The 88,708-nt window shown below is 70.8% G+C and carries 63 protein-coding genes and 2 tRNA genes; 22 read left to right on the plus strand and 43 right to left on the minus strand.

The genetic code is table 11. The annotated features are described in order from the left end of the window. Positions 1-1,397: 1,397 nt before the first annotated feature. The 19 genes from CAP_RS51245 to fghA all read right to left on the minus strand — a co-directional run bounded on the left by CAP_RS51245 (position 1,398) and on the right by fghA (position 26,675). Complete coding sequence (locus tag CAP_RS51245; protein WP_156041349.1) at positions 1,398-1,775, minus strand: hypothetical protein; 378 nt, start codon at positions 1,773-1,775, stop codon at positions 1,398-1,400. Between the two features lie 216 nt (positions 1,776-1,991). Next, positions 1,992-3,605, minus strand: a complete 1,614-nt coding sequence (locus CAP_RS51250) for a hypothetical protein (RefSeq protein WP_044248137.1) — start codon at positions 3,603-3,605, stop codon at positions 1,992-1,994. A gap of 60 nt (positions 3,606-3,665) precedes the next feature. Next, positions 3,666-4,820: a PEGA domain-containing protein gene (locus CAP_RS32735; protein WP_231511820.1), complete on the minus strand. Its 1,155-nt coding sequence runs from the start codon at positions 4,818-4,820 to the stop codon at positions 3,666-3,668. Positions 4,821-4,847: 27 nt separating this feature from the next. After that, positions 4,848-6,029 carry a hypothetical protein gene (locus CAP_RS32745; protein ID WP_156041350.1) on the minus strand — a complete coding sequence of 394 codons (1,182 nt, stop codon included), beginning with the start codon at positions 6,027-6,029 and terminating at the stop codon, positions 4,848-4,850. Positions 6,030-6,454: 425 nt separating this feature from the next. Further along, positions 6,455-7,699, minus strand: a complete 1,245-nt coding sequence (locus tag CAP_RS32750) for a serine/threonine-protein kinase (protein WP_044248141.1) — start codon at positions 7,697-7,699, stop codon at positions 6,455-6,457. A 235-nt stretch (positions 7,700-7,934) separates the two neighbouring features. Continuing rightward, on the minus strand, positions 7,935-9,767 hold the full coding sequence (locus CAP_RS32755; protein WP_063748788.1) for an ABC transporter permease: 1,833 nt from the start codon (positions 9,765-9,767) through the stop codon (positions 7,935-7,937). Continuing rightward, the gene (locus CAP_RS46040) at positions 9,764-10,996 is read right to left on the minus strand and encodes an ABC transporter ATP-binding protein (RefSeq protein ID WP_231511821.1); all 1,233 of its coding nucleotides are present in this window, start codon (positions 10,994-10,996) and stop codon (positions 9,764-9,766) included. The genes CAP_RS32755 and CAP_RS46040 overlap by 4 nt, the downstream gene beginning before the upstream one ends. Further along, positions 10,993-13,140 carry a hypothetical protein gene (locus CAP_RS32765; protein ID WP_044248077.1) on the minus strand — a complete coding sequence of 716 codons (2,148 nt, stop codon included), beginning with the start codon at positions 13,138-13,140 and terminating at the stop codon, positions 10,993-10,995. The genes CAP_RS46040 and CAP_RS32765 overlap by 4 nt, the downstream gene beginning before the upstream one ends. Beyond that, a complete protein-coding gene (locus CAP_RS32770; protein WP_044248078.1) occupies positions 13,137-14,168 on the minus strand; it encodes an AAA family ATPase in 1,032 nt (343 codons plus the stop codon). Before CAP_RS32770 ends, CAP_RS32765 begins: the two co-directional genes overlap by 4 nt. An 84-nt stretch (positions 14,169-14,252) precedes the next feature. Continuing rightward, positions 14,253-15,530, minus strand: coding sequence for a PEGA domain-containing protein (locus CAP_RS32775; RefSeq protein WP_044248080.1), 1,278 nt, complete (start codon positions 15,528-15,530; stop codon positions 14,253-14,255). A 17-nt stretch (positions 15,531-15,547) separates the two neighbouring features. Next, complete coding sequence (locus CAP_RS32780) at positions 15,548-18,229, minus strand: hypothetical protein (RefSeq protein ID WP_156041352.1); 2,682 nt, start codon at positions 18,227-18,229, stop codon at positions 15,548-15,550. 66 nt (positions 18,230-18,295) lie between these two features. After that, positions 18,296-19,972, minus strand: coding sequence for a serine/threonine-protein kinase (locus CAP_RS46045; RefSeq protein ID WP_052376448.1), 1,677 nt, complete (start codon positions 19,970-19,972; stop codon positions 18,296-18,298). Between the two features lie 70 nt (positions 19,973-20,042). Beyond that, positions 20,043-20,918: a 2-oxo acid dehydrogenase subunit E2 gene (locus tag CAP_RS32790; protein WP_197041456.1), complete on the minus strand. Its 876-nt coding sequence runs from the start codon at positions 20,916-20,918 to the stop codon at positions 20,043-20,045. Positions 20,919-21,018: 100 nt separating this feature from the next. After that, entirely contained in the window at positions 21,019-21,735 is a 717-nt protein-coding gene (locus CAP_RS32795; protein WP_156041353.1) for a hypothetical protein, read from the minus strand. Then, complete coding sequence (locus CAP_RS32800) at positions 21,732-23,015, minus strand: hypothetical protein (protein WP_044248086.1); 1,284 nt, start codon at positions 23,013-23,015, stop codon at positions 21,732-21,734. The genes CAP_RS32795 and CAP_RS32800 overlap by 4 nt, the downstream gene beginning before the upstream one ends. After that, positions 23,012-23,593: a type IV pilus modification PilV family protein gene (locus tag CAP_RS32805; RefSeq protein WP_306413924.1), complete on the minus strand. Its 582-nt coding sequence runs from the start codon at positions 23,591-23,593 to the stop codon at positions 23,012-23,014. The genes CAP_RS32800 and CAP_RS32805 overlap by 4 nt, the downstream gene beginning before the upstream one ends. A 272-nt stretch (positions 23,594-23,865) precedes the next feature. Continuing rightward, the gene (locus CAP_RS32810; RefSeq protein WP_231511822.1) at positions 23,866-24,399 is read right to left on the minus strand and encodes a GNAT family N-acetyltransferase; all 534 of its coding nucleotides are present in this window, start codon (positions 24,397-24,399) and stop codon (positions 23,866-23,868) included. A 183-nt stretch (positions 24,400-24,582) separates the two neighbouring features. After that, on the minus strand, positions 24,583-25,821 hold the full coding sequence (locus tag CAP_RS32815; RefSeq protein ID WP_052376450.1) for a sigma-54-dependent Fis family transcriptional regulator: 1,239 nt from the start codon (positions 25,819-25,821) through the stop codon (positions 24,583-24,585). Beyond that, a complete protein-coding gene (gene fghA, locus CAP_RS32820) occupies positions 25,818-26,675 on the minus strand; it encodes an S-formylglutathione hydrolase (protein WP_044248088.1) in 858 nt (285 codons plus the stop codon). The genes CAP_RS32815 and fghA overlap by 4 nt, the downstream gene beginning before the upstream one ends. A 462-nt stretch (positions 26,676-27,137) precedes the next feature. On the opposite strand from fghA, the gene CAP_RS32825 reads away from it, so the two are divergent. Beyond that, entirely contained in the window at positions 27,138-27,623 is a 486-nt protein-coding gene (locus CAP_RS32825; protein ID WP_156041354.1) for a hypothetical protein, read from the plus strand. Positions 27,624-27,885: 262 nt separating this feature from the next. Then, positions 27,886-28,632 (plus strand): coiled-coil domain-containing protein, encoded by a 747-nt coding sequence (locus CAP_RS32830; RefSeq protein WP_044248092.1) that lies wholly within the window; start codon positions 27,886-27,888, stop codon positions 28,630-28,632. A 3-nt stretch (positions 28,633-28,635) separates the two neighbouring features. Here CAP_RS32830 and CAP_RS32835 read toward each other — a convergent pair whose 3' ends face one another. From CAP_RS32835 to CAP_RS46050, 4 genes are all read right to left on the minus strand, one after another. After that, the gene (locus CAP_RS32835; RefSeq protein WP_044248093.1) at positions 28,636-29,727 is read right to left on the minus strand and encodes a sulfate/molybdate ABC transporter ATP-binding protein; all 1,092 of its coding nucleotides are present in this window, start codon (positions 29,725-29,727) and stop codon (positions 28,636-28,638) included. 5 nt (positions 29,728-29,732) lie between these two features. Beyond that, complete coding sequence (locus CAP_RS32840) at positions 29,733-30,575, minus strand: sulfate ABC transporter permease (RefSeq protein WP_044248094.1); 843 nt, start codon at positions 30,573-30,575, stop codon at positions 29,733-29,735. Continuing rightward, a complete protein-coding gene (gene cysT / locus CAP_RS32845) occupies positions 30,568-31,422 on the minus strand; it encodes a sulfate ABC transporter permease subunit CysT (protein ID WP_269324847.1) in 855 nt (284 codons plus the stop codon). The genes CAP_RS32840 and cysT overlap by 8 nt, the downstream gene beginning before the upstream one ends. Positions 31,423-31,607: 185 nt before the next feature. Then, the gene (locus CAP_RS46050) at positions 31,608-33,065 is read right to left on the minus strand and encodes a choice-of-anchor L domain-containing protein (RefSeq protein ID WP_052376451.1); all 1,458 of its coding nucleotides are present in this window, start codon (positions 33,063-33,065) and stop codon (positions 31,608-31,610) included. Positions 33,066-33,824: 759 nt separating this feature from the next. Between CAP_RS46050 and CAP_RS32860 the strand changes: the two genes are divergently transcribed. From CAP_RS32860 to CAP_RS32890, 7 genes are all read left to right on the plus strand, one after another. Beyond that, positions 33,825-35,561: a DUF6798 domain-containing protein gene (locus tag CAP_RS32860; protein ID WP_156041355.1), complete on the plus strand. Its 1,737-nt coding sequence runs from the start codon at positions 33,825-33,827 to the stop codon at positions 35,559-35,561. Beyond that, positions 35,542-36,654, plus strand: a complete 1,113-nt coding sequence (locus CAP_RS32865) for a lysylphosphatidylglycerol synthase transmembrane domain-containing protein (RefSeq protein ID WP_044248096.1) — start codon at positions 35,542-35,544, stop codon at positions 36,652-36,654. Before CAP_RS32860 ends, CAP_RS32865 begins: the two co-directional genes overlap by 20 nt. Before the next feature lie 37 nt (positions 36,655-36,691). Beyond that, positions 36,692-37,315, plus strand: coding sequence for a class I SAM-dependent methyltransferase (locus CAP_RS32870; protein WP_044248097.1), 624 nt, complete (start codon positions 36,692-36,694; stop codon positions 37,313-37,315). Beyond that, positions 37,312-38,349 (plus strand): lysylphosphatidylglycerol synthase transmembrane domain-containing protein, encoded by a 1,038-nt coding sequence (locus CAP_RS32875; protein ID WP_081865514.1) that lies wholly within the window; start codon positions 37,312-37,314, stop codon positions 38,347-38,349. Before CAP_RS32870 ends, CAP_RS32875 begins: the two co-directional genes overlap by 4 nt. A 33-nt stretch (positions 38,350-38,382) precedes the next feature. After that, positions 38,383-40,578 carry a DUF2079 domain-containing protein gene (locus CAP_RS32880; protein WP_052376452.1) on the plus strand — a complete coding sequence of 732 codons (2,196 nt, stop codon included), beginning with the start codon at positions 38,383-38,385 and terminating at the stop codon, positions 40,576-40,578. Between the two features lie 46 nt (positions 40,579-40,624). After that, positions 40,625-43,243 carry a hypothetical protein gene (locus CAP_RS32885; RefSeq protein WP_156041357.1) on the plus strand — a complete coding sequence of 873 codons (2,619 nt, stop codon included), beginning with the start codon at positions 40,625-40,627 and terminating at the stop codon, positions 43,241-43,243. An 87-nt stretch (positions 43,244-43,330) separates the two neighbouring features. Then, on the plus strand, positions 43,331-44,455 hold the full coding sequence (locus CAP_RS32890) for a glycosyltransferase family 2 protein (protein ID WP_231511823.1): 1,125 nt from the start codon (positions 43,331-43,333) through the stop codon (positions 44,453-44,455). A gap of 81 nt (positions 44,456-44,536) precedes the next feature. On the opposite strand, the gene CAP_RS46055 is transcribed toward CAP_RS32890, so the two are convergent. Then, positions 44,537-45,091, minus strand: coding sequence for a hypothetical protein (locus tag CAP_RS46055; protein WP_052376453.1), 555 nt, complete (start codon positions 45,089-45,091; stop codon positions 44,537-44,539). 58 nt (positions 45,092-45,149) lie between these two features. Here CAP_RS46055 and CAP_RS32900 point away from each other — a divergent pair, with 58 nt between their 5' ends. From CAP_RS32900 to CAP_RS32925, 6 genes are all read left to right on the plus strand, one after another. Beyond that, entirely contained in the window at positions 45,150-45,593 is a 444-nt protein-coding gene (locus CAP_RS32900; RefSeq protein WP_044248101.1) for a universal stress protein, read from the plus strand. 47 nt (positions 45,594-45,640) lie between these two features. Next, positions 45,641-46,855, plus strand: coding sequence for an ammonium transporter (locus tag CAP_RS32905; RefSeq protein ID WP_044248102.1), 1,215 nt, complete (start codon positions 45,641-45,643; stop codon positions 46,853-46,855). Continuing rightward, positions 46,852-47,580 carry a hypothetical protein gene (locus CAP_RS32910; protein WP_231511824.1) on the plus strand — a complete coding sequence of 243 codons (729 nt, stop codon included), beginning with the start codon at positions 46,852-46,854 and terminating at the stop codon, positions 47,578-47,580. Before CAP_RS32905 ends, CAP_RS32910 begins: the two co-directional genes overlap by 4 nt. A gap of 81 nt (positions 47,581-47,661) precedes the next feature. Then, positions 47,662-48,345: a TVP38/TMEM64 family protein gene (locus CAP_RS32915; RefSeq protein ID WP_044248104.1), complete on the plus strand. Its 684-nt coding sequence runs from the start codon at positions 47,662-47,664 to the stop codon at positions 48,343-48,345. A gap of 358 nt (positions 48,346-48,703) precedes the next feature. Further along, a complete protein-coding gene (locus CAP_RS32920; protein ID WP_044248106.1) occupies positions 48,704-50,317 on the plus strand; it encodes a DUF262 domain-containing protein in 1,614 nt (537 codons plus the stop codon). Next, positions 50,317-51,540, plus strand: a complete 1,224-nt coding sequence (locus CAP_RS32925) for a type II toxin-antitoxin system HipA family toxin (protein WP_044248108.1) — start codon at positions 50,317-50,319, stop codon at positions 51,538-51,540. Before CAP_RS32920 ends, CAP_RS32925 begins: the two co-directional genes overlap by 1 nt. A gap of 23 nt (positions 51,541-51,563) precedes the next feature. On the opposite strand, the gene CAP_RS32930 is transcribed toward CAP_RS32925, so the two are convergent. After that, positions 51,564-53,291, minus strand: coding sequence for a cation:proton antiporter domain-containing protein (locus tag CAP_RS32930; protein WP_052376454.1), 1,728 nt, complete (start codon positions 53,289-53,291; stop codon positions 51,564-51,566). Between the two features lie 153 nt (positions 53,292-53,444). On the opposite strand from CAP_RS32930, the gene CAP_RS32935 reads away from it, so the two are divergent. Continuing rightward, on the plus strand, positions 53,445-54,191 hold the full coding sequence (locus tag CAP_RS32935) for a YebC/PmpR family DNA-binding transcriptional regulator (RefSeq protein WP_044248110.1): 747 nt from the start codon (positions 53,445-53,447) through the stop codon (positions 54,189-54,191). Positions 54,192-54,322: 131 nt separating this feature from the next. Here the strand turns inward: CAP_RS32935 and CAP_RS32940 are convergent, their stop codons facing one another. The 4 genes from CAP_RS32940 to CAP_RS32955 form a co-directional block, all read right to left on the minus strand. Beyond that, the gene (locus CAP_RS32940) at positions 54,323-56,965 is read right to left on the minus strand and encodes a PEP/pyruvate-binding domain-containing protein (RefSeq protein ID WP_081865520.1); all 2,643 of its coding nucleotides are present in this window, start codon (positions 56,963-56,965) and stop codon (positions 54,323-54,325) included. Positions 56,966-57,209: 244 nt separating this feature from the next. Beyond that, the gene (locus CAP_RS32945; RefSeq protein ID WP_044248161.1) at positions 57,210-58,052 is read right to left on the minus strand and encodes a CPBP family intramembrane glutamic endopeptidase; all 843 of its coding nucleotides are present in this window, start codon (positions 58,050-58,052) and stop codon (positions 57,210-57,212) included. Then, a complete protein-coding gene (gene coaBC, locus CAP_RS32950) occupies positions 58,049-59,293 on the minus strand; it encodes a bifunctional phosphopantothenoylcysteine decarboxylase/phosphopantothenate--cysteine ligase CoaBC (protein ID WP_231511825.1) in 1,245 nt (414 codons plus the stop codon). Before coaBC ends, CAP_RS32945 begins: the two co-directional genes overlap by 4 nt. Positions 59,294-59,368: 75 nt before the next feature. After that, a complete protein-coding gene (locus tag CAP_RS32955) occupies positions 59,369-61,252 on the minus strand; it encodes a VanW family protein (RefSeq protein ID WP_081865515.1) in 1,884 nt (627 codons plus the stop codon). 217 nt (positions 61,253-61,469) lie between these two features. On the opposite strand from CAP_RS32955, the gene CAP_RS32960 reads away from it, so the two are divergent. Further along, positions 61,470-62,543: an alkaline phosphatase family protein gene (locus tag CAP_RS32960; protein WP_044248115.1), complete on the plus strand. Its 1,074-nt coding sequence runs from the start codon at positions 61,470-61,472 to the stop codon at positions 62,541-62,543. A gap of 121 nt (positions 62,544-62,664) precedes the next feature. Here the strand turns inward: CAP_RS32960 and CAP_RS46060 are convergent, their stop codons facing one another. The 5 genes from CAP_RS46060 to CAP_RS54290 all read right to left on the minus strand — a co-directional run bounded on the left by CAP_RS46060 (position 62,665) and on the right by CAP_RS54290 (position 69,123). Further along, a complete protein-coding gene (locus CAP_RS46060; protein ID WP_052376456.1) occupies positions 62,665-64,050 on the minus strand; it encodes a serine/threonine-protein kinase in 1,386 nt (461 codons plus the stop codon). 79 nt (positions 64,051-64,129) lie between these two features. After that, positions 64,130-66,469, minus strand: coding sequence for an excinuclease ABC subunit UvrC (gene uvrC, locus CAP_RS32970; RefSeq protein WP_044248116.1), 2,340 nt, complete (start codon positions 66,467-66,469; stop codon positions 64,130-64,132). A gap of 11 nt (positions 66,470-66,480) precedes the next feature. After that, entirely contained in the window at positions 66,481-67,677 is a 1,197-nt protein-coding gene (locus CAP_RS32975; protein ID WP_044248118.1) for a DUF2062 domain-containing protein, read from the minus strand. A gap of 2 nt (positions 67,678-67,679) precedes the next feature. Next, entirely contained in the window at positions 67,680-68,531 is an 852-nt protein-coding gene (locus CAP_RS32980; RefSeq protein ID WP_044248120.1) for a tetratricopeptide repeat protein, read from the minus strand. A 310-nt stretch (positions 68,532-68,841) separates the two neighbouring features. After that, entirely contained in the window at positions 68,842-69,123 is a 282-nt protein-coding gene (locus CAP_RS54290) for a hypothetical protein (protein ID WP_052376457.1), read from the minus strand. Here CAP_RS54290 and CAP_RS32985 point away from each other — a divergent pair. Then, positions 69,113-70,669 carry a M23 family metallopeptidase gene (locus tag CAP_RS32985; RefSeq protein ID WP_231511826.1) on the plus strand — a complete coding sequence of 519 codons (1,557 nt, stop codon included), beginning with the start codon at positions 69,113-69,115 and terminating at the stop codon, positions 70,667-70,669. The genes CAP_RS54290 and CAP_RS32985 overlap by 11 nt on opposite strands. Positions 70,670-70,899: 230 nt before the next feature. Here the strand turns inward: CAP_RS32985 and rpsI are convergent, their stop codons facing one another. The 5 genes from rpsI to CAP_RS33010 all read right to left on the minus strand — a co-directional run bounded on the left by rpsI (position 70,900) and on the right by CAP_RS33010 (position 73,579). After that, positions 70,900-71,292: a 30S ribosomal protein S9 gene (gene rpsI / locus CAP_RS32990; RefSeq protein WP_044248122.1), complete on the minus strand. Its 393-nt coding sequence runs from the start codon at positions 71,290-71,292 to the stop codon at positions 70,900-70,902. A gap of 36 nt (positions 71,293-71,328) precedes the next feature. Then, positions 71,329-71,793 carry a 50S ribosomal protein L13 gene (gene rplM / locus CAP_RS32995; protein WP_044248123.1) on the minus strand — a complete coding sequence of 155 codons (465 nt, stop codon included), beginning with the start codon at positions 71,791-71,793 and terminating at the stop codon, positions 71,329-71,331. A 295-nt stretch (positions 71,794-72,088) separates the two neighbouring features. After that, entirely contained in the window at positions 72,089-72,994 is a 906-nt protein-coding gene (locus CAP_RS51255; protein WP_231511827.1) for a hypothetical protein, read from the minus strand. Positions 72,995-73,286: 292 nt separating this feature from the next. Beyond that, positions 73,287-73,374, minus strand: a tRNA-Ser gene (locus tag CAP_RS33005). Between the two features lie 118 nt (positions 73,375-73,492). Beyond that, positions 73,493-73,579: transfer RNA gene (locus tag CAP_RS33010), tRNA-Ser, on the minus strand. Positions 73,580-73,660: 81 nt separating this feature from the next. Here CAP_RS33010 and CAP_RS33015 point away from each other — a divergent pair. Further along, positions 73,661-74,377 (plus strand): hypothetical protein, encoded by a 717-nt coding sequence (locus tag CAP_RS33015; RefSeq protein WP_044248127.1) that lies wholly within the window; start codon positions 73,661-73,663, stop codon positions 74,375-74,377. On the opposite strand, the gene guaB is transcribed toward CAP_RS33015, so the two are convergent. From guaB to glmS, 3 genes are read right to left on the minus strand one after another with little or no spacing between them, the layout of a single operon-like run. Further along, positions 74,362-75,816: an IMP dehydrogenase gene (gene guaB / locus CAP_RS33020; RefSeq protein ID WP_044248128.1), complete on the minus strand. Its 1,455-nt coding sequence runs from the start codon at positions 75,814-75,816 to the stop codon at positions 74,362-74,364. The two genes, CAP_RS33015 and guaB, sit on opposite strands and share 16 nt — an antisense overlap. A gap of 8 nt (positions 75,817-75,824) precedes the next feature. After that, positions 75,825-77,582 (minus strand): sensor histidine kinase, encoded by a 1,758-nt coding sequence (locus CAP_RS33025; protein ID WP_052376459.1) that lies wholly within the window; start codon positions 77,580-77,582, stop codon positions 75,825-75,827. 51 nt (positions 77,583-77,633) lie between these two features. Next, positions 77,634-79,466, minus strand: a complete 1,833-nt coding sequence (gene glmS / locus CAP_RS33030; protein WP_044248130.1) for a glutamine--fructose-6-phosphate transaminase (isomerizing) — start codon at positions 79,464-79,466, stop codon at positions 77,634-77,636. 221 nt (positions 79,467-79,687) lie between these two features. Between glmS and CAP_RS33035 the strand changes: the two genes are divergently transcribed. Then, positions 79,688-81,544, plus strand: coding sequence for a hypothetical protein (locus CAP_RS33035; protein ID WP_044248132.1), 1,857 nt, complete (start codon positions 79,688-79,690; stop codon positions 81,542-81,544). A 607-nt stretch (positions 81,545-82,151) separates the two neighbouring features. Then, complete coding sequence (locus tag CAP_RS33040; protein ID WP_052376460.1) at positions 82,152-82,820, plus strand: hypothetical protein; 669 nt, start codon at positions 82,152-82,154, stop codon at positions 82,818-82,820. Between the two features lie 15 nt (positions 82,821-82,835). Here CAP_RS33040 and CAP_RS33045 read toward each other — a convergent pair whose 3' ends face one another. Next, positions 82,836-86,876, minus strand: coding sequence for a serine/threonine-protein kinase (locus tag CAP_RS33045; RefSeq protein ID WP_044248134.1), 4,041 nt, complete (start codon positions 86,874-86,876; stop codon positions 82,836-82,838). Positions 86,877-87,016: 140 nt separating this feature from the next. Here CAP_RS33045 and nhaA point away from each other — a divergent pair, with 140 nt between their 5' ends. Beyond that, on the plus strand, positions 87,017-88,429 hold the full coding sequence (nhaA, locus tag CAP_RS33050) for a Na+/H+ antiporter NhaA (RefSeq protein ID WP_044248136.1): 1,413 nt from the start codon (positions 87,017-87,019) through the stop codon (positions 88,427-88,429). The last annotated feature ends 279 nt before the right edge of the window (positions 88,430-88,708 follow it).

The following is an 88,708-nucleotide window of genomic DNA, read 5'->3' on the forward strand; positions in this document are numbered from 1 at the left end:
GTGGGGATTGGCGGGGGAGGGCGGGAGGTGCGTGGGGGTGGGAAGGCGGAGGAAGGGGGCGAGAGAGGGGAGGGTGGGGGCGGTGGGCGACTGTCCGAGTGTGTGCGGCGGCTTGACCTGAGTCTGCAAACCGCTGCCCTGAGTCTGCAGACCGTTGCCCTGAGTCTGCAAACCGCTGCCCTGACGGAACCAGCCCACGAGACGGGAGGCTGTGGAGGGATTGCAGGCGGTGCGCCCAGGTGGAGGTCTCGTTCCCTTCTTGCACCCGAGGGGCAAAAGTCATCAGGCGCACCAGCGCATACTCCCCTCACGAGCTTCCGGAGCGTCCAGCATCACGGACGCTTCCCCTCCCCTCTGCCTCACTCCTCTGTGTCGAACCAGACTCCCCCTCCTCCCCGCGCACACCCTTCCCCCCTTGCGCGCACCGCCTCCCAGCGCGAAAACGGCTGCCCCGAGCAGGAAGACGAAACTCCCGACCACGTCGCCCGAACTCCCGACCACGTCAGTCCCAGCTCCCGACCACGTCGCCCGAACTCCCGACCACGTCGCCCAAACTCCCGACCACGTCGCCCAAACTCCCGCCCTCACAGCGCCTTCCTCCACCATGACGGACGGTTCTCACGAACCCGCGCCACCCTCACCCACATCAGCCCCAGCGAAGACGAGAGACACGCCGGAGGAGCAACCCGCATGCCCACACACCCGACCCCCGGCCCCCGAGGTCCTCCGCACATGCTGCCCCTTCGGACGTGCTGCCGATCGCCTCTGGAACGGGCACGCCCCCAACCACAGACCTCAGGAGCTACCGACCGGGTGTGCCCGCCTGGCCTGCTACCCCTGCTACCCCCGCGTAGCCATCGCGCGAGATCTCCCCTATCCCCGTCCCACCAGTGCCAGGCCCTCCGACCGAGCCCGCCGCCCCCCGCATCTCCGGCGGTGCATGCCCCACCGGCATCAACGCTCCCGGCATTGTTCGTGCTCCCTGGGGTACCTGGACTGCCAGGTCCCCCGCTCGAACAGTTGCCCTGCCCCCCGTTGCCACCCACCGACTCCACCCCATCGCCGCAGATGTTCACCACTTCGTTGCCGCCAGGCACCGTGTCCGCTGAACAGGCCTCACCTCCCGACGAACCGTTCGCACCCGCTTGCGCTGCGGCTCCGTGCGGACTTCCCTGCGCCCCCGCCTTCCCCTCTCCCGCTTCCAGTGTCGACCGGCGGATCTCCACCGTCACCCCGTCCACCACCGCAGCAATCGACGACCCGCCGTCCACTTCCGCTGCTGCTGCGCGCGCATACAAGTCTTCCAGCCGGCTCGTCCCGCTTCCCCCGTACACCTTCAGCGGGATCGCCTCGGCCTCGGCGGTCAGCTCCGTCTTCCGGCTCGCGCCCACGTACCGTCAGCCGTTCGCGCAATCGAGACCGCCGTGGATGCGGATGCCGCCGCTCAGCTCCACCTTCTCGGTGAACACCTCTGCGCACGCATAGATCCGTTGCGCCTCCGCATCCTGCAGCTTCGCAACCGCCTGCGCGAAGCTCTGAAACGGCGCCGCCTTCGTCCCATCTCCACCCGGCGCCGCGCTTGCGCTCACGAAGATCCCGCAGCCGCCACGCACCAGGCTCGGGTCTGCGACCGGGTCACCAGGGCACGCACCAGGCTCGTCCTCACCTGCGCCGCCAGTGCCACCACCACCACCCTGCCCCACAGTGAAGTCGTCGAGCCCAGCGAGGATGCTGCATGCCCCGGAAGTACCGATCAGCCCTGGTATCAGCAGCAAGGCACCCAGGCGTGTTGGAGACAGGAGTAGGGACAAGTTCCCGGAGGCATCGAGAGCACGTCTTGTGATGCGCATTGGAGTCGCTCCGCCTTCACCCGGTCAGCCCGAGCTTGCTGGCTCCATCGCATGATGGTGATGGAGCCAGCGCGAAGGGATATCAGTGCGCGTCGGTGAACGGCTGGGGAGGGAGAGCGACGGGGGCGGAGGGAAGACAGATCAGCCGCTACAGGCGGCGTTCGCTGCCAGGTCCCAGCAGTTGGCAGCAGCGCCGCTGGCGCCCTGACCACCACCCTCTGCGGTGTTGTTGGTACCGCCCAGACCGCCAGTGCCGGCGTTGGTCGGCTCGATGGTGAAGCTGCCGCCCACAGGCGCGCTGCCTCCCTGCAGGGCGATGCCCAGAGAATGTCCTCCCTGACCACCGCCGCCGGGCCCTCCAGCACCACCGGGCCCACCATCACCCCCGAGACAACCTGGTTTGGCATTTCCAGTGCCGGCCCCCCGGGCCCCACCCAGGCCACCAGCGCCGCCGTCTTGCCCATCGCCGCCGTCGCCGCCGTTCCCTGCGCGTGCGGCCACGAGCACCACATCCGTCAGTGTCACGGTCGCATCCAGCACCACCAGCGCGATGCTCGAGCCGCCTGCCTGACCCCCGGCTCCCCCTGCGCCGCCGCACCCGCCAGTGCCTCCAGCACCACCCGTGGCGCCCACGCGGGTCGCTGCCGTCCCGTTGCAGGTGATGTTCTGCGCACCTCGCGCGCCGCCACCACCACCCCCGCCTTGGCCCCGCCTTCCGGCCACCCCAGGGCTACCTGCAGCCCCCTGATAGCCCGCCACCGACACCAGACCTGCCCCCTGCGCACCTCCACCAGACGTGCCGACGCCCCCTTCACTCCCCGGGTTACCGGCAGTGCACGCCGGCGAACCGCTCATCACCTCACCCACACCTGCCTCACCGCCATCTTCACCGGCTGACGGTGCAGGCATCCCCGCGGTGCCATCGCCCGCTGCCTGCGGCACACCCCCGAGGAGGACACCGCCGTCTCCACCGTCACCACCGACGGTCGTCTCCCCTCCGCTGCATGTCTTGGTCTTGCCCGCAGGTCCCGGGTTATCCGCTGCGCTCATGCAGACACCCAGGCCAGGCTCCCCTCCATCCCCGTCCAGGCCAGGGTCACTGGGCAATGAGGACCCCGCCTCGCCATCCTTGGCATCCTGCGCCGTCAGGTCCCCTGCGCTCAGTTCCAGCGACCCTCCGCGCACCACCACCGCAATCGACGACCCTCCCGCAGCCACCGCGCTCGCCGCCGTCACGTTCAGGTTCCGCAGCACGTTGCTGCCGCCATCCAGGGTCAGTGCCACCTGGTCCGCGGCACCGTTCAGCGTCGCACGCTGGCTGTCATCCCACCGCCAGGCTCCCGTGGCGCCGCAATCCGTGAACCCCCCGAAGATCTCCACCCCGCGGTCGAACGTCACCGCCGCCGTCTCGGCGTAGCTCTCCGCGCACGCATAGATCCGGGGCACGTTGCTCGCCGTCGCTGCCACCGCCACGGCCTCTCCAAAGCTCTGCAGCGGCCTCGCCTTCGTCCCGTCCCCACCCGGCGCCGCGCTTGCGCTCACGAAGATCCCGCAGCCGTCGCGCACCAGGCTCGGGTCCGCCACCGGATCACCAGGGCATGCAGGCGGCTCGGCCCCACCTGCGCCGCCAGTGCCACCACCGCCGGTCCCCTGGTCATCCTCGCTGAAGTCGAGCGGCCAGCACCCCATCACCTGAGCACCGGCTGCCACCATCAGGAACGCGACCGTCCGGTTTGCCCAACGTGTGCGACGCATCATCGAATCCTCCACAGAGAACCAAGACAAGACACTGAACCGCGTACCATCCCGTGCACCCTAGAAGCTGCCACCGAGCATGAGCCCACCGCCCTGCCCCGTCACTATCGGTGTCGCACGCAGACCCCGGACTGGCGGCTTTGAAGCAGTCGGGGTGGGTTCACTCGCCGCGATCAGCCAGTAGGCGGTGGTTCCGGCAAGGGCCAGCCCACCGCCCACGAAGCTCCAGAAGGACACGTTCCCGAGGGTCGTCTGGCTGTCCCGCAGATCCGCTCGATCCGGCGAGCCCATGGGTGCGGCCTCCGCATCGCTGCCCTTCCCGCTCGACAGGATGGCAAACACGATCCCCGACACCAGCCCCGCCCCGGCCACGGCCCCGCCGGCGATCAGGATCTCCTTCTTCGGCCCTGACTCCAGCGTCACGGCGACCTTCTGCGTGGAGCCCTTGGCCACCAGGATCGACTTTGTCGCCGTCAGGGCACCGCGGCGCACCTCGATCAGCTTCTCGCCGGGGGAGACGAACATCTCCTCGGGCAGCGGGGACTCGCCGACGCGCTTGCCGTCGATGCGGACCTCGGCGCCGTTGAGGTTCACCACGATCTGCAAGGTGCCGATCTGCTGGCGCGCCTCGGTCAGGCGGTCCTGCAGGAACTTGCGCTTGGCGGCGCCGCCTCCGAGAGGGAAGGTCTTCAGGGCGTAGGTCAGGTGCTCGGCAGCATCGCGGTGCTGGCCGATGAGCACCTCGGTGTTGCCCAGGTTGCCGGCGACGTCGAAGCTCTGGGACAGGTCCCACGCGGCCTGGTACTTGGCCTCGGCGTCGGCGTACTTCCCCTGGTCGTACATCGCGTTGCCCTCGGCATAGAGCTTCTCGGCGCGGGCGTTCACGTCGCCAGAGGCAGGCTCGTCGTCCTCAGGCGCTCCGGGGGCGGCAGCGGCGGCAGCGGCGGCAGCGGCGGCAGCACCGGCAGCACCGGCAGCACCGGCAGCGCCTGGCGTCGCGGCGGCGGCACCGGCGGTTCCAGCGGCACCGGCGGCTCCGGCGGCTCCGGGCGCTGCAGGGGTGCCGGCCTGGGCGCCCGCGGGGGCCGGGGCTGCTGCGGCTGGAGGCGGGGCTGCACCTCCACCAGCTTGCATGGTGTTCGCGGCCGCATCACGAGGCGCGGCAGCGGCGGTGAACAGCGCAAGGCCCAGGAAGAGCAAGGATCGGGGTCGCATCGCGGACTCGCAGGGTAGTGGCGAACGTCAGAAGGGTCGAGGCGGAGCTGTGGTGGAAGGCGGGGGCGTAGGCGTGGGTGGCGGGGGCGGCGCTGGATCCTTGGCCGTGGGGGTCGATGGAGGCTTCGGCGTGGTCGTCGGGGGACGCGAGGTCACCGGGGGGCGCGCGGCGGTCGCGGTGGGCACCTCGGGGGCGATCGCGGTGGGCGGCGCAGGCGTCGATGCAGGGGGCGGCGACGGAGGGGTTGGAGGGGGCGGCGCGGAGCCTGCCGTGTCCTCTGGAGGGGTCGCGGGCTGCTGGGCGCTGGGCACGGGCTCGGCGGAGGCGACCGCTGTGGAGGGGGTCGGTGCTGGTTCGAGACCCGCCTGACTCGGGATGGGGAGCGTCGGGATCGAGGGCGGGGTCTGGTTCGGGGGCACCTGGATGGGCGGGCTGGTTCCCTGGCCTGCGGTGGGATCGGGCCACGCGACGAGGAACCACACGCCCACGGCGGCGGCGGCGGCGACGAGCAATCCCACGAAGACGCCGGTCCAGGGGCGCTGCGGATCGCTCTTCGCCGGCATGGGGAGCGCCGTGCTGGAGCCGGTCTTGGAGAGGAGCTGCGCGGACGGGAGTGCTTCGCGATCCACCGCGGACATGCCGCCCTTGGCCCACGGGCTCCCGCCGGGAGCGGTCTTGGAGGACGCGGGCTTCGCGCTCTGCTGGGGTGTGGCGGGTGCAGCAGGCGTGGCCGGGGAGGCTTGCGCGGCGCGGGCCTGGACGGAGGCGGGCTGGGCTCCGGTCTTCAAGGTCTGGACGGCGACGTCGGAGATCGGGCCGTTCACGGCCTGCGCGGCGCCGGGGAGCATCTCGGGGCCGATGGCGCTCGGCAGCTTCCGGATGGTGGGCTGGTTGCGCGAGTTGTCGGCGGGCCTGAGCACCGACGGGGCGACCAGGATCTTCTGCTGCTGGTTCGGATCGGCAGGGCCCTTGGTCGGCGGCAAGGTGACCGGCGGCACGTAGATGTGCTTCTCGCTCGGGCCCGCCTCGCGGTCTTCTTTCTTCTTCCGCTTGTTGGTGGGCAGCGGACCTGTCCACTCCACGAGCGAACCGTCGTCGGGAGGCGGGGCGATCCGCCCCAGATCTCCCGACGAGGACGCGCTGGCCCCCCCGCGACCCATCGGTGGATCGTCGGGCAAGCTATCCAGCTCGTCTTTTTTCGTCGTCATGCCTGCTCCCTGTGCGTCGCGCCGCTGCTGCTGGGCTTCGCCCACGCCGGAACCCTGCAGGTCACCCGGCTGCCCGAAGGATAGCCCACCTTGTCAGCGTGCTCAGGCTTTTGACAAATCGTGCCTCCCCGACCAGCCATGCGCTTCATGGTACCTTGGATGCAGCCCGGGGCGTAGCCCCGCTTGTCCGTCCCGCTTCATGGTGGATGGAACGCTCACCCGCAAGTGCCTCGCGTCCTTGGATCACCGAGCCTGCGGCCCTGCGCGCGGAGGCCCTGCACGCAGAGGTCCTGCGCGCGGAGGCCCTGCACGCGGAGGTCCTGCGCGCGAAGGCCCTGCACGCGGAGGTCCTGCGCGCGAAGGCCCTGCACGCGGAGGTCCTGCACGCGGAGGTCCTGCAGGTGCGCCTGTCGAGAGCTGCACCTTCAGCCCAGGCCCAGCACGACGACCCCGAAGCCCAGCAGCGCTGCGACGACCAGGAGCAACCCCAGAAGCACGGCGCGCGGTGGTGCTGCCGGCACGAGGGCGACCGATGCTGCCGACACGAGGGCGACCGATGCTGCCGGCGCGGGGGCGACCGATGCTGCTCCGGGGAGCTCGGTTTCGTGTGCGCTCGCGGTGACGCCAGGGGCGACAACCTCCCGCGCTGGCCTACCCGGCCAGACATCCGCCGGCACCTGGTGTGGATCGAGCGGCTCCGTCACCACCCAGCGCCTCATGGGCACGGCTGCAGAGGGTCCTCCGTGTGTCACCTGCTCCTCTTGCCCTTGCGCATGCCTCCCTTGCGCTTCCGTCAGCCACGCGGCCACGCGCGCGAGCTCCGCGGCGAAGGCTGCAGCGCCAGGGAACCTTCGCTCGGGGTCCTTTTCGAGCGCCCGCAGGATGATGCGGTCCAGCGCTGGAGGGATCTCCGGGGCGAAGCGCGAGGGCGGCGTCGGCTCCTCGGTCAGGTGCGCCCGCAGGATGTCGTCCAGCCGCTGCGCGGGCGCGAACGGGCCGCGCCCGGTCACCAGCGTGTAGAGCACCAGTCCTGCGGCGTACACGTCGGTGCGGCCATCCACCGCGCGGCCCTTCACCTGCTCCGGGGCGGCGTACCGTGGGGAGCCCACCAGCACGCCCTGCGCGGTCCGGAGGGCGCCGTGCGCGGGCCACATCGCGGGGCTCAGCTTCACCGCGCCGAAGTCCAGCACCTTCACGCGGCGCACCCCCGACGGGTCCGGCGCGCACACGAACAGGTTGTCCGGCTTCACGTCACGGTGCACCACCCCCGCCCCGTGCGCCGCGGCGAGCCCCGCCAGCGCTTGCTCCAGGTAGCCGATGGCCTCGAGCACGGGGAGCTTTCCGCGCGCCTCGATCTCTTCGCGCAGGGTGCGGCCCATGAGGCGCTCCATGACCACGTAGCTCCTCCCCTCCACGGTCTGCCCGAGGTCCCGCACCTCGACCAGGTTGGGGTGCGACAGGCGCGCCAGCACCTGGGCTTCGATGCGCAGGCGCTCCACGGCGCGCGGCTCCCGGCACAGGTCCGGGTGGAGCACCTTGAGCACCACCGACTTGGCGAGGGCCCGGTGCTCGGCCTCGTAGACGTCGCCCGCGCCGCCGCGTCCGATGTGTCGCCGCACGCGGTACGGCGTTCCGCAGAGTAACGTGTCGCCGACCCTGCCCTGCTCCATGTCGTTCACCTGAGGACCTCGCTCCATTGCGGTTCGGTGCAATGACAGGGGGGCATCATGCGCATGGTTGCGCAGCAGGTCCCAAATTTAGAGGTGCAGCACGGAGCCCGAGATCCGTGCAGGGATCGGCTCCACACGCATTACGGAGACGACGCCCCGATTCTCGGGCGAGGTCACCCGCCGTGCGATTCACGGCCCTCGCTCCGGCGTCGTTCAGGCGACGTTCAGGCGTCGTTCAGGCGTTGCTGCCCGCGGGTGCAGCGCCATCCGGGGCGGCGCCGCCGTTCGGGGGCTCCCCCGAGGGCTCCTCCTGTGGCTCCGAGATGCCGGGCGCCGTGGGTGCCACCGCTGCCGCTGCGGCCTGGGCTGCCGCTGCGGCCTGAGCGGCGATGGCTGCTGCCATGGCCTCGTCGTCTGCGCGCAGAAGCTCCTCGGTCTGCGCGTGCGCCGCCGCCTCGGCCATGAGCAGGCGCGCGCTCTTCGCCCGCGCACCCGCGAGCAGCGCCAGCCCCAGGGCCGACCACCCGACCATGGCCGCGGCGCCCGCGATGAGGATGCTCTCGCCGTTGCCGTCCTCGATCTTGGACATCATCAGGAACACGTAGAAGGGGGAGGGCGCGGCGATCGCGAGCGCGTTCTCGAAGCCCCCGCGGACCTCGGCGAAGATGCCCGCGATGGCCGCGATGGCCCAGGGGCCCGCCGCGATGCCGCAGAGGATAGAGAGCAAGAGGACCCGGGTCACCGTCACCGACGAGGAGCGGGCACGGAGGAAGGCCCCGAGCCCCACGACGAACGTGAAGAACGTGATGGCGTAGCCGGCGAAGCACACCACCTCGGTCATGCGCATGTCGGCGCGGGAGATGACGGGGTCGTCGAGCAGCACCAGGCCCGCCAGGGTGAGCACCACGAGCGAGGCGACGCCCAGCGCGAGCACGAGGAGGCTGGAGCGGACCACGCCGGGGCCGAGGAACCGCCGCACGGGACCGAGCTTGTTCCGCTCCCAGACCGCGAGCACCCGCCGCGAGGGGCCGAGGGGGTCACCCGCGAAGAGAAACACCGCGAAGATCAGGAAGTTGAACACCATGCTCATCGAGAACACGTGCACGCCCATGCGGTCGTAGGCGTCGACCGAGAGCCCCGGCACCGCCGCCGCCGCGGTCAGGATCGGCAGCGCCGCGATGAACCAGCGCTTCATGCCCGACGAGCGGTCGTCGCTCGCGTCGCTGAGGTTGGCGATGGTCACCTCGTAGAGGAACCAGATCGGGAGCCCCAGGGTGATGATGGGCAGCACGACCAGGAAGACCACGTACTGGAGCCCGAACGGGGCGCGCTCGTACGCGGAAGGCAGCCAGATCGGGGCCCCCTGGACCACGTCGGGCCAGGCCTCGTGCGCCGCGACCGAGAGCGCGAAGCCGCCCAGGGAGAAGGCCGTGGTGCTGAAGAAGAAGGCGAGCAGCAGGGTGAGGAGGATGGCCGCGCGCAGGCTGTTCATCTTCGAGCTGATGGAGAGCCCAAAGGCCACGCTGAGGAGCGCGAGGAGGAGGAGGAACCCGAAGGCGACGATGACCTCCAGCGCGGTGACGCCGCCGAACAGGAATGGCAGGGCGCCGACGGGCGCCAGCATCACCACGTACATGCCGATCGAGGTGAACGCGGCCAGGAACTTCCCGCGCGCGATGTCGCCGGGCGGGATGCCGGTGAGGAGCACGGCCTCCCAGGTCCTCCCCTCGCGCTCGGAGGCCACGCTGTTCGCGGCGACCGCCGGGCCCACGAAGGTGACCACGAAGTAGGCCAGGGAGAAGAACACCTGGAACAGCACCACCCCCGTCTTCGCGGGGGACGCCTCGATGGACGCGATGCCCCCGATGGAGGCGATGAGCAGCGTCATCACCACGGTGATGACCGTCATGAACAGCGGGGTCCGGGTCAGGCGCGCCGACTGCTTCAGCTCGCGGATCCAGATCGGGTTGGGCTCGTTCCGGAGCCGCATGATCCGGAACCTCGCCCGGTCCACCAGCCGCTGCGACGCCGGTCCGCTCGCCGCCTGCGTTCCCGTCTGCGCGCTCACTGCACCTCTCCCCGCGTGACTTCCAGGAAGATCCGTTCGAGTTCGTTCCGCTCGGGTTCGACGCCGATGACGCCGATGTTGTTGCGCACCAGGTGCTGCACGATCTCCGCGATCTTCACGTCGCCCCCTTCGCAGCTCACGTGCACCACGCCGGCGATCACCTCGACCTCCAGGATGCCCGGCCCACCGCGCACGAGGTACGCGGCGCCGATCGGATCTCCGAGCACCCGGACCTTCACCTTGCGCCGCATGACGGGCACCGGCGCCGGGGCCATCGGCCCCATGGGATACGCATACCCGGGCCCGTATCCTGGGCCGTACCCTGGGCCGTAGCCTGGCCCAGACGGACCGTATCCCGGCGGGGCGTGGCCTTGCGGCCCGGGAGGCCGCTGCGGTCCCGGGTGGCCGTGAGGGCCGGCGTGGCCGTGAGGGCCGGCGTGGCCGTGAGGCCCCTGAGAGGCGTGACCCACGGCCTGCGCAGCGCGCACGGCCTCCAGGCGCGCCGCGATCTCGCCGATGGGGCCCGCCACGACCAGGCGACCCTTCTCCAGGATCCCGATCGAGGTGCACACGTCGCTCAGCTCCGTGAGGATGTGCGACGAGAGGAAGATCGTCTTGCCGAGGCTGCGCAGCTCCAGCAAAAGATCGCGGATCTCGATGCGCGCGCGGGGATCCAGGTCGCTCGCCGGCTCGTCGAGGATCAGCACCTTCGGGTCGTGCAAGAGAATGCGGCCGAGCTGCAGCCGCTGCTTCATGCCCTTCGACATGGTGGCGACGATGCGGTCCTGGATCCTGCCGAGGTCCGTCAGCTCGAGGACCGCCTCCACCACGTCTGCCGAGGGGACGCGGAAGGCATCCGCGAAGAACTCCAGGTACTCGCGGACGGTGATCCGCTCGTACACGCCCGCGTGATCGGGCATGTACCCGATGATGCGGCGCACGGCGTGGGGATCGAGGGTCACGTCGATCCCGTCGACCTCGACCTTGCCGGCCATCGGTTCGAGCAAGGTCGACATCACCCGGATGGTGGTCGTCTTGCCGGCGCCGTTCGGGCCGATGAAGCCGAAGATCTCCCCCTCGCCCACGTCGAAGCTGACGTCCTTGAGGACGTCGAACACCCCGAACCGGTGCCACAGGTGGCGCACCCGGATCGCCGCGCGGCGCGCGGGTGCCGGTGCGGGCGCCGCGCTCGTGCCCCCCTCGATCACGTGGCCCATTGCCTCGCTCACGGCCGACCTCCCCAGCCCACGATCCGCACGAGCAGCCGGTCACTCTCCAGCCGCAAGCCGGTGTCGCTCCGCCGCCCCTCGCCCCCATCGAGCTGCGCGATCAGGGTGGGCACCCCGTCGGGGAACCAGTCCGCCGCGTGCGAGGCGGCGGTGCCCATCGCCTGCCAGGCGTCGGAGAGGCCGGGCGCGACCGGTCCGATGAGCTTGCCGAGGTCCGGCGCTTCGAGGTTGTGGACGCTGAGGCTCCCCACCGTGCGCCCCCTCGTCACCGCGGCGAGCCAGGTCTGCCCGTCCAGGAACGTGCTCAGGTCCCTGCCGGCGGTCGACGCCACCCGGTCTCCATCGGCGATGCGCTCGAAGAGGAACGCCTTCCCCCCAGGCAGCACCAGCACCGCGGCCCGCAGCGTGCGACCGCTCCGGTTCACCACCGTCGCCCCGCCCGAGGGCGTGGGCACCACCGAGATCCCCTCGCCGAGCGAGGCGAACCCGTCCTCGCGGATCACCACGGTCTGCCAGGGCAGCGCCGCCACGTTGACCAGCCGCGCGCCGTCCCGGTCCACCACCAGCTTGTCGCGCTGCTTGGACAGCTCCGCGGCCACGGCCGTGCTCACCACGCTGCTCGCGTCCGTGGTGCGCACCGTCATGCCCTCGCTCTGGGAGGCGAAGAACCCGCGGTAGCGGCGCGCCGCGCCCTGGGTCATCCCGGCGCCCGCCTCGACCAGGGTCAGGTGCCGCGCGCGCCCGTCGAGCCCCCGCGCTGCGATGCCGATGCCCACGATGGTCCCGAAGGCCGCCGCCGCATACAGGGGCAGGTGCCACAGCGCCCGCAGCGGTTTGTGCTTCTGCCTCGCCAGCGTGAAGTTCACCGGCCCTGCCAGCACCGCGTAGATGCAGAGGATGAGCGTCGACAGGAGCACCGACCAGCGCGTGCTCTCGTTCGGGTCCAGCTCGCGGCGGATCTTGTTCACGTCCGAGCGCGCGGGCTCGGAGCCGGGCTTGAACACCACCGTCGAGCGCCGGTCGTAAGCGCGCCGGGCGAGGTCCACGAGGCGCACGTGCACCCACGGGTCGTCGAGCGCGGGCCCGCTGCTCGGATCGAAGGCGAGCAGGTGCACCTCCCCGAGGCCGTACGTCGCAGCGTTGCCGTAAGGCGAGGGCCGCAGGTTGCCGCCCGCCCACCCGCGCAGCTCCACGCCCACCTCGTCCTTCGGGTGCGGCGCGAACGTGAGCGCGCGCCCTCCCATGCCGCTCGCCGAGGGCGTCGGCGAGATCGCCTGCTTGAGCTCCGGCGACTTCGTCGTGCCCGTGACCTCACCGCCCACGAGCGACACGAGCGTCTGGCTCCGGAGGTCCTCGGGCCGCGCCACGATGAGCGCCACCGTCCCCCCGCCCAGCACGAAGCCCGCCAGCGCATCCAGCTCGGCGCCGTGGAGCCTGGACAGGGTGTCCGTGCGCATCAGGACGGCGTCCGCCGAGGCATACAGCGCGGGCCTGTCGGGGAGCAGGGGGTCGCCGGTCGCCGGATCCACGTTCGCCTGGCTCACCATCAGGCTCGTGGAGGACGACGGCCCCCTCGTGCCGGAGGTCGGGTCGAGGAACAGCGGCGCCACGGGCATCTCGTGGATGGCCGCGCGTAGCCGCGAGGCAGGCACCACGTCGAGCAGCACCACCGACGGCGTGCCGTTCGAGTTGAACGACTGCGAGCGCACCTCCCCGAGCCGCTCGTCCATCACCCGGACGTCGAAGGACCCGTACGACGGCACCCGCACCGGCACCCGCACGTGCACCGTGGCGGAGGGACCGACCGTGTACGGCGCCGAGGCCTGGAAGACCTCGTCGCTCGTGTACTGGTGGCCCGTGACCTCCACCTCGCCCCGCGCCGGCTGCGCGCCGTTGTTCTGGACGCGGACCACGATCTGGTTCCACCCCCAGGGGATGGAGGACCCCGCGCTGATGGCCGCCGAGGCCTCGGCGACCACGCTCCCCGCACCCGGAGGCGGCGCGGTCGTCACCTGCGCCGCAGCCTCCGCCGCCCCCACCACGAGCCCCGTGCCCGCCGCAAGCGCCACGAGCGCCGCGAGCGCCGCGTGCCTCACGGAGCGCGCCATCCCCCCGAGAGGCCGCGCCGACTGCCCTTTCCTCATCGCTTGATCGCCTCGGTCACGGGCGCAGGCCGGGTCGGCACGGCCTCGATCACCGCGGCGATCACCTGATCGGTGGAGATCCCGTCGGCCTCGCCCTCGAACGACCGGATGAGGCGGTGCCGCAGCACCGGGCCCGCGACCCGCTGCACGTCGGCGAACGCCACGTGCGCCCGCCCCTCCAGCAGGGCCACCGCCTTCGCCGCGAGCACCAGCGACTGCGCCCCGCGCACCCCCGCTCCGTACCGCAGGGCGCGCCGCGTCATGTCCGGCGCACCCGCCGCTTGCGGATCGGTCGCGCGCACCAGCCGCGACGCGTACCGCATCACCGGCTCGGCGATCGCCACGTCCCGGCAGAGCGCGCGGAGGTCGAGGATCTCCTCGCGCGAGAGCACCCGCGACGGCGACGGCCGCTCCCGGCCCGTGGTGCGCGCCAGGATCTCGGTCATCTCGTCCTCCGTCGGGCTCGGTACCAGCACCTTGAGCAGGAACCTGTCGAGCTGCGCCTCGGGCAGCGGGTAGGTCCCCTCCATCTCGATGGGGTTCTCCGTGGCCAGCACGAAGAACGGCTGCTCCATCGCGTGGCGCACCCCGGCGATGGTGCAGGCGTGCTCCTGCATCGCCTCGAGGAGGGCGCTCTGCGTCTTCGGCGTGGCGCGGTTGATCTCGTCCGCGAGGATGACCTGCCCGAAGATCGGCCCCTTGTGCAGCGAGAACTGGCGCGACCCGTCGGCGGAGGTGACGAGGATGTTGGTCCCCGTCACGTCGCTCGGCATCAGGTCCGGGGTGAACTGGATGCGCGAGAACCTGAGGTCCAGGCACGAGGCGATGGTCCGGACGAGGAGCGTCTTGCCGAGCCCGGGCGCGCCTTCGAGGAGCACGTGACCGCCGGCGAGGATGCCCCACAGCGTCTGCTCCACAATGTCGCCCTGCCCGACGATCACCTCGGCGATCGCGTCCTTGAGCCGACGGCTCGCCGTCTGTGCGATCGCGAGCCGTGATTCGAGATCCACACCCGATGCTGTGGCCATACGGTGCGCAGGACGATAGCCGGGCGCAAGGCGGGCGTCGACCCGGCCGCTCTCGCGAACGCCAGCGGGCTTCCAGGCCAGAGACTAGAAGCCCCCCTGGAGGGTCAATCCCGCGACCCCGGGGCTCCACACGGGCGTGGCAGACACCCCGGTGAGCACATCCCGGGCTCCGGAGGAGGCTTGCCCGTCCGCGCGGGGCGCTGGCCGGCTGGGGGCAGACATCAAGGTGGGCTGGTCGAAGAAGAACAGGAGCGCGCCCATCCCACCGAGCGCCGCCGCCGCGCCGAGCGTCGTCAGCGCGCCGGCGCGCAGGTTGTTCCTGTCCTGCCTCAGCGACTCGTAGTAATCGCGCTCGTACGGCAGGAGGAACGTCTCCGTGCGCTTCCTCTCGAGCTTCTCCGCCTCGTCCTGCGCATCGGCCGCGCCGAGCGCGAGGATCAACCCCAGCCCCGCGCTGGCCACGCCGGAGCCGATCAGCACGTACGAGAGCACCCTCTGCTTCGTCGTCTCGAGCGACGCCACGAGTTGCTTCTTCTCCCCTCGGACGAGGTCGATTTCCCGCCCGAAGGGCTTGTAACCGTTGCGCGTCACCATGATGAACCGCGAGCCGGCAGCCACCTCCAGCGGCTTGCCGAGGGGCATCTCGCCAGCGGGCCGACCATCGATGGTGATCTGCGAGCCCGATCTGGCGACGACATCCAGCACCGCCGGTTTCTCCCGCAGGGGGATGTCGAGCGCCACGATCCCCCCCGTCACCGCGACCACCTCGCGCTCTTCGGGGAAGTAGCCCTTCGCAGTGATGCGCAGCGTGTGCTTGCCGGGCTTCACCTCCGCCATCAGCGGCATCTCGGAGGCCTCGCCCTTGTCCACCTGGATGCGCGCCTCCTTCACCGACGACGACACCATGAGCCTCGTCTGGGTCGTCACTTCCTCGGACACCGGAGCCGCTGTCTCTGGCTGCGCCATCAGCTTCTCCAGGGTCGGCTCCAGCTCCTCCAGGGCCGCCACTGCGTCGGCCCTGCGCCCTCCTTGCGGCACGGCCGCGAGGTACTGGCGGTAGTACGCCACTGCGTCCCGCAGATCCTGCGGCTTGCGCTGCATGACGAACTGCTTCCGGTAGGCCTGCGCGATGGAGAAGATCAGGCCCGCCTTGGCCTCGATCTTGTACGCCTGCTGGAAGGCCTGGATGGCATAGGTGTACTTGCCCGCGGCGTAGGCCTGCTGCCCGGCGTTGAAGTAGACCCAGGCCGGATCGGACGCGTTCTTGGCCTGCGCCTGCGCCTGCGCCTGCGCCTGCGCCTGCGCCTGCGCCTGCGCGTCGTGGGTGAAGAGGGCGGCGCCCAGAAGCAGGCACACGGCCATCAGGCGATGCTGCGACCTCACTGGACGCCCCCCGCCTGGCGCGCCTGCATCACGAACACGCCGTCCTTCCTGCCGAAGACGAGGTCGTCAAGGCCGTCGCTGTTCACGTCCATGGCGAGGAGGGTGGCGTCGAGCGGAGCGTCAACAATCAGCGCGAACGACTCTCCGCTCGGCTGGGGCCGCGTCATCCGCGCCGCCGGGTCCACGTCGAAGACGCGCAGCCCCTGCGACGTCATCATCACCAGCTCCGGCTCGGGATCCATGTCGAGGTTGATGAACTGGAAATCCCGGACCTCCACGCCTTCATCATCGGAGGTAGGCGCCGACTCGCGTCCGAGGAACACGGCTGGCGTCACGCTCATCGACTCCGAGGGCTCCGCGCTCAGGTCACTGCCCCAGAACACGGCCACGCCATGCGCCGTGAGGAGCGCCACGTCCTGCTGCCCATCACCGTCGACATCCACGATCTGCTCCCGATTGCCGAGCGCGTCATCGACCCTGGCGAGGCCGAGCGACGCCTCCCCGCCCGTGCTCCCCGGCAGGATCACTTCCTGCCATGCGGGTGTCGCAAGCCCCTCGCCCATCTGCACCACAGCCAGCCGGTACGTCCCCTTGCTGCCGTGGAAGATCACCACCTTGTCAGGCCCCACGGCACCAGTCTGGGGAGTCGCGCGCAACACCGCGAGCGCCAGGCCATCGTCACCGGAGCCCACGGCGTCGGGGAGCGCTGCCACGATCGCTGGCTCGAAGCTCTCCAGGGTGCTGCCGCGGATCGCCCAGAGCGCGAGGTCCAGCTTCGGGTTGCTGGGCGGACCGCCAGGAGTGTCGAAGGAGGCCGTCCCGAGCACCACCATGTCAGCGGGAAGCTCGGCGTCGACGCTCGCGCCTGCGATGCGCAGCGGCAGGCTCAGGCTCTCGAGAGTGTCGCCCTGGAAGAGAAGCAACGGGGACCGCAGATGGCGGCTCGGGTCACCTGGAACGGCCGAGAGCACCGGTTTGCCGCCTGAATCGAAGACGATGTTGATGTCATCGATGCCGTCGGGGTTGAGCGTGCGCCCCACCGCGATGTGCTGGATGGATCCCAGCCCCCCGACGGTCACCGGCGCTTCCGGCCCCCCCGCGACGCGACCGAACAGCACGGAGATCTGCTCCCCGCCCGCGTCGGACGCTCCCTCGGACACCGCAGGCTCCGCGGCGTGCCACACGATGAGATCGTCGATGACGTCCCCGTCCACGTCTCCGACGAAGACCCGCTGCACTGCCGACGGGATGGGGAACGTGAAGTCGTTCGTCTGGCCCCCGCCAGCGCCGATGGAGACCTGCACGCTCGACCCCTCGTCATCGGCCGACACCAGGGCCACGTCCGGATACACATCGAGGTTGAAGCGACCGGCGACGGCTTGCTTCCAGAGCCGCGAGAAGGAGCAGACGCTGCGCTCCTTGACGGCGCCATCCCAGGTGAGCACGCCGAAAGCATCGACGAAATCGGCGCGGCCATCGTCGTCCACGTCGACGACCCCGAGCAACGGCCCGACGATGCGTTCGCTGTCCGTGATGCCCACGCACCCCCTGTCGTCCTCACCGTTGACGATCACGACCTCGAACCACGCCGTCATCGTGAAGTCGCCCGACGCATTGCTGTCGTAGACCGTGTAACGCCGCTCTTCCGACGTGGCTCCTTGCGACCCAGCGATCAGCTCCAGCTCACCATCCGCGTCGACGTCCGCCAGGAACACCCCGCCCCAGACCACGTGCCCCTGCGGCAACGGGATGTCCTCTGGGAGTACGGTCCCCGAGTTCCAGTCTCCCAAGGCGTTGCACGGCGCGTAGAGCCGCACGTCGTCCCGTCCCTCGAACGCCATGACGATGTGTTCGCAGGGGTCGCCTGGGCGAACTCTCCCGGACGCCACGGGCTCCACGAGGTTGCCGAACTGAGCACCGTCCATTTCGAGCAGCTTGATCTCGTCCGAAGAGCCAAATCTCCTCGCCACCAGCTTGGTGTGCAGGGTGCCGTTGGACGACTCGGTCCGGGCGATCGCCAGGATCTCGTCACCCACGTTCGTCGACACCGCGTCGACCGCCATGACCTGCTGGATGCTCAGCTCCGTGCCGGGCTGCACCTTCACGGGCAAGGGAAAATTCTCGAAGAGCGTGGAGCCCAGCGTACGGTCTGTCTCGCCCTTCAACACCCCGAGCCCCACGCCCAGGTGGAGGATGAGATCCGTGCCCCCGGATCCCGTGAGGTCCGACAGGGCGGGCAAGAGGGGGGACGTCGAGACCTCGACCGTCGACAGGTACTGGCCCTCGGAGCCCAGGTAATGCACCGCCACCGAGGCTTCTCCGACGGAGACGATGTCCTCTGCGCCGTCGTTGTCCATGTCGGCGGCGAGCAGCCGCAAAGCAGCGCCGGACGCGATCCTCTGGGACGTCATGAACTGACCGCTCGGCGCCCGGCACACCTGGACTTCGAGATCGCAGGAGTACCCGGGAGGACAACTTCCCTCTTTGCACTCGTAACGACAGGCGTCCGGGCCGCCCTCGTGGCACGCGAACCCGGTACCGTCTTCGCCATCGCAGGCCTCGTCCGGGTCGAGCACCCTGTTGCCGCAAACCCCGGGCTCCACCTCCTCCAGCTCCGCGCAGGAGGCTCCGAGCAGACCCAATCCTACGAGCAGCGCCGCGATACAGAACCTTCGCATGCCAGGCCTCGGCGAGGCCGCCACGGACCGGGCGATGCCTCGAAGCAGTCGTCGTTCAGCCGTCGCTCAGTCGTCGAAAGAAAGGTCCTGGTGCACCGTGGTCCTCGCCGGCTTCACCACGGGCACGGTGTCCCTGACGAGCTTCACGTCCAGCGTCGCATCCGCGCGGGGCGTCAGCTTCTGGGTGCTGCTCTTGTAGCCCTTCGCCGAGAAGGTCAGCTCGACCTCCTTGTCACCGCGCGGCAGCCGCAGCGGCCCGGAGGTCGTGCCGATCCGCTTGCCGCCGAGGAACGTTTCCACCTCGGTCGGCGTGCCCTGGATGACGATCACCACCTCCGCGGGAGCCGTCGCGGAAGCCATGCCCGCCCCGACGGCCGCAGCGGCCGCGGTGGTCGCGGCAGGCGCAGGGTCGAGGACCGGGGCCGAGGGCGTCGTCGGCCCGAGCGAGGCCTCGGCGGCGTGCGGGCCTGACCCTGGGCGGGTGCCGAGGCCGAAGAACACGGCGCACAGGACGCCCACGAGGAGCGACACCACGGCCACCACGGGGATGAGGCGCGACCGCGAGGTGACCGGAGTCCGCACCGACTCCTCCATGTCCATCTCTCCGGCGACCAGCGTCTTCGAGGCGACCTCGGGGAGGTTCGCGGCGGACGGCAGCGCGGGTGCAACCAGCGTCTCCATGGCCGCCAGGTCGGCGTGGGCCCCGGGCGTGGTCGCGGGCGCGCCGTTCCGGCTGCTCACGGGCCGCACCTCGTCGGAGCGCAGCGCGACGGGCGGGATGCTGTAGCCCGCCGCCTGCGCCGCTGCGATGAGCGCGTCGACCCCGGCGCCCACCGACTGCGGACGCGACGCCGGCTCCTTCGCCAGCATCTGCTGCAGGGGGCGGTCGAGGGCGGTGCCCAGCTCGGGGCACAGGCTCGACAGCGGCGGTGGCGGCGCGTTCACCTGCTTGACCAGGAGCTCCATCACGTCGTCGCCCTCGAAGGGCATGTGGCCGCTCAAGAGCTCGCAGGCCATCACCCCGAGCGAGTACACGTCCGTGCGGTGGTCCACGCCCCGCCCGCGACACTGCTCGGGCGACATGTAGAACGGCGACCCCATGATCACGCCCGAGCGGGTCTTCTGCGGGGTGCCCGTGTCGCCGAGCAGCTTGGCGATGCCGAAGTCGAGCAGCTTCGTCGAGACCATCCCGTCGTCGTCGAACACCACGAAGACGTTCTCGGGCTTGAGGTCCCGGTGGGCGATGCCAGCCCCGTGGGCTGCGTCGAGGGCGCGCGCGATCTGCTTGAGGATGGGCAGCGCCTCCTCGGGAGGGAGGCGGCCGCGCTTGCGCAGGTACGCATCCAGGGAGATGCCGTCGAGCAGCTCCATGATGTAGTACTGCCGCCCGTCCTCGATCCGGCCGAACGAGAAGATGTCGATGATCCCCTTGTGACGGATCTGGTTCACCGCCCTGGCCTCGGCGACGAAGCGCGAGACCATCCGCGGGTTGACCGAGCACTCCGGGCTCAGGACCTTGATCGCTGCGGCCTTGCCGATGAGGGGGTGGATCGCCCGGTAGACGACGCCGAACCCTCCCTCGCCGAGCTTGCCCTCGATGCAGTACTCGCCGACCACATGGCCCGGGAGCAGCTCGTTCCCAGGCCCCCCGGACGCATCCTCGCCCCCCACGGCCGTCTCCTCTGAGGGAGGAGTGATCGCGGCCTGGGGGTGCTGCACGGGACGGCTGTCGGGCATCGCCATGTCGAGGCTCGGAGGCAGTCTACACCCCTCTCGCGAGCCGTCTCCAGCGCCACAGCGGGTGGAGACGCTGCTACACGCCGGCGGGCTCGGCCCGGGAGTTCTCCGTGGCGCCGGGGCTGCCCGCCTCCGCGGGTCGACCTGGCAGACCATCGAGCGTCCAGGGATTTTCGAAGGCCTGACGCACCACCCGGGCGAGCGTGCCAGCCTGGTGCCCGTCGATGAACCGATGGTCCAGCGTGGCGGTCAGGGTGAGCTGCTTGCGGACGGCGAGCTTGCCATCGACCACCGCCGGGCTGTCCCGCAGCGCACCCACGAGCACGTAAGCGGGTACGCGCGCGAACGGCGTCGGCGGCGCGTAGCCCTCGTCGAGGCCGAACATCCCCACGCTGGTGATGATGCACGCGCCGAAGGGGAACGCTTCGAGCCCCAGCGACGGCACCGACACCCCGAACGAGGCCGTGAGCAGCCCCGTCGTGTAGAGCATCGGCTTCAGCAGCCAGGTCGGCAGCATCCGGATCGGGCTCTGCGTCTTGTTGAACTCCTGGTCGTGGCCGCGGTGCAGGCGCGCTGCCAGCTCGCGCAGCTCGCGGGCGATGTCGACCACCGACTTCTGGTCGACGTTGGCGACCTTGGCCTTGGCGAGGTTGCCGCCCTCCTCCAGCGCGACGAGGAACGACACGTCCACCGTCTCGTGCGGCACGTACGCGCCGAGCCGGATGAACCCGTTCAGCGTCTTCTCTTGCCGGAGGGCCTCGCCGACAGCCTTGCCCACGAGGTGGGTGATCGTCACCTTCTCGCCGGTGGTGCGGCGCTGGTGCTCGATGTATGCGACGGCCTCGGTCGCGTCGAGGGTGAGCTTGCCGTAGATGTTCCCCTCGCTCGGGCTGCTCCAGCTCGCGATCGCGAGCTTCCGCCGCGTGCTCATCCTCGGTGTCTTGTTCGCCATGGGTGCCCTCGCGGCGATGATGCCCGCGGCCGCGCCGGAAGGCCAGCGCCAGCGCCTCCGCCGCATCACCGCATCCCCCCCGCATCCACGCAGCGACGCGTCAACGCGGCACACCACGCACGACCGCATGGGCGCGTAGCTCGGCCTGCACCGCCGTCGCGCCGAGCGCCTCCGCCCAGGAAGGCGCGCTCTCCGCGACGGCTGGCACGCCCGGCGCGCCTGGCCAGAGGACCCCTGTCGCGCTCAGCGTCACCATCACCGGGCGCACCGCCACCGCGCCCGCCGAGGTCTCGTCGAACCCCGGCGGAGAAGGCAGCGCCGGCATCGGATCGCTCAGCTCCACGCGCACGTCCCAGCCCACCGCCGACCACCCCAGGCTGCCGACGCCCGCGTCCGAAGGAGGCACCACGAGCGGCCCTCCGAGCAGTTCGAGCTGCCCCCTGCCGAGCGACGTGCACGCCACGCCCGCATCCCCTCCGACGCACCCTGCCTCTCCCCCGGCGCGTGCCTGCTGCACGTACGCAGGTCCGCGCGGCGAGGACAGCTCCGCCACGGTGGCCAGCAGCGCGTGATCCGTGAGGCGCTGCGCCTGCGTCCCCACCCGCGCCGCCCCGCTCGCGGAGAGGGCCGAGTGCGCCGCGCTCATCGCGAACATCCCGAGCGCTCCGAGCGCCGCCAGCAGCGCGACCACCACGAGCACCGACGCCCCCCGCGCCCGTCGCCGACGCCGCCACCGGGAGAGGTTCGCCTCGCGCACCTCGCGCATCTCGCGCACCTTGCACGCTCCTCGCCTCTCCCGCTCTCCCGCAGCGCTCACGGCATGCCTCCCGCCTGGTTCACCAGCGCCACCTCCGCGTGGAGCGTTCGCATCCGCGCGTACACCGGGAGCGACCGCGGTGGCGGTACCGCGCCTGCCGTGTCGACGCCCGGCACGATCCCCGGGATCAGAAACCGCGTCATCCTCCCGCCCTCCGCGCTCCCCAGCCCCACGCTGCGATCCGGCGCGCGCGTGCGCGTCGCCAGCCGGATCTGCACCGCGCGCACCCGCTCCGGCGCGGCGCCCGGCGTGGTCGGATCGCCAGCCAGCGCCAGCGCCGCGGCCTCACCCGCGCCCCCGATCGGCGCGCGCACGATCTCTCCGGTCTCCGTCGCGGTCGTGACGCCGATCTGCAAATCCACCGCGTACTCCGCCACGAGCTCCAGCGTCTCTGGCACCTCGTCGTCGTTCGCGTCGAGCTCCACCCGGACCAGCTCCGTGCGCCCCTCGTCCCCCGTCACCTCCCCCGCCACCGGAGCGACCAGCGCGCCGTAGACCGGGTGCCCCGCGAGCCGGCGCACGTCGTACAGCACCCGCGCCACGGGGCTGACCAGGCCGCCCACGTGCGCGCCGGACCCGAGCCCGCAGCCGCCTCCCTCGCGGCTCGGCAGCGCGGGCGAAGGCGCGAGGCGCACCACGATCTGCGCGGGCGGCGACCCCACGACATCCACGCCCGCGATCACCCCGTAAAGCGCGCGCGACTGCCCCGCGAGCAGGATGCGCAGCATGCGGCCCGGCCTGAAGATCGCCTGGAACCCCGCGCCATCGGTCCCCGCCCGCGCCAGCGTGCGCTGCATCGCCCCGCTCCCCGTCACCTGCAGGTACACCTCGTGGCTCCCGCCCGCGCCCGCCACGATCGCGCGCACCGGGAACAGCTCCACGTTCCCGAAGCTCCCGCCGACGATCAGCGCATCCGGCCGGATCCCGTTGGCGAGGCTCTGCCCGAGGTCCGCGGGGTGCGCCACCACCGAGCCCCCGTCGCGCACGGTGATCCCCGCGAGGCGCCGCATCCCCTGCGGCCACAGCGCCCGATCGCCGCACACTGCCGGATCGTGCGCGGCGTGCGGCGACACCAGAAACCCCGCGCGCTGCACGTCGGCCACGAGCCGCCCGAGTCCCAGCGTCGCCGCGACGTGCGCCGAGGCCATGCGCGCCTCCTCCTGGAACGTGCGCGACACGCCGCGGGCGAGGAGCAACGCCGCCGTGGCGACCGCGAGCCCTGCTGCCACCGCGACCGTCAGCTCCACCAGCGTGAATGCCCGGCTCGCCCCCCGCCTCACGGCGCCACCTCCGGCTGGATCCGCAGCACACCTGCCACCAGGTACACCGCCCCGTAACGCTCCGGCGCAGCGTCCACCTCGGCGGGATCCACGCCGCAGTCCATGGGCTGATGGGCGCGCTCCCAGGCCACCCGGATCTCGGCGCGCACAAGCTCGGGCCACACCGGCGCGAGCCGCGTGAGGCGCAGGTGCGTGCAGAACACCACGGCCGCGCCGTCCCCCGCGACGGCGTCACTCCCCCACAGATCCGCGCTCGGCGCGCCATCGCCCACCACCGCCGGTACGTGCACCTCTCCCGGCGCGAGCTCCGCCACCCGGAGCCACCGCGTCCCTTCGAGCGCGAGCGGGCCTGCTGCCCCCCAGCGCACCCCGTCCACCCGCAAGCGCTCGGCCCAGCCCTCGGCCACCGCCGTCGCCGCCGCGAGCGTGCCCGCGCGCGTGCCCGAGACCAGCACCACCTTCTGGAGCGCGATCACGCCTGCGGCGCCGATCCCCAGGATCCCGAGCGCCGCCATGACCTCCAGGAGCGTCACTCCGCGCCGCCGCGCTCGCAATGCAACATCCACGCGCAGGGACACAGCAATGTACGTGCCCGGTCGCGGCAATGGTCGCTCCCTGCCATTCCGCCGCGTGAACAGCAGCGCCAGGGCCGCGGAGGGGCGCCGATTTCAGCGGATCTCTCGGCGCGTTACGCAATGACGTGCATCACCCCGCAATGGCTGCATGGCCGCCCGGCCCCATGCCCCCGCACCACCGCGGAGCGCCACGCAGTCACCTGGCCGTGGATGCGCGCCTCCGCACGCCGCTCAAGCGCTCCCCCATGCGCCGAACCTGCACCCCGAGGCTCAGCTCAGGGGTGCCGCTCGAACTCCAGCAGCTCGCCCACGAGGTCGCCTTCGCGCGTCCCCACCACGCGGAAGCCGCACTTCTCCAGCACCCGGCGCGACGCCGCGTGCCAGCTCGGGGTCGTCGCCCGCACCAGGCGCACGCCGGGCTGCGCGAGGGCCCAGACCACCGAGGCATCCGTCGCCTCCGTGGCGTAGCCCATCTGCTGCGACTCGTGCTCCACCCCGTAGGCAACCTCCACCGCGCCCTCCTCGTCAGGCGCGCCGTGGAACACCACGCTCCCGATCACCCGCCGCGATCCGTCGCGGGAGATCATCACCCGGTCACCCCAGAGGCGCACGTTGGGCGAGGCACGGATGCGCTCGAGGGAGGCCGAGAAGGCGCGCTCGATGAGCGCCGGCCCCGGCCAGGCCTCGGGCATGCGGGCTTCCAGGATCGCCTCGACCTCGACCCGACGGTTGCTCATCACCGCCTCGACCAGCGGGATGGTGATCGGGACCAGCTCGAGGCGCGGAGTGAAGAGGGGCAGATGCGACACGAGGGCGCAATCGTACCACGAGCCGCGGCAGCGCCAGCGGGGACGGCCACCACGTGGGGATGAGGTGACCCCTCTGTAGGTCAAAGGCGTCGGCAGGACCAGGCGTTGCCCGCTCAGTCAGGCTCGGGCTGCCTGGGTGACCATACATTCATGGTCAGATGGATGACTCTGACATGGAGCATGTCACAGCGCGTCATCATCCTCATCGTCCTCGTCCTCTTCCGCGTCGTCTTCGTCGTCCCCGGCTTCCGCGACGGTCCTGTCGACCTCGGCGGGGAGGGGCTGGGAGGTCTCGACGGAGACGAGGGTCGCGATGTCGTCGGGGTGCGCGGCGAGGCGGGCGATCATCACCTGCAGCTCGGTCACGTTGCCGGGCCAGGCGTAAGCAGCGAGCAGGTCGAGGGCGGAGGGGGGCAGATCGGCGAGGGTGCGCGGGGGTTTGTGGCGGCCGAGGAGGCGCTCTGTGAGCAGGGGAATGTCATCCTTGCGGTCGCGGAGCGGCGGCACGGGCAGCTCGTTCCGGGCGAGGAGGGCGTGCAGCTCCGGGCCGAGCGCCTTGTCGTCGAGCGCGGCGCGGAGGGGGCGGCGCGTGGAAACGATGAGCCGGACGTCGCCCTGGCGCGGCTCGCGATCGGCCGCGCGGCGCGCTTCGGCAGGCGTCACGGCGCGGAGCAGCTTCGCCTGGGTGTCGGCGGGAAGCGGACCGAGGTCCTCGATGAACAGGGTGCCTCCTTCGGCGCGCGCGAGGGCCGCGAGGAGGTCCTCGGGGGGCGCGGGGAGCAAGGCGCGGGAGCTGCCAGAGCCGCCGGAAGGGAGCGGCGTGCCCGTGGCAGGGGCGCCCATGGAGACGATCACGAAGGGGGCGCTGCGGCGCGGGCTCGCGTCATGGAGCGCGCGCGCCAGGAGCTTCTTGCCGGTACCAGGCTCGCCGGTGAGGAGCACCGGGTCCCGGGTCGCGGCGACGCGGGCGAGGCGCGCGAAGAGGGCGCGCATCACCGGGGTGCGGCCGAGGGCCTCGCCGAAGCTGCTGGCGCGGGACAGAGGAAGGAAGGTGGGCGCGCCGGAGAAGGTGGCCGAGAGGCGGGTGGTGCCGACGCGGATCTCGGCGCCCACGGGGAGGATGGCCTCGACGACGCGGATCTCGCCGATGAAGGTGCCATTCTTGCTGCCGAGGTCGCGCAGGACGATTCCCCGGGGCGTGAGCAGGATCTCGCAATGGCGGCGGGAGACGGCCGGGTCGCGCACGGAGAGCGCGCACTCGGAGCTGTTGCCCACGACGAGCGGGGCCGGGCCGAGGAACGCCGTCTGCGCTTCGCCGAGCGGCGAGGTGGCCGTCACCCGCACGGTGGGGATGTGGACCCCCTCCTCGGCGGCGGCTTCCTCCAGCGCATCGAGGCGCTTCAGGTCTGCGGGTCGGCTCACAGACGAGGCGTCGCACGGAGCGCCGTGGCGTGGTGCGTGAGGTGATCGCCGATGAAGGTGGCGATCGTGTAGTAGCTGTGATCGTAGCCGGGCTGCATGCGCAGGGTGAGGGGGTGGCCGGCCTCCTCGCAGGCGCGCTGGAAGCGCTCGGGCTTGAGCTCGCGTTCGAGGAACTGGTCCTTGTCACCCTGGTCCACCAGGATCGGCAGCCGCTCCTTGGCGGAGGGGAGGAGCGCCGTCGCGTCGTACTCGGCCCACGCGGCCTGGTCCTCGCCGAGGTAGGCGCGGAACGCCTTCTGGCCCCAGGGCACCTGGGAAGGCGCGGTGATGGGCGCGAAGGCCGACACGGCGCGGTAGCGGCCCGGGTTGCGCAGGGCGATGACCAGCGCGCCGTGGCCGCCCATGGAGTGGCCGAGGATGCTGCGCCGCTCCTTGTCCGCGGGGAAGTGCGCCTCCACGAGCGCGGGCAGCTCGTCCACCACGTAGTCGTACATGCGGTAGTGGCGGGCCCAGGGCTCCCGGGTGGCGTTGAGGTAGAAGCCAGCGCCGCAGCCGAGATCGTAGGCGTCGTCGTCGGGCACGCCCTCACCGCGGGGGCTGGTGTCGGGGGCGACGAGGATGAGGCCGAGGCGCGCGGCGTGCTCCTGCGCGGCGGCCTTGGTGATGAAGTTCTGCTCGTTGCAGGTCAGGCCGCTCAGCCAGTACACGACCGGGCAAGGACCCGAGGCGGCCGCGGGCGGCAGGTAGATGCCGACATTCATCGCGCAGCCGAGGACGGTCGAGTCGTGGCGGAAGACCTGCTGGTCACCCCCGAAGGAGCGGTTCTGGGAGACGCGGGTGGGTGAAGCGCTCATGGCAAAGGGCTGCATACCACGGCAGGGGCAGGTGGTTGGCCGCGGCGCGCGGGGTGTCCGGGTCCACAGAGAGGGGCGAGCGGCGCGCACGGCTTGGATCCAGGAGGATCCACAGGACGCGTAAGATTGAGTGAAGCTTCAGGCCGGGTGCGGCCATTCATGGGCATGGCCTTCCTGTCTTCCTTCCGCCCTTCCCTCCGCGCCCTCCCTGCCCCTCCCGCCCCTTCTACCTCCGCCTCCGAGGCCTCCGCCTGGGCCCCCGCCGCCCGGCATGACGCACCCCTCGCCCCTGACGCTGGCCGTCATGCGCGGACCACCCCCCACGCCCGCCCCCACGCCCGCCGAGACACCCACGCTCGCCCCACCCCCGGCGCCGATCCTGCGTGGTACGCTTGGGCCTCCATGCGCTTTGCCAGCCGCTCTACCGCTCTCCTCACGCGTGCAGCGCGTGCGTCGCGCCGCGTGCCCCTGCTCCTCGCAGCGCTGGCGCTCGCATCCACGGGCTGCTCGCTCATCAGCGGCGAGCACGAGGCAGAGACCCGGTTCCCGGTGAGGCCAGGCTCCGCCACGACGTTCAATGGGTGGAGCGAGATCACGCTCACCCAGAACCCCCAGCAGGTCAGCTCCGCGGAGCTGATGTACGTGCGCGTGGAGGCCGAGAGCGAGGACATCAAGGACATGGGCTTCGTGCGCAGCATCACGGGCGACACGAAGGTGGGCGAGCAACTCACCCGCATCGTGCAGAAGTCACCGATGCCCGCCGGGGAGCGGATCGTACCGCTCGACATGGTGTACGAGGGGGACATCCGGCAGTTCTTCTACGAGGACCCCGAGGGGGAAGGCTGGACGATCCACGTGGTGTGGAACGGTGAGGTGGACCCGACCTACCCGCTGCCCCCGGATGGGGTGTGGGTGAAGGTCAAGCTCGCCGTCCGCGTCGAGGAGTGAGGCGCTGAGCGGGAGCGCGGCCCGAGGGCCCCGGGCCAGGGGCGCCGCCACGCGAGGGCCGGAGAAGCGGCCCTCCTCCAGGAATGATCCGGTCGTACCCAAGACACGCTTTCGACGCTTGTCCATGAGTCCAGCACCTGGCGTGACGCCGCGCCGCCAGGGCCGCAGAGGGTGCCCGGGGACGTGATTCCGAGGGCACCGTCCGCGCGTGCTGTCCGCGAGCGTCCGCGTGTGTCCACGCCTGGAGGAGGTCCGACCCATCATGGCCGAGATGAAGGAAAGCTCTGTCCTGTTCTCCCTCAACCAGCTCATGACCCTGGAGCAGCAGCGGCTGCAGGAGGAGGAGACGAAGGCGAGGCGACGCGCCGAGGCCGAGGCCAGCGCGCGGGCCGACGCGGAGCGCCGGGCCAAGGAAGCGGAGCTGGCACGGATGCACGCCGAGGAGGAGCGGCGGCGCCTGGAGGAGCAGCGGGCGCGCGAGGAGACCGCGCGTCTCGAAGCGCTGCGCCAGGCGGAGATCGAGCGGGCGCGGGTCGAGGTGGAGCAGCGGGTCCGCATGGAGGCGCTGATCAAGCAGCAGGAGCACGAGCGCTCCCTCGCCCACCTGGCGCAGGACCAGCACAAGAAGCGGCTGCAGCGGATGGTGGCGGTGATCAGCGTGGGGGGCGTGCTGGTGCTGGGGTCGACGCTGGGGATCTACTTCGGGAAGATCAAGCCCGAGGCGGAGCGGGAGCGGGCAGCGCAGGCGGCGGTGCTCGCGGCGCAGGAGGAGGAGCAGCGGAAGCTGCAGGACGAGATCGCCCAGCGCGACAAGAAGATGGCGCTGCTCCAGGAGCAGTACCAGAACGCGAAGAACGAGAAGGAGCGGCTGGAGCTGCAGCGGCAGATGGACGCCATCCGCCCGAAGCCGACGCCCGGAGGCGCGGTGGGGTCGAGGCCCGGGGCGGCGAAGCCGGACGCGCCCAAGGTGAAGTGCAACAAGGGCGACCCGATGTGCGTCGATTTTTGAGGCTCAGATCTCGTAGTCCTGCACGAAGATCTTCGCCTGGCGCACGCTGACGAGGACCCAGTCGCCTTCGGCGAGGCCGAGCTCGGCGAGGCGGGCGCGGGTCAGCTCGACGACGAGGGGGCGGCCGTCGGTGAGGCGGAGGTCGAGCTTGACGGTGCCGCCCGCGCGCGAGAGGCGCTCGATGCGGGCGGCGGTGGGGCTGACGCCAGGGCCGTCGCCGGATGGAGGCGGGGGCGTGGAGGCGGGATCGCGGTGGGCCTGGAGCTCGACGTCGTGGGGCCGCACGAAGGCGCGCACGCTGGTGCCGTCGCCAGCGCCGGGGGCTGCGCCGAGGGAGATGCCGCCGAGCGTCGCATGGCCGTCGAGGACGCGGCCTTCGAGGACGTTGGTGGAGCCGACGAAGGTGGCGACGAACTCGGTGGCGGGGCGGTCGTAGATCTCCTCGGGGGTGCCGATCTGCTCGACGCGGCCCTTGTTCATGACGATCACCCGGTCGGCGAGGGTCATGGCCTCTTCCTGGTCGTGGGTGACGAAGACGCCGGTGATCTCGCGCTCCTTGTGGAGGCGGCGGAGCCAGGCGCGCAGGTCGAGGCGCACCTTGGCGTCGAGGGCACCGAAGGGCTCGTCGAGCAGGAGGAGGCTGGTGCCGGGGGCGAGGGCGCGGGCGAGGGCGACGCGCTGCCGCTGGCCGCCGGACAGCTCGTTCGGATAGCGCTCGCCGAGGCCTTCGAGCTGCACGAGGGTGAGCAGCTCGTCGACAGCGCGGGTGATCTCGGTCCGGGGTCGCTTGCGGATGGTCAGGCCGAAGGCGATGTTCTCGCGGACGGTGAGGTGGCGGAAGAGCGCGTAGCCCTGGAAGACGAAGCCGATGTTGCGGTCCTGCACGCGGGTGTGCGTGGCGACGCGGCCGCCGAGGAGGACCTCGCCGACATCGGGGATCTCCAGGCCGGCGATGATGCGGAGAACAGTGCTCTTGCCGCCGCCGCTGGGGCCGAGGAGGGCGACCAGCTCGCCGCGGCGGATCTCGAAGGAGACCCGGTCGAGGACGCGGGTCGCGCCGAACTGCTTGGTGAGGCCTCGGACGACAATGCCCATGGGTGTCAGACCTCCGCCCCGTCCGCGCCGGTGCTGCGGTCCGCGCCGAGGCGGCGGCGCTTGAGGACTTCCATGGCGCCGAGGAGGATCACCGAGGCGGTGACGAGCGCGACGGCGACGGCGTGGGCGCCGAGGTCGTCGCGGTCTTCGAGGGCGCGGTAGACGAAGCTCGTGGCGGTCTCGGTGCGGCCGGCGACGCCGCCGGAGATGATGAGCACGGCGCCGAACTCGCCGATGGCGCGCGCAGCGGTGAGGGAGATGCCGTAGGCGAGGCCCCAGCGGATGGAGGGGAGGGTGACGCGGAAAAAGGTGACGAGCGGGGAGGCGCCGAGGGTGTAGGCGGCCGACTCCTGGTCGGTGCCGATCTCTTCGAGCACGGGCGCGACCTCGCGCACCACGAAGGGAAGCGTGACGAAGGTGGTTGCGAGCGCCATGCCCGGCCAGGCGAAGGCGATCTGGACGCCGAGGGCGCTGGCGAAGGGGGTGAGAAGGCCCTTCCTGCCAAAGAGCTCAAGAAGGACGAGGCCCACGATCACCGGGGAGATGGCGAAGGGGACGTCGACGAGGCCGTTGAGGAGGGCGCGGCCGCGAAAGCGGTCACGGGTGAGGACCCAGGCGGTGGCGGTGCCGAGGATGGTGTTCACGAGGACGGCGACGAGCACCATCAGGGCGGTGAGCGCGAGGGCGGAGTGCACATCGGGGCGGGTGAACACCGCGGCGAAGCGGGTGAGGCCCTCGGCGAAGGCACCATGGAGGAGCGCGGCGGCGGGGACGGCGACGAGGGCGCAGACGTAGGTCACCGCGATGGCGATGAGGGCCACGCGGCCAGGCCGGAGGCGCCTACGCATGGACGCGCTTCCGGCTGAAGGCGTCGACGAGGACCAGGACCGCGAAGGAGATGGTGATCAGCACGAGGGCCATGGCGCTGGCAGCCTGGGGGTTGCCCGACTCGACCTCGCCGAAGACGAACACGGCAGCGGTGAGGGTGCGCCGGGGGATGTTGCCGGCGACGACGACGATGGAGCCGAACTCGCCGAGGGCACGCGAGAAGCTGAGGAGCGCGCCGCTCAGGATGGCAGGGGTGAGCGCGGGGAGGACGACGCGACGGAAGGCGGTGATGTCGCTGGCGCCGAGGGTGCGCGCAGCTTCCTCCTCGGCGGGGTCGAGCTCGCGCAGGACCGGTTCGACGGCGCGCACGACGAAGGGGAGGGTGACGAAGAGCAGGCAAAGGACGATGGAGGCGGGGGCGTAGACGACGCGGAGGCCGGCGCTCTCGAGGGAGCGGCCGAGGGGCGCGCCGGGTCCGAGCAGGACCACGAGCATGAGGCCCGCGACGAGGGTGGGGATGGCGAAGGGGAGGTCGATGAGGAGGTTGAGGAGGCGGCGGCCAGGGAAGCGGTAACGGACGAGCACGTAGGCGGTGAGGGTGCCCATGAAGGCGTTGACGAGCGCCATGACCGCGGCGGATTCGAGCGTGAGGAGCAGCGCGGCGCGTGCAACGGGGTGCCAGAGGGCGCGCACGAAGGCGTCGATCCCGCCAGAGAGGCCGCTGCGGGCGACGACCGCCACGGGAAGCGCGACCATGAGCACGAGGTAGGTGGCAGCGGCGGCGCGCAGGCCGTGCCGGCCCCACGGGACGGGTGGGCCCGGGAGGCGGCCGGGACGAGGAGCGGAGGCGAGAGTCGTCGCGCTCAAAGGCGGCGGAGGATCGCGCGGGTGGTAGGGCCGCGCAATCTGTTTCCGAGCACGACGACCGGACGGGAGCGCTGGCCACCTGTCGCAGAGCGCGACGCTCAGCCTGCGCTCCGCTGCTTCCGGGGCGTGGAGGTGCTCGCGGCGTGACCCGCCCGACTGGTGGGTCGTCGGTTACTGACCGTCGATCACTGCCCGCCGATGATGCCGCCGCCACCACCGCCGCCGACGTAGCAGAGGTGCAGGTAAGGCCGCTGCGAAACGTTCGGGTGCTCGCTGCTGCGGTACGAGTGGAGCGACGACGACGCCTCCTCAAGGAAGAAGCCGTGGTTGCCCTCCGTGCCGGCCACCCAGTCACCCACGATGTCGGTGACGTCGATCGCGTGCGCCGCCGACCCGCTCACGGTGTTGAACGAAGCGAGGACCGCGGGGTCGTAAGCGTTGGCGAAGTTGCCCGCGGTGACCGTGCTCTCCGTCCAGGCAGCGAGCGCCTGGTGGATGTTGATGGTCGACAGGTTCGCCGTGTACTCCTGGAAGATCCCGAAGGTCGCCGAGGTCACCGCCGCGCCCGCGGGGACGAAGCTCAGGTCGAACTGCACGAGCGCCCGCTTCTGGGGGCTGGTGTTGCCGGTCCGGAGGCTCGCCTGGGCGCCCTCGTTGTAGTTGGGCGACTGCGGGTAGATGGTCGCGTCCTCGACGTGACCGAAGGTGCCGCGCTGCACCGTCACGCAGGTCGGCGCACAGACGCCGCCCTCGTCAACCTGGCCATTGCAGTTGTTGTCAATGGTGTCGCAGTATTCGGACGCGCCGGGGTATGTGGTGGCGTCGCCGTCGTTGCAGTCGTCGCACGAGCTCACGCCGTCACCGTCGTTGTCGATCAGCTCGCAGGGGACGGTCCCGCTGCAGTCCTCACCGATGCACCCGTTCAGTCCGGTGATGAAGGCGCCGCTGTCGAACGCCTGGTCACCACTGTCGCAGACCACGATCTGGAGCACGTTGTTGACGGAGCCGCCGCCGAGGGGCGCGCGGGTGTTCAGGATCCCCGTGGTGCCGTCGTATTCGGTGCCGTTCGCGGGGGTGAGGACCACGGAGCCGCCGCTGAAGAACGGCCCGTTGATGGTGATCGGGTTGCCGCCGTCGTCGAAGGCCACCTGCTGGCCATTCAGATACACCCCGTAGACGTCGTTGAACGAGGAGCCGACCCACTCCGGATACTCTTCGGAGCCGAAGACGGAGTTGAACTGGATGCCATTGAAGTTCGCGTTGAGATCGAAGGTGAGGGTGAGCACCGAGGCGTCGTACGTGGTGTAGCCAGGGACCAGCGCGTCACAGAGAGGATGTCCCGGCAGGTTGTTCACCGTCGTCGTCTGCCCCGAGTCGTCCGGCGGGAGGGCGCCGAGCGCCGAGCCCGTGGTGAGGAGGGCACCGTTTGCGAGACCCAGGGGGCCATCCGTGTACGTACCGGAGGCGAGCGCCGAGCCCGAGTAGCTGACCGCTGTCACCGTGACCGCACCGCCGCTGCCCATAATGGCGTCGGCGAGGGCCTGTGCATTGTCGGTGGGCGAGACGTTCAGCGCATGCGCGCTGCCCGCAATCGCGAGGGAAGAGATGGCGAGAGAAGCGGCGGAGAGACGACGAAGACCCATGACACGACCTCCGAATGACGGCACCAGGACGCCCCAAATGGCTGATTGGGTTGGGCCTGCCCCGCCGGGGGAGCGGCCTGCGATGTCCTCTTATTAGCCGGGGACCGTTCAATGTCAATCAGATGATCAGTCGCATGGAAAACCGTTATCGCGAAAAACCGGCCAGTATCTGCGCTCTTCACGGGTCATGTCAATGCGCCCCTGACGCCACCGGGGTCGGTCGCGATTTTGAACCGAAGACAAACTCTCCACGAGAACACGCCTTTCCTGCACCTGTCAACGGTCGCCCGCGGCGGACCACCACGGAATGGGGGCGTACGAGACATGGCTACGCAATCGCGAAACCCCTTCGTTTCAAGCGGAGAGCGAGACCGGCGTGAAATGATCCATCCATGGAGGAGTGCGCCGGAGAGCGCCAGCGCGCCGCCGCGTCCGGTAGGGAGCCGGAGCGCACATCTTCCGACCCTGAGGCCGGGTCGTCGATGGCCGCGCTCCCGGATCGATGGGGGCAACGAGAAGGTCGAACTATCGCATGGGACGCCGCGGCACCGGCTTCGCGACCGCCGAGGGCTGGCCGCGCGCGCGGGAGCTTCGTGAGCAGCGCTCTTCAGCGTTTCGTGCAGCTCGACGCGCGTGTGATCGTCAGCCCTCGGCGCGTTGCACGACGTCGCCGTGCACGCGCATGCATGCACGTGCACGCGCTGGACGACGCCCAACGCGGCTCAAGCATCGCCGGACGAGCTGTGATAGAGGGCGGCGGTGACTGACCGCCTCCGTACGTTGATCAGCGCCTTCGAGATCGCTCTGGCGACCGTCGCGTCCCTCTGTTTTGGCGTGAGCTTCGGGCACACCTACGGGGTCGACAACCAGGTCGTCTACTTGCTCGGCTCGCTGCGCTTGCTCGACGGCAGCATCCTGCAGCGCGACTGGTTCGCTACCCAGACCACGCACTACCACCCGACCTTCAAGTACCTCGGCGCGGCGCTCATCGCGCTCGACAGGCAGGGAAGGGCGGTGGCGATCGCCCAGACGCTGACCATCACCGGAGGGATTCTCTGCGTCTACGCGCTCCTCCGCGCCCTCTGCGGCGCGCGACGGGCGCTGCCCGCGTTCCTGCTGCTGCTCGCCATCGCCTCCATCACCCGCACATCCGCGCCGGGATCGACGTACGTGTTCGACTGGATCCTGCAGCCCTCGACGCTGGGAAGCGTGGGGCTGCTCGGCGCCGCCGCGTTCTTCGCCCGCGGTCGGTGGCTGGCGTCAGGGCTGTGTGCGGCGGGCGGCGGGTTGTTCCACATGAACTACCTGGTGCTGCTCATCATGGCGCTGGGGGTCGCGCACCTCGCCCTGGGGCGCGAGGGCCTGGTGGGGAGGCTCCTGCTCCAGCTCGTCCCACCCTCGCTGGTGCTCTTTCTGTTCCTGCCGATGCTTCTCGGGGCGACAAGCTCGCCTGCCGCGGCGGAAGCCCAGCGGATCACCTTCGAGATCCGCTCGCCGCATCATTACGAGCCGTCCACCTTCGAGAGCGGGTTTCAAGGCTCGGTGGCCTGGATGCTGCTCGGGGGCGCGGGGACACTGTGCATTGCCACCCGGTACGCGCCCGCGGCGCGGCGCCTGGCGGCATTCATCGGGGGGCTCTCGCTGGTGATCTGGGCGGGGATCGTCATGTCCACACTCGTCCACGTCCCCAAGGTGACGCACCTCTTCACGTGGCGCATCGGTCCCCATGCGAACCTGCTGCTCCAGGCGGTGGCGTGCGCGGGCGCCGTCACGGTGCTGACGGATCCGCGGAGCGCGCGCAAGGCGCCTACCCTCGCGCTGATGCTGGCCCTCGGGGGCGCCGGGGTGATCGGCATGCTCTACGGCAACAGAGACGCGACGGCGCTTCCGCAGGTCGTGCTCGGCGCGACCGTGGCGGCGGCGGTGGTGGCGTTCGCCAGCGATGCGATGCGTACCCTCGGCACCGGGACGTGGAATGCCCGGCTCGGCCGCGCCCTGCGCCAGGTGGCGACCCCGGTGCTCCTGCTCGGCGCGCTCGCGGTCTTCGTCTCCGCGACGCGCGAGCAGCTCGCCAAGTACGAGGACAGGTCGAACGTCCCCGAGGGGATCCGCAAGCACGAGGCGGACCTTTGCCAGTGGATGCGGGAAAAGAGCCCGAAGGAGGCGCGCTTCCTGACGCCGCCGGACCTGGAGACGATCCGGTACTGGGGGCAGCGGGCCATCGTCGTCGACTGGAAGTCGAACCCCGGGCTGCCCGACGAGGTGCTGGAGTGGTTCCGGCGGCTGAAGGACGTCACCGGCCGGCCGAAGTTCTCGAGCCGCAAGGACCTCGCCGGCTACGACGACATGGACGCCGCGCGCCTCGCCAAGCTGAGCGCGCAGTACGACGTCGACTACGCGGTGATCCGCGCACGCAAGGAGCGCGCTCTCGACGGCTACCCTGTGGTCTTCTCGAACGGCCACTACGCCGTGCTCGATGTCCGTGGCAAGCGCTGACCCGGAGCGCGGCTGGCTCTACCGCCACCGCTTCGCGCTGCTCGCCTCGGTGGTGGTGGCTGTGGGCTTCGGGTGGCTCCTGCACGCCGGGGCGCTGCCGGTCGTACCGCCACGCGAGGCGTTGCAGCGGATCCCGGTGTGGATCATCGTCGCCCAGGCGCTGCTCTACCTCGTGGCGCTGTACGTACGCGCGCACCGGTGGTCCTGGCTGCTCGCGCCGATCCAGCCCGTCCCGTTGCGCCGGGTGCTCACCATCTCGTTCATCGGCTACGGCGCGCTCCTGCTCCTGCCCTTCCGCACCGGCGAGGTGGTGAGGCCCGCGCTGATCCGCAAGCGGGAGAACGTCTCCGGATGGGCGGCGATGGGCACGGTCGCGGCCGAGCGGATCATCGACGGGCTGGTCCTCAGCCTCCTCCTGCTCGCGGCGCTGTGGAGGGCGCACCCCCTCGAGCCGCTGCCGGATCACATCGGGGACCTCGCCGTCCCGGTGGCCGTCATCCCCGTCGCGGCCTACAGCGCGCTCGCCGTGTTCGCCGGAGCGTTCGCGGCCATCGGGCTGTTCTGGTGGCGGCGGACCTGGGCCAGGCACCTCGTCGAGGCCACGGTGGGGCGGGTGTCGCCAGCGCTCGCCGAGCGCATCGCGGGCGTGCTGGAGCGGCTGGCCGATGGCCTGGGGTTCTTCCCTCGCGCAAGCGTGACAGCGCGCTTCCTCGGGGCGACGGTGCTCTATTACCTGCTCATCGCGGCCTCGGTGGAGCTGCTCGTCTGGGGCGCCGGGCTCCACCCCGTCGATTTCACCCGGGCGACGGCGATCGTGGGTGTCCTGCACCTCGGCGTGCTCCTGCCCAACGCGCCAGGCTACTTCGGGGCCTTCCAGGTGGCGGTGTACGCGGGGCTCGCCATGTACTACCCGCCCGCAGAGGTGGCGGGCCCAGGGGCGGCGGTGGTGTTCCTGCTCTATGCCACCCAGGTGGGCCTCACCTTGCTCACCGCCGCCGTGGCCCTGGTCGTGGAGCACCGCAGTGCGCCCGCTACGCCCGCCGCGCCCGCCGCGGCAGCGCGCGAGGGTAGCGGGGCGCTGCCGCCTGGCTAGGCCCGACGCGGACGCCGTGCTATCCCGCGCCGCATCCATGGCGCTCTCTCCCAAGGCCGTCCTCGGCGACGCGAACGTCTACACCTTGCTGCAGCACCTGGTGGGTGCGCACCTCGCGCGCAAAGCCTGCATCGAGGCGCTGGAGCCCCGCCCTGGCGATCACATCCTCGATATCGGCTGCGGGCCTGCCTACTACCTCGATGATCTGCCGGCGTGCGACTACTACGGCTTCGACACGGACACGCGCTACATCGCCCACGCGCGGCGTCGCTTCGGGCACCGGGCACGGTTCTTCGACGAGCTGTACACCGAGGAGCACCGCGTCACGCTGCCCCCCTTCGAGGGCGTGCTGCTCATGGGCCTCCTCCACCACCTCGACGACGCCCAGTGCAACGACCTGCTCGCGCTCATGGGACGCTCGCTCGTCCCCGGAGGGCGCGTCGTCTCGCTCGACACCGTGCTGTTCGACGGCCAGTCCCGCGTCTCGCGCTTCCTCGCCCGGAACGACCGCGGCGAGTTCGTGCGCTCGCCCGAGGCCTTCCGCGCGCTGGCGCGCCGCCACTTCGCCCGCGTCGAGAGCCGGTTGCACGGCGACACGTGGCGCATGCCCTCGGCGCACTTCAGCATGGTGCTCTCCGAGCCGATCCAGGCCGCCCCGTGAGCGACGCGCCCGACCCCGGGTCGCTCGGCGGCACTCGTCCCGACGCGGCGCCGCCCCCCGCCCGCAGCAGCCTGCTCAAGCGCGCGCTCCGCTGGCTCGGGCCCATCATCCTCGTCATCGTCATCCTGCGCATCCCCGACCGCGGCGAGATGTTGCGCGCGCTCGCCGCCGCCGCGCCGCTCCCCATCCTCTTCGCCGTCCTGCTCAACGCCGCGAACGTCTACCTCAAGGTCGTCCGCTGGCAGGCGCTCCTGCGCACCCGCGGCATCCGCTACCCCACCGGCCGCGCCTTCTCCGCCTTCCTCTCCTCGGTGTACGTCGGCATGTTGACCCCGGGACGCGTGGGCGACGTGCTCCGCATCCAGTACCTGCGCCACGACCTCGGCGTGTCCTATGCCGAGGGGCTCGCCTCCATCGTCATGGACCGGCTCTGCGACCTCTACGTGCTCGCGGCCTTCGTCGCGTTCGGCGTGGTCCGCTACAGCCCCGTCATCGTCGGCGAGCTGGCCTACGTCACCTGGGGAGGCGTGGCGGCCATCGTCATCGCGCCGGTCTTCCTCCTCGTCCCAGGGCTCGCCGAGAAGCTACTCCGGGGCATCTACGACAGGCTCACCCGCGGCAAGGCCGAGGGCGGCCTCGATCGCTTCCTCGTCGCGGTGCGCGCGAACATCGGCCGCCCCCTGCTGGTGACGATCCCCCTCACCACGCTCGCGTTCGTCGTCAACTACGTGCAGGGTTGGATCATCGGCCAGGCCATGGGCATCGACCTCGGCCTCACCGACGCCACCTGCCTCCTCGCCATCGCCAGCCTCCTCGGCCTCCTGCCCATCTCGGTCTCCGGCGTCGGCGTGCGGGAGCTGTTCTTCTCGCTCGTCTTCCCCCTGCTCGGCCGTTCTCCAGGCGCCGGCGTCAGCTTCGGCCTCCTGGTCTTCGCGGTCATCTACGTGGTCAACATCGCCGCCGGGTTCGTGAGCTGGCAGCTCGCGCCGCCCCCCACCGGGTCCGACAGCGACGCGCCCCAGCGCCTTGCTTGACAAGGGCCTGAAAGTAGCCGAGACCTCCCGCCCGTGCGGGCCCGCCTACGGAATCACGTCTCGGCCGCGCTCACGCGCATCGACAACGCCGCCGACCAGGCAGTGAGCGCCGGTCTATCCTGGCTGATCTGGCCGGTCTTCTACGCGATCACCAGCGGCGCTGGCGTGTGGATGCTGACCCACCGCGACAAGATCGCGCAGGCCGCCACCAACAAGCTCGGCGCCGACGTCGCCGCGCAGATGGCCAGGTGGGTAGGCGCCACGGCGGCAGTGCTGGTCCTCGTCTACGTGGGGAGCGTGGTGGTGGCGAAGCTCCGCTCCGGCACCTGGCGCGGGCTCGAGACCGTCGGAGAGCTCAACCGGCGCCTCCGCTTCCTGCTCGCGCTGCCCTTCATCCCCGCGCTCTCGCTCACGAAGATCGAGGTCGACAAGCCCGAGCTGACGTACCTGTTCGCCGCCCTCTGCGCGGGCATCATCGGCTGGGCCGTCTACGGCTGGACGCACCCGCCCCACGCCGAGCCCGCCGACGACCTCGGGCCCGAGCCGCCGGCGTCGAAGAAGCTCGGGGCGCGCGCTGCGGCCGGCGCTGCCGTGGCCGCGCTCTGGGCGGGGTACGGCCTGTTCTTCTCGCGGCTGTCGATCACCAACCACCACGCGCTCAACACGCGCGCCATCGACCTCGGCTACTACGACAACATCTTCTACCAGTCGGTCCACGGCAAGCCCCTCTCCTGCACCCTGATCCGCGGAGGGTGGCACGGCTCGGCGCACTTCGATCCGCTCCTCGTCATCCTCTCGCCGCTCTACCTGCTCTACCCGAGGGCGGAGATGCTGCTCGTGCTCCAGGCGATCTGGGTCGGGTCGGGCGTCGTCCCGCTCTACCTGATCGCCAGGGACAAGCTCGGCAAGCGCTTGCCCTCGGTGGTGGTCGCCGCCCTCTACGCGCTCTACCCGGCGCTGCACGGGGCGACCATGTACGAGTTCCACTCGCTCACGCTCCTGTCGCCGCTCATCCTGTGGGTGCTCTACTTCCTGGAGCGGGGCTGGCTGCGCGCATACGCCCTGATGCTGATCCCCACGCTCCTCCTGCGCGAGGACGTGCCGCTCCTCCTCTGCTTCGTGGGCCTCTACGCCATCGTCTCCAGGCGCCCGGGCTACGCGCGCGTCGGGTGGCTGACCATCCTCGTCAGCGCGATCTACTTCGTCGTGGTCAAGCGCTACATCATGCCCTCGCCCGGCATCTTCATGACGGGCAAGGACGCGCACTCGTACGCCTACTATTACGAGGACCTGATCCCGAACAAGAACGGCGTCGGCGGCCTGATCGTCTCGGTGATCAGCAACCCGGCCTTCGTGCTGAAGCACATCTTCGCCGAGGCGAAGGTCCGCTACTTCCTCACCCTGTTCCTCCCGCTCGCGTTCCTGCCGTTCTTCGCCCGCAAGGGCCGGGTGATGCTCGCCTACGGCATGCTCTTCTGCTTCCTCGCGAGCCGCACGGCGGTCTTCTCTCCGGCGTTCCAGTACTCAAGCACCATCATCCCCATCGCCTTCGCGCTGGTGCCCATGGCGCTCCAGCAGCTCGAAGACGGGCGCCTCCCCTCCGCGCTCGGGCTCGACGCCCGCCGGATGTCACGCGCAGCGCTCGGGATCGCGTTTGCAGCAAGCCTCTTGCTCTCCTGGAAGTTCGGAGGTTTCGTCGCGAACGAGGCGTTCCGCGGCGGCTTCTCCCGGGTCACCCGCAAGCTCAGCCCCGATCAGGAGCAGACGTACGCCTGGCTGAAGGAGCAGGTGGACAGCCTCCCGATGGCCGCGAGCGTCGGCGTCACCAACAAGCTCGGCCCCCACGCCTCCAACCGGAAGGACGTCTACTTCTACCCCGGCCAGGGCACCGTGCGGGACTGGCTGCTCCTCGACGAGGGCGAGCTGAAAGAGGCCGACCGGAACAAGCACCAGCAGCGGGTGCAGAAGGGCGACTACCGCCTGGTCTCCCGGCACAAGAGCACGAAGTTCGCGCTCTACCAGCGCAACCCGAACGCGAAGCCAGAGCCCGCGGCGCCCGCAACGACCGCCGCACCTGCTGCGCCCGGCGCGACCGGCGCGCCTGTCGTACCCGGCGCGACGGCGACTGCGGCGCCTGTCACGAAGCCGCGGATCCCCAAGCCGAACGAGAAGCCCACCGAGGAGAAGCCAGACGAGGAAGGCCCCGAGGAACCGCCCGGCGGCGAGTAAGCGTCTCGCTGGTCTCCACGGCGGCAGTGGTCTAGAAGCCGCCCCCATGCTTGGAGACTCTCCGCGCCTGAGGGGCGGGCTGGAACGCGCGCGGTGGGTCCTCTTGCCGCTCCTCATCGCCGGCGCGGCGGTCTTCTTCGGCACCTTCGTCCACCGGTTCTACCCCATCCAGAAGTGGCTCTTCTGGCGGTACGCGGGCTACTGGTTCCTCTGCGCCTTCTGGTCGGCCGGGTGTGTCTCGATCGGGCACCTGACCATCACCCGGGTGATCCGCCGCGAGCTGCCGATCCTGGAGCAGCTCGTCACGAGCTTCGCCATCGGTCTCTTCGAGTTCTTCCTGGCCATGAGCGTCGCCGGGGCGCTGCAGCTCTACCACCCGGTGCTCTTCTTCGCGCTGCCGCTGCTCTTCCTCGCGGCGGGGTTCGTGCCGCTGCGCCGCTACCTGTCGCGGGCCATCCGCCACCTCCGCCACGCGCGCCAGAAGGCGCCGCCACTGCCCCTCTGGACGTGGGTCATCGTCGCCTACGGCCTGATCGGGGCGGCGATGATCTACTTCCTGATCCTCACGCCCGACAACATCCAGTTCGACTCGCGCTGGAAGCACCTCGCGCTCGCCGAGGACTACGCGGTCCACGGCGGCACCCGCCGCTTCCCCGAGGGGTACACCGTCGCGACCTACCCGCACATCGCGACCTTCATCTACACGTGGGCGTTCCTCCTGCCGCGCGGGCTGCTCTTCGACAAGGTCGAGCTGGCGGCGCACATGGAGTACGTCGGCTTCCTCTGGACCCTCGCCGCCATCCCCGCGACGCTGAGGCTCATGCTGCCGGCGCGCCTCCGGCCGCGGTATCTCTACCTCAGCTTCGCCACGCGGTTCCTGTTCCCGGGCGTCTTCCTCTACGACTCCAGCGTGAGCGGCGGCGCCGACCACATCGCGGCGGTCTTCGCGCTCCCCACCTTCACGCTGCTCCTGCGCGCCTGCCGTGACCTCTCGCCCCGGTACATGGCGCTGCTGCTCATGCCCATGGCCGGGGGCGGGCTCACCAAGTACACGGGCGCGATCATCATGGTCCCCTTCCCCGCGCTGGCGGTGGGGATCCGCGCGGTGATGCTGGCCTACCGCGGCTACCGTGGCGAGATCCCCGCGGCGATCCGGAGGAACTGGTATCTCGGGCCGCTCGCGGCGCTGGGGTTCGGGCTGCTCTACACCGCGCCCCACTGGCTGAAGAACCTCATCTATTACACGGACCCGCTCTACCCCACGCTGTACAAGCACATCGCGCTCACGCCGTGGACGCCTGACGGGCCCGACATCTACGAGTGGGGCTACAAGAACCACCAGTTCTGGAGGCCGGAGCGAAACCTGAGCGGCGTCGTGCGCACGGTGCAGGCGTTCTTCGACTTCTCCTTCATCCCGAACGACTACCGCACCTACCACGGGCGGGTGCCCATGTTCGGGTCGCTCTTCACGTTGCTGCTCGCGTGCCTCCCCTTCCTGCGGGGGACGCGGCGCGTCTGGGCGCTCGTCGGCTACTCGTTCATGGGCGTCTTCACCTGGTACTGGACCCACCACCAGGACCGGTACCTGCAGGCGATCGTGCCGCTCTTCGCGGCGACGACGGCGGCGATCATCGCCCTGCTCTGGCGAAGCTTCGACGCCTCGGCGCCGCGCTTCGTGCGCCTCGCCGGGGTCGGGATCCGGGTGGCGCTCTCCGGGCTCATCGGGCTGCAGATCATCTGGAGCGGTGACACCTACTTCATCCCCACCCACGCCATGATCCGCTCGCCGCAGAAGGCGGTGCTCGACCTGCTCGCCAAGGGGCACCAGCGCAAGTACGACGAGCGGTTCAACGTCTACCCGACGTGGCAGGCCCTCGGCAGGGCGCTGCCCAAGGGGGCGCGGGTGCTGCTCCACGACAACCACGTGCACCTCGGCATCAACGCCGAGTCGGTGGCGGACTGGAACGGGTGGACGTACGGCATCAGCTACGGGCGCCTCCACTCGTCGCGCGAGGTCCACGACCTGATGGTCTCCCTCGGCGTCACCCACATTGCCTGGGAGAAGGAGGTGAGCAAGGGCTGGGACACCGTGGCGGGGGACTTCATGTTCTTCGACTTCACGCTGAAGCACACCAGGAACCGCTCCGCGCACGGGCGCATGCTCCTCGCCGCGCTGGGGCCGCCGCCAGCGGACGCGCCGTTCCCCACCGGCACGGCGTGGCTCGGCTGCAACGACGACTACAAGAGCGGCTACTACGAGCTGCACGACCTCACCGTGCCCGTGTTCGGGCCGAAGCGCCTCGCGTTCCCGAAGCCGCGGGTGGCCCTGGCCGCCAAGGACAAGGCCGCGGCCGAGGCCCTCATCGAGGCCGCGAGCTTCGTGGTGATCGATCCGCGCTGCGAGAAGACCACCCCGCCGTCGGTCCGCGCCTCGTTCACGCTGGCGGCGAAGCGGAAAGAAGCGCACGGCAAGCGCCCCACCCGCGAGCTGTACGTCCGCACCTCGGGCGCGCCTGCGCCCTTGCCCGAGGATCTCGGCGCGCCCGGAGACGAGCCGGACGACACGGCGGGGAAGGACGACGATGACGATTCACGCGACGGGGCCTCTCCGGCGGACAAGGACGACGACACGCCGGGCGCGGACGACGACGACGACCTGCGCTGAAGGGCACACGGAAGGCCGCGCCGGCAACCCCCGGATCCTGGGGACGTCAGCGCCTCCTACGCAGGCAATCTGCTATCCTCCGCCGCCGTGACCGTGGACGCCCTCTCCCCCGAAGCGAAGACCGTGCCCCTGGATACCCTCGATGCGGCGCCTGCCGATGCCCCCGCGGCGCCGATCGTCGTGCCCACGTCTGCGCTCGCGCTCGCCCCGGCAGGCGCTGGCGCGAGCGCAGACGCGGACGCGGTCGAGGCGGCCGAGGCGGCCGAGGCGGTCGAGGTGAGGCCGCGGGTGTCCATCGTGGTGCCGGGCCTCAACGAGTCCGAGAGCCTCCCCGAGCTGGCGTCGCGGATCCAGAAGGTGCTCGGCGGCCGCGTCAGCTACGAGCTGATCTTCGTGGACGACGGGAGCACCGACCCCACCTGGAAGGTCATCGGCGAGCTCCGCGCCAAGGATCCGACGGTCAAAGGCATCCGGCTGCGCAAGAACTTCGGCAAGGCGACGGCGCTCACGGCGGGCTTCCAGAAGGCGCGCGGCGAGATCCTGGTCACCATGGACGCCGACCTCCAGGACGACCCGGCGGACCTGCCCACGCTGCTCGCGAAGATCGAGGAGGGCGAGGACGTGGTCGTGGGGTGGAAGGTGCAGCGCCTCGACCCCACCAACCGCCTCGTCCTCTCGCGCATCTTCAACGGCACCGTGCGGTGGGTGACGGGCGTGAAGCTCCACGACATGAACTGCGGCTTCAAGGCCTACCGCGAGGAGGTGATCCGCAACATCCCCATCTACGGCGATCTCTTCCGCTTCATCCCCGCGCTCGCCGCCTCGCAGGGCTTCCGCGTCGCCGAGGTCCCGGTCAAGCACCACGCCCGGCGCTACGGCAGCTCACGCTACGGCCTCGAGCGCATCCTGCGCGGGTTCTTCGATCTGCTCAGCGTGCTGTTCCTGACGCGCTACTCGAAGAAGCCGATGCACCTCTTCGGGCTGATGGGCCTGGTGTTCGCGGCCCTCGGTGTCTGCGTGAACCTCTACCTGACGGTGCTCTGGTTCCTCGGCTACAAGATCGGCGACAGGCCCCTGCTGCTGCTCGGGGTGCTGATGATCATCCTCGGGATCCAGTTCTTCTCGATGGGGTTCATCGGCGAGTTCCTCACCTTCCAGATGCAGCAGCGCACCATGAGGAACGATCTGCCGATCCGCGAGCAGCTCGGCTGAGAGCCCTGGTGGGATAGGCTCTCAAGCGCCGGCCGGGAGCGCCGCTGGGCACCCCGCGGCGTCGGTCGGCCTCTCCTGCCGCTACCAGCTCAGCGAAGGCTGCAAGGCGTGCTTGCCCTGGGGCTCCGCTGCCGCCCTGGTGTCGTCTTGAGGAGCCAGCAAGGGCTGCACGGCCTGCACGGCCTGCACACGCGGCGCCTTCACTGCAGGCGGCGCGGGCGGCGCGGGCAGCTTGCGCGGGCGCGCCGTGACTGGCTCGAGGACCACGGGCAGCGTCTCGGAGCCCGCCACCGAGATGTGATGAGGCGCGGGCGCGCTGGCGCGCAGCTCATGGGTGCCGTGCGACCTCGCGCGCGGTCCGTGGCATGCGGAGGGGCGCACCATGGCGTAGGCGGCGGTCGTCAGGAACGCGCACGCACCCAGCGCGACGAGCACCGAGCGCTGGCTGGCCGCGGCGGTGACGTGCACGTGCCTGGCGCTCTCTTCACCAGGATCGCGCTGGAGCCTGTCGAGCGCCATGCGGAGCTCCGCGAGCTCTGCCTCACGCGCGCCGAGCGAGGCCTCCCGCTCGCGGATCCTGGCCTCCAGCGTCTCGATGCGAGCACGCGCAGCGTCGAGGTCGTCGCGGTACGTCATCCCAAAAGTCTACCCCTTCCGGAGCCGACCGGAAGGGACTAGGAACCGAAGAGAGCCCATGAACACCCTGCTCGTAGCCCACGATTTCGACGAGACATCCGACCGAGCACTGGACGAGGCCATCGCCCTCGCCCGGAAGCTCGGTGCGTCCGTGAAGGTGGTCCACGTCTACAGTGTGCCGATCTACGCCTTTCCCGAGGGCTCGGCGTACATCCCGTCTGCCGCGGACGCAGCCCAGATCGGGGACGCCGCGCGCCGTCACCTCGACCACGTGCTCAAGACCCGCCAGGCGTCGAGCCCCGACGTTCCTCTGGAGGGCGTCCTCCGCTCCGGCATGACCGCCGAGGAGATCTGCAAGCTCGCGGACGAGATCGCGGCGGACATCATTGTCATCGGCACCCATGGCCGGGGCGTCATCGGCCGGGCCATCCTCGGCAGCGTGGCCCAGCAGGTGACGCGCCAGGCGCGCCAGCCCGTGCTGAGCGTGCGTATCCCCGGATGACGCACCGCAGAAACATGCCCGAAACATAAGGCAGATACCCCGAAGGGATGCAGATCGACTCCGGGGACACCGCCTGGCTCCTCGTCTCCACCGCCCTGGTCCTGTTCATGACCCCGGGGCTCGCTCTCTTCTACGGCGGCATGGTCCGCCGCAAGAACGTCCTCAGCACGCTGATGCACGCCTTCGCAGCGCTCGGAGTGATCAGCCTGCAGTGGATCCTCTTCGGCTACTCGCTCGCCTTCGGGCGCTCCCACGGCGGCCTGATCGGCGGCATGGATCACCTCGGCCTCGCCGGGCTCACCGGCGTGGCGCGCGGGACCGTACCGGCGCTCGCATTCTGCGCGTTCCAGATGATGTTCGCGGTCATCACCCCGGCGCTCATCGCCGGCGCGTTCGCCGAGCGGATGCGCTTCTCCGCGTACCTGATCTTCGCCGTGCTCTGGTCGACGCTCGTCTACGATCCGGTCGCGCACTGGGTGTGGGCCGAGGAGGGCTGGCTCTTCAAGATGGGCGCGCTCGACTTCGCGGGGGGCACCGTCGTGCACCTCGCGGCGGGGATCTCGGCGCTGGTCTGCGCCGTGGTGATCGGGCGCCGCACCGGGTGGCCCCACGAGCGGCACCAGCCCCACAACCTGACCATGACGCTCCTCGGCGCCGGGGTGCTCTGGTTCGGCTGGTTCGGGTTCAACGCCGGCAGCGCCCTGTCCTCGGGCGGCCTCGCCTCCATGGCCCTGGTGGACACGCACGCGGCAGCGGCGGCGGGCGCCTGCGGCTGGGTCGCCGTGGAGTGGGCGCAGCGCCGCAAGCCGACCGCGCTCGGCGCGGCCTCGGGCCTCGTCGCCGGCCTGGTGGGGATCACCCCTGCGGCAGGCTTCGTCTCGCCCCTCGCCGCGGTGGTGATCGGGTTCCTGGCGGGCGCCGTCTGTTACGCTGCCGTCTTGCTCAAGGAGCGGCTCCGCTACGACGACTCGCTGGATGCCTTCGGGGTGCACGGCGTGGGCGGCCTGCTCGGAGCGCTGCTCACCGGGGTCTTCGCGCAGAAGGCGCTGAACGAGGCGGGCCAGGACGGCCTGCTCGCCGGCAACCCCGGCCAGCTCGTCCCGCAGCTCGCGAGCATCGCCGCAGTCGGTGTGTACGCGGGCCTCGTCACCCTGGCCCTGCTCAAGCTCATCGACAAGGTGGTCGGCCTGCGGGTGCCCACGCCCGAGGAGCGAGAAGGGCTCGACGCCACCGAGCACGGCGAGACAGGCTACGCGCTGTGAGCCCCGCCGCGAGCGTGCCCGCCTGGTCCGACGTGGAGGCGGCGTGCGCGCGGCATGGGCTCGCGGTGCGGGGTGGGCTTCACCCGGCGCCCGACGAGGCGCTGCCCTCCCTCCAGGGCGTGCCCGCCGCGACGCTCGTCCTCGTGGGCAACGTCGGCCCCTCCATGTGGGAGGCCTTCGAGAGGGCGCGCGCGGCGCGGCCTGCGCTCGATGGGCTCGACACCTGGACGCATGAGGTGGTCACGGCGATCGCGGGAGACCTGGGCGCGCGCCCGCTGTTCCCCTTCGAGGGGCCTCCCTTCTGGCCGTTCCAGCGGTGGGCGCTGCGCGCGGAGCCGGTGCATCCGTCGCCGCTCGGGCTGCTCATCCACCCGATCTTCGGTCTGTGGCACGCCTACCGCGCGGCCCTGCTCTTTCCCGCGCGCCTCGCGCTGCCAGCGCGCTCCGATGCCCCGAGCCCCTGCGCGACGTGCGCCGATCGCCCCTGCCTCGGCGGGTGTCCGGTCGGCGCGTTCTCGGCAGGGGATCCGGTGACCTACGACGTCCCCGCCTGCGTCGCCCACCTCCGCAGCGAGCCCGAGGTCCCGTGCATGACGCGCGCCTGCCTGGCGCGGCGCGCCTGCCCCGTGGGCCGGGAGCACGTGTACCCTGCGCCCCAGCGTGCCCACCACATGCGCGCCTTCGTGGCGAACTTCCCCGTCACCCGTGTGGCGAGCGACTCCTGACGTAACCATGCCTGAGGATATCGCTGTCATTTCTCCATCCACCGAGGCGCTGTTCGGCCGGGCACGGGTCGGAGGTTGAGCATGGCGACGCCGCGCGCTGCGCGCTACGCGAAGCTCGGGGCGGTCGTCCTGGTGATCGTCGCGCTCGCGATCGCCTACCGCCTGGGCATCTTCACGCAGGTCGCCGACCCGAAGACCCTCGCCCAGACGCTCGTCGCGATGGGGCCGTGGGGATATCTCGCGTTCGTCGTCGCCTACACGGTCCTGCAGCCGTTCGGCGTCCCCGGGACGGTCTTCATCATCGCGGCGCCGCTGATCTGGCCGTGGAAAACGGCGTTCGTGCTCTCGATGGCCGGGACGATGGCCGCCAGCGTCGTCGGCTTCTCGTTCGCGCGCTTCATTGCGAGGGACTGGCTCTCGGCGCGCATCCCGGCGCGGCTCCGCAAGTACGACGAAGCGCTCGAGAGGAACGCCTTTCAGACCGTCGTCCTGCTGCGCCTGCTCCTGTGGATGCCGCAGGTGCTGCACTCCTTCCTCGGTGTCTCGAAGGTGGGGTTCTGGACCCACTTCTGGGGTTCGCTCCTGGGCTACATCCCGCCGCTTCTTCTCGTGAGCTACCTCGGCGGAGAGATGTTCGATCCTTCGGGGGGGCTGCAGCCCGGCGCGTGGCCAATTCTCGCCGGCCTGCTCATCGCCTCGCTGCTCATCGCCGTGATCGTCCGGGTCCGCGCGCGATGTCGTCGCCCCGCTCCAGGCGCTCCGTGACTGTCCGGACCCGATTCAGCGCGTTTGGCTCGGACCTTGGCGTCCTGATCAGCTCGGGGGCGTCGCTGGCGCTGTGGTAAGGGCAAAGGTGGGTAGGTGGGTGGGGACGTGGGGGGGATGGCGTCGCGCCAAGTGGAACTTTGTTGTCGCCGCGAGGAGGGAACTCCGGTCCTCCTCGAGGAGCAGAGCTGCGGAACCCTCGAACCCCTCCCCGTGACCACGTCCCAGGGTCCCTGAGACACCTCGGACCTTTCCAGCGGACAGGCTTCACCTGTTGTCGAGACACCTCAGGCTCATCGCCGTGACCACTTACCCGTGGCCATGAGGAAAGCTTCAGGGCGAACGATATAGTGAGGCCATGCCTGGAGCGCTCCCGTCCTCGAATCCAGCAGAGCTTGAGACGAAGACGTTCAGCGTGACCTCCCTTCTCGATGGAATCCGCAAGGGACGCTTCCGGATTCCGAGGTTCCAGCGTGGGTTCCGGTGGGATGACGAGGATCGTCGGCAGCTCCTCGACAGCTTGCAGCTCGGCTACCCCGTGGGAACGCTGCTGCTCGCGCGCGGGGAAGCCCCGGCGGATAGTGTCATGCTCGGAAGCGCGACGTTTCAGGTTCCCGCGACGAACGATGCGCTCTGGGTCGTGGATGGTCAGCAACGTCTCAGTGCGCTGGCCATGTCACTGCTTGAAGAGCACCTGGGCACCTACAGACCCATCTTCTTCGATCTGGAGCAGAACAAGTTCGTGCTCGGCGTGCGACGTCGCGCACCTCCTCCGCACTGGCTTCCAACGCATGTCCTCGCCAGCTCTTCCAGCTTGAACCGATGGTTGCGCGACGCGGGAGTACCCGATGCGCTGTCCGACAGGGCAGACGATATCGCTCAGCGGATTCGCGAGTACATCATTCCGGCCTACGTCGTGCCCTACGATGGTCACGATGACAGCGTACTGAAACGGATCTTCGAGCGTACCAACCGCCGCGGAAGGGCGCTTGAAAGTCACGAGGTCTTCGAAGCGCTGCATACCGGTGTGGGCGGCGAGAAAGGGCCCATCGATCGCGTCAGGAAGGATCTCGCGCAGCTCGGATTCGGCTTGATCGAGAAGGTCGACGTGGAGCGAAGCGCCTTGGCAGTCCTGGGTGGCGATCCTGGGAAGTCTCTCCATGAGCAGGCCCCTGGTGCTCCTGAAGAGATCTCGGCGTTGTTCGAGCGAGTCTCTTCGAGCCTCGGGCTGACCATCGAGTTTCTTGCCGAGGATGCTGGTGTTCCTCACGTGGAGTTGCTGCCGTATTCCGGTGCTCTCTTCACACTCGCACGGTTCTTTTCACGCCACCCCAGGCCTCACCCCCGCAATCGAGATCTTCTTTCGCGCTGGTTCTGGAGAGGAACGCTGAACGAGGACCATCGCACCAACTACACGGTGGATCGAAGACGGTGGCGCGCGATCGACGACGACGAGCACCGCTCCGTCCAGAGGCTTCTGTCGTTGCTACCAGCGGTGGCCGAGAAGGACCTGGCAACGGAGCTGCTCAAGCCTTACCGCCGCAGCACCGCGCGGGCCAACACGGAGCTGCTCGCCATGTACAGCCTGGGTCCCAGGTTGCTCACCGGTGAGGACCGCGGTCAGCAGGTATCGATCGCCGCGCTGGTTGGTTCCAAAGGGCTTTCTCCCTGCCAGCTCGTCGAACCGCTCAGTACGGAGGGACGGACGAGCGCGCTGCTGCTCCTGCACCCGAGCGTGTCTCCCGATGCGCTGAAGGCCGAGCCCCCTAGTCCCGAGCTTCTGAAGACACACGGGATCGACATGATTGCTTTTCAGGCCTTGCTGGAAGGGAACATCGCCGAGTTCATCGAGCGGCGCTCGGAAGCGCTGGCGAGACACCTGCGTACCTTCCTCCGGGAACGAACGGCGTTGCACGCTCCAGACAAGGACCGAGCGCCCATCGATGCCTACTTCGAGGACGAGAGCGCCTGATGCTTGAAGTGATGTTGCACGGAAGCCATGTGGGGAGGCTCGTTCGCGAGGAGGGATCGTCGATCGTGGCGTTCATCCTGGACGAGGAATACCTGCGTGACGAGGGGCGCGATGTGCTCGGACAGCAGTTCGAGGACCGGCGCCACCACCGCATGTTCCGGCAGGCAGCGCATCCCGGCCAGCTCCCCCACTTCTTCGCCAACCTTCTGCCCGAAGGCGCGCTCCGGGACATCGTGGCAGCACAGAGCACGGGGAGCGACGACCTGGCGGTCCTCGCGATGCTGGGAGAGGATCTACCCGGTGCAGTCATGATGCGCGCGTCCTCCCCGGAAACGGCAGCGAGTGACACACGCGGTTCGGTGTTCGATGAACCCAGCGCTGACAGCGAGGAACCGCCCTCCGATACGCTGCGCTTTTCCCTGGCGGGCGTGCAGCTCAAGTTCTCCGCGGTACGCGAGGAAGGGAATCGCTTTGCCCTACCCTTCAGCGGCCGGGGAGGGAGGTGGATCCTGAAGTTCGGCTCGACGCAGTATCCCCTGCTGCCCGAGAACGAGTTCTGGACGATGCGATGGGCCTCCCTGGGTGGACTCAACGTTCCGCACCACGAGCTGGTACCTGCAGCGTCGATCAGAAACCTGGATTCACGCTTTCTCGAACTCGGGGAGAACGTATTCGCCATCGAACGGTATGACCGTTCGCCCGATGGGTCCCGCGTGCATCAGGAGGATTTCGCCCAGGTCCGGGGAGTGCTGCCGAGCCACAAATACCGCAGGGCCAGCTACGAGGGCCTCGGACGCCTCGTGGGTGCTCTGTGCGGGCGTGACGACATGATCGAGTTCATGCGTCGCGTGGTCTTCACCATTCTCTCAGGCAACGGCGATGCTCACCTGAAGAACTGGGCGCTCGTATATCCCGATCGGCGCACCGCGCGCCTCTCCCCAACCTACGATCTGGTGTTCGTGCGGTGCTACCTGCCCGCGGACAAGCTCGCATTCCCCCTCGCCAAGGAGCAGGACCCACAAAGGATTGGCTGGGACCACCTCGCACGCATCGAGGGCTACTTCCAGGAACGGGGCCTCGACATCCCACTCGTGGCGACGTCGAGGGAGTTCGTATCGCGCTGCCTGGATGTCTGGCAGCAATGCCGGATGGATGTCGGGGAGACGTACCGGACGAAGCTGGAGGCCCATCTGGCCACCCTCCCCCTGGTGCGCAGCAGGTAGGGAGGGTCGCGGCGTCTCTGTCCTCAGGCTTCCTGGTTGGCGGGGATGGCGGCGGGGGGGGGCTCGGGCGGGGCGGCGGTGAGCACGGAGATGACGTTGCGCTCGCTCATGGCGGCGAGAAGGCCCTCCCGGACCTCGGTCTGGGTGAGGAGGCGCGCGATCTCGGACATCAGCTTCAGCTCGGCGTCGAAGTCGCGCGGAGGCGTCAGGACCAGGAACACGAGGCGGGCGCCCTGGCCGTCGGGCGCGTCGAAGTCCACCTCGCGCAGGGCCCTGCCGAAGGCGAGCATGGGCTTGGTGAGGCCCTCGACCTCCGCGTGAGGCAGGGCCACGCCTTCGCCGACGCCGGTGCCCGCGAGGATTTCGCGCTTCATGACGGCCGCGGTGAAGCGCCCGGAGTCGCCGGGGTGACCCGTCCGCTCGGCGAGGCTCCCGCAGAGGGAGGCGATGATCTGCTCGCGGGTGGTGGCGGGAACATCGAGCTGGATCGCGCCCTCCTGCAGGAGGGACACGATGGGGTTCAGCGACGGGCGGAGCAGGCGCGACATGGCCGGGCCGGAGAGGATGGAGGTGAACAGGGCCATGATGACCAGGGCCACGAAGACCTGCTGGTTGATGATCCCCGCCTGCAGGGCCGTCACGGCGAGGAGGATCTCCATGGCGCCGCGGGAGTTCATGCCGAAGCCGATGGCGAAGGACTGACGCCACGCGACGCGGCCCATCCGGGCGCCCGCCGCGCAGCCCAGGATCTTGGCGATGCAGGCGATGAGGATGATGACCAGGGTGAGCTTGGCGTCGAAGCTGGCGACGAAGTCGACGCGCAGGGCCATGGTCGCGAAGAAGACCGGGGTGAAGACGCTGGTCACGAAGTCGTGGAGGATCTTGCGGGTGTGCTCGCGCAGGCGGGGGGAGTCGCCGACGGCGATGCCCATCACGAAGCCGCCGAAGACGGCGTGCATGCCGAGCGCCTCGGAGCCAGCGGCGCCGAGGAGGGCGAGGACCATGATCATCGACAGGACGCGGCCGGTGTTGGCCTCCTGGCGCTTCTCCATCCAGGCCAGGGCGCGGTCGGCGAGGGGCCGGACCACGGCCAGGGTGACGAGGACGAAGCCGAGGGTCATTCCGAGCGACTTCGCGACGCTGCCCACGGAGGCGGAGCCAGGCGCGGCGAAGCTCGCCGACAGGGCGCTGAAGCCGACCCAGCCGATGAGGTCGTCGACGACCGCCGAGGAGAGCACGAGCAGGCCGAACTCGGTCTTCATCAGGCCGAGATCCAGCAGGGTGCGGGCGATGACCGGCAGCGCGGAGATGGAGAGGGCAATGCCCAGGAAGGCCGCGTGGAGGCCGCGCTGGTTGGGATCCGCGAGGGCCTGGTCGGGCAGCACCTGGCCCAGGCCGAAGCCGAGGGCGAAGGGGACGATGATGCCGAGGATGCTGGTCAGGAAGACGACCCGGCTGCTCCTGCGCACCACGGTGAGGTCGATCTCCAGGCCCGCGACCACGAGGAGGAGGACCACGGCGACCGTGGTGTAGGACTGGATCCAGGTGGCGACGCCGGGCGCTGGCGGGAAGAGCCACGCCGATGCCCCCGGCGCGATCCTGCCGAACACGGTCTTCCCGACGACGATACCTGCGATGATTTCCCCGACCACCGCCGGGAATCCGAGCTTGCCCGCCAGCTCACCGAGGAGCCGCGCCGCTCCGAGGAGCACCGCCAGCGAGAGCAGAAAGAGGATGACGTCGTGGTGCATCGACCGAAGGTAGCGCCTGGAGCACGACCGGGCGAGCCTTAGGGCCGGAAGGCAGGTTCCGGTTGCCTCTACAAGGCCCTCCCGCTAGCTTGCGCCCCCACTTTCCGACGTGGCGCGCCCTCCCGGGCGGCCCTTCAGCACGGAGCATCGAGCATGAGCGGCCACTCCAAATGGGCCACGATCAAGCGGAAGAAGGGCGCCCTCGACGCGAAGCGAGGCAAGCTCTTCACGAAGCTCATCAAGGAGATCACCGTCGCGTCCCGCATGGGTGGCGGTGATCCGAACGGCAACCCCCGCCTCCGCAAGGCCGTCAACGACGCCAAGGGGCAGGCGATGCCCGCGGACACGATCAAGCGCGCCATCCAGCGCGGCACCGGCGAGATCGAGGGGGCGAACTACGAGGAGATTCTCTACGAGGGCACCGGGCCCGCCGGGACGATGTTCCTGATCGAGGCGATGACCGACAACCGGAACCGCACGGTCGCCGAGATCCGCAAGATCTTCGAGAAGAACAACGGGCAGCTCGGCGCGGGTGGCTCGGCGCAGTGGGCCTTCGATCGCAAGGGGGTGATCACCCTGGCGAAGGAGTCGGCGAACGAGGACCAGCTCATGGAGGTCGCCGTCGGCATGGGCGCCGACGACTACTCCGATCAGGGCGAGGAGTGGCAGGTGCTGAGCGGCACCGACGCGCTCGACGGGGTGGCGAAGGCGCTCGAAGAGGCGAAGATCCCCGTGAAGTCCTACGGGCCCGGCTACATCCCCAAGACGAAGAAGGCGGTCTCGGAGCGCGACGCCGAGGTCTGCCTGAACCTGTTCGACGCGCTCGACGACCACGACGACGTGCAGAACGTCTACGCGGACTTCGACATCGCCGACGACGAGCTGGCGAAGATCTCCTGAGCGCTGGCGCCGGCGACGGGCTGGCGAAGATCTCCCGAGCGCCCGCGCCCGCGCCCGCGCCAACGACAGGCTGACGCGCGCCTCTCAGGGGGATTGGGGAGAGGCGCCCTGAGCGCGCGCCTCTCCGCGGCTCAGAGGATGGGGCGCCGGGAGTGGTGCGCAGGTTCGTCCGCAGGTGGGGCGGGGAGGACGAGGCCGCGCAGGCCGTCGACGCGGATCCGGACGCCTTCCTTGAGGCGGCGGGTGCCGTCGCCGGTGCCCATGACAGCAGGGATGCCGTACTCGCGCGCGACGATGGCGGCGTGGGAGCTCTGGGCGCCGGTATCGACGACGACCGCGGCGGCGCGCTGGAAGAGCGGGGTCCAGGCGGGGTTGGTGAAGGGGGCGACGAGCACGTCGCCAGGGCGGAGCTTGCCGAACTCCTGGACGCTGCGGACGACGCAGGCGGGGCCGTCGGCGATGCCGGGGCTGCCAGGGGTGCCGCTGACAAGGACATCGCTCGGGACGTGGGCGCTGTGGCGGTAGAGGGCAGGGTCGACGACAGGGGTGTCGGTCAGGGCGTCACGCAGGGCGCGCCGGCGGGCGACGCGAGCGCGCAGGTCGGCGGTGAGGTCGGCAGGGGGCGGGAGGACGCCGCCGACGCGCTCCACCTCCTCCAGGCGGAGGTGGAAGATGTCCTCGGGGGCGTCGAGCACCTGGGCGGCCTGGAGGCGGCGCCCCAGTTCGAGGAGCGTGCGCCGGAGGATGGGCATGGGGAGGGTGCCGTAGAAGTGGGTGTCCTCGCGGATCTCGGGGAGGGTGCGGGCCTCGTCGAGGATCTGGAGGAAGGCGGCGCGCAGGGGCGCGGGCCGGAGGACAGGGTGGGTGAGCAGGTCATCGCGCGCGGCTTCCCAGGAGGGCACGGTGGGTCCGGGGCGGTGCTCAGGGGGCTCCACGGCGGAGAGGGACCTGAGCATGCCGAGCACGACCTCGGGCGCGTCCTTCCAGGTGGGCTCGACGAGGGTGAACATGACGGCTTCGCGGTGGCCGTAGTGGTCGAGGAAGGCGCGGAGGTCGGCGAGGAGGGCGCGGCCCTCGGGCTGGGCCGAGAGGGCGGCGTGGAGGGCGGCAGGGTCGTGCTGCGGGTCGGCAGGGTCCTGCTGCGCGAAGGTGGCGGCGAGGCTGGGGGTCGAGCGCACCTTGGCGGCGAGTGCGGCGAGGGCGCGGTTCGCCTCCAGGGTGCGGGTGTCGAGGCCGCTGAGGAGCAGGTCGAGGCGGTCCTCATGCTCGAACATCCAGAGTGAGGTCTTGAGGAGGCCGAGGGAGAGCATCGCCCTCGGGTAGAAGCGGGTGCGCGCTTCGCCGAGGAGCGCTCGGGGCAGGGCGAGGGCCTCGTGCACGGTGGCGAGGAGCTCGTCCCAGGAGAGCGAGGCGAGGTCGCGGGCTTCGAGGGCGCGGGCGCGGGCGCGGGCTTCGTCGATGTCGGGGAGCGAGCGCCAGGCGCGGGGGTCGTGGCGGGCGCAGAGCCAGAGGAAGCGGGCCGGTCCGAGGAGGAGCCTCGGGGTGGGGCGGAGCTTGAGGCCGCTCTCCATGCGCACGATGACGCTGTCCTCCACCGTGAACATCTCCTCGAAGCCGGGGGTGGTGATGCCGAGGTGGCTGAAGGAAGGGACGACGGCGCGGTCGTAGATGCCGGGGCCCCAGGTGGTCAGGTCCATGGGATAGGGCCGGACCGAGAGCATGTCGGCGAACTGCGCGACGGGGTTCTCCTTGGGGATGGGGGCGCGGGGCTTTGGTTGCGGGAGGGCGGTGATGGGGCGGGCCTGGAGGATCCAGGGGGTGCTGCCCACGAACGCCCACTCGATGTCCTGGGGGGCGCCGAAGTGTCGGGCAATCCTGGCGCCGAGCCGGGCGAGGGTGCGGAGGGCGTGGTCGGGGAGCGCGGGGATGTGGGTGCTCCCGGGGAGGGCATCGGAGACGAGGTGCTCGATGCCGCCCCCGGCCTGGGAGCGCACGAGGAGCTCGCGGCGGCCGAAGCGGCGGGTGACGATGCGGTAGCCGACGAGACGCTTGCGGAGGACGAAGTGGTCGGGGGTGACGAGCCCGGAGACGACGGCTTCGCCGAGGCCGGGGCTGGCGTCGATGACCGTCTCGTCCTCCGCGCCGGTGAGGGGGTTCGCGGTGAAGAGCACGCCGGCGACGTCGGCGTCGAGCATGCGCTGGAGGACGACGGCGATCTTGATGGCAGCGTGGTCGAGGCCCTGACGTTCGCGGTAGAGGATGGCGCGGTCGGTCCAGAGCGAGGCCCAGCAGCGGCGCACGGCGGCGAGGAGCGCGGGGACGCCGATGACATTGAGGAAGGTGTCCTGCTGGCCAGCGAAGGCGGCCTCGGGGAGGTCCTCGGCAGTGGCGCTGGAGCGGACCGCGAGGGGACCTCGGCCGAGATCCTGAGCGGCGACGGTGATGGCGCGCGCGATGTCGTCGGGGATGGTGGCGGCCTCGAAGGCGCGGCGCAGTGCTTCGCCGTGCGCCACGCCCTCGCGCGCAGCGGCGGCGAGGAGGGGGCCGAGGCCGGCGTGGGCGACGAAGCGGTCGTAGGCCTCGGTGGTCACGACGACGCCGTCCGGCACCGGGAAGCCGGCGCGGATCAGGGCGCCGAGGTTTGCGCCTTTGCCGCCAGCGAGGGCGAGGTCCTCGCGGCCGAGGACGTACATCGAGGCGACGAGCGAATGCGCGTGGGTGCGCGTAGCTTTGGGTCCCGTGGGCTCCTGGGGAGATGACGATGGTGCGCTCATGGGGGCGCACTTCACCACGGGTTGACGCTGGATGCAGCGCCGGTGCCTGGTTCCACGCTCGCGTCGCGATCCTCGGTGCGGTGAGGTCCGTTGACGACGGAGGCCGCGCTGCAGTGACGCAGTACCTGGTACTCCGTTCCCAAGTTCGTCCCGAGTCCTCGGCTCGGCGTTCGCGCGAAGCCACGGGGGTAGCGACCATCGGGAGCGTAGGGACCGAAGGTCCCTGCACCAGGGTACGCAGTACTTAAGGGCGCCAGAGGGGGAAGCTCGCCACGGCCCAGGAGAAGAAGGCGTGGGCGAAGACTGCGGGAGCGAGCCGTCCCTTGAGGAGGACCAGGCGTCCCCACACGAGGCCGCAGCCGAGGGCGGCGATGACGAGCAGAGGGTTCGGGCCGGCCGCGGGATCACCGAGAAGGATGAGGGTGGGGAGGTGCGCGAGGCCGTAGAGGAGGGTGGAGAGGAGCAGGGCCGAGACGGGGCCGAGCGGATCCATGAGGGCGCGCATCGCAAGGCCGCGCCAGACGATCTCCTCGAGAGCGGCGATGCCGAAGACGGCGCCGCCGAGGATCATGCGGTTCACGACGTCGGGGCCGCCGAGGTGCAGGTAGAGGCGGAGGATCCAGGCTTCGCGCGGCGAGCCATGGGGCGAGAGGAGCAGGCTCGCGCCCATGGTGACGCCGTAGAGGAGCGCCGCGGCCAGGGCGCCGAAGGCGAGGTCGCCAGCGCGGGGGAAGAGCTGGGCGCGCAGCTCGCCGCGGCGGCGGAGCCAGAGGATGGTGAGGGCCGCGCCAGGGACGTAGACCGTGGCGAGGGAGGAGAGCATGTCCGTGGCGCCAGCGCGGGAGGGCGAGAAGGCCCAGCCGACACCGAGGGCGGTGATGACGGTGGCGAGCGCGGCGAGGAGGAGGGCCTGCTGGCGCGATGCGCGCGGGGGTTTGCGGGGGTCGGTGAGGCGGCCGTCGACAGTGGTGCGCGGCTCGGCCGGATCGTCGGGGCTCGCGTCGTCAGGGCTCGCGTCGTCGGGGCTCGCGTCGTCGGGGCTCGCGTCGTCGGGGCTCGCGTCGCGGTGGGTGAGATCCGCAGTCATGGGGTGCGCGGCGCCTCGGGGCGGCACAGGGATACCACGCGGTCGAGGATGCGGTCGGCGAGCTGGGGCTTGGGGAGGACGCCGAGGGCGTCGGCGGCGTCGCGGGTGACCAGGAAGGCGCGGTTGTCGTCGCGCCCGAAGGCGTCGCGCGCGTGGTTGGCCACGACCATGTCCACCTGCTTCGTGTCCAGCTTGCCGCGGGCGGCGGCGATGACGCGCTCGTCGGTGTCGGTCTCCACGGCGAAGCCGATGAGCACCGGGCGGCGCTCCGGGGTCGCGGCCTGGGCGGCGCGATCGGCACGGGCAGCGCCGATCTCGGCGAGGAGGTCAGGGTTCGGGACGAGATCCAGGGTCATCGCGTCGCGCGAGCGCTTCATCTTGGAGGGGCGCTCCTCGGCGGGGCGGTAGTCGGCGACGGCGGCGGACATGATGAGGGCGTCGGCGGCGGAGAGGTCGGAGCCGAGCGCCTCCCAGAGAGCGTCGCGCATGGCGAGGGCGCTGCGCACGTCCTCGCGGCGCACCCCCAAGGGTGTCGGCAGGGCGACGGGGCCCGCGAGGAGCAGCACGTCGGCGCCACGCGCTGCGGCGCGCTCGGCGATGGCGAAGCCCATCTTGCCGGTGGAGCGGTTGCCGAGGAAGCGCACCGGGTCGAGGTCCTCGACGGTGGGGCCGGCGGTGATGACCAGGCGAAGACCGGCGAGGTCCCGGGGGAGAGCGCGGGCGAGGGCAGCGGCGACGATGACCTCGGGGTCGGCCATGCGGCCGAAGCCGCGATCGCCGGAGGCGACCTCGCCCTCGACAGGGCCGACGAGCTCGATGCGGCCGTCCTGCTGGAGCTGGGCCACGTTGCGGAGGGTCGCGGGGTGGGACCACATGCGCGGGTGCATGGCGGGGGCAGCGAGGACCGGGCCGCGCGCGCAGAGGGAGAGGGCCGTGACGAGATCGTCGGCGCGGCCTTGGGCGAGGCGCGCGAGGAGGTCGGCGGTGGCGGGGACGAGCAGGATCACGTCGGCCTCGGCGGCGAGCGCGACGTGCAGCTCGCCGGGGAAGCCCGGGTCCCACATGGTCTCGCGCACGGGCTCACCGCAGATGCCGCTCAGGGTGAGGGGGCCGATGAACTGCTGGGCGCTGCGGGTCATCACGGGGATGACCCTGGCGCGCGCCTTGATGAGCAATCTCGCGACCTCGACGGCCTTGTAGGCGGCGATGCTCCCGGAGACGGCCAGCGCGACGGTGGGCATGGAAGGCGCGGAAGCTCGCATGGATCGGGGCGCGAGAGAAGGCGCGAGGGGGGCGAAGGGGATGAAGCGCGCCGATCAGGACGGCTTCTCGTCCTTCTTGCGCTTCTTCGAGTCCTTGCCGTCCTTGCCCTCCTTCTTGTCCTTGCCCTTGCTCCCCTTGCTCCCCTTGCCTTCCTTCTTGTCCGCGTCGCCTTTGCCGCCCTTGCCGCGGCCCTCCTTGGCGCGCTCTTCCTTGTCCTTGTCGGACTTCGCGCGGCCTGACTTCGCGCGATCCGAGCCGGCATGGTCGGCGTCGGCGTCATCCTTGTCCGACGGTTCACCCTTCGCGTGATCGCGCTGCTCTTCGCTGTCGGCCGCGGCGGAGGCGCGGGTGGTGAGGATGAGGAGAGGGCCGTCCTCACCTTCCCCTTCGCGGCCGCGGAACCGGACCAGGGCGTCGGTGTAACCCTTCGCGCCGGTGCGGCCTGGCTCGCGGCTCTCGGTGGTGCCGCCGCCGGGCTCGGGGGCCGTCGCGCCCGAGCTGCGGATGTCGGGGCCCTGGGTGATGACCAGGTACTCGTCGACGGTGTACTCGGGGTGGTTGTCGTCGACAGCCTTGGCTTCGAGGTCCTTGGGGCCAGCGCCGACGTGCACGATCTGGGTGGTGGGCGGGTAGCTGTCGGTCCACTTCTCGCGCTGGGCGTAGGCGCCGTCGCGCACCACCCGGGAGCTCGTGGTCTTGAAGCCGGGGATGCCGCGCTGGCCGATGATCCGCGTGCCCTCGGGGAGCTTGGGGGTGGGGCGCTCGATCTCGTCGAAGGGCAGCACCTCGTCGATGCGGCGGAAGTAGCTGACGGTGAGGTCGCGGTTCGGGCCGAGGATCTCGGCGCGCACGACGCCCCCCGCGACGGTCTCGTGCAGGACGATGGGGAAGTCGAAGTTGTTGCGGAAGCGGTAGTTGATGGTCGGGTAGACGACCGTCGCGTCGAGGCCGAGCTTGATGTAGTAGCTCGGCCGCGAGTGCGGGTAGCGCTCCACGATCTCCAGGCCGGCGAAGAAGGCGGCGCCGTGGAGGGTGCCGGAGATCTGGCAGGTGCCGCCGCCGAGGCCGTCGACGAGCTCTCCCTGGGCGATGACGGTGGCGACGCGGTAGCCGTGCGCCTCGTCGCGGGGGCCGACGACCTCGTTGAAGTCGAAGATCTCTCCGGGCAGCACCACCACGCCGTCGAGCTTCGAGGCGGCGAGGCGGAGGTTGTAGGTGCGGGCCGCGGTGCGCTCGCCCTGGGTGTAGCGGGTCTCGAAGTAACCGAGGACGTGATCGAACTTGACGTTGCCGAGCCTGGACGAGACGAGCTTGGGCTGGATGGTCTCGGCGGCGACCTCGACCGCGTCCTTGCCGAGGCGCAGCGCGATCTCGACGCGGGCCAGGGTGCTGTAGACGTCGAGCCGGTAGCCGACCTTCTCGGGCTTGAGCGTCCTGTCCTGGAGGTCGACGTAGGCGTCGGTCGCCGGGACGTCGAGCTCGTCCTTGAGATCGAGGAGGAGCGCGAGGACGGCCTGGCGGTTGATGGCGAGCGAGACCGGCAGATCCAGGGGGGCGTCGCCGTGCTTGGCGTGGTGGGCGACAAGGAGCTGGCTGCCAGGACGCTGGGCCTCCTGCACCAGGTCCGCGATGCGCACCCGGTTGATCTCGACGCCCAGGTCGTTGCGCTTGAGCGCACGGGTCGTGCCGTCGGGCAGCTTGAGCTGGATCGTACCGTTGGCGTAGCGGCGCACCAGATCGATGGCGTTGGCGAGCACGTCTCCCGTGGTGGGGACGGCGACGCCGCCGATGCGCAGCTCGGGCAGGGCGGGCGGCTTCTCCGGAGGAGGCGGGAGGAGCAGGTAGGTGATCGCGATCCCGCTCGCGATGTAGACCGCGGCGAGCGCCACGAAGCGCCTCAGCTCGGGCGTGCGGCGGCGCTTCGGTCGGGGCTCCATGGGGGCGCCATCTTGAGAAGCCCGGGCGGAGCCGTCAAGCGAACGGCGGAAACATGCTGCGTCCACGTGAGGGGGTGGTTGGTGCTCGACCCAACCACGGGCGGATCCAGGGAGCAAAGCGTGCACACGTGAGCCGCGCGGCATCAGAAATGTATCGAGGTGTCCTCCGTGGCGCTGATGGGCGGCGCACGCACGGGGGCCGCGCATGAAGGGCTTGATGGGTGTGATGGCGGGGGTGGTGATCGTCTCGACGGTCGGGTTCGTGTCCAGCCGCGCGCCCGCCAGGCCGAGCGAGGATCTGGGCCGAAGACCCGCGTCGACCCCCCTGCGCGCCGACGCGCCGAGCGTCGTGCTGATCACGCTGGACGGGGTGCGCTGGCAGGAGATCTTCCGGGGCGTGGACCCGAAGCTGGCGAAGCGGGCGCGGCTGCCGGAAGCCTCGGTGCAGAAGGCGGAGGACCTGCTCCCGTCGATGCGCGGGCTGTTCTTCGAGGGTGGGACGGTGCTCGGCGATCCGTCGCGCGCCGGGGGAATCTCGGCGTCGGGGCCGCGGTTCATCAGCATGCCGGCGTACCTGGAGCTGCTGACGGGGTCCGCGAGCGACTGCAAGGACAACGGGTGCACGCCGCGGCTCTCGCAGTCGCTCACCGACGACGTGGGAGGGCTGCCGTCGGTGACGAGGCGCGAGGACGTGGCCGTGTTCACGTCGTGGGAGAAGCTGTCCCTGCCGGCAGCGCTGCCCGCAACGTCGCCGGGAGCGGCGCCCGCCGGGGTGTTCGTGAGCGCGGGGCGACCGGCGGACGATGCCACACCGCCCTTCCCCGGCGTGGAGCGTTACCGGCCGGATCACGCGACGGCGGCGGCGGCCATCGGCCACCTCGTGAAGCACCAGCCGCGGTTCCTCTGGGTGGGTCTCGGGGACACCGACGAGTGGGCGCACCGTGGGGATTACCGGGGGTACCTCGACGCGCTGCGGTTCGCCGACAGGTTCATCGGGGAGGTGGTGCAGCACCTCGCGGAGATGGGGGAGTACGGGGAGAAGACGATGGTCTTCGTGACCACCGACCACGGGCGCGACAAGGAGTTCGACGATCACGGTGGGCCCGCGTCGGCAGGGGTGTGGTTCATGGCGCGCGGTGGAGGACTGCCAGCGCACGGGGTGATCGGGACGCAGATGCAGCGTCACCTGCGCGACGTGGCGCCCACCGTGCGGAGCTTGCTCGGGTTGCCGGCGCGGCAGTGCGCGGGGTGCGGCGAGGTGATGCTGGAGCTGCTGCCCGACGGTGCGTGAGGGGCGCCGCGGCGCGTGACCGGTCAGGGAAGAGGAGGGGCGGAGGCGGAGGCGGACAGGTACGCAGAGACGGACGCAGACGCAGACGCGAACGCGGATAGAGGTACCGGCACGCGGGGCGTCAACCGCCGGGGTTCGTGTTGGTCATGGCGAGGAGGGCGATGACCACCAGGATCAGGACGAGGGCGATGCCGCCGAACAGGACGAGCTGCGCGCGGTTCGCCTGACGGGCGCGGATGGCCCAGGGCGCGCGGCGGAAGTCGGGGAACCTCCCCATGGATGCGGGTGGGGGGGCAGAGGCGGGGCGGTGGACGGGCACCGCAGGAGGCGCAGACGGATAGCGGTTGGGCTGGGACAGCTTGGGCTGGGACAGGGAGACGGACCGCCCCTCGGCAGCGGCGGCCGCGGCCTGAACGATGGCCGCCAGCTCGGGCGAAGAGGCCCCGGAAGGTGCGACCGGGAGAGGGTTCTGCGTGGGGCGGTTGGCGGAGAGGGACGGCAGGCGGGACGTGGGGGCCTGGTCTCCCTGAGCGAGCTGCTCGGCTTCGCGGATCGCGGCGCGGCGCTGCTCCCCGCGCGGGCCCACCAGGCGGCGCATGTACGCGGCCACGTCCTCGGCGCCGATCTGCGCGTCGGGCGGGGTCACCCGCTCCAGGGCGCGGAGCACCTCCAGCATGGTGGAGAACCGATCGTCGGGCGCGGGCGCGAGGGCGCGGAGGACGACGGCCTCGATGTCGGGCGACATGGTGGGCACGATGCTGCGCGGCGGCGTGGGAGGCCCGCCCGAGGTGATGCGGCGCATGATCTCGAAGTCGGTGTCGCCCTGGAAGGGGTGCTTGCCGGTGAGCACCTGGTACAGAATGATGCCGAGCGCGAAGATGTCGGTGCGGCGGTCGATGGGGTCGCCGCGGAGCTGCTCGGGCGCCATGTAGGGGGCGCGGCCCTTCAGCGAACCGATGCGGGTGGTCTGCTTGTTCAGCGCGGCCTTGGCGACGCCGAAGTCCACGACCTTCACCATGCCGTCGTAGCCGATGAGGATGTTCTGAGGAGAGACGTCGCGGTGCACGAGGCCCGCGAGCGTGCCATCGGGGCTGCGCAGCTCGTGCGCGGCGTGGAGGCCGGCGCAGACCTGCTTGATCACGCGCAGAAGGATGGGGAGCGGGATGCCGCCCTGGTTCCGGGCTTCGCGGAGCACGACGTTGAGCGGCTCGCCATCGACCCACTCCATGACCTGGTAGAGGGCACGGTCTTCCTCGCCGAGGTCGAGGATCTCGACCACGTTGGGGTGGCGGATCTGGGAGATGAGCGACGCCTCGTCGAGGAACATCTGCTCGAAGTCGTCGTCGTCGCTGAGCTCGTTGCGCATCAGCTTCACGGCGACGATCTTGCGGAAGGAGCCCGTCGTGCGCGCGGCCCACACCGTCGCCATGCCGCCGAGGGCGATGGGGACGAGGAGCTGATACCGGCCGAGCGTGTGGCCAGCTCCGACGTTTCCGAGGCCGCTCATACCCCGGCCCCAGGCTTGCAGAGAAGGCAACGAGACTCAACCGTGAAGGCAGAGGCGCCCGTCCTCGCGCGCTGACGCTTCACGAGGTGGCACCCGACGTGGGTACGGGGATCACCTTGCGCAGGGCGGTGAGGTGGCGCCGCGAGACCCCGGAAACGGCAAGGATCTGCGCGTCCGTGGCCTTGCGGAGGGCCTCCATGGAGCCGAGCTCGCGCAGCAGCGCCTTGCGCGTCGCGGCGCCGATGCCAGGGATGTCCTCCAGCTCGGAGCGGAGCCTGCGGGCCTTGCCCAGGCGCTTGCGCGCGTGGTTGGCGAAGCGGTGCGCCTCGTCGCGGGCGCGGGCGAGGAAGAAGAGCGCGGAGCTGGTCGACCGCAGCGGGATGCCGTTCTTCTGGCCGGGCAAGTAGACGCGATCGACCATCTTCTCGCCCGTCACGGTCTCCCGCTCCTTGGCGAGGCCCACGATGGGCAGGCCGTGGAGGCCGAGGTCGTGGGCGGCCGAGAGCGCCACCTGGAGCTGCCCTCGGCCACCGTCGACGACCAGCAGATCGGGCAGGTCCCACTCCGAGCCGGCCGCAGGCGCGGGCGTGGAAGGAGGTGCGGCACCTGGCGCATCGGCCTGCGCGGAGGCCTCGGCCAGCAGCGCAGCGTCGACCAGCGGCAACCGCCTCACCACGGGAGCCGCATCACCCGCGGGCACAGCCAAGAGGCTCGGTGGCGCTGCCGTGGCAGACGGCTCGGAAGGTGCGCCCTCGGCGAGGCGCATCGCTGCCGTACCAGCGGTCACTCCGGAGGTAGCTGCGCTGTCGGTATCCTCCTCCTCCGGTTCCTCTTCACCGCTCTCCCCGTCGGCCCCTTCCTCCGTCTCGAGATCCTCCGCCAGCAGCTCTTCCACGGGCATCTCCTCGACCGAGACCACGGCCGGGGCGACGCCTTCCCCTTCGGCGCTCTCGCCGACCGTGCTGTCCGTGCGCTCTGTCAAAGGCGCATTCGCGCGATCGCGGGCTGCCTTGCCGCGACGGAACCGCCGGGCCAGGACCTCGTACATCGCGCCGTAGTCGTCGCCATCGGCGGTGCTCTTCACCCGGAAGGAGCGGTAGCGCTTCTTGTCCGGCTGACCATCGGTGAGCGCCACGATGGAGCCCACCGTGTCACCACCGCCCAGGTGCGAGATGTCACAGCACTCGATCCGCCGGGGCAGCGTGGGGAGGCGCAGCCGCTCGCGCAGCTCTTCGAGCCGCGACTCCAGATCGTCGGAGCTGCGCTGCTTCTCGCGGAAAGCGTGGGCGGCGTTCTCCATGGCCATCTTCACCAGGTCCACACGCGGGCCACGCTGCGGCGCGAGCAGCACCACCTTGCGCCCGCGCTGCTCCGTGAGCAGCTCCGCGATGCCGTCGGCCCCCTCGGGCAAGGCGGGCAGGACGATCTCGTCGGGGAGGTCCGGCGCCGCGCCGTGGTACTCGTTGAGGAAACCCGCGAGGACCTCCTCGTCGGGCAGCTCCATGTTGCGCAGCGAGAAGGAGAGGGTATCGGTGAGGCGACCACGCCGCACGAGGAGCAGCTCGACCTCCACGAGCGAGCCTTCACGGTACAGCCCGACCACGTCCTGATCCACGTCGCGGGAGGTCACCACCCGCTGCTCCTCGCGCACGGCCTCCACCGCGCGGAGCTGGTCCCGGTAGATGGCGGCCAGCTCGAAGTTGAGGTCGCGCGAGGCGTCCTTCATGCGCTGGGTGAGCATCCCGGTGAGCTCGTCGTGGCGGCCCTCCAGGAACATCGACACCGACCGCACCATCTCCGCGTAGATCGGCCTGTCCACCTCGTACACGCACGGGGCCAGGCAGCGCTTGATCTGGTACTGGAGGCAGGGCCTGCGGCGCGCCACCATCTCTGCGTCGGAGCAGGTGCGGAGCTGGAAATGCTTGTTGACGAGGTGCTGCGTGCGCCGGGCGCTGGAGGCCGAGTGGTAGGGGCCGAAGTAGCGCGCCTTGTCCGCCTTGTCGGGGAGGGGGCGGCGCACGGCCTCCAGCATCGGCCACTCCTTGCGCGGATCGATGCGGAGCCAGAGGAAGTCCTTGTCATCCCGCAGCTTGACGTTGAACCGCGGCTGGTGCTGCTTGATGAGCTGGTTTTCGAGGACCGCCGCCTCCTTCTCGGTGGCGGTGACCACCGTCTCCAGGTCGGCGACGATGCGGCGCAGGATGGGGATGAAGTAGCGGTTGTCGCTCCCCCCCTCCTGGAAGTAGCTGCGCACGCGCGAGCGGAGGCTCTTGGCCTTGCCGACGTAGATGACGGCGCCTGTCTTGTCGATGAACAGGTAACAGCCGGGCTTGACCGGGAGCGAGCCGAGCTTCGCCTCGATCAGCGCTTCGCGGTCAGTGCCTTCGGTCCGTTCCTGCTTGGTGCCCTCGGTCGACACGGCATGTCGGTCTAGCACGGATGGTGCGCGCCCACCTCCTCTGGCGGGCGCTCCGCGAGGATGAGAACGTTGGAGAACGGCGTCTTCCCCCACGCGGATCGGACGTCGCACCGGAACCCGAGCGCCTCGAGGAGGGCCACGAATTCCTGTGGATGTCGGAAGCGGACGCGCTCCCCTCGGTTCCAGCGGATCGCCGTGAAGACCCGCTCCTCCAGCAGGGTCATGACGCTGCGCAGCCGGCGGCTGGGGTCTGCCTCCCGGATGACGAGGCGCCCACCCGGGCGAACCGCTGCCGCAGCGCGTCGCAGGATCGCGTCCTGCTCGGGCAGACGGAAGTAGTGGAGCAGGTCGATGAGGAGAACGGTATCCGCCTCTCCCAGCTCGGCTTCTCGGGCATCGGCGCGCCACATCTCCGCAGGAAGTCCCGCCGCAGCCCGGCGGGCGTCCGCGATCTTCGCCTCGTCCCAGTCGGTGCCGCGCACCCGCGTCGCGCGCCCGAGATCCAGGAGGAGCAACGGGAGCTGGCCGGCGCCGGTACCGATGTCGAGCACCTCTCCCAGGGCCCCGGGCTGCTCTCCGGCGATGTCGGCGACGAGGCGCGCCACGGGATCGCTGATCAGCTTGATGCGGGTGTAGTGGAACCGCGCGCGCTGCGTCGCCGTGTACCCTCGCTCGGGGCAGTAGCGGGAGGCGACCCGCTCGACGGCCTGGATCCAGGGAGGGGTGTCCGGCGGCAGCCGGTAAGGCCCCGGCCCGAGACCGCTGCCCGCGACGAAGCGGCGGCGCAAGGAGACCACGCCCCAGGTGAGGAGGGCGCCCCCCGCGGCGAGCGCGATCCCGACCACGGGCGCGCCGAGGAACATGTAGCCCGCGAACCGCGCCCAGGCGTCGGCGTGGGTGACCTCCTGGTCCAGCCGCAGCACCTCGCCGCGCTTCAGCAGCGCGCCCACCTGCACCTCCGCCGTCAGCAGGGCCGGAGCGAAGAAGGGGTTCGAGATGTTCGCGGCGACCCACGCGATGGCGGCATCGAGCCGGAACCAGAAGCAGAAGAGCAGCACGAGCGGCGTGTGGCAGCCGAAGATGGGCTGCGACCCGATGAACAGGCCGATCGCGACCGCCGCCGCGCCGCGCGCTGGCGAGAGATCGCTGCCCCGCAGCTCGCGCCAAGCCCTCCGCGCCTCTTCACGGAGCAGGGAGAACCGGGCCACGCTCAGCCGCCACCCTCCCCCGCCTTCTTCGAGATGCCGAGGGGCGCCGCCTGGGCCACCGCGTCGGAGAAGTCGATGTCGGAGGCGCGCGCGGCCTCCAGCGCGTCGGGAGTCTGCTTCGGCGGCGGCACCGATGCGGCGCGCGCCCTCGCATTGCGCTGCTCCTCGACCATGCGCAGGTAGAGCTTCGCGCTCTTGTTCTCCGGGTCGATGGCCAGCGCCTCTCGCCACTCGCCGATGGCCTGATCCGGCTGACCCAGCGAGAGCAGCGTCACCCCGAGCAGCACCCTGGCCGGCGCGTACTTCGGGTTCGCGTTGCGCGCTGCCTCGTAGCTCTCGCGCGCCAGGGCCAGGTTGCCGGTGTCCCGGTAGAGGTTGCCGAGGCGCACGTGCAGGTCGGCGAAGCTCGGGCACAGCGCCACGGCGCGCTTGAGCTCGGCGACCGCCTCGGCCCGGCACCCGGCATCCAGGTAGGCCTGCGCGACGTCCGCATGCATGTTGGCGATCTTCCCGCGCGCATACGGGTCGAGCACCCCCGGCTGACCGTCGGTGCTGCGGATGCGCGCATAGACCAGGCGCGCCGCGTCGTACTTGCCGATGTCGTTGTAGGTGACCGCCAGGTTCAGCAGCGCTTCCGTGTAGTTGGGGTTCAGCTCCACGGCGCGCTCGAAGTAGCCTTCCGCGCCCAGGAAGTCGCCCCGATCATGCAGGATCACCGCGAGCATGTTGTACACGTCCGCGTACCGGTCGTTCTGCTCCAGGACCTGCCGCAATGCGGGCTCGGCGAGGGTGTACTCACGCCGCTCGTAGTGCTCCCGCCCCAGGATCAGAAGCTGCTTGAGCCGGTCATCCATGGCGCCGTAGCTTACGCGAGCGGGCCGCAAGACCACCCTGGTTTCCTCGCCATGCTGGCCAGAGCGCCTGGCGCAGCGCGCTTGCACGCCGCCGGGAGGCCCTCGTGGGACATGGCGATCCCGAGGCTCCGCGGTTGCAGCCCGGCCTTCGCCTTGCTACCCACGTCCGGGTGCGGAACGCAGTAACCCCGCTTTCACGCGCGGTCTCCGGGGCCGCCGACGCTGAGCCCGAAGGCGCAGCGCGGGTCGATGAAGGCACGGACGACGACCTTGCGCCGCGCACACTCGGGCGGCAACAGACGCCAACCCCTCAGAACCGCCGCGTGGAGGGAGCCCCTTCAGCACCTGTCTCGCGCCCCTCGCTCACGGGCAGGTTGCTGGACGGCGCGGGTCCCTCGGCGTTCACACCGACCCCCCGCACGCCTTCGGGCAGCCTCGCCGGCCAGCCCGGGCATGCCCCCCCACCCCGCGCCTCGTCCGGGGGCCTCTCGGGGCCAGGACTCGGCCCCGACGCCTCGCCGGAGCCGAACCGCATCTCCCCGCTGACCCGCCCTCCGGCGGCGATGCACCTCTCGCCGCGGATGACCGCCATCTTCGGCGGGCTCTTCGGCCTGGCGACCGTGACCTCGGTCGTCGCGCTGCTGATCCAGGTGGTCCCCGTGCGCGACGAGCGCGCCATGGTCGCCGACCACTTGAAGGGCCTCTCGCTCCCCAGCAAGACCACCTCCACCGGGCCGGCACCCACGCCGAAGAAGCAGCGCACCCCGGTCGCAGGCCCCTGGCGCGTCAGCGAGCTCGCCAAGGACGCTGCGGTGCTCACCGTGAGCGACGTCATGGACCGCCGCTCCTTCGTCACCGCGCTGGCGGACAAGGACGTGCCGAAGGCGCAGGTCTACCGGATCCTCAAGGCCTTCGAGGGCGTGCGCAAGTTCGACAAGAGCGGCCGCAAGGACCGCTTCACCGTCGCCATGGACAGGGCCACGCGCCGCATCCGCGCCTTCGAGTACGAGGTCGCCCCGAGCGAGGTGTACCAGGCCCGCGAAGACGCGAGCGGCGTGCTCACCGGCGCGAAGCTCGACATGAAGATCGCCGAAGAGGAGGTCGTCGCGGCCTTCTACGTCGGCAAGGACCTCACCGCCTCCTACCGCGCGGGTGGCCTGGAAGACGGGGTCCTCGACATCATCGACGACGCCTTCAACGGCCGCACGTCCACCGAGAACTTCAAGGAGGGAGGCACGGTGCGCCTCATCCTCACCGAGGAGACGGCGCTCGGCCTGTTCTCGAAATACAAGAAGGTCATCGCCGTCGAGTACCGCCCCGTCGACCCCGAAGAGAAGCCGATGCGCGCCTACTGGTTCACGGGCCAGGAGGCGAAGGGCTACTTCGACGACCGCGCCAAGCAACCCCACTCGGGCGGGTGGCGCATCCCGGTCCCGGGCGCGCCGGTCACCTCTCACTTCAACCCGAAGCGCCTCCACCCCATCCTGAAGAGGCCCATGCCCCACACGGGCACGGACTTCGGCGCGCCTTCCGGGACCCCCATCTACGCAGCCTACCGTGGCGTCGTGGAGCACATCGGACCCGCAGGTCCGAGCGGCAACCTGGTCACCGTCAAGCACCCCAACGGTGTCACCACCGGCTACGCGCACATGTCGCGCTTCGTCTCCGGGATGAAGGTCGGCGATCGCGTGGGCACCCGGCAGCTCGTCGGGTACGTCGGCACCACCGGGCGCTCCACGGGTCCGCACCTGCACTTCACCGCCAAGCGTGACGGGAAGTTCTTCGATGCGATGACGCTCGACATGGATGGCGAGCAACCCATCGCCGGCGTCGACCGCGCGGCCTTCCTGGCCAACAAGGAGGCCCTCGACAAGCGGCTCGACGCCATTCCACTCCCCGAGCCCCCGGCCGAACCCCCTCCCCCCGAGCCTGCGAAGGAAGCGGCGGCGGGAACTCCCTCCCCTTCCGCGGATCCGGCGGCCGATCCACCGCCCGAGAACATCCCGACCTCGGCCCCGAACGCGGCCCCCAAGCAGGAAGGTTCAGATCCTGCCGCCAACGATCCCGCCGAGGACGCGACGGACGAGGAAGGCGGCGAGATGATCAAGGGAGCCGACCTGAAGAACCCGCCCAAGTAGGGAGCCGCGGCGTCGCCCCGACCAGGGAACCGCGACGTCACCCCGAGCAAAGAGAGCCGCGGCGTCGCCCGACCAGGAGCCCGCGGCGTCGCCCCGAGCGACGTGCGCACACCAGCGACACGCGGCGAGCACTTCCGACCAGCCCTCGCGCCATGCTGATGTGCACAAAACGACCGTAGCCGGCTGCAGGTGTGCAGTCGGCTACGATGCGCGACAGATGGGCGAAACGATCAGCGCTTCGAGTACTGGAAGCGCTTGCGGGCGCCGGGCTGACCGTACTTCTTGCGCTCCTTCTTGCGGGCGTCGCGGGTCAGGAACCCGGCGCGCTTGAGGGAGGAGCGACGCTCCGGATCGAGCGTGATCAGGGCCCGCGCGATGCCGTGACGCATCGCCTCGGCCTGGGCGCTGTGGCCACCACCAGCGACGGTGGCTTGCACGTCGTACTGGTCGTTGAGCTCGAGGAGCTCCAGCGACTGCCGCATGACCATGCGGTTGGTCTCACGGACGAAGTAGTCTTCTGCGGTGCGGGCGTTGACGGAGATCTTGCCCGTGCCCGGGACCAGAAAGACTCGCGCAACGGCGGTCTTGCGCTTCCCGGTAGCGTACGTTTTCGTGTCAGCCATGGCTTTTGCTCGGCGAGGTAGGGGCTGGAAGTTCGGTTACTTGGAGCTCTGGTCGGGCCAGGGCAAAGGCTGCGGCTGCTGCGCGGCGTGGGGGTGATCGGGGCCCGGGTAGACCTTCAGCTTGGTGAGGAGCTCCCGCCCGAGGGTGTTCTTGGGGAGCATGCCCTTCACCGCCTTGGTGATCGGGATCTCGGGCTGGCGCTCAAGAACCAGCTCGGCCGGAACGGAGCGGAACCCACCCGGCTCACCGCTGTGCCGCACGTACTGCTTCTGCTGCATCTTGCGGCCGGTCAGCATGGTCTTCTGGGCGTTGACGACAATGACGAAGTCGCCGGTGTCCACGTGGGGCGTGAACGTCGGCTTGTCCTTGCCACGAAGCACCATGGCGATCCGGGTGGCGAGACGCCCGAGGGGCTTGCCCTCGGCGTCGATCACCCACCACCGGCGCGCCGCGCGCGCTTCAGCAGGCTTGGCGGAGTAGGTCTTGGGCTCGAGATTCATCGCGCGACAACTCCAGACATCTGGGGGCAAAAGGCGCGGCGCTCCGCGCGGGGGCCCCATGAGTGACCAGAAAGCTCCGGCCAAAAGGGGGCGCCACATGTACAAGCCAGGTTCCGGCATGTCAAGACCTCGCCTTTGTACAGGGACGAGTCACTCGACCTGGATCCTGCGGCCTCCCTCGCGGGCAAACCGTCCGTGGCTCATAGCCTCGACGGCCTCCCGGCGCAGCAGGAATGTGCGTTCAGGCGCCTGAAGACCGCTCCTGCCGCCTGCTCCATCCCGGCGCACCCTTCTCTCAGTTACCGCCGCCCCCCCCCGAGCCGCCGGCGCCACCGGCTCCACCAGCCCCGCCAGCGCCTCCCGCGCCACCGCTGCCGCCCGCACCGCCGGCCCCACCCGCGCCACCGTCACCGCCAGCGCCCCCCTGGCCGCAAGAGTTCCCGGTTTCACACATCCCACCGCAACAGACGCCCGGCCCGCTGGTGCACGACATCCCATCCATCACGGGCGCATGAGAGACCATCATCCCCGTGCAGCTATCGTTCGTGCATGGATCGTTGTCGTTCGGTACGTCGTCCAGGTCCGCGACCACCACCGACTGACCCGTCCCGTTGCAAACCACCTTGATGCAGTCGGCGCTGCTCACGTCTTCCAGCGGATAATTCGCAGGCCGATCCATGTAGTTGCAGACCGAGTTCTCACAGGTCGCCGTCTCGCAAGCGTCAGGTTCGCACTGGCCAGGGTTTTCGCAGCCGATGCACTGACCCTCGTCGCAGTAGAGGCCCGCGCCCACCGCTCCGCAGGATGTGCCGTTCGGCACGGGCTCATAAACCAGCGTGCCGTTCTCGCAATGGACTTCCATGCACTCGTTGTTGTTCTCCGGTTCGTCTTCGTCGTTCGTCTGGGTAACGGGCGTGCCCGAGCTGCCACACACGACGACCTTGCAGTCGCCCGAGGTCTGCTCGTCGATCAGCTCCCCCTCCTCCGCGAACGTCGTGCGACACAGACCGTTGTCGCAAACGCGCGGCGCGCACTCCGTGCCGCCTTCGCACAATTTTTCCGGGCCGCAGATCTCGTCACCACCCCCCCCGGCCCCGCCGCTCCCCCCCGACCCGCCGGTCCCCGGGGTGAACGGATTCGCCGTCCCCTGGGTGTTCAGCGTGCAACTCACCGCCAGGCCCATGGCCGAAGCCAGAACCATCCCTGCGAGGGCGAAGCGCATAATCACGACGGTAGGCCGGTCACGTCAGGGTGACAACGAACTACGAGCGGACCGGCAAAGCTGCGACGCGACCCGCATCGTCGGTCGGCATCTCTCGAACTCCGAGAGGGCTCCTCGGTCGGCCTCCCTGGCCGCGGGGTGCTCGCGAACTGCAGGGCGCTCGCGACGCTCTTCGGTCAGCTCCTGGCTGCGGAGGCTGCACGCACAGGTGGACACTGCGCAGCGACGCCTGCTCCGGGTCGCGTTGCCTCGGGTCGCGTCGCTTCAGGGCTGGCGGAGAGGGCGGGATTCGAACCCGCGGTACGTTGCCGTACACACGATTTCCAGTCGTGCACCTTCGACCACTCGGTCACCTCTCCAGGAGCGCGGCTTGCCGCTCGCCGGGTACGCCTTCCGCCGGACCTTCGGCGCTCTCGTCGAGAGAGCCACGGATCCAGCAGCACGACGGCCGGCGATTCATGCGACAGCCAACTTCAGCGGAGAGGGCGGGATTCGAACCCGCGGTACCCTTGCGGGTACACCTGATTTCGAATCAGGCACCTTCGGCCTCTCGGTCACCTCTCCGCGGCGCAACATGGCAAAGCGTGGTCGGATGGTCAAGCACCGCGTGACCGGGACGGGAGGGCAGTGTGATAAGGCGGGGGAGTGCGTCACCTGGCTTCCTCCCGACTGGCCTCCGCCCTGGCCACGGCGCTGACCCTCGTCGGCTCCGCCAGCGCGGCAGAAGATGAGCCCATCACCCTGGAGTTCGACGGCCGCGTCGGGATGGCGGTGCGCGCGGACGACCCGCCGGATCTCGCGCCCGTCGACCGGGTGGGCCTCGATCTCGAAGCGGCCGCCTACCTCGCCCCCACGCCCTCCTTCTCACTGGGGCTCGCCTTCCAGCACCTCGGCCTCGGACGCGAGCGCAGCGCCACCAGCGACCTCGGCACCTTCGAGGTCTCGCGCGACATGAACGCCCTCTGGGCCGCGCTTCGCCTCGACTTCGGCGCCGGAGGCCGCGCAGGCATGGGCATCGAGATCGGACCGGGGCTCGCCTGGCAGAGCGTCGACCTCGTGGGCGTCACCGACCTGGCCAGAGGCTCCACGAACTTTTCGTGCTCCGGGAATGATCGCCCCGGCCTCGGCCTGCGCGCCGGGCTCTCGGGCTGGGTCACCGCCGGCAGCAGGTTCGCGCTCACTGCGGGGGCCGGCGCCGAGGTGCTGAGCCTCTCCTCCGACGTGATCGACGCCTGCGCCACGGGCGCGGGCAGCACGGTCATGCTCGGCCTCCGCTTCGGCGTCGCCTACCGCCTCGACGTCCGCCCCTTCATCTCGGGCGGCGGCAGGCGCGCCGCGCGCGGCGGTCAGGTCGTCCGATAGTTGGGCGCTTCCTCGGTGATGATCACGTCGTGCACGTGGCTCTCGCGGAGACCCTGCGACGTGATCCGCACGAAGCGCGCCTTCTCGCGCAGCTCCGCGACCGTCGCGCAGCCGCAGTAGCCCATCCCCGAGCGCAGCCCTCCCACGAGCTGGTAGAGGATCGACGTCAGCGACCCGCGGTACGGCACCCGCCCCTCGATCCCCTCGGGCACCAGCTTCTCGTCGGCGGCGCCTCCCTGCCCGTAGCGATCCTTCGATCCCTTGCGCATCGCGCCCATGGATCCCATGCCCCGGTACACCTTGTAGCTCCGCCCCTGGTAGAGCACGAGGTCCCCGGGTGACTCGTCCGTGCCGGCGAAGAGCGAGCCGATCATCACGCACGAGGCGCCCGCCGCGATCGCCTTGGTCACCTCACCCGAGTACTTGATGCCGCCGTCGGCGATCACCGGGACGCCGTGCCTGTCCGCCACGCGCGCGCAGTCACCAATCGCGGTGATCTGCGGCACGCCCACGCCGGCGACCACCCGCGTCGTGCAGATGCTCCCCGGCCCGATGCCCACCTTCACCGCGTCGGCGCCCGCGTCGATGAGCGCCTCGGTCCCCTCGGGCGTGGCCACGTTCCCGGCGATCACCTGCACCTCCGGGTGGCGGCCCTTCACGCGCCGCACCACGTCGAGCACGCCCCGCGAGTGCCCGTGCGCGGTGTCCACCACGAGCACGTCCACGCCGGCCGCGAGCAGCGCCTCGGCGCGCTCGTCGCAGTCCGCCGACGGACCGATCGCCGCACCGACCCGCAGCCGGCCGCCTGCGTCCTTGCTCGCGTCCGGGTTGAGATCGGCCTGGAGCAGGTCCTTGATGGTGATCAGGCCGATGAGCCGCCCCCCCTCCACCACGAGGAGCTTCTCGATGCGGTGCTGGTGCAGGAGCGCCTTCGCGTCCTCCTTGGAGACGCCCGGCGGCACCGTGACCAGCTCCTTCGTCATCAGCGCCTTCACGGGCTGATCGAGCTTCTGCTCGAAGCGGATGTCGCGCGCCGTCAAGATCCCCACGGGCCTCTCGCCTTCCACCACCGGCACGCCGCTGATGTCGTGCTCCCGCATGATCGCCAGCGCGCTCCGCAGCGACTCCTCCGGCCCCACCGTGACCGGCTGCATGATCATGCCGCTCTCGGCGCGCTTGACCCGCTCCACCTCGCGGGCCTGCTGCGCCGGCGACATGTTCTTGTGGAGGATGCCGATCCCGCCCGCGCGGGCCATGGCGATCGCCGTCTGACCCTCGGTCACCGTGTCCATCGCCGCGCTGAGCAGGGGGATGTTCAGCTCGATCTTGCGCGTGAGGCGGGTACGGACGTTCACCTCACCCGGCAGCACCTCGCTGTAGGCCGGGACGAGCAGGACGTCATCGAACGTCAGGCATTCGCGAAGCTTGTCGTCGAGCATGCGGCCCCTTAGCGCAGCGATGGGACCGACGCCACGGTGCCCTCATCCTCCTCCGCGGCGCGCCGCTGCTCCACCAGCGCCGCGCGCGCTTCCGGGGTCCCCGCGCGCGGGATGCGGATCTCGAAGCGGGCGCCCCCGAGCGGTGAGGCGAGGACGTCGATGGTCCCTCCGTGATCCACCACGATCTTCTTCACGATGCTCAGCCCGAGTCCCGTCCCGTCGCGCCGGGTGGTCACGTAGGGGTCGAAGATCGACTCCCGCACCGAGGGCTCGATCCCCGGCCCGTCGTCATCCACGTCGATGACGTAGCTCGATCCCTCGACCCGCGTGGAGACCTGGATGTGCCCCCAGAGCGCGCGAGCTTCCGAGGTCCCCTCCCCGTCCGTCGCCTCACGCGTCTCACGCGTCTCACGCGTCTCACGCGTCTCACGCGTCTCGCGCGGCTCGCGCGCATCACGCAGCGCCTGCGCCGCATTGCGCACCATGTTCGTCAGCGCGCGGTGGAACATCTCCCGGTCGAGCAACGCGGGCATCGGGTCGCCCGGCAGATCGAAGAGCAGGTCCACCGACCCCACCCAGTTGTCTCCCCCGGGCTCGCTCCCCTCCCCGCCCCCACCGGCGTCGAGGCGCTCGGCCTGCTCACGCAGGAAGGCGCCGAGGTCCGTCTCCTCCAGCGCCGGCCGCGGCAGCCGCGCGAAGCTCGCGAACTCGCTCACGAGGCGCCGCAGCGATCCCACCTCCTCCTCGACCACCTCCAGCGTCGTCTGCAGCACCCGCTGGTAGCCCGCGTCGCCACCCTTGTAGCGACGGTGGCACTCCTGCACCGCGAGCTGGATCGGCGTGAGCGGGTTCTTGATCTCGTGGGCGAGCCGCCGCGCCACCTTCTGCCATCCGCTCATCCGCCGCAGGAACTCCAGGCGGGTGCGGCTGCGCTGCAGCTCCTCCAGCATCCGGTCGAAGGCCCGACCGAGGTCGGCCACCTCGTCCTGCCCGGGGATCGCCGCTCGCACCGACAGATCGCCCTCCGCCACGGGCCGCATCGCCTGCGCCAGCCGCCCCAGCCGGCGCACCACCGGGCGCACGAGGAGCACCCCGGCGACCACCGCCATCAGGATGGTCAGCCCGATCAGCGCGGCGAAGGTGCGCAGGTACGTCCGGTCCAGGTACTCCTCGCGGTGCTCGCGCACGAGCTGGTGGTAGGCCTGGGCGAACGCCTGCGCGCCCTCCAGCTCCCCGAACCGCGCGGCAGGCGTGGCGAAGGTGGCCGCGAGCACCCGCACCTCGTCGGGCCGCTCCGTGCAGGCGTCCACCTCCCCTGGAGCCGCCCCCGACCGCTCCAGCGCGCGGCGCACGGTGAGGGTCTTCTCTGTCTCCGGATCCACCGCGCGACCGCGATCTCGCGCCCGTCGCAGCGCGCCGTCGCACCCCTCCACCCGCAGCGACACCAGCGCCGGGAACCTGGTGAAGGCGCCTTCCAGGGCTGGATCCAGCGCCGCGGCATCCCCTGCGAACGCTGCGCGCCGGAGCTCCTCGGTCGAGGCGATGGCCTCGGCTTCGGCGCGCATGCGCTGCTTGATGGCCGTGGCCAGGTCCGCATACACCCCGAGCGCGCGCTCCAGGTGGGCGCCGAACTCCGGCTGGTACGCCGTCGCCGAGACCCGGGTGATGACCGCCCGCGCAATGAGGATGCTGGCGACGAGAGGGATGAGCGCCGTCACCAGGATGGCGATGACGAAGCGACGCTCCGTCCTGCCGAGGATCCGCATGGCCGGCGAGGATACCGGCTCGACGCGGATCCGCAGAGGGGCTCGTCGCGGCTACTCGACGGTGACGGTCTTGGCGAGGTTGCGGGGCTGGTCGACGTCGTTGCCCTTCAGGTTGGCGACGTAATACGAGATGAGCTGCAGGGGCAGCACCGTGAGGAGGGGCAGCACCTCGTCGCGCACCTTGGGCAGCCACACCTGGAACTGCGACTTCTCCAGGATCTGCTCGTCGCCCTTGGTGGCGATGGCGATCACCTGCCCCTCGCGGGCGCGCACCTCTTCGAGGTTGGAGACGGTCTTCTCGAAGTGCGCGTCGCGCGGGCAGATCACCACGACCGGCAGGCTCTCGTCGATGAGCGCGATGGGTCCGTGCTTCATCTCGCCCGCGGCGTAGCCCTCGGCGTGGGCGTAGGAGATCTCCTTGAGCTTCAGCGCACCCTCCAGCGCGATGGGGAAGCCGAGCCCGCGCCCGAGGAACAGCACGTCCTTCGCGTGCACCATCTTCTTGGCGATGGCGTGCACGTAGTCGGCGTCGCCGAGCACGTCGCGCATCTGCCCCGGGATCTCGAGGAGCGCCTGGAGGATCTCGCGCGCCCTGTCCTCCGCCAGCGTCTCGCGGCGCCGCCCGAGGTAGACCGCGAGCATCAGGAGCGCGGCGAGCTGCGTCGTGAAGCACTTGGTCGAGGCGACGCCGATCTCGGGTCCGGCGTGGGTGTAGAGCGCGCCGTCCGAGGCGCGGGGGATCGCGCTGTCGACCACGTTGCAGAGCGCCAGCACCTTCGCGCCCTGCGCCTTCGCCGCCTTGAGCGCCGCGATGGTGTCCGCCGTCTCGCCGGACTGGCTGATCGCGATCACCAGATCGTCCGGGTAGAAGATGGGGTCGCGGTAGCGCACCTCGCTCGCGAGCTCGACCACCGTCGGCACCCGCGCGAGCTGCTCGATCCAGTACCGCCCCGCGATACCCGCGTGGTGGCTGGTGCCGCAGGCGGTGATGTACACTCGCTTGATCGCGCGTGCGGCCTCCGGGGTGACGCCGATCTCGGTCGCGTACACGTCGCCGTTCACGACGTCGATGCGCCCGCGCAGGGTCTGTTCCACGACGTCGGGCTGCTCGTGGATCTCCTTGAGCATGAAGTGCTTGTAGCCGCCGCGCTCGGCCATCACCGGGCTCCAGTCGATGCGGCGCACCTTGCGCTGCACGATCTCGCCGGAGACGGTCTCGATGCGGATGCCGTCGGCGCGCAGCTCGGCCACGTCGCCGTCCTCCAGGAAGATCATGTCGCGGGTGTGGGAGAGGAGGGCCGGGATGTCGCTGCCGCACATCGACTCGCCCTCGCAGACGCCGAGCACCAGCGGCGATCCGTAGCGCGCCACCACCACCACGCCCGGCTCGTCGCGGCTCATCACCGCGATGGCGTACGCGCCGTGCACCAGCTTGAGCGCGTTCTGGGCCGCCTTGAAGAGCGGCTTCACGCCGCGCGACAGCTCGCGGTGGATGAGGTGGGCCATCACCTCGGTGTCGGTGTCCGACGAGAACTTCACGCCCTGCCCCTCCAGCTCATGGCGGATGGCGACGTAGTTCTCGATGATGCCGTTGTGCACGAGCGCGACCGGACCCGACGAGTGGGGGTGCGCATTCACCTCGCTCGGCCGTCCGTGGGTCGCCCAGCGGGTGTGCCCGATCCCCGTGCCTCCTTCCAGGGTGCGCTTCTCCAGCGCCTCGCTGAGGCGAGCCAGCTTGCCGAGCGTCCGGACGATCTCGATGCCCTTGCCGTCGTGGATGGCGATCCCTGCCGAGTCATAGCCGCGGTACTCCAGCTTCCGGAGCCCCTCGACGATGATCGGCGCCGCGTTCTTCGATCCAACGTACCCGACGATGCCGCACATGAGCTGCCTCACCTCTTGGCGAGCGCCCCTGCCCGCCGCATCAAACGCCAAGGTTACCGCGAGAGCGCGCGGCGCAAAGCAAATCCCGGATCCACCTTCGTGACCGCCCAGAGCCGGGGACGCCACCCTTGAAAGGGAGGCGGCGTTCAGGGCGTTCACCTACCGATGCCGGAGGCGGCGACACGGTGCGCACGGCACGCTACTTCTTGCTGGAGTCGGCGATGCGCTCTTCGCTTTTCCTGGTTTCCCTGGCTCTCTTCCTCACCGTGGGTTGCGCCGACCGGGGCGCACCCGACGCAGGGACACCGCTCACCTCGGGCGCACGGGATGGCCACGGGGCGCGCGCCGGGGTGGCGCGTGCCGTACCGACCGACGCCGCCATGGCGCTGTGCAGCGCCCGCGTCGCGGGCCTCCGGGAGGAGCGCGATCAGGGCGGCGCGCCAGCCTTCGAGGCGCAACGCCTCGCCATCCTGGGGCGTGCCCGCGGCGAGCCACTGGTGCTGGTCCGCGAGCCGCGCCCCACGTCCGACGAGGCGCTCGCGGCGATCACGCCCGCGCTCCTCGCCTCGCGCCGCGCATTCGACGCAGGTCGCCCCGGGGACCGGGTGGTCAAGCTGCGCTCCCGGCACAAGGGGGACCCTGCCGCACTGCGCGCGCTCCTGCTCCGGGAGGGGTACGTGTACAGCGCCGAGCCCCGTGACGCGCTGGCCATGGTCACCTCGCTGGAGCTCACCGACCTCTTCGACGAGCCGGAAATCTGGCTCTTGCGAGGCGCGGAGCGGCACACGCTGCGCCGCACGACCGAGGGGCAAGGTCGACGCGCGGTCACCAGTTACCGGCACACCGGCGGCGCCCTCGACGGCCGCCGCGCCGACCTGCTCTTCGGCGACCGGGTGGCGCTGACGGCAGAGGCGCTCGATGCTCCGCTCCACCGCGACCTGCGCGCCCTCGCCGAGGAGGTCGGCTTCGATCGCGCCCGCGTGCTGCACCGGACGCCGCACGCGCTCCTGGTCGCGCTGCGCTTCACGCCTCCGCGCGAGGCTGCTGCAGGCGCGACGGTTGCGAGCGCACCTCAGCGAGCGACAGCGGGCACGCCAGCGGTGATCCCCGCGAGCACGACGCAGACGACGGCAGCGGCGAACGCGCCGCAAGGGACGGCACCGCAGGGAACGACGCTGCAGGCGACGGCAGCGGGCGCGCCGCTCTGGGTCGAGGCGGTCCTCGACGCAGAGGGGGCCGCCCTGAAGCTCGGGTGCATCGCCGAGAAAGCCGAGACGCGCGCCGCCGTGGCGGCCATCCAGCAGGCGTCGGCCTGGAAGCGGCGGGCCCTCGCCGAGATGCGCGGGGTGGTCGGCGATCTGGTGGCGGAGGGGCTGCGCTTCGATCGGCCCAGCGGGGAAGAGGGGCCCGATCGCGATGGACAGCTCAGGCCCGTCTGGATGGATGCCTACCTGCGCGGTCAGCAGAGCTTCCAGGTCGACGAGACGTCGTATCCAGTGTTCGACAGCGCCGGCAAGGCGTGGCCGCCCCAGGTCTGCGTGGACTTCGTGCTCGATACGTACGAGCGCGCCGCCGGGACGTGGTTCACGGGCCGCGGGGAGCGCCCCGCCCGGGTGCGCGGAAAGCTCGACTTCAACGACACGGGCATTCCCAACCGGCGCGCGGTCCTCGCGTTCGGAGAGTTCGCCGAGGAGCGGCCCGACCTCTTCGAGGTGCGGCGCTTCCAGGGCGAGGAGCGCGTCCAGTTCGGGGCGCGCGAGCAGTTCTTCCAGAACCTCGTCGACCACGCGGACGACGTGCAGCCCGGCGATGTGGTGGCCATCCACGGGTTGAAGCGGGACGACCGGATCCACCAGCACGCCATCCTGGTGGAGTGGAGCGATCCGGTGACCGGCTTCCCCGCGGGCCTCGCCGATCAGATGAAGCGCCCCCGCCGGAGGACCTGGGAAGGGATCATGGCGGAGGCGCCGAAGCGGAGCCTCTACTACCGGGTGCGTCCGCTGAGGGTGCTGCTCGGGAGGCTCGACCCCGCCGAGCCGGCGGCCACCTCCCCGCTCGCGAAGAGCCAACCCCGGTAGGTCGGAACCGGGTCTCCAGGGCGCGCGCCAGGTGAGTTTCCCCACGGCCCCGCCGCGCGAACCATGACACCAGCGCTCCAGACGCTCCGGGAGTCATTGCACGGCATGCAGTGAACCTCCTGGAGGGCTCCAGGACCCGTTGCACGACGTGCAGTGGCCACCTGAAGCCCTTCAGGGACCCGTTGCACGACGTGCAGTGACCACCTGAAGCCCTCCAGGACCCGTTGCACGGCGTGCAGCGGCCACCTGAGCGGCTTCCAGGACCCGTTGCACGACGTGTGACGACCTCTTGAAGCCCTTCAGAGACCCATTGCACGACGTGCAGTGGCCACCTGAGAGGCTCCAGAGGCCGTTGCACGACGTGCATGACCCGCCGCACGGACCGTGGGCCGTTGCCTGGCGGCGCACGCAGGTGTCATGCCAGTGGGGACACGCGCGCGCCTTCCGTTGCGCACATGGTGCGCTCCTCGCTGGACCGTTCAGCGTGCCCGTCATCGAGGAGCGACATGCGTCCGCACGTCCTCCACGAAATGCCGCAGTCCTGCCGTGCGCGGTGGGGCTCATCCCGCTGGTCCCTCCTGCCGACGGCGTGCTACCGCGCCCTGGTATGGGCCAGACCGGCGTGTTCGCGAAGCGGACGTTCATCGAGGAGACCGAGCAGGTCACCGGCGGTGCGGTCACCTGGCAGGAGCCCCTCGAGGTGAAGCTGGGGAAGGCGCAAATCGATGGGTTGCTCCTCGTCCACCGCACGGACCTCCTCACCCACCTGCCAGCGCCGTGGCCCGAGGCGCGGATGCACGAGGAGATCATGACGGAGCTGAAGCTGCCCGGGGACGCGGTGGACCGACGGGCCGTGGAGCGGGCGCTCCTGCGGCGACAGGCGCGGCAGGTCCAGCGGCTGGAGCAGGAGGACCCGTCCTGGGTGGGGCACGAGCCGCTCTGGCTGATCGCGCCGGACGTGCCGGGGTGGCTGGGGCGCGCGTACGGGTCGGTGCGCATCGCGCCGGGCTGCTACCGGCTGGAGCCGCTGGGCGCGTGCGTGCTGTGGATCGCGGCCAACGAGCTGCCGCTCCTCGACGAGCTGACGCCGTTCCTCATGGCGCGCTCCGGAGAGGCGCTCGATGCCTTCGGCAGGTGGGTGGCTCCGCGGAGGCCGAGGACGTGGCTCCGCGCCATGCTGAAGCACCTGCCGCTGTCGACCGCCACGCGCGAGGCGCTGCGGCTCACGCTGGCGAGCACCGACGAGGGACCGGAGAGCGGCATGCTCATGCGGTAACGCCCCGCCTCGGCTTCAGGCGACTTCGAGCCAGCGCCGCGCCAGGGTCATGGTTCGCCCGTTCTCGGGCACGCCCTCCAGGAACTGGCGCTGCCAGCTCTCCTCGGCGATGAGGGCGGCGCGCCCGAGCAGGCGCTCGCGGGCAGCGTGGATCGCGGCGCGGGCTTCGCTGTCCTTGCCGCACGCCTTGAGCGCCTCGGCGTACACGAGGCGCACGAGCGCGTCGCCGTCCTCGATCTCTCCGAGCTGCACGAGGGTGTTCATGGCCTCGGTCGCGGGGCCGAGCGCGTCGCCAGGGCGCGCCTGCCAGAGGCGGGTCTGAGCGAGCACGGCGAGCGCAGAGCAGCGCGCGGGCAAGGCCTGGTCGCAGACCTCCACCGCGTGCGCCGCTTCTCGCTCGGCCTCGGCGAGCTCTCCCTGGCGGAGCAGCACGAGCGCCAGGGTGTAGCGCGCGCTCACCTCGGTCCACACGTGTCCGCGGGCGATGCCGGCCTCGATGGCCTCCTCTTCCAGGACGCGCGCCTCGGAGAGCGCCCCCTGGTGCAGGAGCGCGATGCCGAGGTTGTGCTTGATCCAGGTGATGAGCTGGTAGAGGCCCATCCGCTCGCACTCGGGGAGCGCGGCGCGCAGCTCGGCCTCGGCCTCGGGGTAGCTGCCGAGGCAGAGCCTGGCGATGGCGTGGTTCACCCGGGTGGTGATCGCGTTCCTGGTGTCGCCGGCCCTCTCGAACTGCGCGGCGCTGTTGGCGAAGGCGGCGGCGCTGGCGGCGACGTCGCCAGCGAAGAGGGCCTGGAGGCCCACGACGGCGGCGAGGTGGCCCGCGATCTGCGGCTCGGCGTGCGCCTCGCGGGGAGTGTGGTCGAGGACCTCGATGAGGGGCGCGGCCGCGTCGGCGAGGCCGGCGCGCAGGAGGATCTGCGCGACGCGCGCCAGGACCGCGACGTCGGCGGCTTCGGGCGCGGCGGTCACCACGCGGCGGAGGTCCTCGGCGATGGTGCGCAGCTCCTCGCGGGCGCCGCGGCTCAGCGCCGATGACGCCGCTTCGGCCGCAGCGCTGAGCCAGCCCGCGCTGCCCCGCGGCAGGAGCTGGCGGGCCTCTTCGCCGCAACGGCCTCCCTCGCTGACGTCGCCGCGCCAGTGGTGGGCCTCGGCCTGGAGCCTCCGCGCCGCGCCCCGCAGCTCCTTGCTCGCGCCGCACGCGACGGAGCGCTCGGCGCGGGCGATGGCGGCATCGAGGTCGTTGGCCTGCATGGCCTGCTCCGCGGCTTCGAGGAAGAAGGTGGCCGCGCGCGCGGGCTCCTCGCCGCGCTCGAAGTGCTCGGCGAGCGCCATGGCGTCGTGCGCGTCGACGGACTCGAGCCACTCGCCGGCGAGCCGGTGACCGGTGCTGCGGTCACGGTCGGTGAGCATCTGGTAGGCGGCCTCGCGCACCAGGGCGTGGCGGAAGCGGTACTCCTCCTCGCCAGGGAACGCGCTGGAGGCCTGGGGCGCGATGAGCTCGCGGTCGCTGAGCGAGGCGAGCCAGCCATCGACGCCGGCGGCGGCGCCGCGCCCGCCGAGGAGCGCGCGGACGCCTCCCTTCCAGAAGACCTGGCCGAAGAGGCTCGCGGCGCGCATCACCCGGCGGGCCTCGGAGGGCAGCTCCGCGAGGCGCGCCTGCACCATGGCCAGCACGGTCGCGGGCAGCTCCCCCGCGCGGCCCTCGGCGACGGCGCGGATCATCTCCTCCAGGTAGAAGGCGTTGCCGGCGGCCTGGTTGACGAGCCGCTCGACGAGATCCTCGGGGATCTCGTCGCCGAGGGCGAGGCGGACGAGGCGCACGCTGGAGCGGCGCGACAGTTCGTCGAGGCGGATTTCCTGGGCGGCGAGGTCGGCGACGAGCCGGGGGAAGAGCGCATGCACCTCGGGGCGCGAGAGGCCGAGCACGAAGAGCGGCCTTTCGCGGGCGAGGCGCAGCGCGGCGGCGACGAGCTGGATGGAGGGCAGGTCGCCCCAGTGCAGGTCTTCGAGCACCAGGACCACGGGATGGGCGGCGCTCTCGGCGGCGAGGAACTCCTCGAAGGCGCGGCGGGTGTGGTCGGCGCGGAGCATGGCGTCGCGGCGCACGGCGGCGAGGTGGGGGCGGCCCTCCTCCGAGAAGGGGGTGCCGGAAATCTCGCCGAGCATCTCGGCGATGCGCGCGGCGTCTTCGCCCGAGAAGGTGCGGCCGACACGGGAGCGGATGCGCTGGCAGCGCACGGCGAGGGGCTCACCGCCGCGAAGGCCCGCGGCACGCTGGATGAGCTGGGCGACCATGCCGAGGGGCGAACCGGCGCTCATCGGGTCACCGCGGGCGATCCAGACTTCGGGTGTGCCGGGCGTGCCGGGGGTGCTAGGGGTGCCGGGGGTGACCGGGGAGCCGGATGCGCCCGCCGTGCTCGCCACGCCTGCGGTCCCCGCTGCGCCCGCGGTCCGGCTCAGAGGAAGGGTGGTGGTCGACAAGGGTGGGCCGTCGTCGGGGCGGATCTCGCGGAGCAGCTCCTGGCCGAGGCGGGACTTGCCGACGCCGACGTCGGCCGTGATCAGCACGGCGCGCGCGCGCGGCTCGCTGACGCACTCTTCGTAGAACCCACGGAGCACGGAGAGGTCGCGCTCGCGGCCGACGCACGGGAGGGTCTTGCCGAGCAGGGTGCGGCCCACCTCCAGCTCGGTCTCGCGCATGCCGCGGAGGATGAGGCCCGCGGCGTCGGTGCCCACGTCGAACCGGGCGTCGAGCAGGCCCGCGGTGACGTCGTCGAGGCGGACGGCGCTCAGGGTGATCGACGGCGAGCGGCTGGAGGCGCCGCGCTCGTGGGCGCGGAGGAGGCTGACGGCGCGATCGATGGCCTCGCCGACGGGCACGGCGCCCTCGAGCACGCCTCGTCCGGTGGCCACGGCGACGGGTGCGGTGGGCAGGGCCTCCCGCATCGCCAGGGCGCACCGCGCGGCGCGCGTGGCCTGATCGGTGGCGCTCCCCTCGCCGGACAGCGTGGCCACCGCGCCCCGGTCGGCGACGCGCTCCAGGCGCGCGCCGAAGGGCTCGACGGCCGTGACCAGGCGCTCGAAGGGCGCGTTCACCTCGAGTTCGGTGAGGGTGCGCTGGTCGGCGCGCTCGGTGGCCGAGCCCTCGGCGCCCACCACGATCACGCTGACGAAGCGCTGCTCGCCCGCGGTGAGCGCGGGGTGGATGGTCCAGCGCGAGCGCTGCGAGGGCGTTCCCTCGCCCGCCTCCTCCAGCGCCGCTGCGACCGCAGCGCCGTCGTCGGGGCGGTCGGTCGGATCCTTGGAGAGCATGCGGGAGACGAGGTCGTCGAGCGCGAGGGGGACGTCGTCTCGGAACTGGCTCGGGCGCGGGGGCTCCTCGATGAGGACCTTCACGAGGATGGCCATCACGTGCTCGCCGGCGAAGGGGCGGCGGCCAGTGAGGCACTCGAAGAGCACGCAGCCGAGGCCATAGACGTCCGCGCGGGCGTCGACCTCGCGGAAGCCGCGGGCCTGCTCGGGCGCCATGTAGCCCAGGGTGCCCACCAGGCCGCCGCCGCCGGTGACCGAGATCATGGTGTGGGCGACGTGCGCCACCCCGAAGTCGAGGATCCGCACCCGGGCGACGTTCCCCTCGACGAGGAAGAGGTTCCCCGGCTTGATGTCGCGGTGCACCACGCCGCGGGCGTGCGCGTCGGCGAGCGCGTCGGCGACCTGGCGGCCGAGGACGATGGCCTCCGTGACGGTGAGCTTGCCCCGGCTGAGCCTGCGCTCGAGATCCTCGCCGTCGAGCCACTCCATCGCCAGGAACGGGAGCCCGTCCTCGGTGAGGCCGTGCGCGACGTAGCGGACGATGCCCGGGTGCCGGAGCTCGGCGAGCACCTGGGCCTCGCGGGCGAAGCGCGCCGCGTGCTCCCGCGGGCCTGGTTGCAGGATCTTCAGGGCCACCAGGCGGCCGCTGTACCGCTCACGGGCCCGGTAGACGGCCCCCATGCCACCGGCACCCGCGAGCTGTTCGAGCTCGAAGCGATCGGCGATGACGTCCCCGGGGCGCACGGCCGGCAGTATTGCAGAGGACGCGGCTCCTCTAACAGAGCCACGGGCTCCGAGGCACATTTCAGCGGCTCATCGCGCCTCGAAGCGTGGCGCCAGTTGGCGTGGCCAGCAGGCAGGGCAGTCGCTACGTTGACGCCCCCATGGCTGCCGCCGGCCCCAGACCGATCCCTCCCGAGGCCTGGCCCAGGGCTCACCGCATCGCCCAGGGCTTCCTCCGCCCTCTCGGGCGCTTTCTCCACGTGCAGGCGGCGAGCGGGGTCGTGTTGCTCGTCGCCTCCGTCCTCGCGCTCGCCTGGGCCAACTCGCCCTGGGCGGCGTCCTACGAGCACCTGTGGCACACGCCGATCATCGTGGGCGTCGGCAGCTTCGTGCTCCGCGAGCCGCTGCACTTCTGGATCAACGACGCGCTGATGACGGTGTTCTTCTTCGTGGTCGGCCTGGAGATCAGGCGCGAGATCCACGAGGGTGAGCTCGCAGATCTGAGGCGCGCCACGCTGCCCATCGCGGCAGCGCTGGGCGGGATGCTCGCGCCGGCGCTGATCTACATGTCCCTGAACCGGGAGCCGCCAGGGCACCGGGGCTGGGGGGTGCCCACGGCGACGGACATCGCCTTCGCGGTCGGCGTGCTGACACTGCTCGGCAAGCGGGTCCCGTCGGCGCTCCGGGTGCTGCTCCTGGCGCTGGCGATCATCGACGACATCGGGGCGATCGTGGTGATCGCCGTGTTCTACACGTCGGGCGTGGCGGTCGAGGGGCTCGTGGTGGCCGCCGGGGGCATCCTGTCGGTGCTGGCGATGCAACGGTTCGGGGTGCGGAAGCCGCTGCTCTACGTGGCTCCCGGGGCGGTGATCTGGTGGGGCATGCTCCGCTCGGGCGTGCACCCGACGCTGGCGGGGGTGGTGCTGGGGCTGCTGACGCCGGCGCGTCCGTGGTTCGGGCAGGAGGGGTTCCTGTCGGCCGCGAAGGAGAGCGTGGCGGCGTTCGAGCAGTTCGCAGAGGACAAGCGGCGGGACGTCCATGAACTGCTCGAACCGCTGATGCGCCTCGGGGAAGCCCGAGGCGAGGCGCTGGCGCCGGTGGTGCGGCTCCAGGCCTGGCTTCACCCCTACGTGGCGTTCGGGGTGATGCCGCTGTTCGCGCTCGCGAACGCCGGCGTCGACGTGCGCGGGGTGACGCTCGACGCGCCGGGGCTATCGCGGGTGATGCTGGGGGTGATCGTGGGGCTCACCGTGGGCAAGCCGATCGGGATCGTGACCGCGAGCTGGCTGTCGGTGACGCTCGGCATCGCTTCGCTGCCGCGCGGCGTGAAGTACAGCGGCGTGTTCGTGGTGGGGTGCGTGGCGGGAATCGGCTTCACGATGGCGATCTTCGTCGCCGGGCTCGCGTTCAACACGCCGGAGATGCTGGGCGCCGCCAAGCTGGCGGTGCTGCTCGCCTCGTCGATCGCCGCAGGGATCGGGATGCTCGCGGCGCGGCTGATCCTGCCGGCGCAACCCGCCCTCGACGTGGCGAGCACCACGCCGGACGAGGCCGAGAAGTCGAACGAGTACTGAGCACCGAGAGGGTCGGTGACGGCAGTCCCCCCGGAGAAGGGTGGGGAAGGGTTCGGAGTACGTGGTACTCCGTCCTTCGAGATCACCCCGGAGTTCTGAGGCGACGTGCTGTGAGGAGAGTCAGAGGCGGGTGAGCCCCGGAAGTGCCGGGGCTGCGAGGACCCCGGTGCGGGGTGCGGCGTGCTCAGTAGCGGTCGCGATCACGGTCGCGATCACGTCCACCACCGCCACCGCCACGGCCACCGCCACCGCCACGGCCGCCGCCGCCACGGCCGCCGC

The sequence above is a fragment of the Chondromyces apiculatus DSM 436 genome (assembly GCF_000601485.1).
Taxonomy (GTDB): Bacteria; Myxococcota_A; Polyangia; order Polyangiales; family Polyangiaceae; genus Chondromyces; species Chondromyces apiculatus.

Excerpts from the sequence above, each read along its gene's own strand:
- CAP_RS51250 (WP_044248137.1), bottom strand. The coding sequence starts at position 3,605 with ATGCGTCGCACACGTTGGGCAAACCGGACGGTCGCGTTCCTGATGGTG.
- CAP_RS32735 (WP_231511820.1), bottom strand. The coding sequence starts at position 4,820 with ATGCGACCCCGATCCTTGCTCTTCCTGGGCCTTGCGCTGTTCACCGCC.
- CAP_RS32745 (WP_156041350.1), bottom strand. The coding sequence starts at position 6,029 with ATGACGACGAAAAAAGACGAGCTGGATAGCTTGCCCGACGATCCACCG.
- CAP_RS32750 (WP_044248141.1), bottom strand. The coding sequence starts at position 7,699 with ATGGAGCAGGGCAGGGTCGGCGACACGTTACTCTGCGGAACGCCGTAC.
- CAP_RS32765 (WP_044248077.1), bottom strand. The coding sequence starts at position 13,140 with ATGAGGAAAGGGCAGTCGGCGCGGCCTCTCGGGGGGATGGCGCGCTCC.
- CAP_RS32770 (WP_044248078.1), bottom strand. The coding sequence starts at position 14,168 with ATGGCCACAGCATCGGGTGTGGATCTCGAATCACGGCTCGCGATCGCA.
- CAP_RS32775 (WP_044248080.1), bottom strand. The coding sequence starts at position 15,530 with ATGGCCGTGTGCCTGCTTCTGGGCGCCGCCCTCTTCACCCACGACGCG.
- CAP_RS32780 (WP_156041352.1), bottom strand. The coding sequence starts at position 18,229 with ATGCGAAGGTTCTGTATCGCGGCGCTGCTCGTAGGATTGGGTCTGCTC.
- CAP_RS46045 (WP_052376448.1), bottom strand. The coding sequence starts at position 19,972 with ATGGCGATGCCCGACAGCCGTCCCGTGCAGCACCCCCAGGCCGCGATC.
- CAP_RS32790 (WP_197041456.1), bottom strand. The coding sequence starts at position 20,918 with ATGGCGAACAAGACACCGAGGATGAGCACGCGGCGGAAGCTCGCGATC.
- fghA (WP_044248088.1), bottom strand. The coding sequence starts at position 26,675 with ATGAGCGCTTCACCCACCCGCGTCTCCCAGAACCGCTCCTTCGGGGGT.
- CAP_RS32830 (WP_044248092.1), top strand. The coding sequence starts at position 27,886 with ATGGCCGAGATGAAGGAAAGCTCTGTCCTGTTCTCCCTCAACCAGCTC.
- CAP_RS32835 (WP_044248093.1), bottom strand. The coding sequence starts at position 29,727 with ATGGGCATTGTCGTCCGAGGCCTCACCAAGCAGTTCGGCGCGACCCGC.
- CAP_RS32840 (WP_044248094.1), bottom strand. The coding sequence starts at position 30,575 with ATGCGTAGGCGCCTCCGGCCTGGCCGCGTGGCCCTCATCGCCATCGCG.
- CAP_RS46050 (WP_052376451.1), bottom strand. The coding sequence starts at position 33,065 with ATGGGTCTTCGTCGTCTCTCCGCCGCTTCTCTCGCCATCTCTTCCCTC.
- CAP_RS32865 (WP_044248096.1), top strand. The coding sequence starts at position 35,542 with ATGTCCGTGGCAAGCGCTGACCCGGAGCGCGGCTGGCTCTACCGCCAC.
- CAP_RS32870 (WP_044248097.1), top strand. The coding sequence starts at position 36,692 with ATGGCGCTCTCTCCCAAGGCCGTCCTCGGCGACGCGAACGTCTACACC.
- CAP_RS32885 (WP_156041357.1), top strand. The coding sequence starts at position 40,625 with ATGCTTGGAGACTCTCCGCGCCTGAGGGGCGGGCTGGAACGCGCGCGG.
- CAP_RS46055 (WP_052376453.1), bottom strand. The coding sequence starts at position 45,091 with ATGACGTACCGCGACGACCTCGACGCTGCGCGTGCTCGCATCGAGACG.
- CAP_RS32900 (WP_044248101.1), top strand. The coding sequence starts at position 45,150 with ATGAACACCCTGCTCGTAGCCCACGATTTCGACGAGACATCCGACCGA.
- CAP_RS32905 (WP_044248102.1), top strand. The coding sequence starts at position 45,641 with ATGCAGATCGACTCCGGGGACACCGCCTGGCTCCTCGTCTCCACCGCC.
- CAP_RS32915 (WP_044248104.1), top strand. The coding sequence starts at position 47,662 with ATGGCGACGCCGCGCGCTGCGCGCTACGCGAAGCTCGGGGCGGTCGTC.
- CAP_RS32920 (WP_044248106.1), top strand. The coding sequence starts at position 48,704 with ATGCCTGGAGCGCTCCCGTCCTCGAATCCAGCAGAGCTTGAGACGAAG.
- CAP_RS32925 (WP_044248108.1), top strand. The coding sequence starts at position 50,317 with ATGCTTGAAGTGATGTTGCACGGAAGCCATGTGGGGAGGCTCGTTCGC.
- CAP_RS32930 (WP_052376454.1), bottom strand. The coding sequence starts at position 53,291 with ATGCACCACGACGTCATCCTCTTTCTGCTCTCGCTGGCGGTGCTCCTC.
- CAP_RS32935 (WP_044248110.1), top strand. The coding sequence starts at position 53,445 with ATGAGCGGCCACTCCAAATGGGCCACGATCAAGCGGAAGAAGGGCGCC.
- CAP_RS32940 (WP_081865520.1), bottom strand. The coding sequence starts at position 56,965 with ATGAGCGCACCATCGTCATCTCCCCAGGAGCCCACGGGACCCAAAGCT.
- CAP_RS32945 (WP_044248161.1), bottom strand. The coding sequence starts at position 58,052 with ATGACTGCGGATCTCACCCACCGCGACGCGAGCCCCGACGACGCGAGC.
- coaBC (WP_231511825.1), bottom strand. The coding sequence starts at position 59,293 with ATGCCCACCGTCGCGCTGGCCGTCTCCGGGAGCATCGCCGCCTACAAG.
- CAP_RS32955 (WP_081865515.1), bottom strand. The coding sequence starts at position 61,252 with ATGGAGCCCCGACCGAAGCGCCGCCGCACGCCCGAGCTGAGGCGCTTC.
- CAP_RS32960 (WP_044248115.1), top strand. The coding sequence starts at position 61,470 with ATGGGTGTGATGGCGGGGGTGGTGATCGTCTCGACGGTCGGGTTCGTG.
- CAP_RS46060 (WP_052376456.1), bottom strand. The coding sequence starts at position 64,050 with ATGAGCGGCCTCGGAAACGTCGGAGCTGGCCACACGCTCGGCCGGTAT.
- CAP_RS32980 (WP_044248120.1), bottom strand. The coding sequence starts at position 68,531 with ATGGATGACCGGCTCAAGCAGCTTCTGATCCTGGGGCGGGAGCACTAC.
- CAP_RS32985 (WP_231511826.1), top strand. The coding sequence starts at position 69,113 with ATGACCGCCATCTTCGGCGGGCTCTTCGGCCTGGCGACCGTGACCTCG.
- CAP_RS54290 (WP_052376457.1), bottom strand. The coding sequence starts at position 69,123 with ATGGCGGTCATCCGCGGCGAGAGGTGCATCGCCGCCGGAGGGCGGGTC.
- rpsI (WP_044248122.1), bottom strand. The coding sequence starts at position 71,292 with ATGGCTGACACGAAAACGTACGCTACCGGGAAGCGCAAGACCGCCGTT.
- rplM (WP_044248123.1), bottom strand. The coding sequence starts at position 71,793 with ATGAATCTCGAGCCCAAGACCTACTCCGCCAAGCCTGCTGAAGCGCGC.
- CAP_RS51255 (WP_231511827.1), bottom strand. The coding sequence starts at position 72,994 with ATGGTTCTGGCTTCGGCCATGGGCCTGGCGGTGAGTTGCACGCTGAAC.
- guaB (WP_044248128.1), bottom strand. The coding sequence starts at position 75,816 with ATGCTCGACGACAAGCTTCGCGAATGCCTGACGTTCGATGACGTCCTG.
- CAP_RS33025 (WP_052376459.1), bottom strand. The coding sequence starts at position 77,582 with ATGCGGATCCTCGGCAGGACGGAGCGTCGCTTCGTCATCGCCATCCTG.
- glmS (WP_044248130.1), bottom strand. The coding sequence starts at position 79,466 with ATGTGCGGCATCGTCGGGTACGTTGGATCGAAGAACGCGGCGCCGATC.
- CAP_RS33035 (WP_044248132.1), top strand. The coding sequence starts at position 79,688 with ATGCGCTCTTCGCTTTTCCTGGTTTCCCTGGCTCTCTTCCTCACCGTG.
- CAP_RS33040 (WP_052376460.1), top strand. The coding sequence starts at position 82,152 with ATGGGCCAGACCGGCGTGTTCGCGAAGCGGACGTTCATCGAGGAGACC.
- nhaA (WP_044248136.1), top strand. The coding sequence starts at position 87,017 with ATGGCTGCCGCCGGCCCCAGACCGATCCCTCCCGAGGCCTGGCCCAGG.